Annotated in this window: 97 protein-coding genes (1 of these 97 running past the window's edge); 35 read left to right on the forward strand and 62 right to left on the reverse strand. The window is 42.3% G+C overall.

Translation table 11 applies throughout. The annotated features are described in order from the left end of the window. The first annotated feature begins 666 nt into the window (after window positions 1-666). The 4 genes from FHW88_RS09310 to FHW88_RS09325 all read left to right on the forward strand — a co-directional run bounded on the left by FHW88_RS09310 (window position 667) and on the right by FHW88_RS09325 (window position 4171). Window positions 667-1593 (forward strand): outer membrane protein assembly factor BamD, encoded by a 927-nt coding sequence (locus FHW88_RS09310; protein ID WP_176624999.1) that lies wholly within the window; start codon window positions 667-669, stop codon window positions 1591-1593. A 31-nt stretch (window positions 1594-1624) separates the two neighbouring features. Continuing rightward, on the forward strand, window positions 1625-1957 hold the full coding sequence (locus tag FHW88_RS09315; protein ID WP_090529735.1) for a DNA-directed RNA polymerase subunit omega: 333 nt from the start codon (window positions 1625-1627) through the stop codon (window positions 1955-1957). 121 nt (window positions 1958-2078) lie between these two features. Continuing rightward, entirely contained in the window at window positions 2079-3281 is a 1203-nt protein-coding gene (gene coaBC, locus FHW88_RS09320) for a bifunctional phosphopantothenoylcysteine decarboxylase/phosphopantothenate--cysteine ligase CoaBC (RefSeq protein WP_176625001.1), read from the forward strand. After that, window positions 3278-4171, forward strand: a complete 894-nt coding sequence (locus tag FHW88_RS09325) for a DUF4835 family protein (RefSeq protein ID WP_090529741.1) — start codon at window positions 3278-3280, stop codon at window positions 4169-4171. Before coaBC ends, FHW88_RS09325 begins: the two co-directional genes overlap by 4 nt. 343 nt (window positions 4172-4514) lie before the next feature. Here the strand turns inward: FHW88_RS09325 and FHW88_RS09330 are convergent, their stop codons facing one another. Continuing rightward, entirely contained in the window at window positions 4515-5042 is a 528-nt protein-coding gene (locus FHW88_RS09330; RefSeq protein WP_176625003.1) for an adenine phosphoribosyltransferase, read from the reverse strand. After that, the gene (locus FHW88_RS09335) at window positions 5039-5908 is read right to left on the reverse strand and encodes a helix-hairpin-helix domain-containing protein (RefSeq protein WP_176625005.1); all 870 of its coding nucleotides are present in this window, start codon (window positions 5906-5908) and stop codon (window positions 5039-5041) included. Before FHW88_RS09335 ends, FHW88_RS09330 begins: the two co-directional genes overlap by 4 nt. Window positions 5909-5981: 73 nt before the next feature. Here FHW88_RS09335 and FHW88_RS09340 point away from each other — a divergent pair, with 73 nt between their 5' ends. Further along, window positions 5982-7736 (forward strand): lysophospholipid acyltransferase family protein, encoded by a 1755-nt coding sequence (locus FHW88_RS09340; RefSeq protein ID WP_176625007.1) that lies wholly within the window; start codon window positions 5982-5984, stop codon window positions 7734-7736. A 185-nt stretch (window positions 7737-7921) separates the two neighbouring features. Here FHW88_RS09340 and FHW88_RS09345 read toward each other — a convergent pair whose 3' ends face one another. The 10 genes from FHW88_RS09345 to rpsT all read right to left on the reverse strand — a co-directional run bounded on the left by FHW88_RS09345 (window position 7922) and on the right by rpsT (window position 20032). After that, window positions 7922-8848 (reverse strand): hypothetical protein, encoded by a 927-nt coding sequence (locus FHW88_RS09345; protein ID WP_176625009.1) that lies wholly within the window; start codon window positions 8846-8848, stop codon window positions 7922-7924. Window positions 8849-8850: 2 nt separating this feature from the next. Then, window positions 8851-9549: a hypothetical protein gene (locus tag FHW88_RS09350; protein ID WP_176625011.1), complete on the reverse strand. Its 699-nt coding sequence runs from the start codon at window positions 9547-9549 to the stop codon at window positions 8851-8853. Between the two features lie 150 nt (window positions 9550-9699). Further along, window positions 9700-13029, reverse strand: coding sequence for a TonB-dependent receptor (locus FHW88_RS09355; RefSeq protein ID WP_176625013.1), 3330 nt, complete (start codon window positions 13027-13029; stop codon window positions 9700-9702). Window positions 13030-13339: 310 nt separating this feature from the next. Continuing rightward, entirely contained in the window at window positions 13340-13885 is a 546-nt protein-coding gene (locus FHW88_RS09360) for an Mpo1-like protein (RefSeq protein WP_176625015.1), read from the reverse strand. A 64-nt stretch (window positions 13886-13949) separates the two neighbouring features. Next, a complete protein-coding gene (gene rny, locus FHW88_RS09365; RefSeq protein ID WP_090529759.1) occupies window positions 13950-15515 on the reverse strand; it encodes a ribonuclease Y in 1566 nt (521 codons plus the stop codon). A gap of 242 nt (window positions 15516-15757) precedes the next feature. Next, a complete protein-coding gene (locus tag FHW88_RS09370; RefSeq protein ID WP_176625017.1) occupies window positions 15758-16048 on the reverse strand; it encodes a cell division protein ZapA in 291 nt (96 codons plus the stop codon). Between the two features lie 21 nt (window positions 16049-16069). Continuing rightward, the gene (locus tag FHW88_RS09375; protein WP_091173696.1) at window positions 16070-16360 is read right to left on the reverse strand and encodes a hypothetical protein; all 291 of its coding nucleotides are present in this window, start codon (window positions 16358-16360) and stop codon (window positions 16070-16072) included. Window positions 16361-16440: 80 nt separating this feature from the next. Further along, window positions 16441-18840, reverse strand: coding sequence for a phenylalanine--tRNA ligase subunit beta (pheT, locus tag FHW88_RS09380; RefSeq protein WP_176625019.1), 2400 nt, complete (start codon window positions 18838-18840; stop codon window positions 16441-16443). Between the two features lie 154 nt (window positions 18841-18994). Further along, window positions 18995-19693, reverse strand: a complete 699-nt coding sequence (gene radC / locus FHW88_RS09385) for a RadC family protein (protein WP_129571679.1) — start codon at window positions 19691-19693, stop codon at window positions 18995-18997. A gap of 84 nt (window positions 19694-19777) precedes the next feature. Continuing rightward, window positions 19778-20032 carry a 30S ribosomal protein S20 gene (gene rpsT, locus FHW88_RS09390; protein ID WP_090529771.1) on the reverse strand — a complete coding sequence of 85 codons (255 nt, stop codon included), beginning with the start codon at window positions 20030-20032 and terminating at the stop codon, window positions 19778-19780. A 246-nt stretch (window positions 20033-20278) separates the two neighbouring features. Here rpsT and FHW88_RS09395 point away from each other — a divergent pair, with 246 nt between their 5' ends. From FHW88_RS09395 to FHW88_RS09415, 5 genes are all read left to right on the forward strand, one after another. Next, window positions 20279-21037: a class I SAM-dependent methyltransferase gene (locus FHW88_RS09395; RefSeq protein ID WP_176625021.1), complete on the forward strand. Its 759-nt coding sequence runs from the start codon at window positions 20279-20281 to the stop codon at window positions 21035-21037. Between the two features lie 87 nt (window positions 21038-21124). Next, window positions 21125-22810, forward strand: coding sequence for a MutS-related protein (locus tag FHW88_RS09400; protein WP_176625023.1), 1686 nt, complete (start codon window positions 21125-21127; stop codon window positions 22808-22810). A gap of 15 nt (window positions 22811-22825) precedes the next feature. Further along, window positions 22826-23785: a zinc dependent phospholipase C family protein gene (locus FHW88_RS09405; protein WP_139159996.1), complete on the forward strand. Its 960-nt coding sequence runs from the start codon at window positions 22826-22828 to the stop codon at window positions 23783-23785. Between the two features lie 390 nt (window positions 23786-24175). Continuing rightward, window positions 24176-26287, forward strand: a complete 2112-nt coding sequence (locus tag FHW88_RS09410) for a LamG domain-containing protein (RefSeq protein WP_176625024.1) — start codon at window positions 24176-24178, stop codon at window positions 26285-26287. A 4-nt stretch (window positions 26288-26291) separates the two neighbouring features. Next, entirely contained in the window at window positions 26292-27653 is a 1362-nt protein-coding gene (locus tag FHW88_RS09415; protein WP_175490016.1) for a vWA domain-containing protein, read from the forward strand. Window positions 27654-27744: 91 nt separating this feature from the next. Here the strand turns inward: FHW88_RS09415 and FHW88_RS09420 are convergent, their stop codons facing one another. The 9 genes from FHW88_RS09420 to FHW88_RS09460 all read right to left on the reverse strand — a co-directional run bounded on the left by FHW88_RS09420 (window position 27745) and on the right by FHW88_RS09460 (window position 36545). Further along, entirely contained in the window at window positions 27745-28401 is a 657-nt protein-coding gene (locus FHW88_RS09420) for a VTT domain-containing protein (RefSeq protein ID WP_176625026.1), read from the reverse strand. Between the two features lie 45 nt (window positions 28402-28446). Next, window positions 28447-29187, reverse strand: a complete 741-nt coding sequence (locus FHW88_RS09425; protein WP_176625028.1) for a DUF4397 domain-containing protein — start codon at window positions 29185-29187, stop codon at window positions 28447-28449. Window positions 29188-29195: 8 nt separating this feature from the next. Next, window positions 29196-29885 carry a DUF4397 domain-containing protein gene (locus tag FHW88_RS09430; RefSeq protein ID WP_176625030.1) on the reverse strand — a complete coding sequence of 230 codons (690 nt, stop codon included), beginning with the start codon at window positions 29883-29885 and terminating at the stop codon, window positions 29196-29198. A 113-nt stretch (window positions 29886-29998) separates the two neighbouring features. Beyond that, entirely contained in the window at window positions 29999-31123 is a 1125-nt protein-coding gene (gene dnaN / locus FHW88_RS09435) for a DNA polymerase III subunit beta (protein ID WP_176625032.1), read from the reverse strand. A 33-nt stretch (window positions 31124-31156) separates the two neighbouring features. Continuing rightward, the gene (gene gldG / locus FHW88_RS09440) at window positions 31157-33553 is read right to left on the reverse strand and encodes a gliding motility-associated ABC transporter substrate-binding protein GldG (RefSeq protein WP_176625034.1); all 2397 of its coding nucleotides are present in this window, start codon (window positions 33551-33553) and stop codon (window positions 31157-31159) included. Window positions 33554-33872: 319 nt separating this feature from the next. Continuing rightward, window positions 33873-34463, reverse strand: coding sequence for a hypothetical protein (locus tag FHW88_RS09445; protein WP_176625036.1), 591 nt, complete (start codon window positions 34461-34463; stop codon window positions 33873-33875). A 72-nt stretch (window positions 34464-34535) separates the two neighbouring features. Next, on the reverse strand, window positions 34536-35045 hold the full coding sequence (locus FHW88_RS09450) for a hypothetical protein (RefSeq protein ID WP_176625038.1): 510 nt from the start codon (window positions 35043-35045) through the stop codon (window positions 34536-34538). Between the two features lie 103 nt (window positions 35046-35148). Next, the gene (locus FHW88_RS09455; RefSeq protein WP_176625040.1) at window positions 35149-35655 is read right to left on the reverse strand and encodes an outer membrane beta-barrel protein; all 507 of its coding nucleotides are present in this window, start codon (window positions 35653-35655) and stop codon (window positions 35149-35151) included. Window positions 35656-35837: 182 nt separating this feature from the next. Next, the gene (locus FHW88_RS09460; protein WP_176625042.1) at window positions 35838-36545 is read right to left on the reverse strand and encodes an ATP-binding cassette domain-containing protein; all 708 of its coding nucleotides are present in this window, start codon (window positions 36543-36545) and stop codon (window positions 35838-35840) included. Between the two features lie 53 nt (window positions 36546-36598). On the opposite strand from FHW88_RS09460, the gene FHW88_RS30160 reads away from it, so the two are divergent. Continuing rightward, complete coding sequence (locus tag FHW88_RS30160) at window positions 36599-36721, forward strand: hypothetical protein (RefSeq protein WP_255485281.1); 123 nt, start codon at window positions 36599-36601, stop codon at window positions 36719-36721. A gap of 274 nt (window positions 36722-36995) precedes the next feature. Here the strand turns inward: FHW88_RS30160 and FHW88_RS09465 are convergent, their stop codons facing one another. Continuing rightward, complete coding sequence (locus FHW88_RS09465; RefSeq protein WP_176625044.1) at window positions 36996-37661, reverse strand: FAD-binding oxidoreductase; 666 nt, start codon at window positions 37659-37661, stop codon at window positions 36996-36998. A gap of 385 nt (window positions 37662-38046) precedes the next feature. Here FHW88_RS09465 and FHW88_RS09470 point away from each other — a divergent pair, with 385 nt between their 5' ends. Continuing rightward, window positions 38047-39528: a glycine--tRNA ligase gene (locus FHW88_RS09470; protein ID WP_176625046.1), complete on the forward strand. Its 1482-nt coding sequence runs from the start codon at window positions 38047-38049 to the stop codon at window positions 39526-39528. Window positions 39529-39729: 201 nt separating this feature from the next. Continuing rightward, window positions 39730-40845, forward strand: coding sequence for an AI-2E family transporter (locus tag FHW88_RS09475; RefSeq protein ID WP_176625048.1), 1116 nt, complete (start codon window positions 39730-39732; stop codon window positions 40843-40845). Window positions 40846-40942: 97 nt separating this feature from the next. On the opposite strand, the gene FHW88_RS09480 is transcribed toward FHW88_RS09475, so the two are convergent. From FHW88_RS09480 to ligA, 7 genes are all read right to left on the reverse strand, one after another. Then, window positions 40943-42274 carry a M16 family metallopeptidase gene (locus FHW88_RS09480; protein ID WP_176625051.1) on the reverse strand — a complete coding sequence of 444 codons (1332 nt, stop codon included), beginning with the start codon at window positions 42272-42274 and terminating at the stop codon, window positions 40943-40945. 17 nt (window positions 42275-42291) lie between these two features. Beyond that, window positions 42292-43671, reverse strand: coding sequence for a M16 family metallopeptidase (locus FHW88_RS09485; RefSeq protein ID WP_176625053.1), 1380 nt, complete (start codon window positions 43669-43671; stop codon window positions 42292-42294). Between the two features lie 132 nt (window positions 43672-43803). Beyond that, window positions 43804-44502, reverse strand: coding sequence for a hypothetical protein (locus tag FHW88_RS09490; RefSeq protein WP_176625055.1), 699 nt, complete (start codon window positions 44500-44502; stop codon window positions 43804-43806). A gap of 151 nt (window positions 44503-44653) precedes the next feature. Beyond that, entirely contained in the window at window positions 44654-46597 is a 1944-nt protein-coding gene (locus FHW88_RS09495) for a gliding motility-associated C-terminal domain-containing protein (RefSeq protein WP_176625057.1), read from the reverse strand. 91 nt (window positions 46598-46688) lie between these two features. Next, window positions 46689-49139 carry a DUF5686 and carboxypeptidase regulatory-like domain-containing protein gene (locus FHW88_RS09500; RefSeq protein WP_176625059.1) on the reverse strand — a complete coding sequence of 817 codons (2451 nt, stop codon included), beginning with the start codon at window positions 49137-49139 and terminating at the stop codon, window positions 46689-46691. Between the two features lie 83 nt (window positions 49140-49222). Continuing rightward, a complete protein-coding gene (locus tag FHW88_RS09505; RefSeq protein WP_090529838.1) occupies window positions 49223-49453 on the reverse strand; it encodes a hypothetical protein in 231 nt (76 codons plus the stop codon). A gap of 128 nt (window positions 49454-49581) precedes the next feature. After that, complete coding sequence (ligA, locus tag FHW88_RS09510; RefSeq protein WP_090531260.1) at window positions 49582-51594, reverse strand: NAD-dependent DNA ligase LigA; 2013 nt, start codon at window positions 51592-51594, stop codon at window positions 49582-49584. Window positions 51595-51793: 199 nt separating this feature from the next. Here ligA and FHW88_RS09515 point away from each other — a divergent pair, with 199 nt between their 5' ends. Together FHW88_RS09515 and FHW88_RS09520 are read left to right on the forward strand one after the other, a co-directional pair. Continuing rightward, entirely contained in the window at window positions 51794-52408 is a 615-nt protein-coding gene (locus FHW88_RS09515) for a TNT domain-containing protein (RefSeq protein ID WP_176625060.1), read from the forward strand. A gap of 19 nt (window positions 52409-52427) precedes the next feature. Then, window positions 52428-52763 (forward strand): hypothetical protein, encoded by a 336-nt coding sequence (locus FHW88_RS09520; protein WP_090529844.1) that lies wholly within the window; start codon window positions 52428-52430, stop codon window positions 52761-52763. A 67-nt stretch (window positions 52764-52830) separates the two neighbouring features. Here the strand turns inward: FHW88_RS09520 and FHW88_RS09525 are convergent, their stop codons facing one another. Next, on the reverse strand, window positions 52831-53751 hold the full coding sequence (locus tag FHW88_RS09525; RefSeq protein WP_176625062.1) for a DUF6263 family protein: 921 nt from the start codon (window positions 53749-53751) through the stop codon (window positions 52831-52833). Window positions 53752-53904: 153 nt separating this feature from the next. Here FHW88_RS09525 and FHW88_RS09530 point away from each other — a divergent pair, with 153 nt between their 5' ends. Further along, the gene (locus FHW88_RS09530) at window positions 53905-54147 is read left to right on the forward strand and encodes a hypothetical protein (protein ID WP_176625064.1); all 243 of its coding nucleotides are present in this window, start codon (window positions 53905-53907) and stop codon (window positions 54145-54147) included. An 84-nt stretch (window positions 54148-54231) separates the two neighbouring features. Here the strand turns inward: FHW88_RS09530 and FHW88_RS09535 are convergent, their stop codons facing one another. Next, entirely contained in the window at window positions 54232-56013 is a 1782-nt protein-coding gene (locus FHW88_RS09535; protein WP_317171356.1) for a DUF885 domain-containing protein, read from the reverse strand. A 138-nt stretch (window positions 56014-56151) separates the two neighbouring features. Between FHW88_RS09535 and FHW88_RS09540 the strand changes: the two genes are divergently transcribed. After that, window positions 56152-56622: a DinB family protein gene (locus tag FHW88_RS09540; RefSeq protein ID WP_176625066.1), complete on the forward strand. Its 471-nt coding sequence runs from the start codon at window positions 56152-56154 to the stop codon at window positions 56620-56622. Between the two features lie 132 nt (window positions 56623-56754). Here the strand turns inward: FHW88_RS09540 and FHW88_RS09545 are convergent, their stop codons facing one another. Beyond that, on the reverse strand, window positions 56755-58071 hold the full coding sequence (locus FHW88_RS09545) for an alpha/beta fold hydrolase (RefSeq protein WP_176625068.1): 1317 nt from the start codon (window positions 58069-58071) through the stop codon (window positions 56755-56757). A 284-nt stretch (window positions 58072-58355) separates the two neighbouring features. On the opposite strand from FHW88_RS09545, the gene FHW88_RS09550 reads away from it, so the two are divergent. Then, a complete protein-coding gene (locus FHW88_RS09550; RefSeq protein WP_176625070.1) occupies window positions 58356-60800 on the forward strand; it encodes an outer membrane beta-barrel family protein in 2445 nt (814 codons plus the stop codon). Here FHW88_RS09550 and FHW88_RS09555 read toward each other — a convergent pair. The 3 genes from FHW88_RS09555 to FHW88_RS09565 all read right to left on the reverse strand — a co-directional run bounded on the left by FHW88_RS09555 (window position 60797) and on the right by FHW88_RS09565 (window position 62426). After that, window positions 60797-61024: a KTSC domain-containing protein gene (locus tag FHW88_RS09555; RefSeq protein ID WP_090529865.1), complete on the reverse strand. Its 228-nt coding sequence runs from the start codon at window positions 61022-61024 to the stop codon at window positions 60797-60799. The genes FHW88_RS09550 and FHW88_RS09555 overlap by 4 nt on opposite strands. A 43-nt stretch (window positions 61025-61067) precedes the next feature. Next, window positions 61068-61448: a DUF1634 domain-containing protein gene (locus tag FHW88_RS09560; RefSeq protein ID WP_090529868.1), complete on the reverse strand. Its 381-nt coding sequence runs from the start codon at window positions 61446-61448 to the stop codon at window positions 61068-61070. Window positions 61449-61589: 141 nt separating this feature from the next. Continuing rightward, window positions 61590-62426 carry a sulfite exporter TauE/SafE family protein gene (locus FHW88_RS09565; protein WP_090529871.1) on the reverse strand — a complete coding sequence of 279 codons (837 nt, stop codon included), beginning with the start codon at window positions 62424-62426 and terminating at the stop codon, window positions 61590-61592. 156 nt (window positions 62427-62582) lie between these two features. On the opposite strand from FHW88_RS09565, the gene FHW88_RS09570 reads away from it, so the two are divergent. Further along, complete coding sequence (locus FHW88_RS09570; protein WP_176625072.1) at window positions 62583-64421, forward strand: UbiD family decarboxylase; 1839 nt, start codon at window positions 62583-62585, stop codon at window positions 64419-64421. A gap of 434 nt (window positions 64422-64855) precedes the next feature. After that, window positions 64856-65752: a 4-hydroxy-tetrahydrodipicolinate synthase gene (gene dapA, locus FHW88_RS09575; RefSeq protein ID WP_090529878.1), complete on the forward strand. Its 897-nt coding sequence runs from the start codon at window positions 64856-64858 to the stop codon at window positions 65750-65752. 219 nt (window positions 65753-65971) lie between these two features. Here the strand turns inward: dapA and FHW88_RS09580 are convergent, their stop codons facing one another. From FHW88_RS09580 to FHW88_RS09655, 16 genes are all read right to left on the reverse strand, one after another. Next, the gene (locus tag FHW88_RS09580) at window positions 65972-66151 is read right to left on the reverse strand and encodes a histone H1 (protein WP_090529881.1); all 180 of its coding nucleotides are present in this window, start codon (window positions 66149-66151) and stop codon (window positions 65972-65974) included. A gap of 315 nt (window positions 66152-66466) precedes the next feature. After that, a complete protein-coding gene (locus tag FHW88_RS09585; protein WP_176625074.1) occupies window positions 66467-67903 on the reverse strand; it encodes a glycoside hydrolase family 125 protein in 1437 nt (478 codons plus the stop codon). Between the two features lie 283 nt (window positions 67904-68186). After that, window positions 68187-69431 (reverse strand): aminotransferase class I/II-fold pyridoxal phosphate-dependent enzyme, encoded by a 1245-nt coding sequence (locus FHW88_RS09590; RefSeq protein ID WP_176625076.1) that lies wholly within the window; start codon window positions 69429-69431, stop codon window positions 68187-68189. A gap of 379 nt (window positions 69432-69810) precedes the next feature. Beyond that, window positions 69811-71418 carry a cell division protein FtsZ gene (gene ftsZ / locus FHW88_RS09595; protein WP_090529886.1) on the reverse strand — a complete coding sequence of 536 codons (1608 nt, stop codon included), beginning with the start codon at window positions 71416-71418 and terminating at the stop codon, window positions 69811-69813. Between the two features lie 130 nt (window positions 71419-71548). Further along, complete coding sequence (gene ftsA / locus FHW88_RS09600; protein WP_090529889.1) at window positions 71549-72892, reverse strand: cell division protein FtsA; 1344 nt, start codon at window positions 72890-72892, stop codon at window positions 71549-71551. Window position 72893: 1 nt separating this feature from the next. Continuing rightward, the gene (locus tag FHW88_RS09605; protein ID WP_176625078.1) at window positions 72894-73757 is read right to left on the reverse strand and encodes a cell division protein FtsQ/DivIB; all 864 of its coding nucleotides are present in this window, start codon (window positions 73755-73757) and stop codon (window positions 72894-72896) included. After that, the gene (gene murC / locus FHW88_RS09610; RefSeq protein ID WP_176625080.1) at window positions 73750-75108 is read right to left on the reverse strand and encodes a UDP-N-acetylmuramate--L-alanine ligase; all 1359 of its coding nucleotides are present in this window, start codon (window positions 75106-75108) and stop codon (window positions 73750-73752) included. The genes FHW88_RS09605 and murC overlap by 8 nt, the downstream gene beginning before the upstream one ends. A 53-nt stretch (window positions 75109-75161) precedes the next feature. Beyond that, the gene (gene murG / locus FHW88_RS09615) at window positions 75162-76310 is read right to left on the reverse strand and encodes an undecaprenyldiphospho-muramoylpentapeptide beta-N-acetylglucosaminyltransferase (RefSeq protein WP_090531263.1); all 1149 of its coding nucleotides are present in this window, start codon (window positions 76308-76310) and stop codon (window positions 75162-75164) included. Window positions 76311-76389: 79 nt separating this feature from the next. After that, window positions 76390-77574 (reverse strand): FtsW/RodA/SpoVE family cell cycle protein, encoded by a 1185-nt coding sequence (locus tag FHW88_RS09620; protein ID WP_090531265.1) that lies wholly within the window; start codon window positions 77572-77574, stop codon window positions 76390-76392. Window positions 77575-77677: 103 nt separating this feature from the next. Further along, the gene (murD, locus tag FHW88_RS09625) at window positions 77678-79054 is read right to left on the reverse strand and encodes a UDP-N-acetylmuramoyl-L-alanine--D-glutamate ligase (protein ID WP_090529895.1); all 1377 of its coding nucleotides are present in this window, start codon (window positions 79052-79054) and stop codon (window positions 77678-77680) included. A 132-nt stretch (window positions 79055-79186) separates the two neighbouring features. After that, on the reverse strand, window positions 79187-80428 hold the full coding sequence (mraY, locus tag FHW88_RS09630; protein ID WP_090531268.1) for a phospho-N-acetylmuramoyl-pentapeptide-transferase: 1242 nt from the start codon (window positions 80426-80428) through the stop codon (window positions 79187-79189). Between the two features lie 117 nt (window positions 80429-80545). Further along, entirely contained in the window at window positions 80546-82006 is a 1461-nt protein-coding gene (locus FHW88_RS09635; protein ID WP_176625082.1) for a UDP-N-acetylmuramoyl-L-alanyl-D-glutamate--2,6-diaminopimelate ligase, read from the reverse strand. Next, complete coding sequence (locus FHW88_RS09640; protein ID WP_176625084.1) at window positions 82003-84102, reverse strand: penicillin-binding protein; 2100 nt, start codon at window positions 84100-84102, stop codon at window positions 82003-82005. Before FHW88_RS09640 ends, FHW88_RS09635 begins: the two co-directional genes overlap by 4 nt. After that, window positions 84092-84499, reverse strand: a complete 408-nt coding sequence (locus tag FHW88_RS09645; RefSeq protein WP_090529904.1) for an FtsL-like putative cell division protein — start codon at window positions 84497-84499, stop codon at window positions 84092-84094. Before FHW88_RS09645 ends, FHW88_RS09640 begins: the two co-directional genes overlap by 11 nt. Beyond that, entirely contained in the window at window positions 84496-85398 is a 903-nt protein-coding gene (gene rsmH, locus FHW88_RS09650) for a 16S rRNA (cytosine(1402)-N(4))-methyltransferase RsmH (RefSeq protein ID WP_176625086.1), read from the reverse strand. Before rsmH ends, FHW88_RS09645 begins: the two co-directional genes overlap by 4 nt. After that, a complete protein-coding gene (locus FHW88_RS09655; RefSeq protein ID WP_176625088.1) occupies window positions 85395-85856 on the reverse strand; it encodes a division/cell wall cluster transcriptional repressor MraZ in 462 nt (153 codons plus the stop codon). Before FHW88_RS09655 ends, rsmH begins: the two co-directional genes overlap by 4 nt. A 315-nt stretch (window positions 85857-86171) precedes the next feature. On the opposite strand from FHW88_RS09655, the gene FHW88_RS30165 reads away from it, so the two are divergent. Continuing rightward, window positions 86172-86294, forward strand: coding sequence for a hypothetical protein (locus tag FHW88_RS30165; protein ID WP_255485283.1), 123 nt, complete (start codon window positions 86172-86174; stop codon window positions 86292-86294). 240 nt (window positions 86295-86534) lie between these two features. On the opposite strand, the gene FHW88_RS09660 is transcribed toward FHW88_RS30165, so the two are convergent. The 4 genes from FHW88_RS09660 to FHW88_RS09675 form a co-directional block, all read right to left on the reverse strand. Further along, window positions 86535-87764: a PepSY-associated TM helix domain-containing protein gene (locus FHW88_RS09660; protein ID WP_176625090.1), complete on the reverse strand. Its 1230-nt coding sequence runs from the start codon at window positions 87762-87764 to the stop codon at window positions 86535-86537. 55 nt (window positions 87765-87819) lie between these two features. Further along, on the reverse strand, window positions 87820-90276 hold the full coding sequence (locus FHW88_RS09665) for a TonB-dependent receptor (protein ID WP_176625092.1): 2457 nt from the start codon (window positions 90274-90276) through the stop codon (window positions 87820-87822). 142 nt (window positions 90277-90418) lie between these two features. Beyond that, window positions 90419-90844 carry a hypothetical protein gene (locus FHW88_RS09670; protein ID WP_090529918.1) on the reverse strand — a complete coding sequence of 142 codons (426 nt, stop codon included), beginning with the start codon at window positions 90842-90844 and terminating at the stop codon, window positions 90419-90421. Between the two features lie 98 nt (window positions 90845-90942). Beyond that, window positions 90943-92814 carry a CocE/NonD family hydrolase gene (locus tag FHW88_RS09675; RefSeq protein WP_176625094.1) on the reverse strand — a complete coding sequence of 624 codons (1872 nt, stop codon included), beginning with the start codon at window positions 92812-92814 and terminating at the stop codon, window positions 90943-90945. 392 nt (window positions 92815-93206) lie between these two features. On the opposite strand from FHW88_RS09675, the gene FHW88_RS09680 reads away from it, so the two are divergent. Further along, window positions 93207-94436, forward strand: coding sequence for an endo-beta-N-acetylglucosaminidase H (locus tag FHW88_RS09680; RefSeq protein ID WP_176625096.1), 1230 nt, complete (start codon window positions 93207-93209; stop codon window positions 94434-94436). A 285-nt stretch (window positions 94437-94721) separates the two neighbouring features. Here FHW88_RS09680 and FHW88_RS09685 read toward each other — a convergent pair whose 3' ends face one another. The 7 genes from FHW88_RS09685 to FHW88_RS09715 form a co-directional block, all read right to left on the reverse strand. Continuing rightward, window positions 94722-95210, reverse strand: coding sequence for a GNAT family N-acetyltransferase (locus tag FHW88_RS09685; RefSeq protein WP_255485284.1), 489 nt, complete (start codon window positions 95208-95210; stop codon window positions 94722-94724). A gap of 59 nt (window positions 95211-95269) precedes the next feature. Continuing rightward, window positions 95270-96985, reverse strand: coding sequence for a GMC oxidoreductase (locus FHW88_RS09690; RefSeq protein ID WP_176625100.1), 1716 nt, complete (start codon window positions 96983-96985; stop codon window positions 95270-95272). 137 nt (window positions 96986-97122) lie between these two features. Further along, window positions 97123-98313, reverse strand: coding sequence for a phosphoglycerate kinase (locus FHW88_RS09695; RefSeq protein ID WP_090531276.1), 1191 nt, complete (start codon window positions 98311-98313; stop codon window positions 97123-97125). A gap of 101 nt (window positions 98314-98414) precedes the next feature. Continuing rightward, complete coding sequence (locus FHW88_RS09700) at window positions 98415-98849, reverse strand: GNAT family N-acetyltransferase (protein ID WP_176625102.1); 435 nt, start codon at window positions 98847-98849, stop codon at window positions 98415-98417. Between the two features lie 117 nt (window positions 98850-98966). Further along, complete coding sequence (gene gap / locus FHW88_RS09705) at window positions 98967-99980, reverse strand: type I glyceraldehyde-3-phosphate dehydrogenase (RefSeq protein WP_176625104.1); 1014 nt, start codon at window positions 99978-99980, stop codon at window positions 98967-98969. 92 nt (window positions 99981-100072) lie between these two features. Continuing rightward, window positions 100073-101176 carry an MraY family glycosyltransferase gene (locus FHW88_RS09710; protein ID WP_090529935.1) on the reverse strand — a complete coding sequence of 368 codons (1104 nt, stop codon included), beginning with the start codon at window positions 101174-101176 and terminating at the stop codon, window positions 100073-100075. A 79-nt stretch (window positions 101177-101255) separates the two neighbouring features. Further along, window positions 101256-101993 carry a glycosyltransferase family 2 protein gene (locus tag FHW88_RS09715; RefSeq protein WP_176625106.1) on the reverse strand — a complete coding sequence of 246 codons (738 nt, stop codon included), beginning with the start codon at window positions 101991-101993 and terminating at the stop codon, window positions 101256-101258. Window positions 101994-102099: 106 nt separating this feature from the next. On the opposite strand from FHW88_RS09715, the gene FHW88_RS09720 reads away from it, so the two are divergent. The 13 genes from FHW88_RS09720 to FHW88_RS09780 form a co-directional block, all read left to right on the forward strand. After that, window positions 102100-102882 carry a polysaccharide biosynthesis/export family protein gene (locus tag FHW88_RS09720; RefSeq protein ID WP_176625109.1) on the forward strand — a complete coding sequence of 261 codons (783 nt, stop codon included), beginning with the start codon at window positions 102100-102102 and terminating at the stop codon, window positions 102880-102882. Beyond that, on the forward strand, window positions 102883-105303 hold the full coding sequence (locus FHW88_RS09725) for a GumC family protein (protein ID WP_090529945.1): 2421 nt from the start codon (window positions 102883-102885) through the stop codon (window positions 105301-105303). Between the two features lie 36 nt (window positions 105304-105339). Beyond that, the gene (locus tag FHW88_RS09730; protein WP_090529947.1) at window positions 105340-105837 is read left to right on the forward strand and encodes a UpxY family transcription antiterminator; all 498 of its coding nucleotides are present in this window, start codon (window positions 105340-105342) and stop codon (window positions 105835-105837) included. A gap of 160 nt (window positions 105838-105997) precedes the next feature. Next, window positions 105998-107785 carry an asparagine synthase (glutamine-hydrolyzing) gene (gene asnB / locus FHW88_RS09735; RefSeq protein WP_176625111.1) on the forward strand — a complete coding sequence of 596 codons (1788 nt, stop codon included), beginning with the start codon at window positions 105998-106000 and terminating at the stop codon, window positions 107783-107785. Next, the gene (locus FHW88_RS09740) at window positions 107775-108896 is read left to right on the forward strand and encodes a glycosyltransferase family 4 protein (protein WP_176625113.1); all 1122 of its coding nucleotides are present in this window, start codon (window positions 107775-107777) and stop codon (window positions 108894-108896) included. The genes asnB and FHW88_RS09740 overlap by 11 nt, the downstream gene beginning before the upstream one ends. Further along, complete coding sequence (locus tag FHW88_RS09745; RefSeq protein ID WP_176625115.1) at window positions 108889-109752, forward strand: ABC transporter permease; 864 nt, start codon at window positions 108889-108891, stop codon at window positions 109750-109752. Before FHW88_RS09740 ends, FHW88_RS09745 begins: the two co-directional genes overlap by 8 nt. Then, window positions 109753-111018: a polysaccharide ABC transporter ATP-binding protein gene (locus tag FHW88_RS09750; RefSeq protein ID WP_176625117.1), complete on the forward strand. Its 1266-nt coding sequence runs from the start codon at window positions 109753-109755 to the stop codon at window positions 111016-111018. Window positions 111019-111111: 93 nt separating this feature from the next. After that, window positions 111112-111642, forward strand: coding sequence for a hypothetical protein (locus tag FHW88_RS09755; protein ID WP_176625119.1), 531 nt, complete (start codon window positions 111112-111114; stop codon window positions 111640-111642). After that, on the forward strand, window positions 111635-112183 hold the full coding sequence (locus FHW88_RS09760; RefSeq protein ID WP_176625121.1) for a hypothetical protein: 549 nt from the start codon (window positions 111635-111637) through the stop codon (window positions 112181-112183). The genes FHW88_RS09755 and FHW88_RS09760 overlap by 8 nt, the downstream gene beginning before the upstream one ends. A 21-nt stretch (window positions 112184-112204) precedes the next feature. After that, window positions 112205-113122, forward strand: coding sequence for a hypothetical protein (locus FHW88_RS09765; protein ID WP_176625123.1), 918 nt, complete (start codon window positions 112205-112207; stop codon window positions 113120-113122). Further along, window positions 113110-114105 carry an STELLO glycosyltransferase family protein gene (locus FHW88_RS09770; RefSeq protein ID WP_176625125.1) on the forward strand — a complete coding sequence of 332 codons (996 nt, stop codon included), beginning with the start codon at window positions 113110-113112 and terminating at the stop codon, window positions 114103-114105. The genes FHW88_RS09765 and FHW88_RS09770 overlap by 13 nt, the downstream gene beginning before the upstream one ends. 54 nt (window positions 114106-114159) lie before the next feature. Next, window positions 114160-115182 carry a glycosyltransferase family A protein gene (locus tag FHW88_RS09775; RefSeq protein WP_176625127.1) on the forward strand — a complete coding sequence of 341 codons (1023 nt, stop codon included), beginning with the start codon at window positions 114160-114162 and terminating at the stop codon, window positions 115180-115182. A gap of 4 nt (window positions 115183-115186) precedes the next feature. Next, window positions 115187-115343: the start of a glycosyltransferase family 2 protein gene (locus FHW88_RS09780; RefSeq protein WP_129569972.1), read on the forward strand. 752 nt of this gene lie beyond the right edge of the window; the window shows 157 of its 909 coding nt (coding positions 1-157); its start codon is at window positions 115187-115189; the stop codon falls past the right edge of the window.

Genomic DNA, 115343 nt, shown 5'->3' on the forward strand with positions numbered 1-115343 from the left:
GCGGGTACCGGCCAACGAGCGTAATGCCTGCAGGCGTATGAGCGAATAGCCCGGCCGAAGGCAACGCCCTCATTCAGCTTGCTGTTTTGAGCACCACAGTTAACACTTACAAAAATCAGGACTCATCAACATCGGGACTATAGATAACTTATCCATTTGCAACTCAACTATATACTTAGGAAGACAACCGCCGGAAACTCCCCCAACAATGACTTGCATACCTCCGGCACACTAAAGATTATTTTATCAATTCGATATCTACAAACCTTTTGTACCTCCGGCGTAACTTATCAATTCATAACATATGCCTTCAATTCCACTATTGTTAAACTGCCACCCAAGGCTATTAACTTAAGAGACTGCGAGGTCTCAACCTGCACTCAAAAAATTAACATTAAGCTATGCATAGTTATTCTACAAATCAAATGTTCATACTATAATTCTCCTCCTTAAAACCCTCAGGTTAATGAAACCCCAAAAAAACATATACACGATATAAGAAACGGACATTTTAATCGTATTAATCCAGGAAGCTTACCCTTCCAACCCGACAATAGTTAAAAGATGTTAAATACACTATATATATAGATACCGAGCCAAAGCCTCGTTATATATTAGCGGCTAAATAAAAATTGATTGATTTATATTATTAACTATCTTTGCAGAATGTTTAAAAAGCAACTAACGTTATTAGCCAGTGTTTTAGCTATCGTAATTATTACGCTTGGCAGTTGTAAAAGCAAATACGAAAAGTTAAAAGCCAGTAACGATTACGCTAAAAAATACCAGGAAGCTATTAAGTACTATAATAAAAAGGACTATAACAAAGCTTTAGGTTTATTTGAGGTATTGGTGGAGCGATACCGTGGCCGTGAAGGGGCAGAAGACCTCTTTTATTACTACGCGTTTACGTATTACAAACAAAAAGATTATACATCGGCAAGATATCATTTTAAAACGTTCGCCGATACCTATCCTTCAAGCCCAAGGGCTGAGGAATGCCGCTTTTTCTCTGCTTATTGCTACTACCTTGATTCGCCGATATATTCGCTTGACCAGGACAATACGTTAAAAGCTATCGACGCTTTGCAGTTGTTTATTAACCTTTATCCCAAAAGCGACCGTGTAGCCGAGGCCAGCAAGCTGATCCAGAACCTGCGTGACAAACTGGAAACCAAAGCTTATGCCAACGCCAAACTTTATTTAACCATCAGCGATTATCAATCGGCAGTGATTGCGTTCAACAATGCACTGCGCGACTATCCTGATACCAAATATGGCGAAGAAATGGAATACCTTATTGTTAAAGCGCAATATCAGTATGCTTACCATAGCTTTGAAACCAAACAGGAAGACCGTTTTAACCAGGCCATAGCTTATGCCGACCAGTTTGCAGAAAAATATCCGAATAGTAAATACCTGCACGAAACTCAGGCATATATAAAAGACAGCCAGCAGGGCATAAAACAGGCGCAGCGTTTAATTGCCGAAGCAATGAGCAATGAAAAAACCGCAAAGAAACTTTTAAAGAAAGATACCGTAACAACAACATCGCCATCTGAAAAAAATCAGCCGCAAAAAATACCATATTAATTAAGATATATTAAAGAGTTTAAATTAAGATATGACAGCTAACAACAGTAATAAACCAGCAGCAGCCAGCAGCACTGTAACCCGCGATTTACGCGAGCTGGATACCAAAACAGAGAACATCTATGAGTCGCTTGTGATTATGTCAAAAAGGGCAAACCAGATCTCGAACAACATTAAAGAAGAGCTTCACCAGAAACTTTCTGAATTTGCATCATCAAATGATAACCTTGAAGAAGTGTTTGAAAACCGTGAGCAAATTGAAATTTCAAAATACTACGAAAAATTACCTAAACCGTCATTAGTTGCCGTTCAGGAATTTTTAGATGGTAAAGTATACTACCGTAACCCAACTAAAGAAGTTTAGTCTCCCGGCTCCTAAAAAAGCAGCTTCGGAAATTTATTTATATCGTGAAAAACTCCCCTATCGGGAGTTTTTTCTATTTTAGCCTATATTTATCCTTTCGCCTATTGGCGGATCTGAGCTTATGCTTAAAGACAAAAACATTGTTTTAGGAGTTTGCGGCAGTATTGCAGCCTACAAATCGGCACTGCTGGTTAGGCTGCTGGTTAAAGCCGGCGCTAACGTTAAAGTGGTGATGACTGCCGATGCCGCCAACTTTATTACACCACTTACACTCTCAACGCTTTCAAAAAACCCGGCGCTGGTTGATTATTTTAAGGCTGATACCGGCGAATGGAACAACCATGTTGAACTTGGGCTTTGGGCTGATATGATGGTTATTGCCCCCGCCACGGCCAACACCATTGCTAAAATGGCTAACGGCCTTTGCGATAACCTGCTTAGCGCGGTATATCTTTCGGCAAAATGCCCGGTTTATTTTGCTCCGGCTATGGACCTGGATATGTGGCTGCACCAGGCTACCCGCCAAAACGTAAGCAGGCTGCAATCATTTGATAACATCATGATTCCGCCCGGTAACGGCGAACTTGCCAGCGGTTTGCATGGTGAAGGCCGGATGGCCGAACCTGAAGAAATTGTTGATTTCCTGGAAGCGGAATCAAAAAAAAAACTCCCTTTAGCCGGTCATAAAATACTGGTAACCGCCGGGCCAACTTACGAGGCTATAGACCCTGTACGGTTTATCGGCAACCATTCGTCGGGCAAAATGGGGTTTGCTATCGCAGATGAACTGGCCTTGATGGGGGCCGAAGTTACTTTAGTGACCGGTCCTACTGCGCAAATCAGCAAGCAGCAAAATATAAAACGGGTTAATGTTATTTCGGCGGCACAAATGTTAGAGGCCTGCTTAACCGCTTATGGCGATGCGAAGGCTTGCATTATGAGCGCTGCCGTTGCCGATTATACCCCGGCTGATGTTGCCACTCAAAAGATCAAGAAAAGAGACGACGATCTCCGCATAGAATTGAAGAAAACCACTGATATATTAAAAACTCTTGGCGAGGCTAAGCGCGAAGGACAAATATTGGTTGGTTTTGCTTTGGAAACCAACGATGAGGAAATGAACGCGATAACCAAGCTGCAAAAGAAAAATCTCGACTTTATTGTACTAAATTCGCTCAATGACGCGGGTGCCGGTTTTGCAGGCGATACCAATAAAATAACCATTATTGATCGTGAGCTTAAGAAAACTACTTTCGACCTGAAAAGCAAGGAAGCGGTAGCCCGCGATATTTGCAATAGAGTTGCCCAACTGATAAACGGATGAAAAAATTGCTGCTTTGTACTTTGCTGATGTTTCTTTGCTGCCGAACTGTAGCCCAGGACCTGAATGCACGTATACAAGTGTTATCGCCCAAGATACAGGTTGCGAATAAGCGCGTTTTTCAAACGTTGGAAACTGCCATGAAGGATTTCCTGAACGGCCGCAAATGGAGTGCTGATCCAATTTTGCCGCAGGAGAGAATAGATTGCAATTTTGTGCTGAACATTACCAACTGGGATGGCAGCAGTAATTTTACCGGCGAACTGCAGGTACAATCATCCCGGCCGGTTTATGGCACATCATACACCTCCACCCTGTTAAATCTTAATGATAAAGATATTAGCTTTAGTTATACCGAGGGTCAGACCATTGACTATACCGATCAAAATTTTCAGGGAAATTTAAGTTCGATCATGGCTTTTTACGCCAACATTATTATCGGCCTTGATTATGACACGTTTTCAAAGTTTGGAGGCACGCCATATTTTTTAGCTGCACAGACCATCGTAACCAATGCGCAAACATCATCATACGGTGGTTGGAAAGCCTTTGATGGCAATGTAAACCGCTACTGGTTATCCGAAAACCTGAATAATAAACTATATAATCCGCTGCGCAGCTTTTTGTATGATTATCACCGCAACGGCCTCGATCTGATGGCCGATAATGTGAGCAAAGGTCGCAAAGCTATTGATGCCCTGCTACCTTTACTACAGCAAATAGACCGGCAACGTGTGGGCGCGATGCTTCCGCTTATATTTTACACAGCAAAAAGTGATGAACTGGTTTCCATTTATAGCAAGGCCGATAACCAGGAACGGTTAACCGCCATGAACCTATTTTTAAAGCTCGACCCTGCGAATGGGAATAAATATCAAACGTTGCAGAAATAATCCTTACTGTTAGTTTGAAAACAAATAAAGAAGTTGAGGAACGGCAAAGTAATCCCTACTTACAAGAGCAGGCTTTTTAGTTTGGCTTATTGATAATTACAATTTGTAAGTCGCTGATTATTGAGCGTGTTATTTCGATTGACTTTATAACATGGGCGTTGCCTGCGGCCCGGGCTTTCCGTTGCAAGTCCTCCCGTTCCCATTGCAAAAGCCTCCGCACACTGCGGGCTTTTCACTGCAATCTAACGCGCCCCCGCACAGGCCCGCAACTGTAAGCAGGACAATCGTTGTCCATGCCCTCCGACAAAGAATCAACAAAATGGATACCCCATTTTGTTACGGCTTAATAATCCGCCAGCACTATCAGCTTATCACAAATAGGCGTAATCCTTTCTTTACCATTCAAAAAACCAAGCCCCACTACAAAGGAAAAACCGGCAACTATACCGCCCATTTCCTTGATAAGCTCGCTGGCCGCAGTTACTGTACCACCGGTAGCCAGCAAATCGTCATGAAGTAATATATGCTGACCGGGCTCAAAGGCATCGGTATGTAACTCGATGGTGGCGGTGCCGTACTCCAGCTTATACGCTTTTTGTTTTATAGTGAAAGGCAGCTTACCCGCTTTGCGCACGGGTACAAACGACACCCCTAATTTGGTTGCAAGCGTAAGCCCAAACAGGAAGCCCCTGCTTTCGATACCGGCCACCGCATCAATCCGGGTTCCCTGCAATTGTTCAACAAAAGCATCGATGATGCTTTCGCATAATCCCGGGTCTTTCAGTATGGGCGTAATATCTTTAAAAACAATTCCCGGTTTCGGAAAATCGGGAATATCCCTTATGGCTGCTTTAATTTGCTGGGCTATCATTTGAAAACTAAATAAGGTCCAATTTTACGCAAAATTCCGTCATTAAGTATTGCAATATTTTTCAAGTCGTTCAGGGCACTATAGTTACCATGCTCATCGCGATAAGCTACAATAGCATCCATTTGTTTGTAGCTGAGACAGGGAAAGCGCTTAAGCTCATTAAAAGTAGCTGTGTTAATATTCACTTTAATAATATGCCTACCATCAACAGCAATATCAGCCTTGATCTGGTTATACTTTTGTTCGTCGATGCCATAAACCTCTTTTAACTGTTCCTTATTATAAAAGCCGCCAACCCGTTCGCGATAATGTACGATACGCCGGGCAAATGCAGGGCCAATCCCATGGATCATGGTAAGCTTCGCCGAGTCGGCGGTGTTAATTTCTATTGCTTCGCCCGGTTTAACTTTGTTTGTGTGATAAGCAGCCCCATCGGGCAGGTTAATATACGGTTCAAGGATTTTATATTCTGCCGGGCTAACGCTGTACATTTTCTGCACATCGCCTTTGGTATAAAATCGTCCGCCGTTTTGCTCGTAATGTTTAATTACCTCTGCCTGATGTTCAGTAAGGCCAAGCTTTACCCAACCTGCAAGAGGTAAGTTATTGGGATTAAATTTAAAGAGTGCAGCAGGACGGACATTGCGACTACCCGCAGAAGCTTCATCCCTTGCCGGGAGATATTCCGTTTTATCGGAATCGGTTACCGCTTTATCAAAAGCCTTAAAATTTATTATATTATCTTTGTGGTTTGCCTGAAACAAATAAGGGGTCAGCAAAACCATTGCAATTAAAATAATCAACACTACCATTCCGTTCCACTCTTTTTTTGTGACAGACAGGTAGTTTTTAATTTGCGGCCTCATTTATATACGTTACCGGCGTTAAATTAAATAAAAATTTAGGATATTTATTTGTTAAACATACTGCTTATAAACAATGAAAGTTATAACCACCGAAGAGTTTGCCAAAGCCACCAAACTGGATAAGTTGAAAATGCCGGGCCTGGCCGCTTTATTGATGGAACTAATGAAAATAAACCAGGTTAACGATCTGTTTGCCCAGGCACAGCCCAAGCAAGGCCCCGAATTTGTTGATGCCATATTAGAAGGTTGTGGTATTGATGTTGAGTTTGATGAGCGTGAGCTCCGTAACATACCTAAAGACGGAGCCTTTATAGCCATTGCCAATCACCCATACGGTGGTATTGAGGGTATGGTGTTATTAAAAATCCTGTGCATGGCCCGCCCCGATTCAAAGCTGATGGCCAACTTCCTGCTTAAAAAAATCCCCAACCTTGCCGACTATTTTATAGCGGTAAACCCTTTTGAAAATGTTGAACATTCGTCAAGCATAAGCGGCCTAAAAAACACCCTCGAGCTGTTAAACCAGGGTACCCCCATAGGAATTTTCCCCGCCGGCGAGGTATCAACCTTTAAGGTAGAGCAAAAACAGGTAACCGACCGTATGTGGCACCCCGTTGTGGGCAAAATCATAGCTAAGGCAAAAGTGCCGGTGGTGCCCATTTATTTTCATGGTAACAACGGACTGTTGTTTAATCTGCTCAGCTTATTGCACCCTGCCCTGCGCACAGCCAAGCTACCGTCGGAGTTGTTTAATAAACACGGGCATACCATTAAACTACGGATAGGTAAGCCCATTAACGTAACGGAGATTCCGGAGTATACCAATACCACCAAGCTCCTTAACTTTTTGCGCGCCCGTACCTATGCTTTAGGCACAGGTTTGGAAGAGGAAAAAAAGATCTTCAACCCGCGAAACCTGTTTAAAATTAAACGCGAAGCCGAAGAGGTTTCTCCTGAAATAGATAGCGCCATTCTTGAGAAAGAAATTGAACCGCTGCGCGAAACCTATAAAGTTTGGACTGAGAAGAACTACGAGGTGTTCATCGTTCCGACGTCAACCATCCCTAATGTGATACGGGAAATAGGCAGGCTACGCGAGATCACTTTCCGCGAGGTTGGTGAAGGTACAAACAAAGCTATCGACCTTGATGAATATGATATTTATTATCATCACCTGTTCATCTGGGATTTTGAAGCCAAACGGATTGTAGGCGCTTACCGCATTGGTTTGGGCGACGAGATATTTTACAGCGTAGGCAAAAAGGGCTTTTACGTAAATGAGCTGTTTAAACTTAAAACCCAGTTTATACCAGTGTTACGCCGCAGCCTTGAACTGGGCCGCTCATGGATCCGCAAAGAATACCAGACTAAACCGCTTCCGCTGTTTTTACTTTGGAAAGGCATCCTTAAATTCCTGATAGATAACCCCAGGTACCGCTACCTGATAGGCCCGGTAAGTATCAGTAACTCCTTTTCTAAGTTTTCCAAATCGCTTATTGTCGATTATATTAACCGCAACCACTTTGACCATGAAATGGCGCAGTATGTTAAACCACGCAAAAAATTCAAGGTTGATTTTGCCAAAATTGATACCGACCTGCTTATGGCCGGTGAAGACAGCTTTAAAGGTCTCGACAACCTGATATCGGAAGTAGAAACCCGCAATATGAAAGTACCTGTACTGCTCCGTCAATACATTGCCCTTAACGCTAAGATCATCAGCTTCAACATCGACCCTAAATTTGCCGACTGCCTTGACGGTTTCCTGGTACTCGATCTTGAAAAAGTACCGCAGGATATACTGGATAAGCTTGGTAAAAACTTGTAGTAGCCAAATTTACATCAAACCTATTAATGCCGTTTCAGATTTTGCAGCGGCATTTTTTGTGTTCCAGTGGTAATGCGAGTTATCTGAGGCAACCAAACTGCCATCCCAGTTTACTGTTTACAGGCTAAAGATGTCTTCAGGTAACAAAAAACGAGGGCGCAAAAATAATCCGCATCCTCGTTTCTTTATTTCCAATCGAGATACTGTACCCCATCGTAATCAGCAAGGATTTTATTGTTATCAGGTACGTCATCTTTCAGATAAGTAGCCACTATTTGATGCTTATCCTGATCGTTATCAATACCCCAAAGCAGATACTGCACCTTACTATTATAAACAGGTGTACTATACCGTGAGCTGGTAGCGCCCATTTTTACAGTAGGATAAGCACTTAGCCCATCAAACAAATAAACTTTGTCCAGATCATCAGTTCCGGAATGAAGCTCTCTGAAACCAAGCATCATATCATTACCGTTGGCGGCGAAATTGATATATGCCATCGGGAAATCGTTATTATCGTCTTTAAATATCTTCATTGTACCGCCGTTGGCGGGCTTAATCACAACTTCATATTGGTCAAGCGCCGAAAAGTTGTACTTTTTCAATATATAAGCAAAATCACCTTTATCAGAAATCGCTGCCGATATAAAATCATAGTATCCACCCTCGTAGGTTATGGAAGGCACCTTTAAAGCCGGGCCATAAAAAACTATATCTTCGCCATTTACTATGTATAATGTTTTATCATCTACACTCCAATCAAAATTTCGCACGTCCTTATAATTCGTCAGTGCAGTTATAACCTTACCTGTCCGGTCGATTATTTCTATTACACTTCCGCTGCTTAAGTATGCGAATTTGGTATGATCATGTGAGCTTTTTACAAATTTTTTGCCCCCGCCCGAATTTGTTATGCGCAGCGCCTTACCCGGAAAATCAGCTACAAAATAAACTTCATTATTGTATATAAACGCAACGTTTTGCACCGCGGGGTGCCTCACGCTGTCTATTTGCTTGGCTTGGTCTACAGTAATGTAGGGATAAGGACCTTTTTGGCAGCTGTTAACTGCATACATTGCAAAAAAAACCAGTATATAATATATTTTTTTCATACTTAAAACTTAAAGATTATGCCCGAACCAATTGTGAATGATGAATAAATCGTGCCAACCCTATCATTCCATCTTTTTTTTCCGGTAGTGGCAAATACGTTATAGGCCCCCTGCAAATTCAATTGAAGATTATCGCTGAGATCAATTGCAAGGCCCAGCTTTGGAGCGATATAGATCTCCTGCTCGCCGTCTATTACCGTTGTGGCGTCGCGCAAAGCATCAACCGAATGCAAGCTGAATTTTGTTATGTACAAACCAAAGTTAAAGCCTCCAAAACATTTAAAACCTTCGGCTACTTCAATATTATAGGCTCCCCCAATGTAACCAATGTAACTCCTGAAATCAGAATAAGTGATCGATCCATAATCGTTATCCCCAACAGCATAATAAAAAACATCCTGCTTAGGCTTGTAGATGCGGTAACCAATACCAGCGGTGATGGTGAAATCATCTTCAAATTTGTAATAGTTTAAACCATAATTAATTGCCGGTTTATAAGTGTACTGCAAATTACCAACCGGGGCATCATAGGCTATATTAACACCGATGCCACTTGTCGGATCATCATAGTTATCCCTAAAAAAACGCTGTGCTTTTGCATCGCCGCAGCTAATTAACAAAAAAATAAAAGACATGAATACACCGCGACATACCGCCGCGGTAATAGAAAGCCGGGAATCCCCGCTAAGAATAATATACATTACGTTGTGATAAAGTTTGGTGCAAAGAAACAACATTTGCAACTAATTGCATTGCCGCAAATGAATATAATATTTAATAAAAAAAGCGCCCTGCCGGATACCGACAAGGCGCTTTGTAATTTTTTGCTATAACTGTATTTTGTTTTACAATTACCAGCTGTAGCGTACACCAAACTGCATTTGCCAGCGTGAAGCGAACAAATCAACAGAATATGGTATACCAGGGTTAGTGAAGTTGTAAGTTGGGTATGATGCAACATTACCGTTTTTAACAAAAGCAGGGCCGCCGGATGCTCCAGGCAGTTTGCTTACTGGTGTTAAACCAACACTTGCTGAAGAGTTGAATGTGTTTGCTGAGAAGTAATATTGTCCCCAGCTCTTATTCAATAAATTGGTAAGATTGATGATGTCATAAGTAAATGTGATCATCTGTTTGTGTTTACCATTACCAAATTTAAAGTCCTGAGTAAAGCGGAAATCTAATTGATTATTCCAAGGTGTAAAGGCAGCGTTACGTTCAGTGAATTTACCACGACGTGAGCTTAAATATTTATCAGCATCGATGTACGCATCGAAATTGGCTGCTTGTTGAGCAGCTGTTTCGACAACCTGACCTGAGCTAACTTTATCGGCCATTAATTTAATTGTTTCGCCTTTGTTTGGAATGTAAGCTAAGCTTAATTGCTGACCTGTTCCATCGATAGCGCTTGGATATGTATCCCAGGTGTATGGGTTACCGCTTTGCGCACTGAAGAAGAAAGTGAAATTGGCTGTATAATTATGACCGGCATCCCAATCATGCTTAAAGTTTACGTTTGATACGATGCGATGACGAATGTCAAAGTTTGAGTTGGCTAAACCTGGGCTATTAGGATTTAAAGCCTGGTTTAATTGCCAGTTTGATTCCATTGAGTTACGGATACCATTGGTAACATCTTTCGAGTGACCATAAGTATATGCAACCGAGAAGTTTAATGCATTTTGCGGATCAAACTGGGTAAATTTAGCAACCTGTGCAGTTGCGCTGTAACGATAACCTTCGCTGGTGTTTGATAACAAATAAGCGTTGGTGTATTTCGAATTTATTTTTTGATTGATAAATATCGGTTGCAAATGCTGAGTATCGTAAGGATAATAAGTTACACTATCCTTAGTATTTGTCTGCTGAAATTTCAAGTCATGGATAACTTTGGTATAAATACCTTCGGCAGTAAATTTCCATTGGTTATCAGTAGTATAATCAACAGCTAAACTGCTTCTCCATACCTGCGGCATTTTGAAATTGTTATCGATCATATCCACCTGTGTAGCACCAGCAGATGACGGATCAAAATTCTGGAAAGCGGCATTTTGATTTACATAACCTAAACCGCCGTTTGGAGAAGATTTTACAGGGTTTGTAAGAGGTGCCTGGGTTGATTTATCATAAGCACCATAAGTAGCACCGTTATTATAAAACGCGTAGCCAAACCATGCAAACGGGACACGACCGGTAAAGAAACCGCTACCACCGCGCAAAATAACGCTTTGATCGCCGTTGGCGTCATAGTTAAATGATACACGTGGGTTCCACTCTATATTACCCAGGTAATTTTGTTTGATGTCTTTAGGTTTGGTATACGTATATGTGGTACCATAGTTTGGATCAACCGGAGCATTAGTTGTTTTACTGCTCAAAGGTTGTTTATTTGGCACGTCAGCATAATCAGCACGTAAGGCTACAGTTAATTTGAAATTGTCAGTTAACTGGATCTCATCCTGACCATATAAGCTAAACAGGTTAACTTTAAATTTAGCAGATGGATTGTTTAAGATATAATCGCGTGTGTTATCTGTGTAATTATAGTTAACACGTACGCGCGATGGAGCGTTGGCAATAAAATCGTCAATTTTCTTATATGCAACACGACCATTCCAGGCGTTAACAAAATTATAAGTGATATTATAAAATTCGTTGTGCGTACCAAAAGTAAAGGTATGCTTGCCTTTTGTCCAGGTTAAGTTATCAGTAAACTCAGCTGTTTTTTGGTGCATATCAAAAATAGCGGCTTCACGATCTGTACCCATAAATATGGTTGTACCTGGCGTACGGCCGGTAATTTCGATCTGTGGTAATGAAGGATCTCTGTTAGGATCTCGGTAATCATGAACTGCAGAATAACCAAGAACCAAACTATTGCTCAAGTCACCGTTAAACCTTGATTTCAACTCTGCAACAGTTGAAGTTGAGTTGTTATGTGAAGTATAGTCAATACCACTGAAGCGGAAGTTTTGCTGATCGCGCTCTAAGTTAGTAGCTTTTGAGCTGATGGTATTGTTACGGATAGTTAACTGGTTGTGATCATCGATATTCCAATCCAAACGGTTAAAGAATTTGTTCGAATTTGAGAAGATCGTAGTGTTGTTATAAGTACCAGGATCAATACCCTTTGGATGCGCGGCATCAGTAGTGTATTTTATGAATGCTTCTGTAAGCTTGTCGCCATCCTCTTTGCTAAGAATATTTGGAGATCCGTTTTTATCCAAACCACGGATAACAGGATCCTGCCTGCGGGCAATTTCTTCGTTAGTGAAGAAGAATAATTTGTTTTTAATGATAGGGAAACCTAAACGGATACCGGCCTGGTAATCATGAAAATCGTTAAGCTTTGATCCGTCGCCACCTAACGCAGCTTTGGCATTGTTAGCGCCAACCATGAATGAGCCACGACCATAACCATAAACAGCACCGCTAAAATCATTTGTACCGCTGCGGGTTACGGCGTTGATACTACCACCTAATACGTTACCGATTTTGATATCGTAAGGGGCAACATACACCTGGATGTCCTGGATAGCATCAAGAGAAATAGGACTTGTACGGGTACTGCTGCCTACCTGGCCTGACGCATTGTTCTGACCACCTAATGATGGGCTGAAACCGATCGCGTCGTTATTGATAGCACCGTCAAGTGTTACGTTGTTATAACGGTAGTTGGTACCCTGGAATGAGTTATTGTTACTTTGAGGGGTATTCCTGGTTAAATCCTGCAAGCTGCGGTTAATTGAGGGAGCAGTACGGATTTGGTTTTGACCAATGCGGGTACTTGCACCTGTTTTAGCCGGACCAGCAGATGCTTTTACTTTAACTTCCTGCAGGGTTGTAGTTGCATCTTGCAATACAAAGTTTAAAGTAGCATTACCTAACTGAAGGGTAAGATCGCTTTTTTCGTCTTTTTTATAACCGATAAAAGTAGCGGTTACCGTGTAAGGGCCACCCGGGTTAATGTTATTAACCGAGAAACGGCCCTCGCCGTTGGTTTGTGCACCATACCTGGTACCTGTGCTGGTATTAAGTACAGTAATGGTTACACCCGGAAGAGTGGTACCTTTTTGATCTGTAACTTTACCGGTAAGTACCGAGGTGGTGATCTGAGCGTTTGCAACGCCCCCAACCCCAATAATTATTAGTGTTAAAATAATAAAGTAGAGCTTTTTCATTTGTGAATTTTTATTGCACAAAATTGCCCTACCAATGTTAATTCTACATTAACATCAGATTATTATATTAACAACTACTTAATGATTTCTTCTTTACCTGACACAGACACCCGAAAGCCAATCGAAAAATACTGATTATCAATAAAATACCAAATCAAATGCGCCGAATTATTAAGTTTTTATTTATCCACTATCGGAGATAAATTACACAATTATGTTCGTCACAGCTAAAAAATGTCCCTATTATATAGTATTTAAAGGGCAACGGTAATGAGCATTTTAACAAATACTTAATACGTAAATACTAAAATCAACTTTTGATTCTCAATTTATTAAGCAATTGGTTCAGCAAGTATGCGGGCGCTACGGCTAATGATTTAATGTTGAGTCCGTTTGCTGCAAACTGCGACTCACGGCTATTGCCGATAAGTAACGCGCTTGCAGAAGGAATAAACGCAGAAACACATAATAGCCACATAACGGGCCCTCCCGCTTGCTGCCACGCTACAAGTTCCATTATACCGTAACTAAACCCTAATAAAATAAATAAGATGAAGTAAGATATAATTGGCGATAGCTTTAAATAGAAGTAGATGGCAATAGCTATAACAAAGGAAGCCCAGTTAAAATAGCCATTGTAGACTCCTAAAAAGCCTAAATGAGGAAAAGGAATAGCCCAGATCAACCCAAAGAGACTAAATGCCAATGTTGGGATACAGACATAGTGTATGATTTTGTTAACCCTATCCTGGTGAGCTTCTTCATATTCCCTGAAATAACGATCAACAGGGCGTTCATCAATATTTGCAGTAGTTTTAACTGCTGCCTTCTGTTTGGTATTTGCTTTTGCTGCCACGTTGTAAAAATAAAAAACCCCTTCGGTTTTGTGCCGAAAGGGTTTCGTTTAATTTTTATAATGATTACTTGGCAAATGCTACCGAACGGGTTTCCCTGATAACGGTAACTTTGATTTGACCAGGATAAGTCATTTCTGTCTGGATCCTGTTTGAAATATCAGCAGCCAATACTTCTGATTGCGCGTCGCTGATCTTTTCGCTCTCTACCACAACACGTAACTCACGGCCGGCTTGGATAGCAAATGTTTTTTCGACACCCGGATATGATAATGCCAGTTCTTCCAGTTCTTTCAAACGTTTGATGTAGCTTTCAACAACCTCGCGGCGTGCACCAGGACGTGCGCCTGATATAGCGTCACAAGCCTGGATTATCGGCGATAACATTGAGGTCATCTCAATTTCATCATGGTGGGCACCTATAGCATTGCAAACTTCAGGGTGTTCTTTATATTTTTCAGCCAATTGCATACCCAAAATAGCGTGCGGCAGTTCAGGGTTATCATCAGGTACTTTACCAATATCATGCAGCAAGCCCGCACGTTTTGCCATTTTAACGTTCAAGCCAAGCTCGGCAGCCATGGTAGCACAGAAGTTGGCAACCTCACGTGAGTGCTGCAACAGGTTTTGCCCATATGATGACCTGTAACGCATACGGCCAACCATCCGGATCAGCTCCGGGTGCAAACCATGAATGCCCAAGTCTATAACGGTACGTTCACCAATTTCAACAATTTCTTCTTCTATCTGCTTTTTGGTTTTGGCAACTACCTCTTCAATACGTGCCGGGTGGATACGGCCATCAGTAACCAAACGGTGCATAGCCAAACGGGCAATTTCGCGCCTTACCGGATCAAAACCCGAAAGGATAATAGCCTCGGGGGTATCATCAACAATGATTTCGATACCTGTTGCGGCTTCCAGTGCACGGATATTACGCCCTTCACGGCCAATGATACGGCCCTTGATCTCATCATTTTCAATATTGAAAATAGACACTGTATTCTCAATCGCACTTTCGGTAGCAGTACGCTGGATAGTTTGGATCACTATTTTCTTTGCCTCTTTGGTAGCGGTAAGCTTAGCCTCGTCAACAATATCCTTGATCTGGATCATCGCTTTGGTACGGGCTTCCTCGCGCAGGGTATCAACCAATTGGTTTTTGGCATCTTCGGCTGATAGGCCGGCAATGGTTTCCAACTGTTGAATGTGCTGGTTTTTAAGGTGCTCTACCTCGTCTTGCTTTTTAACAACTATTTCGGTTTGTTTTTCAAGATTTTTGCGGGTGTTATCAAGTTCGCTCTCCTTACGGTTAACATTTTCCAGGCGTTGATTTAATGATTGTTCTTTTTGTTTAACACTATTTTCGCGTTGGTTAACAGCATTGTTTTTATTATTAACTTCCTGCTCATGCTCAGCTTTCATTTGTAAAAACTTCTCTTTGGCTTCAAGCAATTTGTTTTTTTTCAGGATCTCGGCATTATTTTCAGCGTCTTTTAAGATCTTTTTCACTTTATTCTGAGCCGATGTTTCCTGGTCTTTAAAAAGCTTTAATAATAGGAAGCGGCCTATGAGCACGCCAATGATGGCGCCTGCCAGCAGGCCGATGATGACGTATAGTAATATGTCCATTTTAGGTTTGGTGGTGTTATATATGTATGTAAATAAAAAAACCGCAACTAATTTTTAAGTATCATGTATTTAAAACCTCATTCCGGATATTGGGGACCATGGGTTGGTTAACGTTAATCGCAACTAACGCATGCCTCTTGATCCGCTTAATATTGAAGCGTTAAGTTTTTAATAGTGAAACCTAAAATTTAACTGCGGTTAAATCTTAATATGCTCTTGTATATTTATGTAAAGAACGTTTATTACTTCGAAAAAAATTCGGTCAACAAATGATCTAAATGATAAACTTTTTCAGTCACCTCTGTATCCTCAATGGTAACTTTCTTTTCTGCCTTCAATGATGATGTTGCATAATGCAGCACACACATTGAAAGTAAATCCTGCTTATCCCTAACCGCATAATTTTCCTGATATTCTTTTATCCGGTCGTTGATCAGCTTAGCCGCCCTGCGTATTATTTCTTCTTCCTCCATGTTAACCTTTAAGGGGTAAACACGGTCAGCAATATTTATTTTTATTGAGATTTCTCCCATTTGAGCTTTTCACTTTTTGTACTATTTTTTCAATAATACAATACACTTATCTATTTCCTGCACAAAGTCGTTAATTTTTTGCTTAATGTCAACACTTTTTTCATTTGTTTCAGAAAAAGACTTGGCAACTTTAACAACTTTTAATTTTTCTTCCAGTTCTTTTGTCTTGGCCTTACTGGCATTAAGGGCCACTGTAAGCGCCTCGCTCTCCAGTTTTAAAAGGTCATTTTCCTCCTGCAAAGCAGCGCACAGTTCAATCAGGCGCTCGGTTTTATCTACAATTTTATTTAACTGCTCTGCTAATGAAGGCATCTTCAATTACTGAATTATTGATTTATTGAATTACTGAATTTTAATTTGTAAATCCGAAATCGAAATTCCGAAATCCGAAATTACTTCCTGATCTCCGCTCCGGCTTCTTTTCCTAAATTATAAATTAATTTCTGCATAATAGAATCAATTGCCTTATCTGTTAACGTTTTTTCCAGATCCTGAATGATAAAACTCAAAGCATATGATTTTTTTCCTGCAGGCAGCTTATCACCCTGGTAAACATCAAACACATCAACTTCCTTTAGCAATTTACGCTCGGTACGCTGGGCAATTTGCTTTAACTGGCCAAATGATATGCTTTGGTCTATTAACATAGAAAGATCGCGTCTTACTGCCGGGAATTTTGAAACCTCCTGGTAAACGATTTTATTTTTACGTATAGCTGCCAGCACAAGGTCGAAATCAAAATCAGCATAAAATACCTCTTTATCAACATCCGCCTTTTTTAAAGAAGCTGCAGCTACCGACCCGAATTTCACCAATTGCTTACCATTCAACATGTATTGAATGCCAAATGACATTTTTTTACACGTTGCATCCTCGACTGTAAAGTTGCTGATGCTCAGGCGCTGCAAAACACCATCAACCACAGCCTTAATGTTGTAGAATGATACTGGTTTTGATTTTTGGTTCCATTGTTCGGCAGTATTAGCCCCGGTGATGAAAATACTGAAACGTTGTGTTTCGATGTACTTATCATTTTCCAGCTTGTATACCTTACCAAACTCGTAAAATTTCAAATCCGGGCTACGGCGGTTCTGATTATAGGTTATGGCTTCCAAACCAGAGTACAGCAACGTTTGGCGCATTACATCCAGATCGCTGCTCAGTGGGTTCAGAATCTTAACGGCAGTATCCAGGTTATCCGAATAGGCAGATTTTGTAAGTGAGTTAGCCAGGATCTCGTTAAAACCATTCGCGCTCAGCAAATCAGATAACTGGTTTTGAACAGTATCTTTCTCCGGACGAATGGAGTTATTTAGGGATGCCCTGATCTGTGTAGGGATCTCGATGTTGTTATAACCATAGATCCTCAGGATCTCTTCAACCACATCCACATCGCGGGTAACATCCACACGATATGGAGGCACTTGTAACGATAATGAATCCGCAGTTTCATTCACTATCTTGATATCAAGTGCCGTGATAATACCTTTGATCTCATCATGGCCAATCTTTTTACCAATTAGCTTATCAATGGTATTGTAAGTGATTTCCACAGCAAAGGGAGCAACCGGTGCTGGGTAATGATCGGAGATTTCTGACGATATCTCACCACCTGCCACCTGCTGAATCAACAATGCAGCACGTTTCAATGCAAAAACGGTCATGTCCGGATCGGTACCACGCTCAAACCTGAATGAAGCATCAGTTTTTAAACCATGCCTTTTTGAAGTTTTACGAACAGATACCGGGTTGAAGTAAGCGCTCTCCAGGAAAATATTTTTGGTTGATTCCTTAACACCTGATTTTGCACCGCCAAATACACCTGCTATGCACATTGGCTCTTCGGCATTGCCAATCATCAGGTCATCGGCAGATAGTTTCCTGTCAACATCATCCAAAGTTTTAAATATAGTGCCTTCAGCATAGTTTTTCACCAGTACTTTATCACCGGTTATTTCATCGGCATCAAAAGCATGTAAGGGCTGACCAAGCTCATGCAGTACATAGTTGGTAACGTCCACAATGTTATTGATAGCACGGATGCCAATCACAGCCAAACGCTCCTTTAACCATTGCGGCGACTCTTTAACCTCAACACCGCTGATGGTTAAGCCAGAATAGCGCGGTGAAGCTTGCTCGTTCTCCACTACAACCTTTATAGTACGGCTTGTATTATCAACTTTAAACGCACTTACATCGGGCTTGTGAATACCTATTTTCAGGAAAGCGGCAATATCCCGTGCAGTACCTAAATGCGAAGCCGCATCGGCACGGTTAGGGGTTAAGCCTATCTCGTACATGTAATCGTCATTCAGCTTAAAGTATTCTTTAGCAGGAGTACCTACAGGAGCATCATCCGGCAATACCATAATACCAGCGTGGCTGGATCCTAAACCTATCTCATCCTCAGCACAGATCATCCCGTGAGATTCTTCGCCCCTGATCTTTGATTTTTTGATAGCAAAAGGCTCGCCGCCGGTTGGGTAAACAGTAGTACCTACTACAGCAACCACCACTTTTTGCCCGGCAGCTACGTTAGCAGCGCCGCAAACAATCTGCAGGTCTTCCGCACCGCCAACATCAACTTTGGTAACATGCAGGTGATCAGAATTGGCATGGTCAACACACTCTTTCACATAGCCAATTACCAGGCCTTCCAGTCCGCCGGGAACAGCCTGTACCTTTTCCAAGCTTTCAACCTCCAAACCGGTTCCGGTAAGGATGATAGAAATCTCCTGGGGCGTTTTATCAGTATCAATAAATTCTTTAAGCCAGTTATAAGATATTTTCATTATTCCGAAATGATAATCGGCAAAGATACGATTTAGGCTGAAAGGTTAAAGGCGAAAGGTAAAAGGTATTTTATTTAAAAATTAATCCAATTTGAAGATTTGAAAATGTTAGGTCAATTTCAAATCGCCTCATTTTCAAATCTTCAAATTAAAACTACATCAACCCTTCATCGGCCAAACTTAAGTAGCCGGCGTCGGTAATGATTAAATGATCAAACACGCCCATGTCCAGCATCCGGCCGGCGGCGCTTATTTTTTTGGTGAGCTGGATATCTTCGTTACTGGGTTTCAGGTTACCCGACGGATGGTTATGCACCAGTATGAGGCCGCTGGCCTGGTATTGCAGGGCTGAATAAAAGATGATCTTCGGGTCGCATACCGTAGCCGACAAACCTCCTTTACTGATCAGCTCCTTCCCTAATACTTTGTTGGAACGGCCTAATAGTATGATCCAGAATTCCTCGTGGTTCAGGTCCATCAAATGGCGACGCATAATATTGTACCCATCCCTGCTTGACGTGATCACCTCAATGGCGCCCGATTCAAATTCATTACGGCGGCGGCCGATCTCCAGCGCGGCAATAATAGATATAGCTTTGGCTTCCCCTATTCCTTTAAATTTGGATAATTCGGCTATGGAAGCCTTACCAAGCTTGTTCAGGTCGTTATCATAATGGCGCAGGATGCGCTTACTCAGTTCAACCGCGGTTTCGGTGCGGCTGCCCGAGCCGATAAGGATGGCGATCAGCTCGGCATCGGTAAGGGCGCGGCGCCCTTGTCCACTAAGTTTTTCACGCGGGCGGTCTTCCTCAGCCCATGATTTAATACTGATCTTGCTTTCGTAGTTTTCCACGGCATTAAAGTATGAAAAAGCGCCAAACAAAAAAAGGGACAGCGTTGGTACACTATCCCCTTCGGTATATTTTAAAAGCTGAGATTAGCTTAAGCCGTTAACAAATTTAGTAAGCTTTGATTTATTGTTCGAAGCTTTGTTTTTGTGAATAACGTTCTTTTTAGCTAAACGGTCAAGCATTGAAATCACTTTACCCAACAGTGCAGAAGCATCGGCCTTGGTAGTAGTGTTTCTTAATTTCTTAATAGCGTTCCTGGTTGTTTTAGCCTGGTACCTGTTGCGCAGACGCTTCGCAGCGTTTGCCCTGATTCTTTTTAATGATGATTTATGATTTGCCATCTCGTATAGCTTGTTATTCTTTTCTACTTATTTTAAGGACTGCAAATATAGAGCGATTAAATTTAATATGCAAGTGGTTTTTTGATTTATATTTCAGGATGATTAGGTTGATAATGTGATTGATTACCTGAACCCTTAAGACGTGAAGACCTCTCAAATTAACAAGCTGTTAACCCCGCATTCACGAAGTGTTTATACAACACAATGATTTTTGCTGCGTTATTATTAATTAAAACTATTGCGTTTATGGTTACCAACAGCACCACTAGGTTCAGCAACCGGGTTGAAGATTATGTAAAATACCGTCCCGGCTACCCCGACGAACTTGTTAAGTTTTTACATGACGCTTACGGCTTAACACAGGATAAGCTCATTGCCGATATTGGTGCAGGTACAGGGATCTCTACCGCATTGTTCCTGAAAAAAGGCTACCGGGTAATTGCCATTGAACCAAATTTGGAGATGCGCGAAAAAGCTATCGAGTTACTCGGTTCATATAACGGTTTTATCCCCCGAAACGGCACTGCAGAAAATACCGGCATCGAGAGTAATAGCATTAATGCTATTATAGCCGGACAGGCTTTTCATTGGTTTGATGCCGTAAAAACCTGTGCTGAATTTAAAAGGATCCTGAAACCGGATGGCATTGTTGCCCTCATCTGGAATGAAAGAAAAACAACATCGGCCTTTGAACAGGAATATGATGAACTCATTGTAAAACATGCCCGCGATTACGTAAAGGTTGATCACCGCAACATCGATACCGAACATATCGCTGCTTTCTTTAAGCCGCAACCCATTCAACTGGAAATATTCGCCAATAAACAGGTATTTGATTTTGAAGGATTAAAAGGCAGGCTGCTGTCATCATCATACATGCCTGCACGTGGCGATGAGGGGTACGGGCCAATGATTAACGATTTGCATGCACTTTTTGATAAATTTCAGCAGGATGGCGTTATCGTTATTAATTACGATACGAAGGTTTATTCGGGGAAACTGTAAGATCAACATTATTTCGTATCGGTGAAACAATTGCACGCGGGTATTATCTAATTAGCAAACACAGTGGCTTATTAATACTACTTAAACATGATATACTGGATCATTATTATAATACTGCTGCCTTTTATATTTATTTTAATAAGCCATTTAAAAAGCAAAGCCCAACAAAAAAAGAAACTTACCGAAATAAAAGAACGCTGGGGCAAACCCATAATTACAAGCAGAAATTTCAAACCGGTCAGCACCTACCTTACAGCTTATGGCGGCTCAAGCGGGATCTCTGCCGATACTGCCACCGACCTTGACATCGACAGCGTATTTGAATTTATCGACCGTACCAATTCAAAACCCGGGCAACAATACCTATATAAGCAATTACACTCCCCGCAAATTTCAGAAGCGTATTTTGAAACGCTTGAACAGCGGATCGGCAATGTCACCGCCGATAAAGAATTGAGAGAGGCTGCGGAGCTTAAACTATCCGAATTAGGCAATAATGATGCCTATTACTTACCTGAACTCTTTAAGAAACCACACTATTCGGTGTTTCCGGCTATCGGCAATTTTTATATCAGCATAGCACCGTTTTTGATCATTGGAGTGGCATTTAGCCTTTTTATTGTTCCCAACCAGTTTATGCTCTTGCTATTGCTGGTATTAATGATAGCCAATGTAGTTATTCATTACAGTAATAAAACCCAGATGCTGAACTACACACATTCGCTACCGCAGTTATTGGTTTTATTCAAGGTATCAAATTGGCTTAAGAACCACGCTCTGCTCAGGGATGATGAAAGTACCCGCCTCAGTATGGCTAATATGGGCAAACTCAAAAATTCGTTAAATTATATCACCCTGCAAAATAAAGCCGCTATTGACCCTACCGATATTTACTACCTGGTTACCGAATGGTTAAAAATGTTCCTGCTTATTGAGCCGCTGGTATTTATAAAATCCATCACCAAGGTAAACAAATACCTTAGTGACATTAAAGTTGTTTATGAAGCGGTGGCTGAGGTTGATGTTGCCATTTCCATCCAATCGGTACGTGATGGCGCGGCTCATTATTGCAAACCTCAACTTACAACCGGCAATACCCATATCATTATTAAAAATCTTTATCACCCGCTTATTGAAAACTGCGTGTCAAATTCTATCGCTATAGATAATACACAAGGCATTTTGGTAACTGGTTCCAACATGTCGGGTAAAACCACTTTTATCAGGGCTATTGCTATAAACGCTTTGCTATCGCAAACCATTAACACCAGTTTTGCTACAGTATACCAGGCTCCTCCGCTCAAAATATTTACCAGCATTGATATGACCGACGATTTGGGCGATAATAAAAGCTATTTCCAGGCCGAAGCTTTAGCCGTTAAAAATATAGTGGCACAAACCATTGCCAGCAAACCCATAAACAGCCTCGTAATCATTGATGAAATTTTCAGGGGTACAAATACTATTGAACGGATAGCCGCCGCGAAAGCCGTACTAAGCTACTTTATCCACAATCAAAGCTTCGTTTTTGTATCTACACACGATCTGGAACTGGCCGAATTACTGGGCAGCGATTACAAAGTTTTCTCTTTTGAGGAAGTGATTGGTGATGACCGCTTGGTATTTGATTATAAAATTAAAGAGGGATTGCTCAAAAACCGAAATGGCATCGCTGTTTTAAAAGGCGTCTGTTTCCCGGAGAGTATTATTGATGAAGCCAATAAGGTAAGCAGCCAATTAAGGGAGAAGTATAATTTAAAACTCCCCCTTTAATTGCATCTTTGCCTCATGAACCGCCGCATAATTTTAAGCATAACTGGTACCTGTTTAATCATGTTATGCTCATCATGGGGATTCTTTGCACATTATCGTATTAACCGGCTGGCAGTTTTCACATTACCGAAGGCCATGGCAGATTTTTACAGATGCAATATCGATTATATAACCGAACATGCCGTTAGCGCCGACAAACGCCGCTATGTTGACTCATCAGAAGCGCCACGCCATTTCTTTGATGCCGACCGTTACGGCAAAAAACCCTTTGAGGCTATGCCTAAAAAATGGAAGGATGCCGTTGCCAAATACTCAAAAGATACCATCATTAAATACGGCACTGTTCCCTGGACCATTCAGTACCAGTATTACAGGCTGGTACGGGCTTTGAAAGCCCATGATACAACGGCCATCCTTAATGCATCTGCCTATTTAGGGCATTATATTGCCGATGCACACGTACCGCTGCACCTAACCCAAAACTACAACGGCCAGCTTACGGGGCAAACCGGCATCCATGCCCTTTGGGAAAGCCGCCTGCCCGAGTTATTTGCCGATCATTATAATTACTACGTTGGCAAGGCCCGGTATATTGAAAACCCGTTGAACGAAGCATTCCGTATATGCAAGGCTACTTACAAAACCGTTGATACGGTTTTACGCTTTGAGCGCATACTGAACAAAACCTACCCGCAGGACAAAAAGTACGCGTTGGTACAGCATGGCAAAAAGCAAATTACCGATTACTCCGTGGCCTATAGCCTGACTTATCACAAAATGCTGAAGGGGATGGTGGCAAGGCAAATGCGGGCATCTATTCTTTCCGTGGGTAGTTTCTGGTACTCGGCCTGGGTTGATGCAGGGCAGCCCGACCTGAACAAGCTTATCGCACAGCCTTTAAGCATCGAACAAAAGGCAAAGCTTCGGCAAGAAGAAATGCTTTACCGATCAGGCAAAGCATTAATAATAAAATAGTTAACGATCAAACCCGGCAGCCTTCCCCTGCCTTCTTTATATTCTCCGTATCAGCTCCACGAAAACAGCGAAAGGGCTAACACCAGTTATCACCTTTCTTATCTGAAACAATCGTAACATGGCAGCATAATCAATCATTAGAAATTGCTGCCTCATCTGCTTCATTTCCCGTTATCATTGGTATTTATACGCAATTTTTCCATTAGGTATTTATACGCTATTACCCGGTTTACAACCCTCCTAACTTAGTTAAATCAATCAGGAAGTTGATTTGACCTCCCCTTTTAGCCACAAGCCCTAAACCTAATAGAGAATTAAATAAACAGGAGGCCATATCGAGTGACTGGCGTTTTATATCACTGAATATTTACATCTATAAACTATCATCTTATGGCAAATTTAACTTTAGCACCACGATGGGCATCAAGTGTGCTGCAACTCGGAAACACCGCTTATGTAGATTGCGGTACACCAACCGTACTAAACAATTTAACCTCCTTTACCCTGGAGGCCTGGGTAAACGTGTCGAGCCTTAACGGATTTCAATCCGTAGTTGGCAATGTTGACAATGCGGTTGGCGGACAATACCAATTATTTCTTGAATCCGGTTATGTTTACGCCTATGTAGGCATCGCACCGTATCTGATCAAATCAACTTTACCCATCACTGTCAACGAATGGCACCACCTGGCCTCTGTATTTGATGGTACAACTTCCAGCTTATCGCTTTATGTTGATGGCGTGGCTGTTGCGCAAAGCACCTTTTCGGGAACGCTGCCTGCAAGCGGTACCAATATGCTGCTGGGGGCTGTAATGCAGCAGAGTAGCCCGATCTGGTACCTACAGGGCCAGCTTGGAAGGATTATGATCTGGAATAGCGTGCGCGACGCTGAAGATATCCTTAATGATTCGGTACAGGTGAATAATTATAGCGCTGTCCAAAATCCCAACCTTATATTTTACAGCGACTTTTCGGAAATGCCGGGGGTAGACAGTTCCGGAAATAATATAGCCCTTAATTTCAAAAACAATGTACAATACGCGTTCAATGTTCCATCTGTTGTACTGGGAGCGGATGGTTATGTTGATTGCGGCTCCTTTCCCGAATACAGCATTCCCGGAAACGCCCCTTATACCATTGAAGGCTGGTTCTTCCCGGGCAGCAGCAGCAACGGTATCCTGTTAAGTTATGGCCTGGACGGCGCATGGGAATACAAAGTAAGCTATCAAAACAACCAGGTTATAGGCCAGCGTAACAGCGACAGTATTTCTTTAGCATCAGCAGCCTCAGTTTTGCCGCTAAGCTATTATCATTTTGCACTAAGTTATGATAGCGATGTTAAAGCCCTTAGCTTGTACGTAAACGGTAACCTTCAGGCTATCGATTATTTTCCTTCGCCGGTTACCGCGGTTCCAAACGGGCATGTACTCGTAGGCGCTCAATATGATTCGAACGGAAATATCATCGACAACTTCGGCGGTTCTATCCAAAACCTGCGCATCTGGAATGTATGTTTGGAACAATCAGAAATTGTTCAATGGATGTACAATGACGTGATAACCGATAACCGTTTAATTTCAAATTTTGATTTCACCGTTAACCCGCCGATAGATACAACCGACAAATCAACCCTTGAACTGGATAACGGTGCTGTGCAGCAGCTCCAAACCGTAAACGTTTTAACTACCGAGCAGATTGCGCTTTTGGGCATCCCACAATCCATCAACGCTATTTATCTCAATCAAAACGTAGAAACGCCTGTACCGCCGCCTACTGATATCCTATTTGCCAGTCAGCCCAAAGTTTTTACCGAAGATCATAAAGAGGAAAGCTGGGCACAATTCGAAGATTGGTTCGGCAGTAAAAACGGAGGCCCGGCAACAGAAGGCTTTCGCCAGCAGTTTGATAACGCTTATGAAAAAGCCCGGCAAATGTTCGACGAAAATGCCAACCTGTCCCGCGTTTTTACCCGCACCGATACCAATGGCATAACCCGTATTATTTACCATGGTGTAAAGGCAGACATGCTCGTTTACGAAGGGGCTATAGGCGCCGAATCAGACTGTACGCTCTGGTGGATCCAATTCATCTTTGCGCTTACTGTAGGTTTCCTTCAGGCTGTGGGGCTGGCACCTACCACCGGCAATATCGCCACGCGTATTTATAATCTGCTCCGTGCAAATCAAACGGTAATGAATGCCATGAGCTCAATGGCCGGAAAAGCAATCAGCGCCACAGCCGCTATTGGTTTTGTAGGTGTAATATATCAGCAGGGACTCATGTGGACCATTATCAAGTTTGTGCTGACATCCGCAGGATGGTATGCCTTATTCTGGATCCTTCGTAAAGTAATAGCCATAGTAACAGGCCTGGAAGCAGCCGCCATACTTGCCGGTTTTATTGTATGGGCTACTCAGCTTACCATACTTTCACTTAAATACAATACCGCATGCGGTCAGCTTCTCCAATCAACTAATGTTTCACCTTCTTTTAATTCATAAAGCCATGCCAACTTCAACACCTGTTGTCGCTATACCTGTGGTAGACACTTCATATAGCATGACAACTTCAAATTATGTCGCAATCACAGTCATCGATACCAAAGCTTTCCTGAACAATGCGCTCCCTGGCGATTATATTGGCGTGGCATCCTACGACACCAACGGAAGAGTAACCTATAACCTGGCACAGGTTGATCAAAACCTTACCGTACCGGTTACAGCAGCTGCAGCTGTACAAAACCTAAGTTTCACCGGAAGCTGCACCAATATGGGAGGAGGGCTTCAAACCGCTGTAAATATGCTTTCAAGTGCTCCTGCCGGTGTAAATAAAGGCCTGGTGCTGCTTTCTGACGGTTATCAAAACTGCGGCACCAATCCCCTGCCATTACCTGCCGGCACCCCTCCCGTATATTCATGTGCAATGGGGCCGGCGTCTGACCAAAACTTAATGCAGCAAATTGCAACCCAGAGCGGCGGCCAGTATTATTATGCCCCCTATGTTTTCAATATGATGCAAATTTACAACCAGATCAGGGCGCAAACTCCTGCTGCACAATTACTTGCAAACGGATACAAAGTAGCCCAGGCCTATGATTACCTGCTGATTCCGGCCACCGTATCTGCAGGCAACGACCTCGGGCAGTTTTCGGTTGTATGGAGTGATCCTAATTATACGTTCACAAACGGCCAGCCCGGACTTAATCAATTAAGTGTAACACTTGTAACGCCGGCCGGCGTGGTAATTACACCAATGCCTACCTTACAGGGAGGGGCCTATGTGGTATTTAACATTCCTAACCCGGCGGTAGGCCTATGGTATATCCAGATCATGTATGGCGGTACAACCCCGCAGGGCCTGACAGGCGGTGCCTTTGAATACGCACCTTCAGGCAATGCCGCTCCGCTTCAGCTTACAGTTGATGCCCCTGCTATTGTACGCAAAGGACAGCCTATTACTTATCATGCACATTTAACGGATGATGGAAAGCCGATAACCGGACAACAAATACGTGCTTTGGTTACCCGTCCCAAACTAAGTCAGAATAGCGCAATTAAAGCTTATGCATCAGACCTTAAAAACATAAAGCTGCCTGAAGAAACAATGGACACTATACAACATCCCGATTTGGCGAAGCTCGATCTGCTTTACAGGCAGCGGTTGACGGAGGAGGACCTTTTGCCGCACATAAAGGGCGGGAGTATCCTGTCAGCGGCAAAGCAAGGTGGGTACGCCGGTACTATACATGAAACGCACGAGGCCGGAAGTTACACCATCGAACTTGAAGTAACCGGATTTTCAGACAAATCCAAAACGCCGTTTTCCAGAAGTCGTCGCTTTAATGTAGTGGTTACCGATGGCGATTGAATAAACCACCATCCTGTTTAATAAACAAAAAGCCTGTGTCGGAATTATATCCTGCACAGGCTTTTGATATTTGAAAATGCTGAACAGGCTTTTATTGCCCCTCAGAAACTTTGGCGCTACGGCCTTTTATAGCGGCAAAAATGGGCGGCAATATCGAAATGAGGATAATGATCACCCCTACCAGCGAAAAGTTTTTAGCTATTACCGGTACCTGCCCTAATTTGTAACCTGCAAACAGGAACACGATGATCCATGATGCACCGCCGATGATGTTATAAAGGCTATACTTTAAAAAAGGCATCTTACCCACTCCTGCTACAAAAGGTGCTATGGTGCGGATAATAGGCATAAACCTACTGAAGATAACCGCTTTACCACCATGTTTATCAAAAAAGGCTTGTGTTTTAAGATAGTATTCCAGTTTCAGGATTTTGTTTTCTTCTTTAAATACCTTAACGCCGAGGTAATTGCCAACAAAATAATTTACTGTATTACCAATAAAAGCCGCCGCAATTAAAATGAGGCCTAATACCCAGATATCTAAACCAGAATTACCGCCCGCAATAAGGGCACCTGCAGCAAAAAGCAGTGAATCGCCGGGCAGAATAGGAAAGATAACTAAACCTGTTTCGGCAAATATGATCAGGAAAAGGATAAGGTATGTCCATCCCTGGTAGGTGCTGGTTATTTGTACAAGGTGCTTATCAATATGCAGTACAAAGTCGATAATACTTTTTATTACTTCCACAGGCTAAATTTTTGCCCAAAAATATAAATATTAAACAAAACGGCACTATTGAAGTGTCTTACTAAGCAGATTGTTAGTAAGTACCCCCGCGCCAAAGGCCAATGAGTCTGCGCTGCCAACAATACCTTTGGTATAAATGGTGTAGGCGCGGCCGTCCTGTATAGTTACATTTTGCAGGGTTGTTTCAATTGTCGTGGGCGTTCGGGTAGTGGTAATGGTAAAGTTATAATTACCGGCAGTGAGTTCAACATATTTAGATACCTTGTTAAAGGTAGTACCTCTCACAACAAGGGAGTCATTAGCCCGCAGATCCAGGGCAGATGTATTAGGTGAAGTATGCACAAACCTCACTTTTCCTTTCCCTATGGTTGGCAAACCGGTACTATCAGATAGTATAAATGAACTGACAAACGAACTATCCTTTCTGAAGCCGGTTATAAACATCGTGTATTTCCTGTTGGCTTTAAGCGTAGTATCAAACTGCAGCAAAATAACCGGCGCCGCGGTAGCTGTACGTAACTGTAACGGTGGTTCAAGCGTTGAAAGATAAAAATATCCCGAACTGTTTGGATAAGTATAGGTAGTGGTATTATACCTGATAAAATGCTGATAAAGGTATACCGGCTGGATATCGGGGCTTAAATTAACGATTTGAAACTGGGTATTGAGGCCTACTGATGATGCATTGCCCCCCTTACCGCATGAAGAAACAGCACAGATGAAAAGTCCGCATAGCACAGCTATAAAAAACGAAACCAGTACCTTGCTTTTATTTTTATTAACCATTAATGTAATCATTGATTGATGAACAAACCGGTTGCCAGGCCTGTACTTTTATTGCCGTAACCGTAATAAGTGTATATCTTACCGGCGCTTAGTGATACCGTATCCCTTACAATGGTACCCGGAAAGGCCGCCGAATGCAACGCCATATTATGCTCCCCGGGCGCTACCAAATAAAAAGTTGAAGTACTTTTAAAACCCAGATCTTTCATTTTTGGGGTATCTAAGGCAGCTGTTGTACCTTCAAAGTGCACGCTTATATTTCCGGCATCTGGCGAAGCATTTACAAACCTGATCTTTGCCTGTTTATTTGTATCGGCAACCAATACATCTGTAGTTTTAAAAACCTGGTCGACCGTATTACCAGCTACGTAAAATGAATATACAGAATCCTTACTTAAAGTTAAAGGCAGGCTAAACAGCGAATTGGGATTATTTGGCCCATCTAATTTAACCGAATAGCTTTGTGTACCCGCTTTTACCGAAATATACCCGAGCGTGCCTCCCGGATAAAATGTTGTTGTATTGTTTATTCTTGTACCATTAACATAAATATTAACATTATTAAAACTGGCATTAATAACGTTTAGCGATGACGTTGACGAATCCACGGCATCGGGCTTATCATTATTTTTTTTGCAAGACGTAAGGTAGCCCGTTATGGCTATAATGATCAATAAAACTTTAACCTCTATATTCATATACAATTATAAGCTATAACTGCTTACTGTAATTTTTGGTATCGGGTGCTGAACAAAAAAAGTCCGGTTTATGATACCGGACTTAGTTTTGGATTTATAATTTAAGTTTACACTTAAGCATAGCTATTGAGCATCACCGGCATAACCAGCATCAGCACGTCTTCATTCTCATCACCTCCCTGTGGCAGCAATAAACCGGCACGGTTTGGAGTTGACATTTCCAAAGATACTTCTTCGCAGCTTAAATTCTTCAACATTTCTATTAAAAATCTTGCATTGAAGCCAATTTCCATGTCTTCGCCCTCATATTGACAGCTTAAACGCTCGTGGGCCTCGTTAGCAAAATCGATATCTTCTGAAGAGATATTTAACTCGCTGCCATTTATTTTAAGCCTTACCTGGTGCGTGGTTTTGTTAGCATAAATAGCCACACGGTTTAACGAACCCAGGAAGGTAAGCCTGTCGATATTTAATTTATTAGGGTTATTTTGCGGGATAACCGCCTCGTAATCAGGGTAACGCTCGTCAATTAAACGGCATACCAGGTTAATATTGCCAAACCTGAAGAAAGCACTGGTGGAATTATACTCAACAGATACATTTACATCATCGCTTGGTAATGATGATTTAAGCAGGGTTAAAGCTTTTTTAGGCAGTATGAACGATGTAGTACTTGCAGCCTTTGCATCTTTACGGCGGTAACGAACCAGTTTATGTGCGTCTGTAGCAACAAAAGTAAGGGCCGATGTTGTTAGCTGGCAGTAAACGCCTGTCATAGCCGGGCGAAGCTCGTCATTACTTACCGCGAAAATGGTTTTGTTGATAGCTTCGGCTAAAACTGAAGCAGGCAGGTTTACTGATGAAGCGTTTTCAACAACCGGGATTTTTGGAAAGTCCTCGCCGTTCTCGCCGCTTAGTTTGTATTTACCGTCGCCTGCATTAATTTCAATGGCGAAGGTTTTATCATCAACCGAAAAAGCAACAGGTTGCTCCGGTAATGATTTCAGGGTCTCTAACAATATACGCGACGGGATAGCAATCCTGCCGTTCTCTTTAGCCTCAACCGGTAAAGAGGTGGTCATGCTGGTTTGCAGGTCGGTAGCAGAAATGGTCAAGTTCCCATCCTTTATCTCGAACAAAAAGTTTTCCAGTATCGGCAGCACAGTACTGCTGCTTAACGCACCACTTACCGATTGCAGTTGTTTGAGTAATGTTGAGGTAGAAACAATAAATCTCATATGGTTGTAATTAATCTATCAAAAATAGAAAATTTAACGGGCATACTTTTGCCTGCGTAAATAATGTTGAAAAATAGCACATATTAACACTAAAATCAGCGGTGCAACAGTATTAACCAGCTGCCAGTACAATTTTTCGCCGCGGATACGTGCCCTGTCCAGCAGGCGGATCTTAATTTCCTTGGTACGCAGGGCTATCAGCCCCGAGTCGTCGGTCATGTAATCGGCTATGTTAAGCAGCAGGTTTTTATTACCGTAGGTTTGATGGGTATAATGATCATAACCCAGCGGATAAGGCGAACCATCGCTGCCTACCTGATTCTTTAAAATATCACCATCGCTAATCACTATCATTTTGGTAGGCTCGCTTTGTTGCTTTATGGCAACTTGCTCTTTAAGCCCTTCGGGCAGCGGACGGTTTTGCCAGTCGCTTACAAAACTGCCTTCCAATAATACACCCGTTATTTTAGGTGTACTTTGAAATTCTTTAGGGTTTGGCTCCTGCTCCAAAGCCTGCAATGATAATATGTGCGGAGCTGTTAACTTTTTATTATAGGGCGATGAGGTTAGCAACACCGTTTTATTTACATTTTTGGTATCGAGGATATCAATAGTGCTTGCAAACTCGCTGCTGATGCCGTCCAAATTTTTCACCACCGGGTGTTTGCTTAGCGGAATAAATACCGGGTAATACAGCCATGGCAGCATCTGGATCTGCGCCTGCCCGCCAACATTGCCGGTGCTGATGGGAATTTGCGAGCAGTTCATATCAGCAATCAGATCATAATTGATACGGATGCCGTAACGGAAAAGCTGATCATCCAGGTTAAGCTGTTTTGGAAAAGCAAGCTGCTCGCCGCCATGCCCGCGAAGGCTATCCAGTTCGGCGCTAACCTGGTCAATAGTCCACAATACCCGGCCTCCGTGCATGATATACTGATCAAGCTTAAATTTCTCTATTTCCGAAAACTTTTGATCTGGTTTAGCTATCACCAGCAATTTGATCTTTTGCAGATCGGCAAAGGAAATTGCATTCAAATCAACCCGGCCTACCTGGAAACCATCGGCAAGGGTTTTCATGGCATCGTTCAGTTGTAAATCGGTTAGTTCATGATGGCCTTCGGTAAAGCCGATTTGTGGCCTGCCCCCGTTAACCGCTTTTTTTATGGCCGATGAAAATGTATATTCCAGGTTTTGGATAGAGTTATTCAGTACTTCATCGGGCGAGAGGCCTATCCTGCTCAGCAATAGCTTTACCGGGATATCCTTACCATCTGCCGATACCAACGCCGACGGAAATATAAGCTTTTGGCTTACGCCATTATCAGTTTTAACGCTCAGGTTGGTTGGCTCAACACCTTCGGCAGCCATGTTTTGGATCACTTCGTTCTGCTGATCGTTGTTTAAACCTTTCAATGGGTCACGAAACTCGAACTGAATTTTACCTTTACTGTAAGCTTGCAAATCGCTCAGCATATCGCGTGTAGCGCTTTGCAGGCGTTTAAAGCCGCCCGGCAGGTTATCGCCCTGTAAATACACCACCACTTTTACTTTTTTAGGCAGCTTATCCATGATTTGCCTACTGATGGACGATATGGTATAACGCTTTTCGGCAGTAAAATCAAAACGGGTAAAAGTAAATGATGACAGGATCCCCAGAAAAAACAAAACTCCTAAAACGCCGATCATCACAGTACCGCCTACCCCCTTTTGGCGCTGCTTTGCCAGCACAAACAGGGTAAGCCATATAAATATACCGGTGGTGATGATGAAATAAACCAGGTCGCGGGTATCCAGCACACCACGGCTTACCGAATCATAGTGCTGGGTGATACCTAAATTCTGCAATCCCAGGTCCTGCAATGAGAGCAACTGACTAATTGAATCAAACCCACTGTAAAAAAAGAAACACAGAAAAACGGATATCGTAAAGGCAATGATCTGATTTTTAGTGATGGATGAGGTAAACAAACCTATCCCCACAAATACTGCTCCCAATAAAAACAAACCGATGTATGAGCCTATCACTGCGCCGGTATCAATATTGCCCTGCGGCATGCCCAATGCACTTACCGAATAATAGTAAACCAATGTGGGCAGTAAAGCAAAAAGTACTATTAACAAACAGGCAAGGTATTTGCCCAGTACTATTTCCCAATCTTTTAAAGGGCGGGTAAACAGCAGTTCAAAAGTGCCTTCCTTACGCTCTTCGGCAAGGGAGCGCATGGTAATGGCCGGGATCAGGAACATGAACAGGTACGGCGCAGTGCTGAACAAGCTTTCGAGCCCGGCATACCCGTACTCCAGTATACTTGAATCAGGGAATACCCACAAAAACAGGCCAAGCACCAGTAAAAATACACCGATGGTAACATAGGCCACCAGCGAACTGAGGTAGGATACTATTTCTTTTTTAAGGATACTCAGCACGTTATATTATATTGTATTAAGCGCCGAAATTACAACAATAATGCGCCAAAGCAAAGTGTGCTCGGATATCGGGGAGAGATATCGGATATCGGGGAGAGATATCGGATTTAATTATTTTAAAACCCCTTTGCGGGTTTAAGCGTGGACGCTCCTTTTAAAGCGTAGTTCAAGCGAAGGACGCTTGAACTTGCCGGGGGACTTTTGAGCATGTGGGGCAACACTACTGCAACTGCCACTTTAATATCTGCTACTAAAACCTCTGTCCGTCCGTTTCCAGGACCCAACCACCTGTGGCCAAAAGCCGGACAACTACCCAATCCTAAAACCTATACTTATAAGCCACATTTAACACCAACTGATTAATAGCATGGTCGTAATCGGTATTCTTGTATCCCCTTTCAAATTGCAAACCAAAATCGAGCCCGTGATGAGGGCCAATAGGCACAACAGCTCCTGCCCCTCCTGCGTAAATAAATGAGGTACGTGCTCTACTATTGATGCTGAAAGCGCTGCCTGTTTCGGCATTTACATAAAGGTATTTTGTAAAGTAATATTTCAAACCCGCGGTTAGCGGCAGGTAAGCATACAGATCATGATAGTGGTCATCGTAGAAAACGTTTGACGAGTTGCTTGAAAATAAATACTGCGGGGTTGATGCGGTAAAAACAAAGCCGGTGCCGACTGTAAAATGCAGGGTTTCGGTGATCGGCTTTTCCAGCTTCAGGTTAACGCTAAAGCCGGCATCTACATTAAAATCGGTACCGTTATCATTGCGGTAATTCATGTTAAGCGGAGCTATTATTCCAGACCCTGCGCTTAACGATGTTTGTTCGCCACGCTGCGCTTTGGCTACAAATGAAAATACAGTAAACAATAAAATGAATGTGATGTGGATAGGTTTATAAGTCATGTTATGTAAGATTACAGGTGCTATTTAACGAAAATACGCCCTTCTGCAATATATCGGCTAAAAATAAAATATTTACCTGCCAAATCTGTAAGCAAATCTGATAGCTGTTTGCTGCAAGGTATGGGCCGACCAGCTTTCATACCTCAAGCCCAATTCAAAATTGCGGCTATCGGTACCGGTAGGGATCATGATTGCCGGGCCAATGGAAAAGGCGAACAATTTACGCTCGTCATAATTAAGTTCGATGGCGCTACCTGCTTCGGCCTCAAAAAACACGCCCGAACCTACATTATACCGTACACCTGCTTTTATCGGTACAAAGACATCACCGCCCGAATGGCCGTAGTTAAAAGGCGAATCTTTGCGAAAGAAACTGCTGAACCCCGCTGTGAGCGTTAGGCTTACCGGGCTTACAACAGGCTGCTCTAACTTTAGCGATGCACCAACACCTACATTGTACAAACTGCGCGATGGAATACCAAATTCAACCCCGGCACTAAAAGCGGTAGAAGGTTTCGGTACATCCTGGGCATAGGTTTTAAAAGCAGGGAGGATAAGGAACAGCAATAACAGTTTTTTCATATCGGGCCGAAAATACAATATTGCCCGGCTAATAATTATGAAGAAAAACAATAAGCCCGGAAAACATTTCCCGGGCTTATTCTAAAAGTTGACAGTAGTTTAATTAAAACCTAAAAGCTACGCGCAATGCAACCTGGCTTGTAGTGCCGTTTTTTGACCAGGCTTCGTAACGTACACCAGCTTCCAGTCCACCTGCAAAGCTATAGCCCACACCAGGTGAGTAAGCAAACGCGGTGCCGGCACCACTTTCAGTACCGAACACTGCACCCAACTGACCTTCGGCAAAAAAGGCATCGTCAAAGTAATATTTAACACCTGCTTTAACCGGGATAAAACCCGCTCCCGATTTACCAAAAAAATCTTTGATCTCTTTTTTATACAGGAAACGTGTATAACCTGCCGAACCTGTTAAAAATAACTGATCGGCGATTGGATGATCATACTTCAATGAACCGCCGATAGCGAAGTTTGAAACTTTGTGGGCGTCACCAACCGGCAAGCCAGCTTCAACACCAATACTGAATTTTCCGCCGTCTGAATTTGCTGATTGAGCGTGGGCCGCGATAGCGGTAAAGCCTAAAAAGGCTAATGATAATAATAGTTTTTTCATATAACAATAATGTAATAAAGTTTGGCATGGCGGGGTACCTCCGCCTTGCCGGTTCGCCTATATAGATGTTACAAACCAGCAATTCGTTACAAAAAATGTTAAAAAAAATATTAAATGGGTAATAGTTATAGATAATAATTACTCCACTACGTCCTTTCGGATACGGAGCGATGATTTGTTTTTTAATTATTGGTAAGGCTGATAAACACCTCCTCCAACGATTTGCCGCCGTTATTTTTCCGGAGTTGCTGTAGCGAATCATTAGCTACAATGGTGCCTTTATTAATAATGATAACCTGGCTGCAAACTGCTTCAACCTCCTGCATAATATGGGTTGACAGTACAATGGTTTTTGTTTTGCCAAGGTCGAGGATCAACTGGCGGATACCTATTAACTGGTTTGGGTCGAGGCCGGAAGTTGGCTCATCCAGTATCAGTACTTCCGGGTCATGCAGCATGGCCTGTGCCAGCCCTACCCTTTGACGATAGCCTTTGGATAGCTGCCCTATCTTTTTATGCTGCTCGGGGCCGAGGCCTGTTTGTTCAATAATATCGGCCATACGTTTGGCAGGTTCATGAATTTTATGGATGCCCGCAACAAAGCCCAGCGATTCTTTAACATACATATCCGTATACAGCGGGTTACTTTCAGGCAGGTAACCGATACGGCGTTTAACCTCAAGTGGCTGCTTAGCCACATCAAACCCACACACAGATGCCATACCCGATGTTTGCGGGATAAAGCCGGTAAGGATTTTCATGGTGGTTGATTTACCTGCACCATTAGGCCCTAAAAAACCTAATACACCCGGCTGGGCAGTAAAACTGATGCCATCAACAGCCTTTTGTACACCATAAACCTTGGTTAATGCCTCAACACTGATACTCATGGCTGTAAAAATATGCTTTAGATATGAGATTTGAGACGGGAGATTTGAGATTCATGCAAAGCGGAGAGTTCTTTTGTGGTGTCCGTCCGTCTGGAGGAGCCGGTTCGCTGCAAACCATTCCGGATGGTAGTTTACAGCCTAAAAATCAGAAGATTGTTATGTACCTCAAAGGTTAAAAAGTTCATGTGAATGTCATTCTGAAAACCTTTTGAGGCGATAAGGCAACATATGCTTTGTAAAAAACGTATTACAATTCAATAGTTTATAAAGCTTGTCTGCTTTTGTCCTTCGGAGTATGATCCCCGGGGCGGACGGACAACAGTACAGCTTTATAAATGCCAACCAATAACAAAGGTGTTTTGCAGAGGCGCACCACATGTGTCTGTAATATGCAGGGATAACATGCAAGACAAAGCATAGAAGACCTCACGTGATGCGTCTCCGCATAAACTACCTTTCAAATACCACGGAGTCACTATCAGCTCCGAGTTGCCCTAATATGTCACTGAGCTCAGTAACCATCGCGTCAGGGCCGCATATATAAAAATGCTTTGAGAAATCTTTTATTTCAGCTTTCAGAAATTTGGCATCTATGCGCCGTTGATCATACATACTGTCCTTTTGGCCGGTAATAGTAAAATGCGCGTTTGCACCAAGGATGCTTTTCAGTTCATCCCTCAAAATGATATCCTTATCAGTTTTATTGGAAAAGAAAAGCTTGTTATCGGCAATTGAACCATCTCTATTTAATTGCCTTAGTATAGCCAAAAAAGGGGTAATACCTGCACCACCTGCAATAAAGTAACCGGGTCCTTTATATTCAATAGCCCCCCAAACGTCGCGAATAATAAGCTCATCACCTTCATTAACCTTGCTTAGCCTATTGGTAACACCATCATGGTCGGTATAAGTTTTTATGGTAAACTCAAGATAATTATCATTGTTAAGGCAAGTAAAAGTAAAGGGACGTGTTTCATTACGCCAGCCCTCCATATTGATTGATAATTCAGTAGCCTGACCCGGAATAAAGCTGTAACCGGCAGGTTTTTCAAGCCTGAATTGCCTCACATTGTGGGTAACATATTTTGCGGAAAGTATTTTTACGATTTGTTCCATTTGTGATCGGTATCGCAGGTTTAATACAATAATAATGCAAAACAGCCAATAGTTTATAACTATTGACAATAATTGTAGATGGTTTACAAATTATGAGAAATGGCTGACCGAATATGCGGAATATATGAAGGTAAGGTTTCTCAAAAGTTAACACCCCTTAAAGCATCGTTTGATAACAAACAATGAATGCAATCCTGTTTACCGGACTGGTTTGTATAGTTATGAATGCTCTCTCCATACGCGTTCAGAAAAGAAGGTACCGGGAAATAAGGTTTTATTAGAAGCAGCTTTTAAGAAAACGATATTTTTAGGTAACACTTATCTCAAAGTAAATCCGAAATCGAAATTCCCAAATCCGAAATCAAAAATTATCTTTGCAGCTATTATGAGCAAATCAACCGACGAACTTTTTAAAAATGTTATATCGCACGCCAAGGAATATGGCTTTGTTTTCCCTTCCAGCGAGATTTATGATGGCTTAAGCGCAGTTTATGATTATGGCCAAAATGGCGCCGAACTCAAAAACAACATCAAAACCTACTGGTGGAAAGCCATGGTGCAAATGAATGATAACATTGTAGGCATTGATTCGGCCATATTTATGCACCCTAAGATCTGGAAAGCAAGCGGTCACGTTGATGGCTTCAGCGACCCGATGATCGACAACAAAGACTCCAAAAAACGCTACCGCGCCGACCAATTGCTGGAAGACAAGATAGCTAAATACGACAGCGAAGGCAAAACCGATAAAGCTGAACAACTGCAGCATGACATGGATGAGGCCCTGAAAGCCGAAGACCTGACCCGCCTGCGCGATCTGATCATTGAGCATGAAATTGCCTGCCCGGTAAGCGGCACCCGCAACTGGACAGAAGTGCGCCAGTTTAACCTGATGTTCAGCACCCAGATGGGCGCTGTGGCTGATGATGCCGATACCATTTACCTTCGTCCTGAAACCGCGCAGGGGATCTTTGTAAACTACCTTAACGTGCAAAAATCGGGCAGGATGAAAATCCCTTTCGGTATTGCGCAAATAGGTAAAGCTTTCCGTAACGAGGTTATTGCCCGCCAGTTCATTATCCGCATGCGCGAGTTTGAACAAATGGAGATGCAGTTCTTTGTTCGCCCCGGCACACAAAAAGAGTGGTTTGACCAGTGGAAAGAAGCCCGCTTAAAATGGCACCTTGCACTGGGTACCGATGCTGCCAAATACCGTTACCATGAGCACACCAAACTGGCCCACTACGCTGATGCCGCTTATGATATTGAGTTTGAGTTTCCGTTTGGTTTTAAAGAGGTTGAAGGGATCCACAGTCGTACCAATTTCGATTTAAGCCAGCACGAAAAATTTTCGGGCAAAAAACTTCAATACTTTGACCCCGAGGTTGATCCTGAAACAGGTAAGCCTTTTGGCAACTATGTACCTTACGTAATTGAAACATCGATAGGTTTAGACAGGATGTTCCTGCTTACCATGATCAACGCTTACGAAGAGGAAGACCTAAGCACCGAAGATAAACAGGACAGCCGCACGGTGTTACGCCTGCACCCTTGCCTGGCACCGGTTAAAGCCGCTATTTTCCCGCTTACCAAAAAGGATGGCCTGCCCGAAAAAGCACGCGAGATCATGGATAAACTAAAACTCGACTTCAATATCCAGTACGAAGAAAAAGACGCTATCGGTAAACGCTATCGCAGGCAGGATGCTATCGGCACGCCTTTCTGCATCACGGTAGATCATCAAACCTTAGAAGATAACACCGTAACTATCCGCCACCGCGACAGCATGGCCCAGGAACGCGTTCCTGCCGATCAGTTGGACAAGATCATTGGCGATTTGGTTAGCTGGCGGAATGTGTTGAGTTAGTAGAGTTAATAGATTAACAAGTAATTATAATATGCCCAAAGCCTGCATTAACCGTGCAGGCTTTTTTGCAATTCCCGACAAGCTATTTCGTTCACAAAACGGACGGACACTATACCAACCCGATCTGCATCCCTCCGGGCTAATTATCGACGAAGCAAACAATTGTTTGTCTTGTTCCTTTCAGTGTAAAATCCTGCGTCTATGCCTGCTGTTAAAGAATACCCCTTTTACCTTAAAAGTACTGTTATACTTTTTGGATTGATATTATTGGTTTACGTGTTTGCCCAACTGGCAGATGTGATGATCCCGCTTGCCTTTTCGGCTTTTATTGCTATTTTGCTTAACCCTGTTAGCAACTGGCTGCAGGAACATAAAGTGCCCAAAATTTTGTCTATATGCCTGGCTATGCTGCTTGGTGCTATTTTACTGACAGGCTTGTTCTATTTTCTTTCTACCCAGATCATCCAGTTTGGAGATTCGCTGCCCACGCTTAAAAAGAAGTTTGGTGAAATGTTCATCACCTTTAAAGACTGGGTAGCTACCACTTTTAACTACTCAGTTCAAAAGCAGGATAAGCTTATCAAAGACGCTATGGATAACAGCCAGGCGCTGGTAGGCCGCACACTCGGCAATGTTTTAAGCACGTTTGGGTTGATATTTGTGGTACCCGTATATGTTTTCCTGGTATTGTTTTACAAAACCCTGCTCCTGAATTTTATTTACGAAGTATTTTCTGAAGAAAACTCCAAACAGGTTGCCGATGTTTTGAAAGAAACCAAATCGGCCATCCAAAGCTATATCCAGGGTTTATTGATTGAGATGGTGATAGTTGCTGCCATGAATTCGCTGGCCCTGATATTACTGGGTGTTAAGTATGGCATCCTGATAGGGGTAATAGGCGCTATCCTTAACCTGCTGCCTTACCTGGGTGGTATTATAGCCATTTCCCTTCCCGTGCTGATGGCAACGGTTACCAAAGATGGTTACACAACGCAGTTAGGAGTGATCATAGCTTATCTTGTTATCCAGTTTATTGATAATAATATCCTGGTACCGCGCATTGTGTCATCAAAAGTGCAGATCAACGCGCTTATCTCTATTGTGGTTGTGTTGTTAGGCAATTTACTTTGGGGCTTATCGGGCATGTTCCTTTCCATTCCATTTGTAGCAGTCCTCAAAATCATCTTCGACAGGATTGACACCCTCAAACCCTGGGGCAAACTCCTCGGCGATACTGTACCCACCAGACCTAAAGGGGCCGGCTGGACTAAAACCAGGAAAAAAGCGGTACTGCCGGAGGATGAGGCGAAAGGTTAAAGATGAAAGGCGAAAGGCCAAAAACAAAAGGCGAAAGGTTAAAGATGAGCACAGATACAGCTACCTTTAACCTTTCGCCTTTAACCTTTTACCTAAATTAGTGCATCACCGGATTATCTCCATTATGCAGTGTACCGTTAATATACAGCAATTGATTTACCTTTTTAGGATCGCCCTGGTATACCCATACAATATTGTTGATATACTTACGGAATGCATTGCTCACATCATCGGGAGTGAGTTTCTTTACATCATCAACCAGGGTTAATGAACGTTTCCAGTTATCATGCAATACTTCATTTGCTGCTATTGATGATGCCTGGGCGCTGTTGGTTTCGTTTTTATAGTAAAAACCGGTAAGGTAAGTAACCTTCATATCGGCTACATCTTCCGGTTTAAAACCTTCGCGTTTAATTTTATCAACCAGCTTATCAAACACAGCTATGTATTTATCAGGCTCGGTTGTTGAAACAGAGAACTTGGCAGTTGAGGTTTGACCCGCGCTAAACCATGCCTGTGGGGCATATGACAAACCGTTATTAGTACGTACCTCTAAAAAGTGCATGTTCGAGAAGATGCGCATGGCTACATTAAAAGCGTTAAAATCGGGCGTACCGGCGGCAGGACCACTGGCGATACCTTCTACATAATTGGTAGCCAAATCACGTTTTTCAACATTGATGCTGTTTTTGTCGGCCCTGAAAGTCGATTTTTTAAACGCGAAAGCCGGGCCTTGTTTAATACCGCTCAGCATACCCTTTACTTTAGCTTCAATAGCAGCCTGGTCAAGATCGGCAACCACAACAATTACCATGCGAGATTTGGTCAGTATCGACTGATAATAAGCCTTTGTTTCGGCAGGGGTTAAGGCTGTAACAATAGCTACGGTTCCGCTTGGGTCTTTAGCGTAGTTGGTGCCAGCAAAGGCTACCTTATCGGCATACTTATCAATGGCATTATCGGGCTGTGAATCTTCTTGCTTAATGTTATTGATGGCATCCTGCTTAATGCGCGCAAACTCCTTTTCGTCAAACTTAGGCTGGGTTATAGCCTCCACATATAAAGGCCAAACCACGTCAAAGTCGCCTTTAATACAGTTCATGCGCACTACCGAATAGTTTTTGTTGCTGCTGCCGTAAACGGTGGCGCTTACTTTATCCAGCTCATCTTTAAAGCTGTTTTTATCGTGCTTCAAAGTACCGCACTCAGTAAGGGCGCTCATCGCCAGCGATTCGATACCTGCCTTTGTAGCCGGGTAGTTTTGCACACCGCCTTTTATAATGGTTTGTACTTCAACAATATCGTTGCCGCTTGGCTGTACAATAACCTTTACGCCATCTACCGTGGTTTCATAGGCCTGTTTTTGCGCCTTGGCTGCATTCCCTATAGCCGCTGCTACCAGCAGGGCAATTATATATTTTTTCATCATGATGAGGTAGTTTTAAATTACTTGGCTGCAAAAAATGAAGCCGCGTTTACTGTTTTATTTAACTCGGGCGCTATGATCATACCGGCAGCATATGGCTTGCCAATTACGTAAGTCTCCAGGTACTTTTTAATATCGGCACGGGTAACTTTCTGATAGTTGGCATCAAGGTCGGTATAAAAATTAAACGAGGTGCTGCACCACTGGTAGCTGATCTGGCTTGGTAACGATGATGGTTTTTCTTTAGCTTTAATATCATTACGGTGCAGGATAGCTTTAGCGGTAGCCATTTGCTCGTCGGTAAAATAGTCGTCCTTATTCCACATGCTTACCTGGTTCATTAACTCGGTATAGCATTCTTTAAGCTTGTTAGGGTTAGGCACTACGAAAATATCAATAGGGCCCACATAACGGCTGGTAGTATAGTTTACATAAACACCGCTGGCCAAACCTTTGTCAACCAATGCCTGCTGCAATTTTGACGAGTTTAAGCCTACAATAGTCGAAAACACATCGGCAGCAACAGTTGAAGCTGAATCCGTTGGATATGAAGGTCCCTGCCAGGTAAACTCCATATAAGGGGTTTGGGCAATGGTTGCTTCCTTAACAAAATACTCAGGTTTGGTTAAAGACTTAAATGCTGGAATAGGGAATTTGGTTTGAGGATCGAAACCACTGTTGGCCCAGTCGCCAAAAATGCTTTCGGCAAGGGCAAAAGCATTATCATGCTTAACATCGCCGCAAATAGTCAGCAAGCTGTTGTTAGGGAAATAATATTTATCCTTAATGATCATCATTTTTTCGGGCGTAGCCGTGTTGATCACTTCGTGGACACCAATAGGGTTTTTGCGGGTGATGAGATCGCCCCAAAGCTTTTGCTGCATACCATACCAAAGCTGGAAACCAGGATCGCTTTCGGCTCGCTGAAATTCACCGTCAACCACCGGGCGTTCCTTTTTCATATCCTCCTCACGATAAATTGGGAAACGGATAGCCGCGTTCATGAATTTTAAGCCCGCTTTAAGGCTATCCCTGTCAAAAGTGAAATAGTAATTTACGCGCTCGGTATTGGTAGTACCATTCCAGATGGCGCCAAGCTCCTGGGTACGTTTTAAAAACTTCTCCTGGGTTGGATAATCTTTATTGGCTTTAAAAAACATGTGCTCAAAAAGGTGCGACAGACCGCTAAACTCCGGCCCTTCGGTATAGGCACCGTTTTTTACAGCTATTTCAATGGTAGTTAAAGGCACTTTGCTGTTTTCAATCACCAGCACATCCAGACCGTTTGGCAAGGTTTTAAGGAAGTAGCCTTCCGGCAACCTCACCTGGGCATTAGCAATGCCGGCACTAAAAACCGCGGCCACGCCTAATGCAAAAATTTTGATAAAATTTCGGTTCATATATTTACAATATTTTTAACACTATAAATATATCGGTATAATCTTAAACAAGTGAATGATTTAACCGCTTATCCCTGATTTTTCAAGACGAAATTAAGCCTGTGGTGATTTTGGCATATTTACAAACAGCAGTTAAATACCGGCTTTAATACTATTATAAGGCAAACCCATGTCATGAGCGGCGTATTGGGTAAGCACGCTGTCTTTTATGGTAATATAATCGCCTGCCTGGCTTACATGCAGCTTTTCAATGCCATCGCGGTTGTCCATGAGGGGAATGGTACGGGATACTACTGTGCCGGTGGTATCAAGCTCAATAATATAAGTTTCTTTTTTTTCGCCTGCCATATCAGTAAACGGAACAATAACAGTATGGTTATTATCGTCAATAAACCTGCCTATGATATTTTTCCCGTTGAGGTCGGCAGGGTTTAAACCAAGCAGGTATTTTGCTTTTTCGGGCGACAGGCCAAGTATGTTTAGCCTAACGATATTGCCATCAGCATCTTTAGTGGTATCCTGCATGGTAACTTTATCTCCTTGCGGATAGCGGGCTACGGCGTAAAAGGTATTAGCACCGGTACTTTTATCATTATGACCAGGAAGCAAAAAGTTAAGCTGCAGGTTGCTCAGCTTAGCGCTGTCGGCTTTAATTTGCGAGGTAATGCTCAGCAGCTCGGCCCATTTAAGCCTTCCGTCTATTTTAACAGTAAGGCTGGTAGCGGTATCTGATTTGGTAACCCTTGATATGGTGTAATGCGGCACATTTTTTTTAGTGCAGCCAAAAGCTACAAGCATGATTATTAAGCAAGCGAAGATATTCTTGATCATGTGGCAAAGTTAAACCGTTGGTTTGAATTTGATGACGCTGATTTCGCTGATTTTTTTGCCCGGTTATAATATCCATTTACTGCAACACTGCTCATGGAAAAACAGGCTAAGCCGGTCATTTAGCTCGCCTTTTGTAAACCAACACTTTAAGCTACCTCAGCAAGGTTACATGCCCCTTTTGAACCTCAACCTGTCCATCGCCCATGGTATAGTTGCACATCCAGTAGTAAACACCTGTAGGCACAGGTTTCCCGTTATAATTGCCATTCCAGCCATCATATATACTTTCCGATTCAAATAGCCGCTGGCCCAGGCGGTTAAAAACCGTGAGTTTATACGCTATGGGATTACTGCTTTGATTGGGCCTGAATAAGTCGTTTACACCATCGCCGTTGGGCGTAAAAGTATTAAAAAACGTAACCGGCTCACATGAATCCTGCGTTATCGTTATATCCAATTCGGTAACGATACAACCTTGCTTATCCAGCAGGACAAAGTGGTTGGTGCCGGCGCTGAGGCCCCTTATTGTTTCATCGGGTGTATAATTTTGGTCGCCATGCTTAATAGTGCCGATAGCTACCCCTTCTACATAGGTGTTAAACTTTACCTGCCCCGCTAATGTACAAATCGCGTTTTTAGCGGTATATGATACATAGGGTTTGGTCAAAGTAAAATCGGGTACGATAACTTGTTTTTTAGCCTGGGATCCGCCAGATGAAGTGATTACTAATTGATAGTTACCCGGTAGCACCCTGTTAAAAACTCCGGTAGTGTTGCTTATACCGTTTAAGCTATATGTATAATTATCCGGATGAACTGCTGTGAGCACGGTAACACTTGCTTCGCCGTAAAAGTCGCATTCGGGCTTGATGACAATATCATTTACAACAATTGGCGGGCATACTTCCTGTACGAGGGTGCAATCTTTTTCGTACAGCAAACAGCCATTTGGTGTTATAATTGAAAAGTGATAACTACCCGGGATTAAATTTGCAAAAACATGGTCAATGGGGTAAACCGTGTTGTTATATTGTACCCGGTATAAGGCTTTATCGGCATTTGTTTCCAATTTAATTGAACCCGCGATATCACAAACCGGATCCGTTTTATTAAAAGTAACAACAGGGTCTTGTAGTGAAAAATCAGGAGCAGTGAATGGATATGTTTTAGGCTCTTCACCACCAAATGAGGTAATAGTAACCCGGTAATTACCAGGAGGCAGGTTATCAAAAATACCCGTTGTGTTACTTTCTCCGGTATTAAGTTTGTAAGTGTATTGATTTCCGTGTGGGGCGCAAATAATTTCGGCCCGCCCTTTATTCACCACATTGCACTCTCGGGTCACATTAATGCTTTGAAGCTTAATTACCGGTATTTCACCTGTTTCAACAGTACTGCCGGCATCATAAACTATATAGGGCAGTGAACCGGCAATACCTTTTATAAACATATTTTTCAGGTCGAGTTCTACAAGTTCCGACCTGTTATTGTTTACACCAATAGCATATACCTTTACAGCCCCCCTGGAAGCTACCGATGTTAAACCATATACAGTCCGGTCTGTAATAGGTATAACTAATTTACTTTGAGAGAGATCATCGAGGGAAACTTCGACAATGCCATTATAACTTGCCATATATAGCTTATCGTTATAAAACACAAGGTCGCCCGAAGCCCCGTACGGCATAATTCCCAGGTTAACAAGCACGGGATTTTTAGGATCAAGTTTGTACAGCGAGTTCGAGCTGGCCATGTACAGGATCCCGTTTTTATCAACCGTCATTGAACTTACGGGGGGCACCGACGCCAAATACTGGCAATTAGTTACCTGGGGGGTATTACCTCCGGTTATATCAGCTACACTCAATCCACCGAAAGCCAGGGTATAATAGATCTTATTACCCCAAAGCGCAATCGAAAAATAACCCGACCCACAACCGTTAACATTTTTTGAAACAGCGCCGTTAGGCGTAATGGTTACTTGCTGTAAAATTCCCTGGTCGGTAGCGGCATAAAATTGCTGTCCATACACTTTAACAAAAGTTAAAAGTATAACACCAAACAGCAATGCAGCTCTTTTTAGTAAAAGGTTCAAGTTGATGATATGTTCAGGCACAATAGTTTAAACCAAATATACAGTATTACTAATACCTACACCATATTAAGTGCAATTAATAATTAGCATATTACAAACTTATCCCCAGTCTTATTGCCGATTTTGCCTCGCTACCCCCATTGTATGATACGCCATACATCAAACGGATATTAAGATATTGCAATCCGAAACCCAGCTCAGTATAGTTTTTAAGCGTGGGAGTGTACAGGTAATTTACATCGAAGATCTCCTGTAGTTTAAACTTGCGGATCAGCGGGATCTTATTGGTGATGAAACCCGAAAAGTTGTGTTCAAAATGTCCTTCAACGTATTTATCAGGCGTACTGAAATCGTAGTAATCCAATAACAGGAAGCGGTTTAACCTTGGCTTGTATGAAAGCACCTCGTTGCCTGCAAAGTGGAAATAATCGGGGAAGAATACGCTCTTAGCATTCAGGAATTTACCGGCCCCTATAAAAAATGAGCTACTGCCATAAAAACCCATGCTAATATCTGCCCTTGAAATTTCAGCGCTGATTTTATCATAATTAACATCCGAACCCAATACATTGCTGATGCCTTTAGCGTAGTTTAAACTGATGGTTGGATATTTGGATGGCAGATAACGCCTACCCGAAGGATAGGTTTCGTATTTATTGCTGAAATCATAACTGGCCTGCAGGTTTACGGTGAGCGACTGATTTTCGGCGAATAACAGCGTATTATGATCAGGATCCAACGGGTTATTGGATGTAAACTGATGCGAGTGCGGATCAAATACACTAAATGAAGCTGTATTTAACAGTGCCTTACGGTTAGCCCATTCAACGGAGGCGCTGCCGCGCAGCCCTCCTGTTATCCTGCCCGAAAGTGAAGCCAAAGCAAACTGCTTTTGATATAGTTTTTTAAAGTTTTGTTGCGAAAGCAGACTATGAACCGTATTCACAAAGGTCGACATAGGCGCCTGGCTATTCAGATCGACCACATCCGAACCTCCGCTTAAACTCAATGTAAAACGCTGCATTACCGGTAAGGCAACACCTCCCGAGCCATTTAACGGGTGATTGGACAAGCCATACCGCACTTTGCCATTCAGCATAAAATAGCGGTTATTGACTGTATCAATCAATTTGCTGTACGATGCACCATAATCAATAGCTAAACCCTCAACCGTGTTATAAAGCAGGGAGCCAACGATAGGGTCGTAGTGAAAATATTCTTTTTTATAGCGGTTACGGGTGTCAATGCCGGTGAAGAGCAGGTTTACTGGTTTAAATTTATTGTTGGCTTTATCCAATGAGTCAAGGTACTCTTTTGATTCCCGCTTTTTGGCGAGTTTATCTTTATTGGTATAATCGGTAACCTCTTCGCCGGTAAGCGGAATAGGCCGGGCCTGGTTCCAGTAAGCAGAATCTTTGCTGATGCCTTTGGCGATCCGGAGCACTTCATTAAAATCGGCTTTGTCTAATGCTGGGTCGAGGTTGTAGTTTTTATAGATCGAAATAAAGTAACCTCCTAATTTAAATCCAAACAAACCTCCTGTAAATTCAAATTTAACAGAGGATGTCATCCAAATCTTTTCGCTAACAGGGAAAAACTGCTGGTTAATTTTAAGAGTATCAACAAAATTGATGTTAGCCTTTTTGGTGATGTAAAGCTGCAACCCGTAAATGCGCCAGCTATCATCCAAAATATAAATATACCCCTCAAAACATGGATCATGTGCCCGTTTAGGGCTTACCTGGATCTTGTTAATAGTTTCGCCATTCTCAACCGAGGTACCTATGTACCTATAGTTATAGTAAAACATGGCGTTATCAGCCACCGGCGATACCAGCGGGCGGTTACTCATACCCCGCCAGGTTTCATAGTTCTGGTAAAAATTAACCGCCATATCCGATGCCCGGTTAAAGCTGAACGCCCGGTTACGGCCCGACACTTTTGACGACACCTGTTCCTCATGCACCTTATCGGGCCTTATAAAGCTATATTTTGATTCCGACTCAGAAAGGTAAACTATCCCGCGGCGATTTGAATCAAGGCCGGCTTCACTGGTAGCTTTTTGCACATCAAAACCCATAAAAGTTTTTGGTGCGGCCAATAGTTTTTGTAAGCCTTTGATGTAGATATCGCAGGTATAGGCTTTAACTTCGTTAAGATAGGTTTTGCGTTTTTTAATGGCCTTACGCATAATTGCATAAGCTGGATCTTCAGCCCCTGCATGCACAGTAACATCTTTAAGCTGGTAAGTTTCTGTTTGCAGGCTGATGTTGATAACCTGGTTAGCCGTAAGGTTAACAATTTTGCTTTGCTGGGCATAGCCAACTGCTTTATATTGAATTTCCCGCATGCCGCCATTTAAACGCAGCAGGTAGGTTCCTTCGCTGTTGGCAGATACTCCTATAGTAGTATTTTTTATAAAAACGGATGCAAAGGGGACGGGCTTACCTTCCTGGTTGGTTATTTTACCGCTAATGCTGAATTGCTGGGCATATGAAGAAAAATTGAATATTAAAAATAACGCAACTAAGGCTGGCTTCATTAAGCAGATGTTTATGCTAAGATGAAACTTATTAATTGATTGTTACAGCGCCAAATTGTTAAATAATGTGAAAAGACACCCGGTTAGGATGCCTTTTTCTTTGATGTATCTTTGCTGCCAAGAGGCGGGTGTGGCTTATTTTTGATGTTCCAATCCTTAATATCAACCAGGCCTGGCTTTGTTTGATAATGCGATTTGCTTTCAGGGCACCTCACAATAAATTTACCTTTAACCTGCTCTATAACCGGCCTTTCGCCGCATTCCTTACAGGGTTCACAAAAGATATTTTCTTGTATAGGTATAAATTTTTCCATAGTAAATTATTCGAACATTAGTACGTTTAATTAATTATGGGGTCCTTTCGGTAATACAAATAACGTAATTTCTGAGCTCAAAAAATAAAATTCCTCATTAATAAACAAAATAAACAACACGGGAATGCTTATTTTATCAATGCGAGTAAATCGTCATCGCTGATAATGGGTATATTAAGTTTATTAGCTTTTTCTAACTTGGCAGGGCCCATATTTTCACCCGCGACCAGGTAATTAAGTTTAGCCGAGATACTGCTCAATATCTTGCCACCGTTTTGTTCAATGATATCTTTCAGCTCATCACGCGAAAAGCTGCCGAATGTTCCCGATATAATAAAGTTCATCCCGGCAAGCTTTTCACTGGCCAGTACAACTTCTTTTTCTTCGGCAATAAATTGCAGGCCCTGCTCCCTTAGTTTTTGTATTTCCTGCCGGTGGATTTCACCTGCAAAATATTCGGTTATACTTTGGGCTATCCGTTCGCCTATTTCTTCGGCAGCTGTAAGTTCTTCAGCCGACGCTCCCATTAATCTATCTATCGATTTAAAATGGAAAGCCAGCTTGCGGGCCACCGTTTCGCCCACATAACGGATGCCCAAACCAAACAGTACTTTTTCGAAAGGCATTTTCTTGGATGCCTCAATACCATCAAGCATATTATTGATCGATTTTTCGCCAAAGCGGCCTAACTGTTTCAATTCGGCAGCATGGGTATGCAGCTCATAGATATCGCTGATGTGGCTTATAAAGCCCTTGCTGTATAAGGTTTCGATAGTTTCATCACCCAGCCCATCAATATTCATTGCTTTACGGCCAATGAAATGCTGCATCTTTCCAATAATCTGCGGCGGGCAGCCTTCATCATTGGGGCAATAAAACGCAGCCTCGCCCTCCTTGCGCTCAAGCGGAGTATCGCAGGCCGGGCAGGTAACGCGGTAAACAACAGGCACAGCGTTGGCCTTACGTTTTTCAGGGTTTACACTAATGATCTTTGGGATGATTTCACCGCCCTTTTCAACAAAAACGGTATCACCCTCATGCAGGTCAAGCCGGATGATCTCATTGGCGTTATGCAGCGTCGCGCGTTTTACCGTAGTGCCTGCAAGCAGTACAGGCTTTAAATTGGCCACCGGGGTTACAGCACCTGTACGGCCTACCTGGTAAGTCACTTCAAGGAGCTCGGTCTCCACCCTTTCGGCCTTAAACTTGTAAGATATAGCCCAGCGCGGCGATTTGGCGGTAAAGCCAAGCTCCTGCTGCTGCGAGTAATTATTTACTTTAATAACAATGCCGTCAATATCATAGCTCAGGTTAAAACGTTCCTTATCCCATTTATTAATAAATGCCAAAACGCAATTAATATCCCCGCAAAGCTCACTATGCTCATTGGTATGAAACCCCCAGGTTTTAACAGCCTGCAGGCTTTCCCAATGGGTTTTAAATACTGTTTTTTCGGTGTACAAAAAGTACAGGAAGCAATCAAGCGGGCGTTTGGCTACTTCGGCCGAATCCTGCATTTTTACTGTGCCTGAGGCAAAGTTACGGGGATTAGCATAAGGAACCTCCCCACTTTCGATACGTTCATTATTCAACCTGTCAAAAGCTTTGCGGTGCATGAACACTTCACCGCGGATGTCAAAATAGCCAGGATAGCCTTCGCCATGCAGGCGCTTAGGTATGGTATGAATGGTTTTAATATTGGTGGTAACCTCATCACCCTGTACACCATCACCACGGGTAACGGCCCGTACCAGTTTGCCGTCTTCATAAGTGAGGCTCATGCTCAAACCATCAAACTTAAGCTCACATACGTACTCAAAGTTATCACCAATGGCTTTGCGGATCCGCTGATCAAAATCAAATAGCTCCTGTTCATTATAGGTATTGCCCAACGATAACATCGGCCAGCGGTGCCTAACGGTTACAAATTCCTTGGTTATATCACCGCCTACCTTTTGTGTTGGCGAATCAGGGTCAGCAAACTCCGGGTATTCTTTTTCGAGTTTATTAAGCAACTCCAGTTTTTTATCAAAATCAAAATCAGAAATGGTTGGCATAGCCAGCACATAGTAGTTGTAATTGTGCTGTTTAAGTTCGGCGGTTAATACCTCTATTTGTTTTTTTGTTTCAGCTGATGACATAGGTACGAAGGTAATAATTTCCTTTATTTCATCCTTTTCACCACGGTAAATACCGGCTTTTGGCAATAACGTTTTTTTGGCATGCAATAACAATAATTAGCATATGATATTGCATATAATACCAATAAAATAAATATGATAAATCTCTTTCATAAACGCGGAGCACATAGTAGATTTATCAAACAAAAAACTACATCGAATGAAAACACTAAAAATCCTGATCCTGTCAGTATGGTTGATGCCTTTTTTGGCAACCGCGCAAACAAAACCACTAAAACACGCCCACAACCCTGCTGCAAACCATCACAAACTGCCGGTACGGGGCATTACTTATGATGACTTTAAAAGCTCAGTTTCTGATTTTGCCGACACCAGTAGTAAGAAAGCCCTTGCCGATTCGGCCTGGCTGCTCTGGAAAACCGAAAAATGGGACGCGCTTGAAAAATTCTTTACCGCCAACAACCTTAATGGCGGCTGGCCTCCAAATCGTGGCGCAGTAAATCTTATCATCATTACTCTAAAAAAGGGTGTGTTGATTGACCGCTATGGCGGTTATAGCGATTCTACCGGCACTTTTCAGGACAAAGGCACTTTTGTATCGCCAAAAGGCGTACCTTTCCCCATGCGTGCTTTGCCGGATAATACCCTTAGCAAGCCGTACAAAATTTACAAGATCCTGAAGCCTATAGCCAAAGTTAGGGAGGGTAAAATTATTCCATGGTTTGGCAAACCGGGCTTGGGTATCCAGTATGAAGTACCAGCCACTGTTAACGACCTGAAAGCAGGCGGTTACATTGAAGAGGTAAAACAATAAAAACGCGATATATTAAAATATGATCACAAAATATGAAGTAACAAAATCATTGTTGTTTGATGGAGACGAAGCCGAGGTAATACATAAAACATTTAAACTGCCTGCCGGTGATATAAAGTTCGGTGATTTTGCCAATAATAATTTTGAAGATCTGCATAAGGTAATTACACCCGACGACTTTAAAACCATTGTAAAAACAGGCGGCTTTAATGCCGACTTTCTTAATTTATACAAGGGCAGCGAAAGGCTCAGGCTATATTATACTAAAAAGGGGAACTCTATTGCTGTTTTCGCATATGGCGAGTTTCAGCCAACAAGGTATAAACTTTATTTTGAAGGCTTTTGGATATTGTAATACCACTGTTTATACAATAAAAAAACCTGCCGGTTACGGCAGGTTTTTTTATTACTATCTGTTTTAATTAATGGTCGGTACTTGATGTTTCGCTGGTAACACTCATAGGGAATGTTAAACCGCCCGGAACTTGCGGGTTATCTTTTATTTCGACAGTACCGTCAATGTTTTGCTTTAATTTTGAACTGGAGATCCAGCCGGTAGCCTTGTCAACAACAACATCAGCTACCATAGTACCTTTCATATTGTATTTCATGGGCATATTACTAACGGTTTTATAACCGGCAGTATTATCTGTTTCAAGTGTGGCATTTCCGTGTATCAGGTAGCTCTGCGGAGTGATATCAACCAGTTGATAAACAGATATGACCTTCGCGCTCATAGCACCTTCCAGGTTATTTTTAATTGTCCATTTATCATTTTTTGCCACCGCCGTTTCGGGCAGCACCGACATGGCCATTTCCAGGTTGCTTTTAAGCGCCCCTGATCCAAACGATTGGGTTAACTGCGTTTTCAATTGCTCTTTCTTTTCGGCCGGCACCTCCTTAAAGCCATCTATCATAGATGTGATCATATTCTCGGCGTTCTCTATCGACCTAATCCGGCCGCTTTTGGTTAGCGTTGCCGTAAATGGTTTATTGGTTATGCCCGACATGATTCTGGCCATAATATTTGTGGTATCCTTATTATCAGAATCAAAAGTTACATTACCCGTAGGCAGCTGCATTTTCATACCCACTTTGGTATAGTTAACCTCCATATAATAAAGAGAATCATTAGCATTTAATACTTTGAATGACATTTTGCCGTCAATCGTCATATCGATATTATTAACCTGCCCATTTATAGTTTGCTTTACAACAGAGTGTGCCGTAGTAGATAAGTAATAACTATTGCCTTTAATTAGTTTTAAAGCCGGTTTTACCTTCTGCGCATAACCGGTTACCGCTCCTATAATCAGTAAACCGGCCATCAAAATTTTCTTCATGATTGGTAATATGTAAGCGCTAAATATATTATAATATCTCTTACAAAAAACTTAAAATTCCTAACAATTAATTAAAAACAAATTCGTTAACTTTATACTGCGCTCGGCTCTTTAATTTTTCACACACCTAATTTAGCGGAAAGAGAGGTTTTTATGTTACAGCAGATAGCATTTATACCACAGCACCAGTTTCATGTGCTGATCAATTTTTCGGGAGAAGATGAACGTATTTTGGCAATTTTACCCAACGACGCAGGGAATTTCCGTGTGATTTACCAAGGTAAGACAATTGCCGAGCTTAACCTGGATAAGGACGGCTGTACCTGCTATAAGGGTAAGCTAAAGAAAAACGTCATGGCCCAGCTTGAGCACCAGATAAAAAATCATTACGCGTAAGCTGTTAATAAAAAAGAATTTGATAGTTCATGGGAGATAAACCCATGGTTCATAGTCCATGAGTTTATACCCGTGGACTATCAATTAATTTCCGCTGGTTTTAGCCAGCATGGCTTCTCTGATAAATTTAACCGGTGCACTGCCGTAACTCAGGAACTTTTCGTTAAACTCTTTCAGTTTATATTTATCACCCATTTTTTGTTTATAGGCATCCCTCAAATCTATGATTTCTTTATAGCCAGTATAATAACTGGTAAGCTGAACACTGGTTACGCTAACGCGCTTCCATTTGCCATCAGCTTCGGCCTGTTGTTGGAAAGCTTCGCGGGTTAATAACTTAATTGCTTCATCTTTGGTCATACTGCCGCTATGAACACTATAATCCAAAATGGTGTTACATACCGAACGCAGGTTCCATTTATACCACATTAGCATCATTTCGGGCTCGTTATTGCCAAAGCCGTTCTCCAGCATCATTTGCTCGGTGTATACGGCCCAGCCTTCGGCCATGGCACCATTGCCAAATACAGCTTTGATGATACTTGGGGCTTTATTGGAGTATACGCCCTGTACATAATGCCCCGGCACAGCTTCATGAATGCTCAGGATCTGTAAAATATAATTGTTGTACTCGCGCAGGTAGCTTTCGGCTTTCTCCTTGCTCCAGCCGGCCAGGCTGCCTACGTTATAGTACGAATTACCATTTTTATCGTACGGGCCGGGGCCACTCATGGACGCGCCTGCCACACCCGCCATGTAACCAGGCTCTTTACGAATGATCAACGGTTTTGACGGATCGAGCGTTAACAGGTCTTTAGCTTTAACAAAGGCGTTCAGCTTAGGTATCAGCTGTTCAATTGACGATTGAAAATCTTCAGGCTTTACATGTTTTGAGGATAAGGTATCTATCAACTGGCTTATCATGAGCAGACTATCAGCAGGCGCTGCTTGTTTGCCAAAATATTTCGGCCAAAGCTGTTTACTGATCTTGCCCATTTCGCGGTGAATGTATTTTTTACGTTCAACCGCGGCGTTGTAAATTTTTTCGGCGGTATTGGTAGCTACAATTTCGTATTTAAACTTATCCTCATACAAATCCTTGCCCAGCCTGAAACTTCTTGGGTGATCATTTTTAAGTGCTTTAAGCCAATCGGCATAGGCTTTAATGGCAACAACGCTCTGCGCAGCCCTGTCGGTCATTAACTTTTGCTCAGCTTTGGGGATATTGGTTTTCTTAAGCGAATCGGCAAAGTCTTTTCCTATTACATCAAGCCCACCCAGGTTTTGCTCAATAGCCAGGCTGGTAAGCTCGGCCACCGGGTTTTTAATCTGTTTTTGGGCGTCTTTGTAATATTGCGGAATAAACGACATACGCTGATAAAAATGACGCAGACGTTTAGGCAAAGGCTCATAGTGCTCGTTCAGGATGTAAGCGAAGGTGCCGATAACGTTATATGACGATGGGTCCCACTCATACTGTTTTAACTGGCGCACCTGCCATTGCAGGTATTCAAGCTGGTTTTGAAGAATCTTGTAATCTATTTTATTAGCTTCATTCAGGGTGTTTACCTCAAAGCGGCTTAACGAATCAACCTGGTATTTAGCAAAAGTTACCAGTTTATCTCGGCTTTGCTCGTTTGGGAGTACCATCAGGCTGTCATATTTATGATACCCCGCAGATGTGGCCCAATCAGGATTCAATTTCCAGAAGTTATCCAGAAACGTGTTCTCGTATTTAATAAAAGCTTCATCATCCTTCCCTAACAATGGGCCGGTGCCGCTGCCCCCATCTTTTTTACAGCCGATAAAGGCAACCATGAATAAAACAACGGCGAGTGCTAATTTTAAGAATATGTTTCTGACCACAACTGATGAGTTTTACAATGAAGCATAAACTTAAAACTTTTAAGCCAAATAAATCAAACCGGCGACGAATTTGTTACTTTAAGCCCCCCGGCCCCCTAAAGGGGGTGCGAGAATTAGTCGTTATAATTTGGGTTACCTATGAATAATGAACATAAAGTCTTAGTAAATGAAATTGTGCATTTGCTGCAAGGTGGCAACGCACATGCAGATCTGAAAAAAGCGCTCGATGGTTTACCGCCCAATCTTCGCGGGGTTAAAGTTGATAAACTTCCTTATACTATATGGCAACTGGTTGAACATATCCGGATAGCCCAGTGGGATATGCTTGAATTTAGCAAAGACGGCAGCCACGAATCACCAAACTGGCCCGATGATTACTGGCCAAAAGAGCTTTCACCAAAAGATGATGCAGCCTGGGATAACAGCCTTGAACAGATTGACAGCGATTTGGAAGAGCTAATAGAACTGGTGAAAAGCGGGGATATCTATAAAAAAATTCCGCATGGCGACGGGCAAACTATACTTCGGGAAGCGTTACAAGCTGCCGATCACAATGCTTACCACGTTGCCGAGATCATCGTGATCAGGAGGTTATTGGGGGCTTGGTGATATGTAAGATAACCATATACAACCGTCATTGCGAGGAACGAAGCAATCCCCAATTAGCAGAGCGGCTATGTAAAGTTTCTCTGTACAGCTTGGGATTGCTTCGTTCCTCGCAATGACGTATGTTTAATAAGGTTACCTCGTTGTCTTCAACACAAAGTTTGTTATCGCCGTTACAAACTCCGGTTTAAGCGGTAAATCAGGCTCATTATAAGTCGCTTTGTTCTTTTCCTTATCTGCCGGGGCTTCTTTCAACACATGATTCATGTTGGGGATAATATCAAGTATAGCATCTGACTTTGCTTTTTTCAACTTTTCGGCGTCACCAACAGTTACCTGTAAATCGGTGGTTCCCTGGATGATCAATATTGGTGCTTTTACCTTCCTGATCTCGCGTTGCGGATTATACCTGAACCATGACATCAAATATTTTTGAATACTCGGCCGAGCTATAAAATACAAAGCGGGGTCGATATTATCGGTTGTTTTACCACGTTTCAAACTATCAAGCATCCGGTTAAAGCCTTCAGATATAAAAGCAGGTTGCGCTTTCATCTGTTCAGTGAGAATCTTATCTGCCGAATCACCGGCACCGGCCACTGATATGAAGCCTTTTATCGGCTCATCAAGCGAAGCCATCATGCCAACCAACGAACCTTCGCTGTGTCCCAGAATAATTATCCGTGAAAAACGCTCATCTGACGAAAGCATGTTAAGCAAGGCGGCGGCATCTTCTACATAATCCTCAAACCTGATCTCGTTTTCCTTAATGGATGTAGTGCTTTGCCCTACCAAACGTTTATCATAACGCAAGGATGCTATGCCTTTTTTTCCCAACTCGTTAGCTATCATCTTATAAACATTGGCATGGAGGCCCAGTTTTGGACTGTTACCGTCCCTGTCGGTAGGGCCAGAGCCGGCGATGATCAATACCAACGGCACTTTACCGTTAGCGTCCTTCGGCATAGCCAGCGTTCCCGATATTGAACCCAATAAAGTTTTAACCGTTACAGGTAATTCGACCAGAGAAGGATCGGTAGCTATGGTTGTACCCGCCGCGGTACTTGCCGCAGCAGTTGTAGCCGACGCTTTGTACGGTGTCAATGACAGGCCCGTAAATTTATTATCGGCGTTTAACGACAGATTTAATAAAAAAACACTTTTCTGAAATGTAGCTTTATAATGCGCTATCGGGGTTTCATAGCTTTCAAGATCGGCCTGTAACAATGGACCTAATTGTGTTTTTAACTGCACAGTTGTACTTTTGAAATCGGCTTGTGAAAGTGCCTTCTTCATTTCTGGCCCAAATATGCTGTATATGCTATCCGGCTGATTATTATTGTAGAGCTGTTTAAATTTATTTAAGGCCGTAGCATAATTGGCCGGAGGGGTTTGTGCAAATAAATTCCCTGCAAAACAGGCAACTAATATAAACAGACAAAGTTTTTTCATGTTATAATGGTCAATATACAGTGCAATGATGTATTGAGGCCGAAAATAAAGAAAAAATCAGGTTGTTTTGTTTATTTATGCCGTTGCATGGTTTTTTGCAAACAATATTTAATGGCATTAATGTAAACCTTTGCCCGGCATAATCCATACTAATGTTGCAACATTCTTTTATATTATATAATTAAAATATCAATACAATACATATAATTTTATATATATTGTATTATATTGCGGTACATTTTTATATTTTTTTAAACTATAGTAAATTTCTACATTACTGATTAATGAGGGTTTTAGTAGCAGGCTTATTTTTTGCGTTCCTGGCCGGAGGGTATTGTATTTCGTTTGCCCAAACAAAATCTTCAATAATACAGGGTAAAGTTTTAACAGAAAATAACCAGCCCGCCGAGGCAGCTACAGCCGTTCTCCTCGCCGCTGCCGACTCATCTATATTGAAATCAAACCTGGTAAATAAAAACGGGCAGTTTGAATTTACCGGCCTGCAGCCCGACAGCTATTTAATCCTTATCAGTAAAATAGGATACGTAAAAGTTTATACGGGGCCGTATAAGGTTAACTCAGGTCAAATAGTAACTGCCAATGATATTGTTTTAAAACTCTCGAACAACCAACTGCAGGAAGTTAAAGTAGTTGCCCGGAAGCCTTACATAGAGGTAAAGCCCGGCAAAATTGTATTAAGTGTACAAAACAGCATCCTGGCCGAGGGAAATTCGGCCTTTGATATCCTGAGGCAATCACCCGGGGTAAGGGTTAACAGCAACGAAACTTTAAGTATTAACGGCAGACAAGCAGCATTAATAACCATCGACGGCAAACCAACCAACCTTACCGGGGATGATCTTACCAGTTTGCTCCGCAGTATGCAAAGCAGCACTATCGACCAGGTTGAAATGATCAGTAGCCCGTCGGCCAAATATGACGCCTCGGGCGGAGGTATCATCAACATCATTTTAAAAAAGGGTAAAAACCTGGGCACCAACGGTACGGTTACTGCCATGGCGGGTTATGGAAAGTATTACAAAAGTACAGCAGGCATTGTTTTCAACAACCGCACCAGTAAGCTCAATATTTTTGGAAATTACACTTACGATAATAATAAAGGCACACGCACTATTACAACCAACCGTAACATTACTTATAACGAAACCCTGAGTAATTACGATGTTGATTATAACAATATTCAAAAAACCACTAACCACAACTTTAAAATAGGGGCCGATTATACCATCAACCCAAAGCAAACTATAGGCTTTTTAGTAAGCGGAATTATCAGGAGTGATGATTTTACAAAGCACAACGACCTGTACATCAGCAATCAGCATCAGCTCGATTCAATAATCAGGGCCCGTTCAAACCTTGACAGGGGCAGCAACTATTTAAACTACAATATCAATTATAACGCGGTGTTGGATAAAAGCGGCCGCAGTATCTCGGTAGATGGTAACTATTCAACCTACACCCGTCACTCTAATGAATTCATTACCAATAGCTTTTTCACCCCGGCGGGCAATACTTACCGCGATGATCTTGAGTTGGAAAACCTTTCGCCGTCAGATATCCACATCTGGACATCAAAAGTTGATTTTGTTAACCCATTAAACAAAACCTCACGATTGGAGACAGGCATTAAATATAACAACACCCGCAGCAATAATAATCTCATTTTTGGCCCCAAAATAAACAACATATATGAGGCCGACCCCAACTTCAGTAACAGGTTCCTTTATACCGAAGCAGTGAGCGCGGGGTATATCAATTATGTAAATAAAATAGGTAAGTGGGATATTACCGCAGGTGTGCGTGCCGAAAACACTCATGCAACAGGTAAATCATGGGGATTAAATGAGCGGGTACCGGCGATAAATACCAATAATTATTTTAACCTTTTTCCGCAGGTACAGATAAGTTATGAGGCCGATAAAAAAAACATCATCGGTATTGGTTATAACCGAGGTATTCACAGGCCACTTTACGAAGATATCAATCCATTTTTGTACTACACCGACCTATATGATTATCGGGCCGGCAACCCACAGCTAAAGCCGGAATATACCAACACCATACAAATCTCCCATACTTATAATCAAACCTTTTCAACCGAATTGTATTACACAGTTACCAATAATGCTTATGATTTCCCGGTATATCAACAAAACGATTCGACTAAGGTTAACATAACTCTCCGTAAAAACTTCGGGCAGATCTTTGTTTACGGGGCTTCATTCTACGCGCCTGTACAATTTACCAAGTGGTGGTCGGGCAGTTTTAATCTTGATGCTATTTATGTGCGTTACAAAGCTTACGCACAAAACGGGGATTTTGACAGGGGTAAGCAGGATATTATTTTTGGCAGTACACAAAACTTCACCATCACCGGTACTTTACTTGGTGAAATATCGGGCCGGTATGAAACCCCAACCATTTATGGCATCAATGAATTAAAAGCAAGCTATTCGGTAAACGCGGGTATCAGCAAGCAAATATTGGATAAGCGGGCCACTATTAAATTAGCACTAAACGATGTATTTAATACCGACAGGGGGCGCAACCATGCCAGCTATCAAAACATTGATCTTTCGGAGGTAAATAAACGCGATACGCGCATTGTAAGGCTCAATTTCACCTATCGTTTTGGCAAAAGCACCATTAAATCGGCTAACAAACGCAATACGGGTAATGATGATGAGCGCCGCCGCACCGGAAATTAATGATGTGCGTATCTAACCTTTAACTCGGGGTATTTACCCTTTATACGGGTAACAAAGAAATGCCCAAGCGAATCGGAGCCAATAAACTTATTATAGGCAGATAAAGGGAAACCGAAGTACTGCCACACACCGCCATTTTCCCGAAATTCAAGTTCAAGAATGCGGGCGTCCGGATCGTAGCCAACGCTGCTTAAAGCCGATGATTGTACTGTACGTCGTTGCATTTATTATATATACTATATTAAATACAAAAAAGTTTTTAAAATATCAGCCGGCGTGACCGCTTATCATACTAATTAAAATGATAAGCAGCACAAGTACTGTGATAGCCGTGTACAGGTAATCCTTTTCCATAATAAAACCAATAGCCGAAAATAACACCCGGATAACCGGTGTAGCTATCAACAAAATTATCCCCGCCTGTATAATTGCCCGGCCGCGTAAAGTAAAGATACCGTGTATAATACCACCAGGGTTACTCACAAAATCGGGCACACCAACAAACTTGCTGTAATCAACATGGGTTTGCCCATGCCTGTACAAGTAAATAACACCGCCAATAAAAATAACGCTCATTGATACCAGCACTCCCGCGCGCAGTATCCAGCCTATCACGGCCTGCATATCGGTATCTTTGAATTTGCTCATTTTATATCATTATGTCATTTGGTCATTAAGTCATTCTTACCCGCCATTGCTTTATTAAGTCATTTTTCTTATCAGGTCGACCAGCCATGTCACTTAACCTCACACAAAAATGACTTAATGACGCAATGACCTAATGACAAATTATATAGTCCCTGTAATTCCTTTATATATCATTTGCGATGCCAAAAACGTAACCACCACGGCAAAAACTACACGTAGCCATCCCGACGATGAAGTATGTACCAATATTTTTGATCCGCTTAAGGCACCTAATAAAACCCCAATAGCTACCGGCATCGAAAGCCCGGGATCAATGTACCCCCGTTGCAGGTAAACTACCGCGCTTGCTGCTGCGGTAACCCCTATCATAAAATTGCTGGTAGTAGTTGATACCTTAAAAGGGATGCGCATAACACCATCCATCGCCAAAACTTTCAGCGCTCCCGAACCTATGCCCAGCAAGCCTGATATTACCCCCGCAAAAAGCATCATGAAAAAGCCGCCACCTACGTTCCTTACCGAATAAGTAATTTCGCCTGCCGGGCCGGGGAAACTGCCGTTTAGTTTCAGCCTTTCGGCCAATGCACTTTTTTGCTGATGGATTTGCTGCGATTTTTTTCGTAACGACATTACAGCCGAGAGGATCAGGATCACTCCAAATAATACCGCTATAAAATTAGTCGGGATATAAACTGCTATCAGTGCGCCAACCATGGCGCCGGCCGTTGTGGCAATCTCCAGGAACATCCCCAGCCTGATATTGGTAATCCCTTCTTTAACGTAAGCTGCTGCCGAACCTGATGACGTGGCAATAACCGAGATCAGCGAAGCCCCGATGGCGTACTGAATATCCACTCCAAGTAAAATGGTAAGCAGCGGAATAATAACAACCCCTCCGCCCAACCCGGTTAACGAGCCCAGCAAACCCGCTAAATACGATCCAACAAGTATAATAAGCGTTAGTACTGTTACCGACATAGGGTAATTGATATTTACCGGCTAAAGTAAGGATTTTATCATTAGGTCATTGAGTTGTTGCCTATGTTAATTGAGCGTGAAACTTACCCGAAATGTCAATGACCCAATGACAATGAAATGAATGACCCAATGAACTAATTTCTTAATTTCGCACCTATGGGTTATTCAAGTTTACAAGCCTGCATTGCCGATCTCGAAAAAAACGGCCACTTAATACGCATTAAGGAACAGGTGGATCCTTACTTGCAAATGGCGGCCATACACCTGCGTGTATTTGAAAACGAAGGGCCTGCCATACTATTTGAAAACGTAAAAGGGAATCGTTTTCCGGCAGTATCCAACCTGTTTGGTACACTCGACAGGTCGAAATTTATTTTCAGGGACACACTTGAAAAGATCAAGGTACTCGTCGATATTAAAAACGATCCAATAAAGGCCATCAAAAATCCTTTTAAATATGCGGGCATTGGGTTAACGGCGCTCTCGGCATTGCCTATGAAAAGCGGCGCAGGCGCACCCATTAAATTTGGCAAATGTAACATCAGCGATATCCCGCAAATTGTAAACTGGCCTATGGATGGTGGCCCGTTTGTTACCATGCCCCAGGTATATACCGAGGATGTGGATAAACCCGGCATCATGAACGCCAACCTGGGTATGTACCGCATTCAGCTGACTGGTAATGATTACATCCCAAACCAGGAGATCGGTTTACATTACCAGATACACCGGGGTATTGGCGTGCATCAAACCAAAGCCAATGCCAAAGGGCAACCATTAAAAGTCAGCATTTTTGTAGGCGGGCCACCGGCACATCCCGTAGCTGCCGTAATGCCCCTGCCCGAAGGTTTATCAGAAATGACTTTTGCAGGTGCATTAGGGAACCGTCGCTTCCGATATTTTTATGATGCAGAAGGTTTCTGTATTTCGGCTGATGCTGATTTTGTGATCACTGGCACAGTTATGCCGCACGAAAATAAACCTGAAGGCCCCTTTGGCGATCATTTGGGCTATTACAGTTTGGTACATCCCTTCCCGCTGATGAAGGTGCATAATGTTTATCACCGTAAAGATGCCGTTTGGTCGTTCACTGTGGTTGGTCGCCCGCCGCAGGAGGATACCAGCTTTGGGGCTTTGATCCATGAAATTACCGGTTCAGCTATTCCTAAAGAAATCCCCGGCTTGCATGCTGTAAATGCGGTTGACGCGGCAGGTGTGCATCCCCTGCTTTTTGCCATTGGCAGCGAGCGCTATACCCCTTACCTTAAAGAGCGCAAACCGCAGGAGATAGTTACTATCGCCAATCACATACTGGGCAAAGGCCAGCTGAGCCTCGCAAAATACCTGTTCATTGCCGCACAGGAGGACGAGCCCAAACTTAATGTAAACGATATCGGCAGTTTCCTGAAGCACATTCTGCAAAGGGTAGACCTTACCCGCGACCTGCATTTTTATACCAATACAACTATCGATACGCTTGACTATAGCGGCGAAGGCTTAAACTCGGGTAGTAAAATAGCTGTTACCGTAGCCGGCGAAATCAAGCGTGAACTGTGGGCTGAGCTGCCCGATTGGTTTAGTCTCCCCCGCCCTATCAGTGCTTACAAAATAGCCATGCCTGGTGTGCTCATGGTTGAAGTGCCCAAACATATAAATCACAAGGACATAGATAATATTATCAGCATTATAGAATACAGCCTGCAGGATGAAGACCTTACCGGCTTGCCTTTAATGGTACTCTGCGATGATGCCGGTTTCGCCGCCCAAACCATTAACAATTTTGTTTGGGTAACCTTTACCCGCAGCAACCCATCGCATGATATTTATGGTGTTGGCAGCTTTACAGAGCACAAACACTGGGGCTGTAACGGTCCGCTAATCATTGATGCCCGCATCAAACCACATCACGCTCCCGTGTTGGAGCGGGTGCCGGAAGTAGAGAAAACAGTTGATAAGCTGGGCGAAAAGGGTGGATCGTTGTTTGGGATAATATAACAGAACCTTGATTAAGAGGATTTAAAGATTTCTTGATTTTTACCTACTTCTTATCTAAACTCGAATTTTATAGAATTAAAGAATTTATAGAATTTGCATTGCCTTCTGACAATTTCTTAATTCTATAAGATTCCGGCTTAGACAAATGCGTTAAGCATTGCAGCGGATACCTGCCGTGTGGCTAAGGCCCCGTGCAGTATGAGCGGAAAGCCTGGGCCCCAGGCAACGCCCATTTCATCTTCAAAGTTGCAAATAAGGCACAAGTGAGCATACCCCCGGGCTATCACACAACACTTGCACCAAAAGTGACGCTCGAAAAAGCACCCTCCTCAATCCAAAATCTAACTTTAAATCAAACCAAGGCACTTTTCCGAAAAATAAACCTCTAATCTCCGCTCACTAATCACTATATTAGCATCCTTTTAATTTTAATCATGAATATATTTTACGGAACAGGGGTAGCTATGGTAACCCCTTTTCATGCGGATGGTCAAATTGACTACAACGGGTTGAGAAACCTGATTGAACATTTGATTGATGGCGGGGTGGAATACCTGGTGTCGTTAGGTACAACCGGCGAAAGTGCCACATTGAGCGAGGCTGAACGAAAGCAGGTTTGGGCTTTCACAGCCGAAGTGGTAAATAAGCGCGTTGGCCTGGTGGCGGGTATTGGCGGTAATAATACTCATGAAGTTGTTGAGCAAATAAAATCGTTTGATACAGAAGGCTATGATGCTATACTTTCAGCAAGTCCGCATTATAACAAACCTACCCAGGAGGGTATTTATCAGCACTACAGGGCTATAGCACAAAATACTAAACTACCTATAATCCTGTATAACGTACCAAGCCGTACAGGCAGTACCATCAGCGCTGAAACAACTGTACGCCTGGCAAAGGAGTTTAAAAACATAATCGGTATCAAAGAAGCATCGGGCAATTTCGACCTGTTTAACCAGTTGATGCGCGACAAGCCCGAGGATTTCCTGTTTATATCAGGCGATGATCCGGTTACTTTGCCCATGATGGCTTTAGGCGGAGTTGGTGCGATATCTGTTATTGGTAATGCTTTGCCGCGTCAATTATCTGACATGGTTAGGCTTTTGCTGAACGGCGATTACAAAGCAGCACATGCCGCGCATTTTGATCTGATTGAGTTTACCCGATTAATGTTTGCCGAAGGCAGCCCTGCAGGTGTTAAAACTGCCCTAAAACAATTAGGCATCTGCGGCGATACAGTGCGGCTACCATTGGTACAGGTAAGCGAAAAAACTGCCGGTGCTATTGTGGAAGAGCTTAAAAAGCTGGCTCCGGTAGCAGTAAAAGCATAAAATACAAGAATCATCCTCTACAGGCGTCATGGCGAGGTACGAAGCAATTCCCTATTAGCAGGTATACCCTGTAAAGTTTGCGATTGCTTCGTACATAGCAATGACGTTTTTTATATTCCCTGGAGGGCTTTTTTAGTCACATGTCGAAAGCTTTCCATAAAATAAAAAACCCGGTCCATGGACCGGGTTTTTTATTGGAATAAGATGATAAAAATCTTACTAAGCCTCTTTATTCTTCGCCTCCTGAACTTCAAGGCGGATTGCCTGTGCCAGGTTTTTAAGATCCTGCATACCTTTACGTACACGTGTACCGGCAGCGCTGTTTCCTTTATTGTAGAATTTGTCGGCGTCGGCCTCTAAAGCTGCTACAAGCTCTTTTACTTCAGTAAATTTTTTCATTTAATTACTCCTTTTAAATTTTGAGGTTTATTGTTTTAATTAAAGCTAAGCTAAAATGTTTTTTGGTAATTAAAAACTTTTGAAGCCAAAAAATACGGCCTTAACAGTGGTTTTTTTCCACATTTTTGCCCATTTTGATTTATTAACCGTTGCTTATTTTTTATTAAAAAGTTTAAATCAAACCTATATTTAAAAATAAGATTCATTAATAATTAAAATACAAGCCATAATTCGGCATAAATAATATTTACAGCAAACCATACAACTTAAACGTGGTATTTTAAATACTATTAAGTATTAACATATTCAGCTGGTTTAAAAAGTCTGTTGTAGTATGTCAGGGTAGTGTTCGTGCACTTTTAGTATCAATTCGCCAAATAAAGTGTTAGCCCAGGCAAACCATTTGCGGGTAAAGTCCTTTGCATCGTCTTTATTAAAGGATTCGTGCATGAAACCGGTGCCTGCATGTGTGCTTTTCAGCCATTTGATGCACTGTACAATCTCTGCTTTATCGGTTGATGTAATACCGCGCATAATGATTGCCATTGGCCAGATATAACCTATACCCACGTGCGGGCCTCCAATGCCTTCGGCAGCGGTGCCTTTAAAGTAGTAAGGATTACTATCGCTCAGTACAAATTTACGGGTACTTTGGTACAACGGATCATCAACTTTTACCGAATCAAGATAAGGCAGGGCCAACAGACTTGGAACGTTCGAATCATCCATGAAAAGTTGGTTTCCATAACCATCAACCTCAAACGGGATAACCTGACCAAATTGCGGGTGATGGCCAACAGCATATTGTTTAAGTGCTGCCTGAACCTCTGTTGCTAAAGCCTTACAAGCATCAGCGGTAGCATTATCATGACCGATGGTACTGTACATTTCGGCCATTTGGTTTAAGCTTGCTACCGCGAAGTAGTTTGAGGGGATCAGAAATGGATAAATGGTAGCATCATCCGACGGACGGAAGATAGAGCAGATCAAACCAACGGGTTTAACGGGATTCCCATAGCCTCTGTTTGGTGCGGTATCACTTTGTGTCTCGGTTTTACGCTGGAAAAAGTACGGGCCTTTACCATCCTTACGTTGCTGTTCTTTGAAAGTAGCCAGGATGATCTTACCTGCTTTTTGCCAGCTGTCATCAAAAAAGCTGCTATCGCCACTTATTTTCCAGTAATTATAAGCCAGCCTTACAGGGTAACAAAGCGAATCGATTTCCCATTTGCGCTCGTGCAATTCGGGTTTCATAGTGGTGCGGTCGCTGTCCCACTCGCTACCAGTTGGACCTTCGTTAAAGGCATTGGCATATGGATCAATGATCACGCACTTAGCCTGACGGCTTAGCACGCCCTGAATTAATTTTTTAAGTGCCGGATCATTTTTAATGAGCGGCAGATACGGCCAAACCTGCGCCGATGAATCGCGCATCCACATCGCATTAATATCGCCCGTGATTACGAAGGTATCAGGGTTACCATCTTTTTCAGAATAGTTTACGGTAGTATCTAAAGTGTTTGGATAGCAGTTTTCGAAAAGCCACGCAACTTCAGGGTCTTTAATATCGGCCTTAACTTTTTTAATGATGGCCTCAACCGCCTTACTGGTAAACTTACGGTCGGCCAGTTTTGGGCGCTGGCTTTCAAAGGCAGGAGCCACAGCCGAAGCAAATACAGGAGTTACACCTAAACCGATACCGGCAGCCGCAACGCTGTTAATTTTTATAAAATGTCGTCTGGTTAATTTCATGGTTTTGATATGGTAGGCGTAAAAATAGAAAAGGGTTTTTGTTAAACAAAAAAGCTTGCTAAAATAATTTAGGAACGTTTTATCAAGGATTTTCAAGGGGTGGTAATCTTCAACGTAGAGACGCATCACATACGTCTACTAAAAGGGCAAAAGCCCCTCGTAATTTATTCACCATAGCGGCATTTCAAACGAGAGACGCATGTGATGCGCCTCTACATCAGATGCAAAAAAAAACAAAAAAGCCCCGGATCTCTCCGAGGCTTCTAAGTATTATCAAATGCGTTTAAGCAATTTCCAGTTTATTCTCTTTGTAATAACCGGCCTTTAATTTTTCACCGATAGCGCTGTACGCATCAAGGGTACGTTGTACATCCTCCAAACTATGAGCCGCTGTTGGGATCAGCCTTAGTACAATTAAGCCTTTAGGGATAACCGGGTACACTACTATCGAGCAAAAGATACCATAGTTCTCGCGTAAGTCTCGGGTTAGGGCTGTAGCCTCAAAAAGATCACCCTTTAGAAATACCGGGGTAACCATCGTGTTTGAAGCACCCAGATCAAAGCCACGTTCTTTTAAACCTGCCTGCAAGGTATTTGCAATCAACCATAATTTCTCGCGAAGTTCTGGTTGAGTCTTTAACATTTCAAAGCGTTTTTTCAAACCTAATACCATTGGCATTGGCAATGCCTTGGCAAATGTTTGCGAACGCATGTTATAGCGCAGATAATGGATAATATCCTGATCGGCAGCTACAAAAGCGCCAATACCCGCCATTGATTTGGCAAAGGTAGCAAAGTACACATCCACTTCATCCATACAATCCTGCTCTTCATGCGTACCGGCACCGGTTTTACCCATGGTGCCAAAACCATGCGCATCATCAACCAATAAACGAAAGTTGAATTTCTTTTTAAGATCGGCAATCGCTTTAAGTTTGCCTTGCGCTCCCGACATACCAAAAACACCTTCGGTAATTAACAGGATCCCGCCGCCGGTTTGTTCGGTTAAGCGAGTTGCACGTTCAAGCTGTTTTTCGCAGCTTTCAATATCGTTGTGCTGGTAAACAAAGCGTTTACCCATATGTAAACGTACGCCATCAATGATACAGGCGTGCGATTCGGCATCGTAAACAATAACGTCATTCCTGTCAACCAATGCATCAATTATAGATACCATTCCCTGGTAACCATAATTTAGCAAAAAGGCCGATTGTTTGCCAACAAAGGCAGCGAGGTTGTTCTCCAGCTCTTCGTGGTGAATGGAGTTTCCTGACATCATCCTTGCACCCATTGGGTAAGCCATACCGTAATCAGCAGCAGCTTGCGCGTCGGCCTGCCTTACTTCAGGATGATTAGCCAAGCCAAGGTAATTGTTAAGACTCCAAACTAAATGCTTTTTTCCTTTAAACTCCATGTGCGGGCCTATCTCACCTTCCAGCTTAGGAAAAGAAAAATAACCATGCGACCACTTTTGATGCTGACCTATCGGCCCACCCAAGCTTTTTGTTATTTTATCAAATAAATCCAAAATGAATTGTTTTTATAAATTTAGTTGCAAATATAGCCGTTAAAACACCTTTAAACAATAGCTATAACTTTTTAGAATAGGTTATAACCTTTAGGAAAGAAGCAAGACTATTAGAATCAAGAGCCAAGACTACATCCGTATAAAACTCTTTGAACCATCTCATTGCCAGGGACGAAACAATCGCCGACTGTACAGGGCGGACTTGCACTGCTACTCGGCCAGTATGCGATTGCTTCGCTCCTCGCAATAACATACTGGCTTAGTATCCAATAAAAAAAGGAGACCAACGCTCAGATATAATTCTTTTGTTGATCTCCCATTCAATTATTGTGGTTTCTCTATTCTTTCTTGTCTCTTGACTCTAAAAGTCCTGACTCTCTTAATCAGCGTTTCCGTGCAGGTACGAGTTATTATTCCTGATCTCCACGTTACCTTCGCTATCCTGCATCAGGGAAAAACGTGAGATCTGGCTTTCGTCAGATGCCGGGGTATCCTGCAGGGCTATCTCTTTACGTTTATAAGCCGGAACATTTTCCAATTCCTGAATATTACCTGTACGCAGTTTCATGCTCAGGTCTTTCAGTCTCATAATGCGCTCGCGCGATTTTTTTAACTGCTCTTCTATAGATTCGTTGGTTTTGTTATCATCAGCCCCAACAGGTTGCGGTGCAGGAGTTGGCTCTGGTTCAGGCTCGGGCATACGTGGCTGTTCCCTTACAGGCTGCTCATAGCTCACCGGCTCACTCATTTTAAAAGTGAAACCAGCAGTATCCGGCTCGTTATCAACCTCTGGCTCTTCATTCATTAGGCTATGCCTTACAACAGCAGGTTCTTCCTGGCGACTACCGGCAAACATATCAAACAACCCGGCTTGCTTTGCATCTTCTTTAGGTGCTTTAGCATAAGGCTCGGCAGGAGCATCAACCTTAACTGGTTTAATAAATTCGTTAACCGGCCTTGCCTGCTGAGGCTCTTCGGGAACCAGCATTGAAACTATTTTCTTGTTGCTGTTTTCCTTTTCGCGCTCATCTTTGGTTTGGAAACCGGTAGCAATAATGGTTACCGATAATTGCTCACCCAGGTTTTCGTCGATACAGTTACCCCAGATCAGGTCAGCAGCTAAGCCGGCTTCTTCCTGGATATAATCAGTAATTACGCTGATCTCATCCATGGTAACCTCTTTAAGGCCCGAGCTGATGTTCAGCAATATATACCTTGCACCTTCAATCTCATTATCTTTCAACAATGGTGATGCCAATGCACCTTCAACAGCTTTAAGGGCACGGTTTTCACCATCGGCGCTAAAGCTGCCCATGATAGATACACCGCTATCCTTCATTACCGTGCGCACATCTTTAAAGTCGACGTTGATATAGCCCGGTAAGGTGATGATCTCGGCAATACCTTTAGCTGCTGTAGTCAATATATTATCAGCCTGGGCAAATGCAGAGCTCATTGTCAGGTTACCAAAGATCTGCCGAAGCCTGTCGTTCGAGATCACCAGGAACGAATCGACATACTTGCGCAGTTCTTCCAAACCAGCATCCGCCTGCATTTTACGGCGTTTACCTTCAAAAGAGAAAGGTGTGGTTATGATACCCACCGTTAATATATCCATTTCGCGCGCAGCCTTGGCAATGATAGGGCTTGCGCCTGTACCTGTACCACCGCCCATACCAGCTGTGATAAACAGCATTTTGGTATTAACGCCCAACATCTGTTTAATATCGTCGATATTTTCAATAGCCGAATTTTTACCAACTTCGGGTATTGAGCCTGCACCCATGCCCTCGGTTAAACTGGCACCCAATTGCACCTTGTTAGGTATAGGGCTCAGCTCCAATGCCTGGGCATCAGTGTTGCATATTATAAAATCAACACCGGTAATTCCTTGCCTGTACATATGGTTTACCGCGTTACCACCACCACCGCCAACACCAATTACCTTGATGATTGACGATTTTTCTTTTAACATTTCAAAATGCATAATCTTCGTTTTCAGCTATATGTAATTCAACCCAACATTAGATTTTACCATCGTAATAATAACACTTTTTCAACAAGATTTATCCACATTTGTGAGCAATGTGAATAAGTTTAACCCTTGTGAATAAATATTATTTCAGAAAGTCCTCATCCTTAATGTCATCCTTAATAAATGTGATGCTTTTTTTCAGCAGCCTGTCTAACAAGCCCCCTTCTTTACTTTTCGCATCGTACTTTGGCTTAGCCGTTTTCACTTCGGCAGGGATCGCTTCATTCATGTATTCCATTTTCTGGATCCCTTTAATGAGCAAACCAATACCGGTAGCAAAAGTTGGGCTTTGCAACTCTTCGTATGTTCCTTTTGGCAATACCTCGTTTTTAGCCAGGTGCTCGGTTGGGTAACCTACGCGGCAATCCAAACCGGTAACAAACTCAACCAGTTGACGCAAGTGTTTCAACTGCGCACCACCACCTGTTATTACGATACCTGCTATTAGTTTTTTCTCATAGCCTGATGATTTGATCTCATAGTAAACATGCTCCACGATCTCTTCCATACGGGCTTGAATTACATAAGCCAGGTTTTTCACCGAAATTTCTTTTGGCTCACGGCCACGCAAACCTGGCACACATACAATCTCATTTTCCTTGTTCTCATCGGCCAGGGCAGATCCAAACCTTACTTTCAGTTGCTCGGCAATGTTGCGCATTACTGAACAGCCTTCGCGGATATCCTCAGTTACACTATTGCCGCCAAAAGGGATAACAGCTGTATGGCGAATGATACCTTCATGGAAAATAGCTACGTCGGTAGTACCGCCACCGATATCAACCAAAACCACGCCAGCTTCTTTTTCCTCTTCGCTCAAAACAGATTCTGAAGATGCCAGCGGCTCAAGGATCAGTTCCTGGCTCTCCAGGCTGGCCTTGTTAACACATTTTACAATGTTTTTAATGGCCGTAACCTGACCAGATATAATATGGAAGTTAGCCTCAAGCCTAACGCCAGCCATACCTATCGGATCTTTGATCCCAGGTTCATTATCCACAGTAAACTCCTGTGGCAACACATGGATGATCTCCTCGCCCGGAGGCATCACCAGGTTATACATATCCTCTATCAGCTTATCTATATCCTTACGACCGATCTCTGATTGCAGATCGCGACGGGTTATTAAACCGCGGTGTTGCAAGCTTTTGATGTGCTGACCTGCAATGCCTACGTTCACTACCCTGATTTCTACATTTGATTGCGAGCCCGCCACCTCCACCGCCTGATGAATGCCTTGTACTGTTTTATCTATATTTGACACCACGCCGCGCGTCACACCCGCAGATTCGGCCTTGCCAATCCCTAAAACCTCAATCTTCCCGTTCTTGCTCCTGCGCCCAACAATGGCACATATCTTGGTAGTCCCGATATCCAATCCTACTACAATTGGCGAACTTTTTTCCTGAGTTGAGCTTTTGTCCATATTACAATTTAATTTGAGATGTATCCCTTTTCGTCCTAAGCGAATCCTGTTTGGCAGTTTTAGTTGCCTTAATTGAATCTGCTTTTATATTTTCATTTTTTATACCAATAACCTGGTTGGTATATTTTACATTGATCACTTTATAAGTATCCCAGCCTACCTTTGGCAGCACCTGCTTGTAAAAAGCCTGCAGGTTGTTCAACTTTACGTTAAGCGAATCCGCATTACCGATCAGGATCCTTTGGTTGCCCACTCTCGGAATCAGCTCTATCTCGCGCTCACTGTTCACATACATCTGCGCTATCTGTGCATCCCAAAGCGAATCCTTACGGATATAATCAGCCGTTTTAAACAAATCTTTAGCCAGGCGCGTATGTAACGAATCAACCCGATTGGTAAACAGCTCTTCGATAAAACCATTAGCTACCAATACCCTCGCGGTAAAGTTTGATGATAGCGGAATCTTTAAGCCGTTTTGATCTACATAAAAATCCATATCATAATGGTTCATGATGCGCAATATCGGCTGGCGCTGGCTTACTTCAACCCTCAGTACACCGTCCATTTCGGTATAAACTTTAGCAAACTCAATAAACGGGTTCGCTTTCAATTTATCTTCCAGTTCCTGGATATTGATATTTTCGATAGGCCTGCCTACCAATGAGTGACTGGTAACTTCAATAATATGATCAACCTCCTGCTTGTCAATAAAATATTGCCCGCCGGGGATGCTTACGTTTACCGCGGTACACTTTACACCCGCTTTTTTTGTTTCAATAAAACTCATAAGCACCACAAGGCCACCCAGGCTTATTACCCAGGCACAACCTATTAACAGACGCTTCCAAATGAGTTTTTTATTCATTGCTTAATACTTGTTTTAAAGGTTGTACCAGCGTGTCAATATCACCGGCACCTACCGTTAACAATAGTTCGGGCTTTTCGGCAGCTACAGCGGCTACCGCGGCCTCTTTACTCAGTATCTTTTTATTTTGCAATTGCATGCGGTTAAGCAGCATTTGCGAGTTAACCCCTTCTATCGGCAATTCGCGCGCCGGATAAATTTCCAGCAATATCAGCTCGTCTACCATATCCAGCACCTCGGCAAAACCATCGGCAAAGTCGCGGGTGCGGGTAAATAAATGAGGCTGAAATATGGCCGTTAACTTCTTAGCCGGGTATAATCTTTTTATTGATGATATACAAGCCCTCAATTCTTCGGGATGATGCGCATAATCATCAATGTAGATATGCTCTGGCGTTTTAACTATGTATTCAAACCTGCGTTTAACCCCTCTGAAAGATGCTAATGCTGCTTTAATATTTTCCGGTGATATAGCCAGTTTCAGTACCGCTTCAATGGCTGCTACGGCGTTCTCCACATTGTGGGTGCCGGCTATGCCCATTTTTATATCCGTGATATTTACCGCATTACTGTTATAATCGAAATAGAAATCGCCGTCAATGATCCTCACGTTTGAAGCATGTGCATCAGCAGTTTCATCTTCGAAAGCATAGGTGTAACCACCATCCAAAGGCAAACCATTTTTGTGCACCAGCGTACCACCCGGTTTTATCTGCGAAGCGAACAGCTTAAACGATTCGGTTAGATGCGCGTGATCACCATAGATATCCAAATGATCGGCATCCATTGAGGTGATGATAGCCACATCCGGATATAGGGTAAGGAACGAGCGATCATATTCATCGGCCTCAACCACCATTACGTTGTTCTTGCCATACAGCACATTGGTTTGGTAATTTGATGAAATACCACCCAAAAAAGCAGAGCAATCATTACCCGATGCCTTAAGCAAATGCGCTACCATGGTTGAGGTGGTAGTTTTGCCATGTGTACCCGCCACAGCAATAGTAAATGAGCTCTTGCTGATCAAGCCTAAAACCTGCGAGCGTTTATAGAGCTCAAAGCCGTGGTTTTTAAAATAGTTAACAATGTGCGAATCCTTCGGTACCGCCGGTGTATAAATAATCAGCGTATCGTTGCATGGTTTCTGGAAACTCATGGGGATATAATCCGCATGATCTTCAAAAACAACCTGGATCCCCTCGTTGTGCAACTGGTTTGTTAAATCAGTCGACGTTTTGTCATATCCGCAAACAATGCAACCCAAATGATGGAAATAGCGTGCCAGGCCGCTCATACCGATGCCGCCTATGCCTATGAGATAAACTCTTTTTATATCGTGCAGTTCCATTTCAATTTGTTTTAAAAAGGCCCTCCTCCCTTTGGAAGAGGAGGACCATCATTTTAATTGTTACTTATTATTTGGATAAGTTCCTTTGCTATTACTTCATCGGCATTTGGCATGGCCATTTTACCAATGTTTGTGCTCAATTTTTTTTGCAGGTCGCGGTCTTCCAGTAATTCAAGCGCCCGGTCAACCAGTTTTGCCTCAGCATCTCTGTCGGCAACAAAAACGGCTGCGTTTTCATGCACCAGCGCTAACGCGTTTTTTGTTTGATGATCTTCGGCCACATTTGGCGAAGGCACCAGGATCACCGGCTTTTTAATGGCACACAGCTCGGCAATAGTGCCTGCACCCGCCCTTGATATGATAATATCGGCGGCGGCGTAAGCCAAATCCATCCGGGTTAAAAACTCCCTGATCTGCAGATCGGGGTGATAATTTTCGCCCAGTTTTTCGATAATGCTTTTATAATAAAACTTACCGGTTTGCCATATCACCTGTACATCGGCAGCCAGCAGCTTATCTATACCGTTCATGATACTATTGTTTAGCGTACGCGCGCCAAGACTACCGCCGGTTATCAGTATCGTTTTTTTAAAGTGCGACAAATGATACAACTCCAAAGCCTGCATATGCTTACCGGCAATGTTCACCGCATCCTTACGGATAGGGTTACCTGTTTTGATGATCTTGTCGGCAGGAAAAAACTTCTCCATACCATCAAAGGCCACGCATATTTTTTGGGCATGTTTACCTAACCATTTATTGGTAATACCTGCATACGAGTTTTGCTCCTGTATGAGGTATGGGATCCCTTTCAGTGATGCAGCATACAATAACGGACCCGATGCATATCCACCTACACCTACTGCAGCGTCGGGCTTAAAATCTTTAATGATTTTGATAGCCTTGCGTACACTATTGGCAAGTTTGATAGGGAACATTAGGTTTTTTACGATAGAACCGCGCTGAATCCCCTGAATATCCAAACCGATGATCTTGTAACCCGCCGCCGGCACCTTATCCATTTCCATGCGGCCGTTAGCGCCCACAAACAGGATTTCGGTATTGGGATCAATATGTTTTAAAGCATTGGCAATAGAGATAGCCGGGAAGATATGTCCTCCTGTTCCGCCACCGCTTATGATGATACGCGGCGACGCCCCCCCCGCCCCCTGAAGGGGGTGCTTTTGATTGGCTGCTTTCATACTGCTTTTATCTTCCATTTGTTAATTACGCTTTTTAGTCACCTCTATTCCTCCCCCTTTTGGGGGCCTGGGGGGGTGTCTACGCCGTCCTTATCTCTCCCACTATGATCTTATTCGGCCCGGTGTTATCTTCCTTTATAGCCTTATCCTTTTTAGGTTCTTCAATATCTTTACTCACCGACAGTATAATACCAAAGGCGATGCTTGTAAACAATATCGAAGTACCACCCATACTTACCAACGGTAGCGGCACGCCGGTTACCGGCCCTAAGCCTACAGCTACGGCCATATTGGCAAAAGCCTGTATGGTTAAACTAAAACTTAAACCACACGCCAGCAATGCCCCAAAGGCTTTTGGCGCTTTAGTTATGATCTTGATACATCGATACAACAAGAATACATAGATCCCCACTACGATTATACCTCCTACTAAACCATACTCCTCAACTATAATGGCGTAGATCTCATCAGAGTATGACTCGGGCAGGTAATTTCTTTCTGTGCTGTTCCCTGGACCTTTACCAAATAACCCGCCTGTTGCGATGGCAATTTTTGCATGATCGCTTTGGAAAGATTTATCGGCCTTTGCCAGTTCGGGGTGCATAAACACCTTCATACGTGACACGTAGGTATGCCTCCTCGGACCAAGGAATATTACGCCCAGCAACAATATAAAACCTGCAGCACAGGTAATAGCTATTTGCCTGATACTGATCCGGCCGATGATCAACAGTAATATGCTAACCCCAAATAACATTAACGCTGTTGAAAGGTTAGCTAATGCAATCAGGATAAACACCACACAAACCGAACCCATGATAGGCAAAAAGGACTCTTTAACATCTTTAATGTTCTCCTGCTTGCGCGATAATGTACGGGCCAGGTAAGTGATCAATGCCAGCTTGGCCAAATCCGAAGTCTGAAAGCTTAAACCCGTTCCCGGGATAGCTATCCAGCGGCTTGCGTTATTAATATGACTACCAAAAACCAATGTATACAGCAACAGCGGAATGGTAACGATCATCATTACCTTAGAGATACCGGCATAATAACGGTAATCAAGCTTGTGCGAGAAATACATCAGCGCAATACCACCCACTATCATGAACACGTGTTTCATGAGGATGATCTCGACCCCTTTACCTTGCTTAAATGCCAGCGTACCTACCGAGCTGTATACCGCCAACAAGGATATAACAGAAAGCAATATGACTATAAGCCATATCCAGCGATCTCCTTTTGTATTGTTTAATATCCTATGCATTGCAACTTTATTTTCTTTATTTGTCCATAGCCCATAGTCGATAGACCATGATTTAATTTTCATAATCTATGGACTATCGACCATCGACTATGGACTGTTTTACTTACAATTCCTTCACAGCGTCCTTAAACTGCCTGCCGCGGTCTTCGTAGTTTTTAAACAGATCGAAGCTGGCGCAAGCCGGTGATAATAGCACCGTATCGCCTTTAGTTGCCAGGTGATAAGCTACGGTTGCCGCTTCCTGGGCTGATGACGTGTTTACTATAATTTCAACCATATCATCAAAGGCTTCGTGGATGCGTTTGTTATCCTTGCCTAAACACACAATGGCCTTTACCTTTTGCTTAACCAGATCATTAAGCATACTATAATCATTTCCTTTGTCAACACCACCCAAAATCAGCACTACATCGCTGGTCATACTTTCCAAAGCGTACCATGTTGAATTAACATTGGTAGCTTTTGAATCGTTGATGAAGCGGATACCGGATATATTGGCAACAAACTCCAGGCGGTGCTCAATGCTTTTAAAGTTGCCCATGCTCTCCCTCATCGTTTCGTTGCGTAGCTCCAACACTTTTGCCACAATACCCGATGCCATGGAGTTGTAAATGTTGTGTTTGCCTTGCAGGGCCAGATCTTGAATTGACATTGTAAAATGTTCTTGTGTTGTGTTAATGACAATATTGTCGCTGTTATCCAGGTATGCCCCCGGTTCAAATTTTTGCTGTATGGAAAACGGCAACAGCTGTGCCCCGAACGTTCGCTCTTTCATTCCCTTTATTGTTTCCGGATCATCGGCACAATAAATGAAATAATCGGCTGCAGTCTGGTTCTGCGTTATCCTGAATTTGGATGCCGCATAATTTTCCAGTTTATAATCATACCTATCCAAATGATCAGGTGTGATGTTTAGTAGTACCGCTATATCAACTTTAAACCTGAACATATCATCAAGCATAAAACTGCTTAGCTCCAGCACATACCAGTCAAACTTTTCGGTGGCAACCTGGTAGGCAAAGCTTTTGCCGATGTTGCCCGCCAACCCAACATTCATCCCCGCATCTTTTAAAATGTGGTAGGTTAAGCTGGTGGTGGTCGTTTTACCGTTTGAACCTGTTATACCAATGATCTTTGCATCAGTGTACCTCCCGGCAAACTCAATCTCCGATATCACAGGTGTCCCATTTTCATGCAGTTTTTTAATGATCGGGGCCTTATCCGGAATACCGGGGCTTTTGATCACTTCTACCGCATTCAGGATCAGTTCTTCAGTATGCTGTTTCTCTTCAAAAGGAATATTCCAGTCTTCGAGTTGCTTTTTATAGTTGTCGGCAATGCCGCCAAAATCCGACACAAAAACATCAAAGCCCTGTTGCTGCGCCAAGTAGGCTGCACCGGCGCCGCTCTCTCCCGCACCAAGGATTACTATCCTCACTTTAGGAGTTGACTGCGTTGATATGTTATTGTCCTGACTCATTTCTTTTTTCTTTTGGGATTACACCGATTTTTTGGTGATTCCACCGATTTCTTTTTGGTGATTCAATGATATCACCGATTCGCTTTTCTAATATTTTTCTTTCCCTAACCTCTAAGCTTCAATCACTAACCTCTAACGAAGTTTCAACGTTATCACCGTCACTATCGCCAGTATGATACAGATGATCCAGAAGCGGGTAACAATCTTTGCTTCATGGAAACCCTTTTTCTGGTAATGGTGATGCAGCGGCGCCATTAAAAACACGCGCCTGCCTTCGCCGAATTTCTTTTTGGTGTATTTAAACCATGAAACCTGGATAATCACCGAAAAATTCTCTACCAGGAAAATACCACACAGCAATGGCAGCATCAGTTCCTTACGGATCATGATAGCAAATACCGCTATGATACCACCTATAGCCAAACTACCAGTATCACCCATAAACACCTGTGCCGGGTACGAGTTGTACCATAAAAAGCCTACGCAAGCCCCGACAAAGGCACCGGCGAAAATTACCAGCTCACCCGAATTAGGGATGTACATGATGTTCAGATAGTCGGCAATAACCGTGTTACCCGATACATAGGCCAGTATAGCCAGCGTAATACCTATAATGGCAGATGTGCCCGTCGCCAAGCCATCAATCCCGTCGGTAATATTTGCTCCGTTTGATATGAACGTAATGATGATAATCACAAAAAACAGGAACACCACCAACGCGTATTGCTCATAACCTTTACCCAAAAACTTCAACACTTTGCCGTAATCAAACTCATTGTTTTTGTAGAATGGCATTGTTGTTTTGGTAGAGTGTACGTCCTGAGTGTAAACCGGAGTATTACGCTTCATGTGAAACTCAACCGGAGCATCATCCTTCACCGGAAGCACAACTTCCTGGCGGATGATGATATTACTGTTGAAATACATTGTCCAGCCAACAATAAGTGATAAACCCACCTGACCAATAATCTTAAACCTGCCCGCTAAGCCTTCTTTATTCTTTTTAAATACTTTAATGTAATCATCCAGAAAACCGATAGCTCCCAGCCAAACGGTGGTAATGATCATCAGGATCACATACACATTCTCCAGCTTGGCAAACAGCAGTGTTGGTATTAAAATACCCAGCAAAATGATGATACCACCCATAGTTGGCGTACCTGATTTTTGCATCTGGCCTTCCAAACCTAAATTCCTTACGGTTTCGCCCACCTGTTTAAAGCGTAGATAATCTATTAGCCGCCTGCCATAAACAGTAGTGATCAGCAATGAAGTAATTACAGCCATCGCCATCCTGAACGTGATGTATTGAAATACACCCACCCCGGGGATACTGTAATTTTTGCTTAAATAGTTAAACAGGTAATACAACATTGCTTTTTCAATTTGCAGATGTGCAGATTTCAGATGTGCAGATGATTGACTTGCTCATCTTAGTTCTTGCAGATTTGCGTTTTTAATTCCTTTTACTCTCTATCAATTAGTTGATGGTTATACCAAATCCTGGAATTGCCTTTCCAGTTCTTCCATATCATCGAAGTGGTTTTTCACCCCGTTTATTTCCTGATATTTTTCGTGCCCTTTGCCCGCTACCAGGATAATATCACCCGGATTTGCCAGCATACAGGCTGTTTTAATCGCCTCATGCCTGTCGATGATGCTTACTGTATGACGCTTAAATGCCGGGTCGACACCTTCTTCCATTTCCTTGATGATCTGCGCCGGATCTTCGGTACGCGGATTATCGGATGTCAGGATCACTTTATCACTCCACTCACATGCGGTTTTGGCCATGATGGGGCGCTTGGTTTTATCCCTGTCGCCGCCGCAGCCAATTACCGTAATCACCTTTTCATTTCCCTTGCGGATATCATGTATAGTGCTCAACACATTCTGCACAGCATCCGGCGTATGGGCATAGTCAACTATACCTACAACTTTGTTCGGTGCTGTGATATATTCAAAGCGGCCTTCGGCACCTGGAAGTTTGCTCAGGCTCGTAAGCACTTTCGCTTTATCCTGCTCAAGCAGCATCGCGGTAGAGTAAACACCTAACAGGTTGTAAGCATTGAATGTGCCCACCATTTTAAACCATACCTCCTCGCCGTCAATTTGCAGTAATAAGCCGCTGAACTGATTTTCGAGGATTCGGGCTTTATAATCGGCCATGGTTTTAAGGCCATAGCTTTTTTTATGTGCTGCTGTATTTTGCAGCATTACATTACCATTTTTATCATCGCTGTTGGTAAGCGCAAAAGCATCTTTAGGTAAACCATCAAAAAATTCCTTTTTGGCATTCAAATACCTCAGGAAGGTTTTGTGATAATCCAAATGATCGTGCGTTAAGTTGGTAAACACACCACCCGCAAAAACCAAACTCTCGATACGTTTTTGCGAAATGGCATGTGAGCTTACTTCCATAAAGCAATAGTCACAACCGCTGTCTACCATTTCGGCAAGCAAACTGTTTAGCTCAACCGGATCAGGCGTGGTATGGGTTGATGGGATTACTTTACCATTGATCTGATTTTCGACAGTTGAAAGCAAGCCACATTTATACCCCAGATCGCGGAACAGCTGATATAACAACGTTGCGATAGTTGTTTTGCCATTAGTACCAGTTACCCCAACCAGTTTCAGTTTGGCTGATGGATTATCATAAAAATTAGCAGCTACAATGCCAAGCGCCACAGCCGAATCGGCCACCATCAAAAAGTCAACCTCGCCGGTAGTATGGGCAGGCAGGTCTTCGCAAACCACTGCTACAGCACCTTTTTTTATGGCCTGGTCAATATAGTCGTGTCCGTCAACAACGGTGCCTTTTACGGCAACAAACATGGCCCCGGGGATCACTGCCCTCGAATCAAAAGCTATCGCCGTGATCTCCACATCAGCACTTCCCTGCAACTCAGTGAAGGCCAGTCCATCAATTACATCGCTTAAATACCTCATTGCAGTTCTATTAAAATTCGTGATCCTTTTGGTATTGCACTTCCTCCGGTAACCGATTGATTGGTTACTATACCGCTACCGCGTACAGTAACCTTATAGCCGGCATTACCCATTACATATAACGCATCGCTAAGCCCCATGCCTGTTACCGAAGGCACGGTACCATTTTTATAATTTACCTCTTCAAACGGGATACCATTGCTTGTATCAACAGTGCTGTTAGCCGAAGCATACAACGGTTTAACACCCAATTTTGAATAAACCTTTTTCAGGGCCTTCATATTGCCCTGTTTTACCTGCGGCATTACCGTATTGCCTACATAATGGGCCTGCGGGGTTTGGTTAATGTCCAGATCGTTGGCATAAACCCTGTCGGCCACTTCCCTAAATACCGGGCCGGCGACCTTTGCAGCCAGGTAGTCGCCCTGGGTTGGATTATTGATCACCACAATCATCGAATATTTAGGATGATCGGCCGGAAAATAACCGCAAAAAGAGGCCTGGTATTTTTTATCCTTATAACCTTTTGTTCCGTTAGCCACCTGTGCTGTACCGGTTTTACCCGCCACACTGTAAAGCTTATTTTTAATAACATTTTTGCCGGTACCATTAAGTACTACACCTTCAAGCATACCACGTACCTTACCCAGCGTAGCTTCCGAACATACCTGCTCATTGATCACCCGGGCCTGGAATTGCTCAATAGGGTTACCCAATCTTCTGATCTCACGAACCAACAGCGGGGCTATCATTTTACCATTATTGGCCACTGAATTGTAATAAGCCAGCATTTGCAGCGGCGTAATATTCATTTCATAACCATAAGCCATCTCAGGCAAACTGTAATTTTTGTTCCAGCTGCGGTTTGACGGATTTTTGATCACCGGCCTGCCTTCGCCGGGAATTTGTAACTGAAGCTTTTCATTCAAATGATAGCTGTACAATTTATTGATATACTCCCACGGGTTATTGTGGTAAAACCGATCAACCAATTTTGCAGCCGCCACGTTTGATGACTCCTCAAAAGCACGTTTTACCGACATTTCATAGTTATCATGCTCGGTATCGGTAATTGTCGGCCCTTTCGGGAATTTATATTTACCACCCTCAGCATTAACTATGGTGCTGGTGTCAATCTTATGCTGATCGAGCATGGTCATGTACGATGCCAGTTTAAAGGTCGACCCCGGATCGATAGCGTTACTGATAGCATAATTCATTTGCTCTTTATAATCACCGTCCTTAGTACGGGTGTAATTAGCAATCGCCCTGATCTCGCCGGTAGATACCTCCATAAGCACAACGCAGCCATGATCGGCCGCGCTTTTTACCAGTTGTTTTTTTAATGCATCCTGAGCCACATCCTGAAAGTTTACGTTGATGGTTGAAATAATATCAGCGCCATCTTTAGGCGCTATCTCATCATCATCGTCAACCGGCATCCAGATACCGCCCGGGATCCGCTGCATTAAACGCCTGCCGCTTTCGCCATTAATGTACGACGAATAAGCACCTTCCAGCCCAACCGGGTTCTTTACGTTCTCATTTTTATAACCGATAGTACGGGCAGCCAGCGACTGGAACGGCAGGATCCTCCTGTTTTTTTGAATAACAATTAACCCTCCCTTGTATTTACCCATGTTAAACACAGGGAACTGCCGGATCTTTTTCAAATCCTGGTAAGATACCTTACGCCTGATCAGCACATAGCGTGAACTATCCCGGCGGGCCTCGCGCAATATACGCGAATATTCCCTTGCCGATCTGTCACCAAACATACCCGATAGCTTTGCAGCCAGCAGGTCGATATTGTTGTTAAACGCCGTATCCGATGCAATACCACTGGCCAGCATGTCCATATGCAGCTCATACTCCGGCACCGAAGTAGCCAGCAAACTTCCATCCACAGAAAAAATATTACCCCTTGCCGCTTCAACAGTTTGATATTGAGCAGAAAGATCAGCAGCCATAGCCCTCCACTTATCACCCTGCACATATTGCAGGCGGCAAAGCTGAACCACAACGGCAATCGCCAAAAGCAAAACAAGACCAAAAGCTAAATAAACCCTGGCCAGTATGTTAGTCCTAATTCCCATCTGAAACCTCCTTCACTGTTATTTTTCCCGGTGGATCAACTGATTGACTTAAGCCTAATGTATCTGCCCGCTTGGCCACTTCGGTAAGCGTACTTTTAAAAGCCATATCGGCCTTTGTCGATTTATAATCCCAGCCAAGTTCCTTAACCTCTTTGGTAAGCGCATCAATTTCACGCACCGATTTTTCGGCATAATGCATATTTCCTATATACACCATCCCCAAAAAGGCTAAAAACAAAATAAAGGGCAAAGCATTGGTGGCCTTCTCGGTTGTAAGAAAGCCTTTGGTAAAAAGTTGCGTAAAAAAGTTATCAGGTAGCTCCCTCGCAGGCCTTTCCTCAATTACCTCTTCAACTTCTTCCTCCTCCTGAATTTCTGTACGTAAACGATTGGTCATTTTTTTACAGCTATCCTTAATTTAGCGCTCCGTGCCCTGTTATTATTGGTTATCTCATCTGCCGATGCCGTTATAGCCCCGCGGCTTACAGCATCAAGCGGTTTATTATCATTTCCATAAAGGTCCTTCTCCACCTCGCCGCTGAATTTACCTTTGGCAATGAAGTTTTTTACCAGCCTATCTTCAAGCGAGTGGTATGACATGACTACCAGTCTGCCCCCAACGCCCAAAACCTCAGCCGACTGCATTAAAAAATCTTTTAACGCCTCTAACTCCTGGTTAACCTCTATCCTTAACGCCTGGAACACTTGTGCCAGGTATTTATTTTCCTTTCCTTTCGGAATGCGGTTACTGATCACATTTTTCAGATCAGCAATAGTAACTATCGGCATATTCAACCTTGCAGTAGCAATGGTTTCTGCCAATGATTTTGCATTCTGGATTTCTCCGTAAATGCCAAAAATCCGGTGCAGATCGGCAACCGAATAATTATTTATCACATCCTTCGCAGTCAGCTCGCCCAACTGGTTCATACGCATATCCAACTCGGCATCAAACCGGATGGAAAACCCGCGGTCGGCCTCATCAAACTGGTGCGATGACACACCCAAATCGGCCAGGATCCCGCTTACCGGAATAGCCCCGTGTAAACGGCAAAAGTTTTTGAGATACCTGAAATTTTGATCTACAAAAACAAAACGCTCATCATCAATTATATTCCTTTGCGCATCAGCATCCTGATCAAAAGCAATTAGCCTTCCTTTAGGGCCCAAATGCTTCAAAATCTCGCGCGAATGCCCGCCACCTCCAAAAGTCACATCCACATAAATACCGTCCGGATCAATATTCAACCCATCAATACACTCCTTCAGCATTACCGGTACATGGTACTCACTCATTCCTGCTCCTTACTTTTATTACCCATCACCTTTTTTGCCAATGCACCAAAACTTTTTGGCTCATCATCCATCAGTTTACGGTGAGCTTCGGCATCCCAAACCTCTATTTTATTCAATTGGCAAGCCAGCACTACATCACCTTTTATACCCGCATATTCCAACAGGAATTTCGGCAATAATACCCGCCCGGCGGCATCAGGCATAAGCTCAGTGGCGCCACGGGTAAAATATCGTATAAAGGCTATATTATCCTCTTCATATTCATTAAGTTTGCTCAGTTCTTCAAGCCGTTTATCCCATTCCTTTTTAGTGTATATGACAAGGTACTTTTCGAACCCGCGATTGATCACCAGGCCTTCAGCTTCCAGTTCAGGAAGCTTTTTTTTAAGGCCAGCCGGTATCATCATCCTAAATTTAGGATCAAGCTTACACTCAAATTCACCGGTTAAAAACGACATTGTATGACTTGGGCAATTTTGTAACGTAAAAGTAAATACTTTTACCACTTCTTACCACTTTCCCCCACTAAAAGTTTTCAACAATTTTTAGGTGGGTCTGTTTTATATTTTTTGAAGATTTTTCAGAATCGCAGCCCTACCAAAAACCTCTAACAAACAAGTAGTTACAACTCATTTCAACTATAAATTTTAAAATACTAAAAGCCAGAGGAAAAACCTTTTATTGCAGGGCATTGGCTTTGATAAACCACAATTATTCCACCAGTCGCAGGTACTAATATTTTGTATATTAAGCTGTTGAACTCCATAAACTTCATGTACACCTATAAATATAAAGACCTGGCTTTAGCGTTATATGAAGCCCTTATTCCCGGCCCTTTTTATGTAGAATTGTTACAGAACATCCCGGGCAGTAAGCGGGAAAAGCAGGGATATTGATGGGATATATTAAAGTATGGGAGCCTTTACCGGCCTTGGAGCAAGATTTGGGGGTGAGCGGTAAGATGAATAGTAAGTATTGATACCTCATCCATGATTGCAAGGTGCGAAAAATTCATCGACTTACATTACGAACTTGTAGCGCCCTCACCACCACGTCAGCGCTTTCTACTTATAATGACGTCGTAAAGAAGAGAATCCCTTTATAAGGCCGAATGATAAATCCCTTATGACATTGTATTATACCGTTGCCTCAGCAGGTACCACTCTCATTCTGCCGCGAACCGGTTTTTCCTTCTTCCGGGTACGGTTAAGCCACATCATAACGCCCGTTACCGGAAAAATAAGCGAAACCAGCGTGATCAAAAAAGCTAAAACCTGGGTAGGCCAACCATAAATGGAGCCTGTATGAATTGGCTTGATAACCCCTCTGATGCGCTGACCAAGACTTTTATCAGCATATAAAACAACTCCGGTAATCTTACCGCTATACTGATCTATATAATAAGTATCGGTAGCCAGTTCAACAGAACCCTTTTTTAACACGTTAAAAGTGTAAACTGCTGCTGTATCGCGCGGATAACGGATAGTGTAATTTTCGACATCTGTTATTTTGTTGCCTAATGCGCTAACAGCAGCATCCGGCGAGATGGCGGTAATGCCCGGCTGATAAACCGAAAGCGGGGCTTTGAGATCTTCTTTGGCGACAACCTTTGAACCTGTAAGGAAAAACAAAGTGTTGTTTGCCCATTTAAAGGTCATTACCAAACCCGAGGCAGAAATGATGATCAAAAATATTGAGGTATAAAAACCTGTAACAATATGCAGGTCGTGTGTAAGGCGCTTGCTGCTTCCATCCCATTTTATTTTAAGCCGTTGCTTCATAATGGCTTTGGTTTTAGGCCACCAGAGTACCACACCTGTAATCAGTATTATCAGGAAAAACAGGGTTGAAATACTGATCGCCCAGTCGCCTATACTATTCTTCCCGCCTAACAAAAAACGGTGAAACATTTCTACCGAGTACAGGAACGCCTGCCTGCGGTTAAACTGGTCAATTATTTGCCCGGTATATGGGTTTACAAAAGCAGTAAGGTTTGAACGCTCGACATCTTTCGGTTTAGCATCCTTTTTTGCATGCGCTCCGGCGTGCTTTTCTGTTTTAGGCGCATCCGCGGGTTTCTTTCCCTTTTCGGGCACGATAAGTCCCACTTCTACCGCACGCGCAGGATCATCATAAACTATAACCGTTGTCAGCTTTGATTTAGGGATCTGTTTTAATACCCCTGCTGTTAAATCAGCCAGCGGCAACCTCTTTTCCTGCGGCTTTACGAAGTAGCGCTGAGGATGAAGCGCCTGCTGAATTTCCTTTTCAAAAACCAGCATTGTACCTGTTAAACACGAACAGAAAATAATCACCCCGGCTGCCAGGCTTAAATAAAGGTGTATGGTGCGGAAAAATGCTTTCATCGGTTGTTATAAGCATAAAAACCGGGTATGAAACATACCCGGTTAGTTTAATCAATTAAAATTTATAACTCAATGTGGTCAGGAACTGCCTTGGCGGTATAGGGTTAATGCTATAGTTTTCGTGCACATTGTAATTAAGCACGTTGCCAATATTAGAGATCTTACCAATGATAGAGATCTTTTTATAAGTATAACCTACCGAAGCATCAACCGTGGTAAAGCCCGGTACATTAACCAATCTTGATATAGTTTGGGTTTGGCCAACTGTATTGGCATTACCCGCGGTACGGTTGCCCAGGTAATAAACCGATGCACCTACCTTAAACCCTTTTAAATCGCCGGTATAAAAAGTGTAAAATACACTGGTGTTAACGGTATGCTTTGGTGTATTTAATAGCGGCTGCCCTGCAATGTTGCTTCCAACTGCAGTACCTGTTTTGGTGTATTTGGCGTTGGTATAGCTATAGCCCGCCAATACATCCAAACCTTTTACCGGGTGACCCGCGATATCAAGCTCGACACCATCGCTTCTTGTTTCACCGCTTAGCACTTTGATATTGGTGTTGATATTAGGTGTAACCCCATCAGCCTGAAATGGCGCAGTTTGAGCCAGGTTATTATTTTTAATGCGGTAGGCCGTAATGTTTACCGACAAATTACCGTTCAGGAAATCGTTTTTAACGCCAACTTCATACTGGTCAATCAGCGAGGGATCAAGCGGGTTGTTATTTATATCAGTACCGGTATTAGTTACAAAAGAGTTGGAGTAACTTGCAAACAGGGCGGTATTAGTTATTGGTTTATAAACGATACCCACCCTTGGCGAAAATGCTTTGTCCTCTTTACCTTTTGCCTTATCGGCAGATGAACCATAGTTTGTAACTGATGTCGGCGACGCGTACTGGTATGACCAGCGTACACCGGCTAATACTTTCACTTTTTCAGATACGCTGATTAAATCGTTAAAATAAGTTCCGAAGCGGTTGGTTGGTGTTAAAATACTGTAAAGCGCATTCATTGTAGGCTTATCTGTACGTAGGGTATATTTATTTAAATCAAAAATATTGATCTTGTCATATACTACTGATTGAAAAGTATTGTTTTGATCAAGATAACTTGAAACCCCTTTTACATTAGCAACATAGGTATACGCTGTATTACGGTACCAATCAGCATCAACGCCGGCCAAAATATTGTGTTTTATAGCACCTGTGTTAAATTGTCCGGTAATATTGAACTGGCCGGTGTAATAATCTTCAAGCGTTTTAGCCCGGTTCAGCGTGCGGCCCCAGTCACCATTGGGGTTAGGCAATACACGTTCGGTGGTTTGGTATTGGCGGTTAAAGTGCTGGTATGAAAAACCGCCGCTTAACTGCCAAAGGCTATTAAGCTGATGGTTAATGGTTGCCGTTGCGGTAGTTTGTTTGGTATTACCGGTTGACCATGATGCACCCAAATACCGGTTACGAGGAACGTTGGCAATAACATTATTGATTTGTCCGGTTCCGAAATCGGGGGTAAAATCGTAGTTAAGATAATCACCTTCAACAATTAAAGTTGTTTTATCACTTATTTTGTACAGGAATGAAGGATTGATGTATTCTTTTTCTGATTTTACATTGTCGCGGAAGCTTTTGGCATTTTCATAGGTACCATTTACGCGATATGCCAATTTGGAAGATATAGGGCCGTAAACGTCAAACGACGGTCGGTAAAGATCGTAGCTGCCGTAGGTCATTGACACCTGGCCGCCCTGCGTAAATAAAGGTTTTTTGGTTACCATATTCAGGATGCCGCCGGGTGCAACGTTTCCGTATAATAACGCAGCACTGCCTTTCAATATTTCAACACGTTCCAGTGAACTAATCTCCGGCACAACGCCCGAGTTTACCCTGAAACCATTTTTAAACATGTTATTGCTTCCGAAGTTATAACCGCGGGCGCCAAATGTTTCCTGGGTATTGCCGCGGCTGCTGTATAAATATACACCATTCACATTTTTGATAACATCGCTTAAGCGTATTGACTGTTGCTGATCAAGCACATCGCGGCCTATTACAGTAACGCTTTGCGGCAAGTCCATTGGCGATACGTTCATTTTGCCGATGGTTAACTTTTTACGGTTGATGGTTTTTGTTGAAGAAACTACTACCTCATCTAACTGGGCCGAGCTTTCATTAAGTTTAAAGGATACTTCGGTTGTTTTATTTGCGAAAACTGTCACGGTTTGCTCTTCAGTTTTTGTACCAACATATGAAGTAACCAGGGTATATGTACCCGGTTTTACGTTATGGAAAGCAAATGATCCGTTATCGGTTGTGGTGGTACTTTTATTTAATCCTTTAATGGCAACATTTACAAATGAAGCCGGCTTATCATCGCTGGTTTTAACAACACCGGTAATTTTGCCGTTATTGCCTTCGTCATCAGCTTTCAGAATTAGGGTATTTGAAAACAAGAATAAAATTAAAAGAGTGAGTATACGCAGAGAAGAGTAAAAGTTGCTTGCCATTCTATTTAGATTAAGTCTAATTAAGCGCAAAAGTATAAAAAGACTTTTTATCTGCAAGTTTTATTTATAATTAGTTTAAATAAGCGCAAGCATAAAGGCCGCAATTTTCACTTGCAGCCTTTTATCGTAGGAAAAAAATGTATTAATTAAGCACTATAGTAGCCGGACCGGATACTTTAGCTATATGGCAATTACATCCACCCGAAATTTTAAACAGCGCGGTTTGGGTGGCACCTGTTTGGATATTGGTTACAGTAAGCTCCACGTCATCGCCTTCGGTCGAGAACTCATTTTTATTATTATCTGTAGCGATGGTATACAAATGCGGGCCTACAGTTGTTGAAGGAGGCCCCGGGTTTCCTTTAGCTATTACGGTTTGTTTGGTACGTAGATTTACAACCTTTACATCTTTTCCAAATGCCATTTGACCATCCTTATCAACAAAATTTACATATAGCGATGCGAAGTTCAGCGTGCAGGCCTGGCTTGGACAGCCGGTTTGCTGATTATGTTTTTTACAGCCCAATAAGACTGAAGCTATCATAAAAAGGATGATATATTTATACATGGCTATAGGTTTAATTAATAACCTTTACGACATTATGGTATAAAATGCGACAGCCCCATGTAAATACATGAGGCTGTCGTGCTTGCATTGCAAGTATTTTATTCCATAACCCTAACCTTTAAGTAACTCGGGTTTGTTTTGGAGGTGTAAACCTTATGCGTAGCTTTTTTAAAATCGGTATCCTTAGCTTTCATGATATCCTGAAACTGCTGTGTATTCCTGTCGATAAGCGGGAACCAGGTACTTTGTACCTGAACCATCATGCGGTGCCCTTTTTTGAAGGTGTGCAGCACATCCTGTAATTCAAAATTTACCGGCGTTACTTTTCCAGGCACAAAAGGTTCGGGCTTATCAAAACCGTTGCGGAACTTGCCGCGCATGGCCTCGCTGCGTACCATTTGCTGGTAGCCACTCAGGTACACCTCCTTGCCGGCCCATTTGGTATTTTTGGTAGAGTCGGGATAAACATCAATCACTTTAACCACCCAATCAGCATCTGTGCCTGTAGTTGATACTTTAAGATTGGCCCAGATATTACCTGCGATGGTTACATCCTTATCTAAAATATCAGTTTCGTAAGTAAGCACATCCGGACGTTGCGATGCAAAACGCTGATCGGCGGTCATGTATTCGCGCTTCATATCCATATCAATACTATTGATGAAAGGCACCGGTTTGTTAGGGTCGGATATAAACTCATCAAAAGTATTTGCAACTGCTACAGGGGCTGCGAAAGACAACTTGCCACCGGGAAGCAGGTATAGATTTTTTTCTGTAGCTTCTTTTGGAGGCCAGGTATTATAGGTTTTCCACTGATTAACACCGGTTTCAAACGTTGATACCGGCTTCAGGTCAAAGTCAGCAGTACCTTTTAAATAGTGGCTAAAAAAGGCGAACTCAATTTTTTCACGGTAGAAAGGGCCGGTAGGGCTGCCGAACCCCACATCGCCCAGGTGATCCCCGTCACCTCGTGCCCAGCCCCCGTGCACCCAAGGGCCCATGGTAAAGTAAACCGGGGTTTTAGGATTTTCTTTAACCAGCGTTTTATAGGTATTGATAGCTCCGTATAAATCTTCGGCATCGTACCAGCCGCCAGTTACCAGTACCGCTGTTTTTATATCATGCAAATGATAAAGCACATTACGGTCTTTCCAATGCTGATCATAGTTAGGGTGATCAAGCATTTCGTTCCATAAACGGATAGTATCCTTATAATATTTAGTGTTTGAATTTTTTACCGAACCCATCTTCAGGAAAAAATTATACCCATCCTCTGTGCCGGCATCAAACCTTCCACCGCGGCGCTGGGTTGGTTTATCATCCTGCCTGTTAGTAAAGCCTGGGTAAAAACCAAAGTTGGCAACCAGCATGAACGCGCCATTATGAAAAGCATCATCGCGGTACAAGTCGGCAATTGGCGCCTGCGGCGATGCAGCTACCAGGGCCGGATGGCGGCTTAACAAAGCAGTGGTAGTGTAAAAGCCGGGATACGAAATACCCCACACTCCTACCTTGCCATTGTTATTGGGGATGTTTTTCAGTAACCAGTCGATAGTATCGTAAGTATCCGTGCCTTCATCAACATCTTTATTGGTTTTATGATCTTCCTTTTCGGGGGTCATTTCTTCGTAAATACCTTCACTCATCCAACGGCCACGTACATCCTGGTAAACAAAGATGTACCCGTCGTGAGCGAATAATGATGATGCCCCAAGGCTGCCTTTATACAGTTCCGTACCATAGGGCGCTACGCTATATGGGGTTCTGTCCATCATGAAAGGATATTTTTTTGACTGGTCCTTAGGTACATATACCGAGGTAAACAGCTTTTTACCATCCCTCATTGGGATCTGGTATTCATATTTCTGGTAATTGGCTTTAATGTAATCAGCATCGGGCGCTTTGGGCTGCGCATACAGGCCTGATGCCGAAAGCAAAAGGCAGAAAATGAAAAGTAAATTTTTCTTCATAAAATTTTTGTCAGTCAATCAAATGTAGCCGAATAAAATAAAAAGGACAACTAACCATACGGCAATTTACAAAAAGCCTCTTTTTTGTTACAGAACAAAGGTTTTTGCTATAGTTAAAATTAAGTGTAATAAGCACCTTTATTAACCATAATAATATTTTTATAAAATAATAATTAAAACCTGTAGGCAATTATACACGTTTAATGGTCTATTACTTTGAACCAAATAATACCGGAGCGAGGACCTAAACGCCCGGTAGCCTAAAAATATTTAAACAGTTTTTTTTAAAAGATAGTGACTATCCCCTGGCTATGCCATGGGCCGGCTTTATGCAAACCAATTATGCTAAAACAATTTATCTTTTTATAAACAATTTAACAAACACACCAATTATGAGAACAAACTTTAATCTACCCCTTACAAAAACACTAACCGCCTTATTCGGCGCAGTTATACTCCTCACATCCGCCTGTAAAAAAGAAAAAGCGGCACTGCCTACTGATGCCGGCAACACTCTGTCAAAGTTAAGCACCAATGCCATAGGCGTGGCCGGTCCTAAGGGTGTTTGCTATGTGGAGGTAAATAATAATGATATCCGTAATGTGGGTAATTATACCCTTTCAACCGGGGAGCAGCTTTTTGATATTGCTATTATATTTGCGGCCAACATCAACTATGACACCGGCACGCAAAAAGCAGTGCTGTATTTTAACCCGCAAGTAACCAACGTACTCAACAATAAAGCCACTTATATTCAAAGCCTGCAGGCTAAAGGTATTAAGGTATTGTTATCTATTTTGGGCAATCACCAGGGCGCGGGGATCTCTAATTTTCCATCTCAGGCTGCCGCAAATGATTTTGCTCAGCAATTAAGCAACGCCGTTACCACTTACGGCCTGGACGGTATTGACTTTGACGATGAATATGCCGACTATGGCACCAATGGTACCGGTCAGCCAAACGACAGCTCATTTGTTTACCTTGTTACTGCCTTACGTAACCTGATGCCTACCAAAATAATTTCGTTTTACTTTTATGGCCCGGCTGCGTCGCGGCTGAGCTACAATGGTGTAACGGTAGGCTCAAAAGTTAACTATAGCTGGAACGCTATTTATGGCACTTATTCTGTTCCAAACGTTCCGGGACTCACCGCCGCCAACCTTGGCCCAGCCGCTATTGATATTCAAAGCACCAGTTCATCAACCGCGGCGTCGCTGGCTACTCAAACAGTAAACAACAATTACGGTATTTATCTGTATTACAATTTGCCTAATAGCGACGTTCATACTTACCTTTCGAGTGTATCAAACGCGTTATACGGCAAATCTACAGTATATACGGGAACCAGTAGTACGGGGGTAACTTTTTACCAGGACATCAATTACGGCGGTACAGTAACGAGTGCCATACCTAAGGGCACTTATACCCTGGCACAATTGCAGGCTTATGGCTTTGTAGATAACTGGGCTTCGTCGGTAAAGATCCCAACCGGTTGGACAGTGACGATGTATGCAAACGATAACTCTACCGGTACATCCTGGACACGAACATCAAACACAGCTAATTTTACCACCCTATTTCCAAATGCAAATGATGTGGTGACTTCGGTTAAAATTCAATAATAAAACAAAAGAGGCTGTATCATAAATCAAATTGATCACTCTGATGTCGTATACCTGTGAATTGAAATTTAGCTGATAATATTTATACAAAAAGGGGGTTGACATATTTTTCGCATAATAAACACTTAACTATCTTATTATAAGGTAGTTAAGTAAATATTAACCCCAAATTGTGTTAACCCTGTCAACCCCCTTTTTGTCATTAGGTTCAACCCAAAACTATATATATTGCTTAAGTATCCGAATAAATCAAAAAAGAGGTTGTATCACGTACAGCCTCTTTATTTATATGTTTCGCAGCATTAAAAAATAATCCCCAAGGCTATCAGTACCACTATCTCTCACTTCCCAATTTAAAGCGCGGTAAAATTGAACCGCTGCCACATTTTTAACAAGACATTTTAAACTAAGTGGAGTTGGATACGTTTGAAATGCCAAAGCAAGCAGCGCTTTACCAATACCCTTTCCTCTATATCTCGTATCAATATATAAATGATGAATAAAAGCGTCGGGACGCCAAACAGCCATAAATCCCGCTATCTGATCATCATATTCGGCTACCCATACATCTTCGTCAAGCGTGTGAGCGTCAAAATCATTCAATGTAAACGAGGAACTGTCTATCCAGTAAAAAGTTTGTATCCGGCAAAGCAAATAAAGCTCCCGGAGCTTTTCGCGGTCTCCCCCTTGGAAACTTCGGATATGTAGATTAACTGATTTCAATACCTGCAAAATATTATTTATTAATCGTCTAACCTTTTGAAGGCCGAACATCTTAATCTTCTTATAAGCTTAGCGCTTTAAATCATTTTTGAATCCAATGAAAGACAAAATCATATATTGTTTTTTCTCAATTCATCTGCCGCGTAATTTGCGGCCCTCGCCGTTAGGGCCATAAAAGTTAGTGAAGGATTTTGAGTACCGGTAGATGTCATACAAGCCCCATCGGTCACAAATACATTGGGGCATGTATGCAGCTGGTTCCATTTATTTAGCAATGAGTTTTTAGGGTCAGTTCCCATCCTTATCCCCCCTACTTCATGGATATCTAAACCAGGCGCTTGCCTACTATCGTTAGGGACGATGTTTTTACATCCCGCCTTATTAAGCATCTCGGCACCCTGCTGCAAAAAATCGTTCAGGGATTTTACATCGTTATCATCATAATCTACAGAAACGGATAATAATGGTATTCCCCATTCATCTGTTCGGTCTTTACTCAGGCTCACCTTGTTTTCGGCCTTGGGGATGGTTTCGCCCTGCATCATCATATATACATTCCAGTTGCCTGGTTCAGAGATATTTTCCTTATAGTTAGCCCCAATCTGATCGCCATCAACAGCATGCCCCCAACTGCTCCTTGTAGCACTATAAAACGTCATATACCCTCTTAAAAAGTCGGTTTCCTGTTTATAAACGTTTCTAAAATTTGGCATCATCACCGCAGCCGGCCTCCGGCCATAGTAATAGGTATCCAGGTAACCATCAATGGTTGCCGTTAACGATCCGCGATAATTATGAAAAGCAATATACCTGCCAAGCAAATCATTATCGTTTCCTAAACCGTTTGGAAACCTGCCTGATTTTGAATTGAGTAAAATAAGGTTAGAGTTTAACGTAGCTGCGTTTACAAAAATAATACGGGCATAATATTCGGTAACCGATTTAGTGTGTGCATCTATTACCCTAACGCCTGTCGCCTTTCCTTTTTGTTCGTCGTAAATAATTGAATGTACTACGGCATCGGGCCGGAGGGTAAGATTACCCGTTTTGGCCGCCCACGGCAAGGTTGATGAATTAGAGCTAAAGTAACCCCCAAACGGACAACCGCGCTCACATAAACTCCTGGCCTGGCATTGCCCCCGGCCCTGTTGTAAATGAACTGGTTGCGGTTTGGTTAAATGCGCGCACCTGCCAATAACAACATGCCTGTCATGGTATGCATCCATTATTCTTTTTTGAATCTGCTTTTCAACCACATTCATTTCCCATGGCGGTAAAAACTCGCCATCCGGCAGCGTTTCCAATCCATCCTTGTTACCGGCAATGCCGGCAAATAACTCTACATGACTATACCATGGTGCAATATCGTTGTAACTTATAGGCCATGCTGTAGCAAAGCCATCTCTTGCCGGGCCCTCAAAATCAAACTTGCTCCAGCGCTGGGTTTGCCTGGCCCACAGCAATGATTTCCCTCCCACCTGGTACCCGCGAATCCAGTCGAACGGCTTTTCCTGAACATACGGGTGTTCTTTATCTTTAACAAAAAAATGAGTTGTAGCCTCGCTAAATGCGTAACACTTTTCAGCTATCGGATTTTCATTTTTTATAGCTTCAGGTAAATGCCCGCGATGAGGGAAATCCCAGGGATTTTTAGTAGCTGTTGGATAGTCCCTCAAATGTGTAACATTCCGGCCACGTTCCAGTACCAATGTTTTCAGCCCTTTTTCGCACATCTCTTTGGCAGCCCATCCGCCGCTGATACCCGATCCAATCACAATGGCGTCAAACGTGTGTTGAGCCTCTCCTCCCGAATTAATGTTGATCATATTTCATAATTGGCTTAAACAACAATGCAAAACTCAATTTGAAGTTAAGATAATTATCAGGGAATAAATTGACCGGCAACGGTTTTAAACAAAAAAAGCTCCATCACCGGAGCTTTTTTTGTTTGTTTTAGTTCTTATTAGTCGTTGATTGCTTTTACACCTGGCAATTCTTTACCTTCCATATATTCAAGCAAAGCACCACCACCGGTTGATACGTAGCTTACCTCATCGGTCATGCCAAATTTAGCTACAGCCGCAGCAGAGTCGCCACCACCAATCAGCGAGAAAGCTCCGTTTTCTGTCGCTTTAGCTACAGCTTCAGCAATTGCTTTGGTTCCGCCTAAAAATTTCTCCATTTCAAATACGCCCATCGGCCCGTTCCATAAAATGGTTTTTGATTCTTCAACTACTTTGCTGAATAAAGCAACAGTTTCAGGGCCAATATCAAGGCCCATCCAGTTGTCTTTTATTTCACCGGTTTTGGCAACATCAGTGTTAGCATCATTTGAAAATGCATCGGCAATGATGTTATCTAAAGGCAATAACAGGTTTACACCTTTTTCTTTAGCTTTTTGTCTTAGGCTGATTGCCAGATCAAGCTTGTCCATCTCAACCAGTGAGGTACCAATGTTACCACCATCAGCTTTAGCAAATGTATAAGCCATACCACCACCAATAATCAGGTTATCTACTTTTTCCAGCAGTTTTTCGATAAGCTCAATTTTATCCGATACTTTTGAACCTCCCATAATAGCTGTGAAAGGCTTTGGTGCGTTATTCAGGATCTTTTCGGCGTTGTTTAATTCGGCTGCCATCAGGTAACCAAAATATTTGGCATCAGGAAAAAACTGAGCGATGATAGCAGTTGAAGCGTGCGCGCGGTGAGCGGTACCAAAAGCATCGTTCACGTATACATCACCTAATTTCGAAAGCTTTTCTGCAAAGGCAACATCACCTTTTTCTTCTTCTTTATAAAAACGCAGGTTCTCTAATAATAAAACCTCGCCGTTACCAAGCGCTTTTGCTTTTTCAACAGCTTGCTCACCAATGCAATCATCAGCAAACTGAACCTGCTGACCAAGCAGATCAGACAAATGAGATACGATATGTTTTAATGAATATTTTTCTGTAGGACCATCTTTCGGCCTGCCAAGGTGCGACATCAGGATAACTTTGCCACCATCTTTCAATATTTTTTTTATGGTTGGCAAAGCTGCCGTCATACGGTTATCGTCGGTAATATTGTAATTCTCGTCAAGAGGCACGTTAAAATCAACCCTGATGAGGGCTTTTTTACCTGCAAAACTAATTTGATCTACTGTTTTCATATCTATTAAAGGGTCATTTGTTATGAACGGGCGCAAATTGGGCATTTTAATTCAAAATACTGAACGAAAAACGAAAAAAGCTGTTTTAATCGGCCAAAATTTCATCTTATTTTAACATACATTACATAATGAGGACCAATGCCCGGCACCTCAAATTCGGGCAAAACGACCTCAAAACCAAGGTTGTTATAAAAGTGCACTGCTTTTTTACGGGCATTGCACCACAGATAATCGGCCTTTTGCCCTCTCAGGTATACCAAAGCAAAGTTAACCAACTGATTGCCGAAGCCCTGCCCTCTATATTTTTCGATAGTGGCCATACCCCTGAGCTGGTATCCTGTACCGTTAAATTCGCCATAACTTTGCGGGTGAAACGAAGCAATACAAGCCAGTTCATCATTAACAAAATAGCCAAGGTGAAAATTGCCTTCATTATCATCTGACGGGAAACGGCATTCGTCAAGAGTGAGCTTGCCTTCGCGCAGTACCTCATTACGCACATGTAGCAGTTCATCAACTTTTATAAACCTGATCATGCAGCAAAATTGAAAAAATTCATGGAACAGGAAATTTTAATTCCATTAAATTAAAGCAGCAACGCTTATTTCGCGTATACCGGGCGCTACTCAAAATTATACAGAAAATAACTTATGCTACTGTTTAGGCAGCCTGTTTTTTAGTTCGGCTATTCGTATCACCAAATCGGCCAGCCGGCTGCTGTAGCCCATTTCATTATCATACCAGCCAACAACTTTCACAAGGCCGCCCACTATTGACGTTAGTTGGGCATCAAAGATACAGCTGTGGGGATTATCCAATATGTCAGTTGATACGATAGGATCTTCCGTATATTCCAATACAATTCTCATTGGCCCGTTTGCAGCTTGTTTAAATGCTTCATTAATTTGAGTTATGGTTGGCTGCTTTTTGAGGCTGCAGGTAAAATCAGTTAATGAACCGTTAAGTACCGGTACACGAATCCCTGCTCCGCCCAAACGGCCGTCCAAATGAGGGAATATAGCTGTTATTGCTTTAGCAGCACCCGTAGTGGTGGGTATAATAGAAGCTGATGCGGCCCTTGCCCGCCTTAGATCTTTATGAGGTGCGTCATGCAGGCTTTGATCGCCGGTCATGGAGTGCACGGTGGTAATGTAACCATCAATGATGCCCCAGTTTTCATCTAATATTTTTACCATTGCGGCAACATTATTAGTTGTACATGATGCGTTTGACAGCACAGGAGATTGTAGGTCAACCTCCTGGTCGTTTACGCCAAGCACTACAGTTGGTACATTTTTATCGGTTGATGGTGCAGATATGATAACCTGCCGTGCCCCGGCGGTTAAATGAGCCTCAGCACCCTGTTTGGAAGTAAATTTACCGGTTGATTCTATTACGACATCAATATCCAGAGCCTTCCAAGGCAGGTTAAAAGGGTCGCGCTCGGCAAATACCCGTATACAGTTACCGTTAATAACAAGATTGTTATCATCAAAACTCACCGTACCCTTAAACCCTCGATGAACAGAGTCATACTTAAATAAATGCGCGAGGGTTTGCGTATCGGTAAGATCATTTATAGCTACCACCCGTATTTCGGGATGTAATAAAATATTCCTTAAAAATATGCGGCCAATGCGACCAAACCCGTTTATAGCTATCTTCATGGTATGCTGATAAATAAAGCATCAAAGTTAATGAAGATGGATGGTTAATTTGCTTATTTACGGTATTACTACTTGCAGGTTACAATTGGTTATTAGTCGCTAAAATTCCGGACTACCAGGGCTTCGCCTTTTTTTGAACGGATAAAATAAGTGATCATCCCGTTAAAGGATATCGACAATAAAAATATAAGAACAATAAGCCAGGAGTTATTTAAATTATTAAATACCAGCACCATTACTATCGAAACAAGGTTCAGGCATCCTAAAACAAAAGTAGTTTGCAGATGCGTTAAACCCATTTTTAACATACGGTGGTGGATATGGTTGCGGTCTGCATCAAAAGGGGATTTTTTGTTTAAGATCCGGATAGTAAAAACCCTTAGCGTGTCAAAAACAGGACCTATAAGTATCGCTACGATTAATGCCGGTGCTGTATATATGAAAGGCAGTTTGACCGTCGAAACTTTACTTAACTCAATAAATTTAATAGCCATTACTGCCGATACCAGGCCAATGAGTAGGGCGCCGGTATCGCCCATAAATATTTTAGCAGGAGTTACGTTAAAACGCAAAAAACCAACCACCGCCCCAACCATGGCAAGTGAAATTGCTGCAAGCTCGTACTGGTTCATATAAATAAAAAGCGCCGCAAAAGCGCTGTTGGCAATAATCCCTGTAGTTGCAGCCAACCCATCAATACCGTCAATAAGGTTAAAAGAATTGATGATAAGCATAATAACAAGTATTGACAATATTACACTGGGGATATATGGCAGCGATGCAATATCAAACACCCCATACATGCTGCTGATCCGGATATCTCCGGGGATAACAAGTATGGCGGCAACCACAAACTGGATCATGAATTTGGTACTTGAATTAACCCCCGAAAGATCATCCTTCAGCCCCATTGCAAACAAAATAATACATGCGGTAAGCAGGTAACTAATCGGCAACGATTTGTCGATAATACTGAATAACAAAACTGTAATAGTAAAGCTTACAAAAATAGCAACACCTCCTAAGCGGGGAATACCATGATCATGTTGTTTCCTGAAATGGCCAACATCATCATATAAATGGCGGGCACGGGCAACATGTAATATTGAAGGGATACATAATAATGTAATAAGTGTTGAAAATACAACTATTAGCACATTATAAACAAAATGATAAGAGCGTAGAAATTCAAGCATATGCTATAAATGTGTTAGTGACCGGCTTATTCATTTATAAATACTTATACGACAGGAAACACAAAAGGTTAACTAAAGATTAAAGAAATTGTGAAATTTTCCTAAGGGGCTTCAGCACAATTGCCAAAACGGGTAAAAACACATTATTTTTACGCATCGCTTTCAAATCAAATGACCACGCCTTAAACCTGTTCATTAAATTGCTGTTGCTTATACCCCCTACCTGCATTTTAACCATAACTTTGTTAAGATAAAAGCTCCTTACCTGCCATTTATGCAGAAACCTCGCCATTAATTCATAATCGCCTGCAGAACCGTATTCAAGACTGTAAAAGCCGTGTTTTTCAAACAAATAGCGTCTACAGTAAAAGGTAGGGTGTGGGGGCATAAAACCACGGTTAAAGGAATTTTTTCCACATTTGTGACTTTTCCATTTACGGGTGATTTTACCTGCAGAATTTATATAATCAAGGTTTCCGTAAATGATTTCTGTATCACTGTTTGAAAAAGCCTGTGCCACTGCTGATAAAACTTCCAGGTCTGCAAAAAAATCATCGGCGTTAAGTATACCTATTATTTCGCCTGTTGCTAAACGGATCCCCTTATTAATTGCATCATAAATGCCCTGGTCAGGCTCAGATATCAAAACCTTGATGTGCGATTTATATTGCTTAATTATTTGCAGGGAATTATCTGTTGAGCCGCCATCAATTATAATATACTCAATGTTGTTGTAATTCTGGCCGATAACAGATTCGATACATCTTTTAATAGTATCCTGGGCATTGTAAACAACAGTGATAACCGAGATCTTCAACCTTGCAACTTTGGGAAAAATACAACGTATTAATACCTCGAAATTATGTAATTTTGACTTTGAAGCCTAATTATATTAAATATAACTTGGAACTTTATAGCTGAACATGCGCAACTATACATTTATCTGCTTAATTACTGGGATACTTTTTTTGTTAACCTCCTGCTCAAGCAAACAATATCAATATCTTTTTGAACAAAAGAATAATGTTACTGATACCATATCAAAAGCAAGCGATGTCGCAATAAGCCCGTACCGCATTAAAGCACAGGATATATTACAGATCAGGAACCTGCAAAGCATAAAATATATAGTAGATGAAGCGCCTTCCACTAATGCGGGAGGAGGGGGAGGAGGAGGCACTGCCGGACAAACGTTCCAGGTTGAAGACGACGGCACTGTTGCGCTGCCTGTTATCGGCCATGTAAAAGTTGCAGGCCTTACCAGGCCAGAAGCAGCAAAACAAATTGAGGGGCTTTACCGTACAAACCTGTTGAAAGACCCCATCATTGAACTAAAGATAATTAACCTAAAGGTTACCATGCTTGGCGAAATAAAAGGGCAGGGAAATTATACGTTAACAAAAGACAGGACCACTTTAGTTGAAATGATTGGAGAAGCAGGAGGCCTGACAGATAAGGCTAATGAAGCAAATGTAAAAATAATAAGAGGCGATCAAAAAAATCCCCAGGTTACTGAAATTAACCTGCGGGATATCCAATCAATAAATGATCCCCGTGCTATACTTCAAAGTGGAGATGTTATTTATATAGCACAAAACAAGCGCACCATACGCAATGATAAATTGCAAAACGTTTCGGTAATAACGCAGCCGGTTTTACTGTTGCTTAATACTGCCTTAATTATTTTTACGCTTTCTCATCGGTAAATGGAAGAGTTAGAAAAAGTACAAAGAAAGCTGCCCAACCAGGAAATTGACTATTTTAAGATCGGCAAAATACTACTCAGCCGCTGGTACTGGATATTGGCATCCGTTGTTATTACATCAGCCATCTCGTACACTTATTTATGGTATACACCTAAAACATATGCTACCGGGGGGACGCTTAAGGTAGAAGAAAAAAAATCAGAGATTTCTGACATTATCAGTGTAATGACCACGCCCGAACGCGGCCCGTCAAAAATTCAGAGTATAACTTCAGTATTAACCAGCCGTACCCTCATCCTAACAGCAATAAAAGACCTCGACTATCGTATCAGCTTTTATATCTCGGGCAGGGTACGTACCTCCGAAACCTATCCGCAAAAGCCTCTCGGTATTACTCTGGTAAAGTTTGATAGCCTTAATTTTTTCCATAGCCTGATAACTTTTAAGCCGATCAGTGCTCAAAACTTCAATCTTACCTATAGCATAAACGGTAAGGAGATTCAAAACAACTACAAATACGGCGATATTGTAACCATTGGCAATACCAGTTTCAGAATTAAATACCCGGGGTTAATTCCATCCAAAACAATTTATTTATTTAAGTTCAATATCCCCGAAGATTTTATCGGCCGGGTACAGGGTAATTTATATGCTGGCGAAACAGCAAAAAACTCAAATATAATTGCCATTCAGCAAACAGATTCCAATCCGCAGTTTGCAGCGGATGTACTTAATGCGATCATGAACAATTATGTGATTTTTGACCGGAACCAAAAGGCGCAGTCAGCTTCACAAATGATCGATTTTATTGACAGTCAGCTGGATTATCTGTCGACTGAAGTAAAAGGCTCTGAAAACTCGATAGAAAAATACAGGAAAAAATCCAAGATCCTTGACGTTACATCCGCATCAACTACTTCTGTAACCAAGGCAACCGAGCTTGAATCAAACAAATCGTTACTAAAAATACAATTAATAGCACTCGACCAGCTTAGCAGCGAAATAGCCAAGGAAAAAAACAATGTAACTTTAAACTTTAATGTAGGCAGCGCTAATCTACCATCGTTAGAAGTTATGGTAAGCCGCCTGGACAACCTGATTACGGAACGGGCAAGTTTATTAACTACCTATAATGCCGATTCGCAGCCTATTCAAAACATTAACCAAAGCATTATCCAAATTAAAAACACCGCTTTAAACAATATAAAACAGATCCGGGCTGGCATTGAAAAAAACATTCAATATCTTGATAATCAACTTGGCCAGGTTAACTCAACTATAGCGGCATTGCCTGCCGCCCAGCGTGATATGGTGAGCCTGCAGCGTGATTTTGATATTAATGATAAGGTATACTCTTTTCTGTCCGAAAAAAAACTGGAAGCGCAGATCAGCCGTGCCGGGATTTTGCCTGGTGCAACTATTATTGAGCTGGCTCAGCCAAACTTTAATCCAGTTTCGCCCAATGAACATAATATCCACCGTACTGCTACTATATTAGGTCTGGCTATAGGCCTGGGGCTTATCATTCTCATCAGGATATTAAACCCCTATATTTATGATAAGGAAACCATTGAAAGTCTAACCAGCATACCTATCCTGGGCGTTATCCGAAAATTTCCGTATGCCCTTGACGAAAGCAGCGAACAAATCCTTGCTATCAGCAAACCCAAATCAATTTTTGCCGAATCGGTCCGTTCTGTACGTACTAATCTTAGCTTCCTTTCGTCAGAAAAAGCAAGCAAAGTTATTTGTATAACCTCGGAAGTAGCCGGCGAAGGCAAATCATTTGTTGCCGTAAATTTGTCAAGCACACTTTCACTTATTGATAAAAAAGTAATATTAATAGGAGCCGATTTACGTCGTTCAAGGCTGCATAAAACTTTTCATGTGGCCAATGATATTGGCTTGACCAATTACCTTGCACACCAAACTGAAATTGATGATATCATTCATCACTCTGAACAGGAAAACCTTGATTTTATAGTGTCGGGGCCCGTACCGCCTAACCCATCAGAGCTACTACACAGCAAAAGGATGAACGCTTTAATTGAAACACTTAAAACGATGTATGATATAGTGATGATTGATACCGCTCCGATCGGACTGGTATCAGATGCTATACCGCTTATCAGGATAAGTGACATCAATGTTTTTGTGATCCGGTCGGGCAAATCAAAATATTATGCCGCAACTGTGCCACAGCGCATAGCGCAGGAATATCACCTCGATAATACCGTGATAATTTTAAATGCATTCGAAGAAGATTTGCTGCATTCAAGATATTACACTACCAAATTTACCGGCGAAAATACAGGCACACGATATTACTATTATTCAGATTACAGCGGCTACGAAGGTTCGGGCTATTATCTTGATGATGAAAAGAAAAAATGGTGGAATTTAAAACGATGGTTTAAATAAGCTTGTTTATTTAAAAAGATTGTTACTAAAATCAATATGGCAGTAAACAAATGGTATCCGGTTTACACCAACCCACGAGCCGAAAAAAAGGCATATGATGCATTAGTGAGCAAAGGCATTAATGTTTACCTGCCACTGCACCGTCAGCTTAAACAATGGAGCGACCGCAGAAAATGGGTTGAGGAACCATTGTTAAAATCATACCTGTTTGTAAATATTGCCGAACAAGAGCAGGCCGAAGTGTTAATGACCAAAGGTATTGCGCGGTTCCTTTATTTTTCGGGCAAGCCTGCAGTTATGCCTGATAAGCAGATCCATGAACTTAAATTACTCATGGCAAGTCCATATGAACTGGAGGTAACAGAGGAAGACCTGCAGCCGGGCGAGAAGATTATCATCAGAGCAGGTGCACTAAAGGGCATGACAGGCGAAGTTGTATCACGCAGATCGCAAAAACAACTGATATTACGACTGGAAAGTATTGGTTACTCCATTATCGTTAATGTTGCTGCATCGCTCATTGAGCGGTTTTAAAATAAAAGGAATTGTTTTGGACAACAGATAATATTTCATTATTTGCGCCGAAAATTCAATAAATAGACAGCTTGTGCCCTGCAACACAAGTAATTAATAACTAATTAGTTACAAGATATCAATGTAACTTACGGGGCGAAGCTATGAAATTTAATGAACAATGTGCCGTATAGCAGGAATCGTTTCTGAAAAAATATCCCAAAACGAGATCAGGAATAGCGTAAAATTAATGTGCCGCGCGTTACAGCACGGGGGGCCGGATGATGAGGGCATATTTGAAGATGAAAAAGCCAGCCTTGTTTTCGGTCACCGCAGGTTATCAATTATTGACCTCAGCAGCAACGGGCATCAGCCCATGGCAGATGTAGGTCAAAATGCATGGATCACCTTCAATGGCGAAATTTACAATTACCCCGAATTAAGACAGGAATTGCTAAGATCAGGAGCACAATTTAAGTCAGGCACCGATACCGAAGTTATACTCCAGGCCTATCTTAATTGGGGCACCGCGGCTTTTGCAAGGTTCAGGGGTATGTTTGCTTTTGCCTTATATGATGTTGGCAAAGCCCTGACTTACCTTGTACGTGATACCACCGGTATAAAACCGCTATATTATTCGGCTGCAAACAACGAGCTTTGTTTTGCATCTGAAGTACGGGCATTTAAACAGTCGGGACTGAATATCGAAAAAGATCCGGACTGGCCGGTAAGGCTACTGGCATTTGGCCATATTCCTGAACCCTATACCACATTAAAAAATGTATTCAGCTTGCCCAAAGGACATTTTTTATGCTGGGACCACAGGAGCGCGGGGTATACTTTAAGCAGATATCATATTGATGGTTTGCAAAGTGTAATAACCGATAAAAATGAAGCGCATCGGATAATCTACAATGCACTTAGTCTGGGTGTGAAAAGGCAATTAATTGCCGATGCACCCATAGGTGTATTTTTAAGCGGGGGGATTGATTCAAGCCTGCTCACACTCCTGGCCAATCGGCAAAAAAAAGAGCAACTTAAAACCATTTCTATATTTTTTGATGAAAAAAGTTATGATGAACGCAGCTATCAAAACATCATTAACAATAAAATAAATGGCCAAAACTTTTCACACCTGGTAAAACAATCAGATTTTGAAGCGGTTTTTTCGCAAATTATTGGTGCTATGGATATGCCTACCACTGATGGCATTAACAGCTGGTTTATTAGTAAATATGCCCATGACGATGGTTTGAAGGCCGTATTATCAGGTGTGGGCGCCGATGAACTTTTTGGAGGTTATCCCTCATTTAACCGCATAAAATATCTTGGCTATCTGCGTAAACTGCCATCATGGATGTTAAAAATATCCGGTCATTTTTTGCCTGATCATTATAAGAGATTGGCATTCCTCGCTGTTAACCATCCCGTAGCTGATTACCTGGCTTTGCGTGGATTATTTTCATTGGCTGATGTTTCTGCTTTACTGGATACAAGCATTGATCATATTAATGATGTATTGTTCGGCGCAGCTTTGTCGCCCGCACCACACGGTTATAATAACGAGCATGCAGAATGGTTTGAAACGCATTTCTACATGCAAAACCAATTGCTTAGGGATACCGACATAATGAGCATGAACCATGGCCTTGAAGTCAGAGTTCCGTTTTTGGATGAAGATTTTAATCGTGCAGCCCGGAATATCGCACCAGCCATCAGATTTAATAAACGCCAGCCGAAAAAACTTCTTATTGAAAGTTTCGACAACCTTATTCCGCCCGAGGTTTGGAACAGGCCTAAAATGGGTTTCACATTCCCCTTACAAAAATGGATGAAGGAGCACCAGCTAATTAGCGATACTGATAATTACAAAGGGAAAGCGGCACAAAATGCTATAAAACAGTTTAAAAACGACAGCATTCATTGGTCAAAGGCTTTCGCCTTGTACCAGGTTCAAAATGATGGCTAAAAATGTAATTCTTTTTACTTTACAAACATTTAGCACTACCGGCGGCATCCAGAAAATGACACGCACACTTGGTCATTCCTTGCATCGTGCTGCCTTAAAAAACAATTGGAATTTTGAGCTTTGGTCGGCTTATGATAAGCAGGATGACCTGATGGCGCAATATTTACCTTCTGCAAATTTCAAAGGGTTTGGCATAAACCGGGCAGGTTTTGTTTTAGAAACCATTGGCCATTCCGCAAAGCCCCATGTTGCTATATTAAGCCATATTAACCTGGCTATCATTGGCCTGTTAATTAAACTGATTAACCCTAAATGCCGGCTATGGCTTGTAGTACACGGTATTGAGGTTTGGCGTCCACTTTCGTTTTTAAAGCGCCTAATGCTTAAACACTGCGACAGCGTAATTTGTGTAAGTAATTATACCAAACAGCAAATGATAAAAAGGCATAACCTGAATGCAGATAAATGCATTGTCCTGAATAATGCCATTGACCCTTTTATGCGTTTGCCCAATATCTTCACGAAGCCACAAAAACTGTTGCGCAGTTATGGTTTAAACCACGATGATTTTATCATATTTTCGTTAACACGCATGGCATCTACCGAGCTATACAAAGGGTATGACCAGGTAATTAATGCTCTGGGGAGCCTTAAGTCAAAATTCCCGCAAATAAAATATATACTTTCGGGCAAATATGATGAGCAGGAACACATCCGTATAAAAGAATTAATAGCGGCGCATGATGTAAGGGAACAGGTAATTTTAACCGGCTTTATTGATGAAGCCGAACTTACCGACTATTTCCTGCTGGCCGACCTGTTTGTTTTACCAAGCAAAAAGGAGGGCTTTGGCATTGTATTTATTGAAGCCCTTGCCTGCGGCTTACCCGTTATTTGTGGCAATGCCGATGGTAGTATTGACGCCATCCGGAACGGCGAACTGGGAGAAGCCATTGACCCGGACAACCTTACCGAACTTAACAAAGCAATAACAAAGCATTTGCAAAAACACTTAGCTGCTGATACCCGCAAAAGCTTACAGGAAAAATGTTTAAGCCATTTTAACGAGCGCGATTATATGACCAAACTTGAGCAGCTGATAAATGACTGATTTGCATCCTGAAAAATGGGACATCGAAATAAATGCGAAAGGCAGCTTGCTCGACCTTAAGCTTAAAGAGGTGTGGCATTACCGCGACTTGCTTGTGCTACTCGTTAGGCGCGATTTTATTTCCTTTTATAAGCAAACCATTTTGGGCCCGGTGTGGTTTTTTATTCAGCCGGTTATTACTATCCTGTTTTATACCCTGATATTTGGCAATTTGGCCGGCATCCCGGTTGATGGCCTGCCCAAGCCACTTTTTTACCTGGCCGGCACCATCATTTGGAACTATTTTGCCGATTGCCTGAACAAAACGTCAACTGTTTTTAAAGATAATGCCGGTATACTTGGCAAGGTATATTTTCCAAGACTTATTATGCCCTTAAGTATTGTGCTTTCAAACTTGATCCGTTTCGCGGTTCAGTTTCTACTTTTCATAATCCTGTATATCATATTTATCTTAAAGGGCGAACATATTATTCCCAATATAGCAGCCTTGCTGCTGCCATTACTCATTATCATGATAGCATCATTGGGTTTAGGCTTAGGTATGATCATATCGGCTGTTACCACAAAATACAGGGATATAGCGTTTATAGTGGCCTTTGGCGTACCACTTTTAATGTATGCAACAACGGTTATATACCCTTTATCGGTGGCACAGGCTAAATATCCTAAATACAGCTGGCTTATTAAGTTTAACCCCATTACGGCCATAATTGAAACGTTCAGGTATGGCTTTTTAGGCAAAGGAAGCTTTAACTGGGAGCTGTTAGCTTACAGTATCGTTAGTACTATTGTAATACTGCTTACAGGCATAGTAATATTTAATAAGGTTGAAAAAACTTTTGTTGATACTGTATAAATGAGTAAGGCAATAAAAGTTGAAAACTTATCAAAAGCCTACCAACTAGGCGATTTTGGTACGGGCACTATCTCCCGCGACCTGGAGCGCTTTTGGGCACGTCTGCGGGGTAAGGAAGATCCTTTTTTAAAAATAGGCGAAGTGAATGATCGTACCATCAAAGGCGAAAGTGATGTGGTATGGAGCTTGAACGATATTAATTTTGAAGTTGAACAGGGCGATGCTGTTGGCATTATAGGCCGCAACGGAGCAGGTAAAAGCACCCTGCTTAAAATTTTAAGCCGTGTTACCTCTCCTACTACCGGCTCGGTAAAACTAAAGGGCCGGATAGCCAGTTTACTTGAAGTAGGCACAGGTTTCCACCCGGAACTGAGCGGGCGGGAAAATATTTATCTCAATGGTGCCATACTGGGGATGCGCAAGGCCGAGATCAAACAAAAGTTTGATGAGATCGTGAGCTTTTCGGGGGTTGAAAGATACATCGATACGCCGGTTAAGCGTTACTCGTCGGGAATGTATGTACGGTTGGCCTTTGCGGTGGCCGCACACCTTGAAAGCGAAATTTTGATAGTAGATGAAGTACTGGCAGTTGGCGATGCCGAGTTTCAGAAAAAATGCCTCGGTAAAATGGGACAGGTGAGCAAAAGCGAAGGGCGCACAGTTTTGTTTGTGAGCCACAATATGGCCGCTGTGAAAACATTATGTAACCGGGGCATTGTACTTGCCAACGGACAGCTGATATATGAAAACCGCCAGCTTGAAGCCGTTAGCTTTTATCAAACCAATAATAATACCCGGGCAACATTTGAGCATCATGATGATGTAAGCTCAGCGCCGGGAAATGAAAATATAAGGGTGCTTAAATTTATTATCCGCCCGCTTACGGGCGACAGTATTTCCATTTCGACAGGTGTTAGCTTTGAGATGATCTTTTTTAATCAAAAGGCAGGCATTAACCTCGATGCCACATTTGAGTTAAAAAACAGCGATGAGATTCCTGTATTTCATAATGGCGTACTTATATCAACCAATAACGATTCAAAAACCGGGTTTTATACAGTTAAGTGTACTATCCCCCCTAACCTGTTGAATGCCGGCAATTATTCATTCAAGTTGATTTTTGGCGAAAATCAACGTTACCTGTTATTCAGTGCTGATGACTTTATCGGGTTTGAGGTTGAAAATGAAAGCAAGGGGAGTAACAGTGCTTTAGCTCCGGGAGTTATTCATCCTAAACTTGACTTTAAAGTTAGTTACCGGGCATAAAAGCATATGTAAACCCCGCATACAATTGCCCAAATTATTAAACGACAGAGGTAACATTTCGTTCATCGAAGAAAACAACTCCCCTCCTTTGCAATGCGTAAAATTTTAATTGTAAATGGCCATCTGGTTATAGGCGGTGCCGAAAAGCTCGTCTATGAATTGGCTGTTTTCGCCCAGAAAAATAACATTGCCCCAACCGTTCTTATAATTGATAACTACATCAGGGAATACTACGATCCGATATTTAAACAAAAGAAAATAAAAGTAGTGCGAACCAGGCTCAGCACCATACGAAACTTCAGGGCTCCTTTAAAAATGCTAAGGTCAATGTACTGGTCGCTTAGGTTAAAATATTTTGCCAATAGTGTATATGATAGTATTCATGTCATCGGTTTGCATAACATTTACAGGGCAAAAGATTTCATTAATCATAGTAACCGGTTTTATTGGCATGTAACCAATGCAGCACAGGGTGCTTACAACTATCCTGAAAGCTACTTCGATAATCCCAATGATACGCTGGTTTGCATCAATCAATACCAGGAAAATGAACTCGACAGCCATTACGGGAATGATGTATTTAAATGCAAAAGGGTTTTATTCCCGCTTTTTTTGAATGATTAATTTAAACGTCGTATCACGCATCTCTGATGATAAGAATTATTTTCCCGATCTGTTAGAAACATTGTACTTGTTAAAAAACAACGGGATCACTGATGTTCATATACTATTTATAGGTACCGTATATAGCCCGAAAGTTTACCAAAACATTCTTGATACGGCCAGCCGGCTTAATGTTTCTTCAAACATCGCGTTTACAGAAAGGTCTATCCCGATGAATGAACTAAATGATGAAATAAAAAGCGGATATTTTATCAACTTCACTATTGGTGAATTTACCGGCTATTCAGGTCTGGAAAGTATCAAAAACGGGTTTAAGACAATTTTTTATAACATTGATAAGTCGCTTAAAAATGATCACAATGACTTAATCACCTACTGTCACACGCTTGATGAACTAACGGCCCTGATTATAAATATCAGCCGGGAGCAGGCTCTTATAAACAAAGAAATTACAGCTTGTAACCATGATATGCTTAACAGGTTTGTACTAAACAGTACCAAGAAGCAGCAATTGCTTTCTATGATGTTGCCAAAACATTAATTATTAAACACATTAGCCCAAATGAGTAAGGTTGCCTTGATAATTATTTACAACCACCAGTACAATAAAAACATACCTGTTTTAGAAAAAATTTATCATAATAGATTTACCAACATCTACCATTTGGTTCCTTTTTATACCGGCGATTTATCCAATGTAATTTCTGTTTATGAAAACTCATTCTACTTTCAGGGATATGTTACCCAGAGCTTGGGTTCTTTTTTTGACGATAAATATGATCACTATTTTTTCGTTGCAGATGATCTGCTGTTGAACCCCGCAATAAATGAGAACAACTATGCGGGCTTTTTTAAACTAAAAGCCGGCACATGTTTCATCCCTGAGCTTATCAACCTGCATGAAACCGACCTAAACAAGCGTTGGGAAAGGGTGGCCGATGGCTTTAATTATAACATAGAATTGAGTGGTGTTGAAGCGAAAAGCTTTCTTCCCGATTACAACACCGCTTTAGCTATATTCAATAAGTTTGGTTTATCGGTAGGGCCTTTGAATTTCAGGCAAATTTGGGACGCCCCAAAAACACTGAAAGACTGGTTTACAATGCCACTGCGGGAAGTATTGCGCTATTTAAAAAACCTGATCACTAAACAACAACACCATCTTCGGTATCCTGTGGTTGGTGGTTATTCAGATGTGTTTATTATAAGTGCCGATACCATCAAACAATTTAGTCATTATTGCGGCATAACAGCCGTAACTAAATTGTTTGTGGAGGTTGGTTTGCCTACCTCGTTAGTATTATCGGCAAATGAAATCGTTACCGAAACGGACCTTAACTTAAAAGGTTTCCCATTGTGGACAGCTCAAGATTATACCATACTCGATAAATACAACAATAGCCTTACCGATCTTGTAAATAATTTCCCGGAAAATTTACTTTACATCCATCCCATTAAACTTTCTAAATGGAAAGCCTAAAAAAAGCAATTGTAATAACATCAATATTTGAACCAACAGAGGCCGTCGTTTCTTTTTCAAAACTGTCCGATTATCACCTGATAGTAGTTGGCGACAAAAAATCGCCCCAAAATTGGCACTGTGATAATGTTGAATATCTTTCTGTCGACCGGCAGGAAACATTACCATATCAATTATCAAAAGTGCTGCCCTTTAACCATTATTGCCGTAAAATGCTCGGTTACTTGGCGGCCATTGGGCAAAAAGCAGCATATATAATTGATACCGATGATGACAATTACCCAAAGGGGAATTGGGACTTTCCGGTATTTGAGAGTGAATTTGACATGATAGACGGGCCTGCAGGATTTGTTAATATTTACCAATACTATACAAAACAAAAAATATGGCCCCGCGGGCTCCCGCTCGACCTTATCAATACCGATTTTCAGATTGAAAAATTTACTTCAAGACAAAATTGTAATGTTGGGATCTGGCAGGGCTTAGCGGATGAAGACCCTGATGTAGACGCGATTTACCGCTTAACAGATAATACCCCATGCTATTTTGATGACAAGCCACCCATTGTTTTAAACCGTGGAACGGTTTGTCCGTTTAACACTCAAAATACCATAATACGGAAAGAGTTATTTGCGTTGCTTTATCTTCCAACATATGTAACATTCCGCTTTACGGATATTCTTCGTGGTTTAGTGGCACAGCCAGTTATGTGGCTTTATGGTTATCAGCTTGGTTTTATCAATGCCACGGTTGTGCAAAAAAGAAACCTGCATAATTATATGGATGATTTCACATCAGAGATACCCATGTACCAGCATTGTAACAAAATAGTGGATTTAGTAACTACTGTTATATCTGCGGATAATACAGTTGAGGTTAATCTGCTGAATGCATATAAAGCATTGTTAGAAAATAATATAGTTTGCGAAAAGGAAATAATTACACTGGAAAGCTGGCTCGCAGACATCACATCGCTCCAATAAAACAATCAAGTCGGGAAAAAGACGAGCAGTTATATATTTTACCCCATCAATAATTTGAGCCCCGGTATATCCGTCATAGTTTGCTGTTACAATAGCAGCAAACGGCTTCCCTTAACCATTAAACACCTGGCCTTACAACAAGCAGCTGTTAATTGGGAAGTTATTATCGTTGATAACGCCTCAACAGATGGGACAGCTACCACAGCTGCGGCCGAATGGGAGAAATACAAGCTAACCAATGTTCCGTTCAGTGTTTTGAATCAACCGATTGCAGGATTGAGCCATGCGCGAGACATGGGCTTGAGCTATGCCCGGTATGAATACCTCCTTTTTTGCGATGATGATAACTGGCTTTGTGATGATTATGTTGAACGTTGCTTCAAGATTATGAACTGTGATAGCCAAATTGGTGTATTAGGGGGATGTGGAGTTATAGAAGCTGAACAACCAGCCCTGATTTCTGAATATCTGCTGAAATTCACCACGGTTTGGGGCCCTCAAATATGGGCAGCCGATAGCCATTGGGTTTACGGTGCCGGGGCTGTTTACCGTAAAAGTATCCTGCTTGAACTGAAGAGCGCCAATTGGAGGCAGGTAACAACCGGCCGGATAGGTAAAAAATTGCTTTCGGGCGAAGATGTTGAGATCTGCCTGATGAATTATTTGATGGGCTATAAGATCATCGCCGATGATAACCTAAAGTTTAAACACTTTGTTCCCCATCAAAGGCAAAATATCAACTATATATTAAAAGTTGCATTTTGGTTAAATTACAGCAGCGTTTTGCTCAATGGCTATTTTGCACTGGTTAATGATAATAAACGGCCTATCGAACAGATCATAAATCACGATCTGCTTTCCGCAGCAAAATCCTTAATCAAGTTAACGGTTAACTTGTTTTATCAAAAGGTTATCAGATTCCGGCCTGTAAGCGTCGAGCAAAAAATCTCATACTACCAAAAATCTGGCCAGCTCAAATCGCTGTTAACTAACAGGCAACTGATAAAAAATCAGTACCAGCATATAAAACAATTATTAAAAACTGTAAAAACAGCCCAGGCTTTCACAAGCTATTAAGCTTATGGGATATTCCGTACCGATACTTTTTTTAATATTTAACCGCCCGGCTTTTACAGAAATGGTTTTTGAAGCCATAGCTAAAATTAAACCTAAATACCTGTATATAGCTGCCGACGGACCAAGGCCTGATAAACCCGATGACATCGACCTATGCGCTA

Source organism: Mucilaginibacter sp. SG538B, from assembly GCF_013376065.1.
GTDB lineage: Bacteria > Bacteroidota > Bacteroidia > Sphingobacteriales > Sphingobacteriaceae > Mucilaginibacter > Mucilaginibacter rubeus.

Excerpts from the sequence above, each read along its gene's own strand:
- FHW88_RS09675 (WP_176625094.1), bottom strand. The coding sequence starts at position 92,814 with ATGAAGAAAAATTTACTTTTCATTTTCTGCCTTTTGCTTTCGGCATCA.
- FHW88_RS09640 (WP_176625084.1), bottom strand. The coding sequence starts at position 84,102 with ATGGGAATTAGGACTAACATACTGGCCAGGGTTTATTTAGCTTTTGGT.
- FHW88_RS09310 (WP_176624999.1), top strand. The coding sequence starts at position 667 with ATGTTTAAAAAGCAACTAACGTTATTAGCCAGTGTTTTAGCTATCGTA.
- FHW88_RS09325 (WP_090529741.1), top strand. The coding sequence starts at position 3,278 with ATGAAAAAATTGCTGCTTTGTACTTTGCTGATGTTTCTTTGCTGCCGA.
- FHW88_RS09740 (WP_176625113.1), top strand. The coding sequence starts at position 107,775 with ATGATGGCTAAAAATGTAATTCTTTTTACTTTACAAACATTTAGCACT.
- FHW88_RS09525 (WP_176625062.1), bottom strand. The coding sequence starts at position 53,751 with ATGAAGAAAATTTTGATGGCCGGTTTACTGATTATAGGAGCGGTAACC.
- FHW88_RS09490 (WP_176625055.1), bottom strand. The coding sequence starts at position 44,502 with ATGATCAAGAATATCTTCGCTTGCTTAATAATCATGCTTGTAGCTTTT.
- FHW88_RS09410 (WP_176625024.1), top strand. The coding sequence starts at position 24,176 with ATGGCAAATTTAACTTTAGCACCACGATGGGCATCAAGTGTGCTGCAA.
- FHW88_RS09725 (WP_090529945.1), top strand. The coding sequence starts at position 102,883 with ATGGAAGAGTTAGAAAAAGTACAAAGAAAGCTGCCCAACCAGGAAATT.
- FHW88_RS09670 (WP_090529918.1), bottom strand. The coding sequence starts at position 90,844 with ATGTATAAATATATCATCCTTTTTATGATAGCTTCAGTCTTATTGGGC.
- FHW88_RS09745 (WP_176625115.1), top strand. The coding sequence starts at position 108,889 with ATGACTGATTTGCATCCTGAAAAATGGGACATCGAAATAAATGCGAAA.
- ftsA (WP_090529889.1), bottom strand. The coding sequence starts at position 72,892 with ATGGACAAAAGCTCAACTCAGGAAAAAAGTTCGCCAATTGTAGTAGGA.
- FHW88_RS09430 (WP_176625030.1), bottom strand. The coding sequence starts at position 29,885 with ATGAATATAGAGGTTAAAGTTTTATTGATCATTATAGCCATAACGGGC.
- FHW88_RS09570 (WP_176625072.1), top strand. The coding sequence starts at position 62,583 with ATGGGTTATTCAAGTTTACAAGCCTGCATTGCCGATCTCGAAAAAAAC.
- FHW88_RS09540 (WP_176625066.1), top strand. The coding sequence starts at position 56,152 with ATGAATAATGAACATAAAGTCTTAGTAAATGAAATTGTGCATTTGCTG.
- FHW88_RS09710 (WP_090529935.1), bottom strand. The coding sequence starts at position 101,176 with ATGCTTGAATTTCTACGCTCTTATCATTTTGTTTATAATGTGCTAATA.
- FHW88_RS09550 (WP_176625070.1), top strand. The coding sequence starts at position 58,356 with ATGAGGGTTTTAGTAGCAGGCTTATTTTTTGCGTTCCTGGCCGGAGGG.
- FHW88_RS30165 (WP_255485283.1), top strand. The coding sequence starts at position 86,172 with ATGTACACCTATAAATATAAAGACCTGGCTTTAGCGTTATATGAAGCC.
- FHW88_RS09690 (WP_176625100.1), bottom strand. The coding sequence starts at position 96,985 with ATGATCAACATTAATTCGGGAGGAGAGGCTCAACACACGTTTGACGCC.
- FHW88_RS09730 (WP_090529947.1), top strand. The coding sequence starts at position 105,340 with ATGGCAGTAAACAAATGGTATCCGGTTTACACCAACCCACGAGCCGAA.
- FHW88_RS09335 (WP_176625005.1), bottom strand. The coding sequence starts at position 5,908 with ATGAGGCCGCAAATTAAAAACTACCTGTCTGTCACAAAAAAAGAGTGG.
- FHW88_RS09605 (WP_176625078.1), bottom strand. The coding sequence starts at position 73,757 with ATGAATAAAAAACTCATTTGGAAGCGTCTGTTAATAGGTTGTGCCTGG.
- FHW88_RS09425 (WP_176625028.1), bottom strand. The coding sequence starts at position 29,187 with ATGGTTAATAAAAATAAAAGCAAGGTACTGGTTTCGTTTTTTATAGCT.
- FHW88_RS09635 (WP_176625082.1), bottom strand. The coding sequence starts at position 82,006 with ATGAGGTATTTAAGCGATGTAATTGATGGACTGGCCTTCACTGAGTTG.
- FHW88_RS30160 (WP_255485281.1), top strand. The coding sequence starts at position 36,599 with ATGCAAAGCGGAGAGTTCTTTTGTGGTGTCCGTCCGTCTGGAGGAGCC.
- FHW88_RS09355 (WP_176625013.1), bottom strand. The coding sequence starts at position 13,029 with ATGAAAAAGCTCTACTTTATTATTTTAACACTAATAATTATTGGGGTT.
- FHW88_RS09345 (WP_176625009.1), bottom strand. The coding sequence starts at position 8,848 with ATGAAAAAAATATATTATATACTGGTTTTTTTTGCAATGTATGCAGTT.
- FHW88_RS09465 (WP_176625044.1), bottom strand. The coding sequence starts at position 37,661 with ATGGAACAAATCGTAAAAATACTTTCCGCAAAATATGTTACCCACAAT.
- FHW88_RS09455 (WP_176625040.1), bottom strand. The coding sequence starts at position 35,655 with ATGAAAAAACTATTATTATCATTAGCCTTTTTAGGCTTTACCGCTATC.
- asnB (WP_176625111.1), top strand. The coding sequence starts at position 105,998 with ATGTGCCGTATAGCAGGAATCGTTTCTGAAAAAATATCCCAAAACGAG.
- FHW88_RS09415 (WP_175490016.1), top strand. The coding sequence starts at position 26,292 with ATGCCAACTTCAACACCTGTTGTCGCTATACCTGTGGTAGACACTTCA.
- rny (WP_090529759.1), bottom strand. The coding sequence starts at position 15,515 with ATGGACATATTACTATACGTCATCATCGGCCTGCTGGCAGGCGCCATC.
- FHW88_RS09370 (WP_176625017.1), bottom strand. The coding sequence starts at position 16,048 with ATGGGAGAAATCTCAATAAAAATAAATATTGCTGACCGTGTTTACCCC.
- FHW88_RS09770 (WP_176625125.1), top strand. The coding sequence starts at position 113,110 with ATGGAAAGCCTAAAAAAAGCAATTGTAATAACATCAATATTTGAACCA.
- FHW88_RS09515 (WP_176625060.1), top strand. The coding sequence starts at position 51,794 with ATGAAAACACTAAAAATCCTGATCCTGTCAGTATGGTTGATGCCTTTT.
- coaBC (WP_176625001.1), top strand. The coding sequence starts at position 2,079 with ATGCTTAAAGACAAAAACATTGTTTTAGGAGTTTGCGGCAGTATTGCA.
- mraY (WP_090531268.1), bottom strand. The coding sequence starts at position 80,428 with ATGTTGTATTACCTGTTTAACTATTTAAGCAAAAATTACAGTATCCCC.
- ligA (WP_090531260.1), bottom strand. The coding sequence starts at position 51,594 with ATGTCATCAGCTGAAACAAAAAAACAAATAGAGGTATTAACCGCCGAA.
- FHW88_RS09620 (WP_090531265.1), bottom strand. The coding sequence starts at position 77,574 with ATGCATAGGATATTAAACAATACAAAAGGAGATCGCTGGATATGGCTT.
- FHW88_RS09315 (WP_090529735.1), top strand. The coding sequence starts at position 1,625 with ATGACAGCTAACAACAGTAATAAACCAGCAGCAGCCAGCAGCACTGTA.
- FHW88_RS09375 (WP_091173696.1), bottom strand. The coding sequence starts at position 16,360 with ATGCCTTCATTAGCAGAGCAGTTAAATAAAATTGTAGATAAAACCGAG.
- FHW88_RS09695 (WP_090531276.1), bottom strand. The coding sequence starts at position 98,313 with ATGAAAACAGTAGATCAAATTAGTTTTGCAGGTAAAAAAGCCCTCATC.
- FHW88_RS09460 (WP_176625042.1), bottom strand. The coding sequence starts at position 36,545 with ATGAGTATCAGTGTTGAGGCATTAACCAAGGTTTATGGTGTACAAAAG.
- FHW88_RS09330 (WP_176625003.1), bottom strand. The coding sequence starts at position 5,042 with ATGATAGCCCAGCAAATTAAAGCAGCCATAAGGGATATTCCCGATTTT.
- FHW88_RS09555 (WP_090529865.1), bottom strand. The coding sequence starts at position 61,024 with ATGCAACGACGTACAGTACAATCATCGGCTTTAAGCAGCGTTGGCTAC.
- FHW88_RS09400 (WP_176625023.1), top strand. The coding sequence starts at position 21,125 with ATGATATACTGGATCATTATTATAATACTGCTGCCTTTTATATTTATT.
- FHW88_RS09450 (WP_176625038.1), bottom strand. The coding sequence starts at position 35,045 with ATGAAAAAACTGTTATTGCTGTTCCTTATCCTCCCTGCTTTTAAAACC.
- pheT (WP_176625019.1), bottom strand. The coding sequence starts at position 18,840 with ATGAAAATATCTTATAACTGGCTTAAAGAATTTATTGATACTGATAAA.
- dapA (WP_090529878.1), top strand. The coding sequence starts at position 64,856 with ATGAATATATTTTACGGAACAGGGGTAGCTATGGTAACCCCTTTTCAT.
- FHW88_RS09645 (WP_090529904.1), bottom strand. The coding sequence starts at position 84,499 with ATGACCAATCGTTTACGTACAGAAATTCAGGAGGAGGAAGAAGTTGAA.
- FHW88_RS09530 (WP_176625064.1), top strand. The coding sequence starts at position 53,905 with ATGTTACAGCAGATAGCATTTATACCACAGCACCAGTTTCATGTGCTG.
- FHW88_RS09700 (WP_176625102.1), bottom strand. The coding sequence starts at position 98,849 with ATGATCAGGTTTATAAAAGTTGATGAACTGCTACATGTGCGTAATGAG.
- FHW88_RS09560 (WP_090529868.1), bottom strand. The coding sequence starts at position 61,448 with ATGAGCAAATTCAAAGATACCGATATGCAGGCCGTGATAGGCTGGATA.
- dnaN (WP_176625032.1), bottom strand. The coding sequence starts at position 31,123 with ATGAGATTTATTGTTTCTACCTCAACATTACTCAAACAACTGCAATCG.
- FHW88_RS09580 (WP_090529881.1), bottom strand. The coding sequence starts at position 66,151 with ATGAAAAAATTTACTGAAGTAAAAGAGCTTGTAGCAGCTTTAGAGGCC.
- FHW88_RS09765 (WP_176625123.1), top strand. The coding sequence starts at position 112,205 with ATGAGTAAGGTTGCCTTGATAATTATTTACAACCACCAGTACAATAAA.
- FHW88_RS09520 (WP_090529844.1), top strand. The coding sequence starts at position 52,428 with ATGATCACAAAATATGAAGTAACAAAATCATTGTTGTTTGATGGAGAC.
- FHW88_RS09750 (WP_176625117.1), top strand. The coding sequence starts at position 109,753 with ATGAGTAAGGCAATAAAAGTTGAAAACTTATCAAAAGCCTACCAACTA.
- FHW88_RS09565 (WP_090529871.1), bottom strand. The coding sequence starts at position 62,426 with ATGTCGGTAACAGTACTAACGCTTATTATACTTGTTGGATCGTATTTA.
- FHW88_RS09350 (WP_176625011.1), bottom strand. The coding sequence starts at position 9,549 with ATGTATATTATTCTTAGCGGGGATTCCCGGCTTTCTATTACCGCGGCG.
- FHW88_RS09480 (WP_176625051.1), bottom strand. The coding sequence starts at position 42,274 with ATGATGAAAAAATATATAATTGCCCTGCTGGTAGCAGCGGCTATAGGG.
- ftsZ (WP_090529886.1), bottom strand. The coding sequence starts at position 71,418 with ATGCATTTTGAAATGTTAAAAGAAAAATCGTCAATCATCAAGGTAATT.
- FHW88_RS09545 (WP_176625068.1), bottom strand. The coding sequence starts at position 58,071 with ATGAAAAAACTTTGTCTGTTTATATTAGTTGCCTGTTTTGCAGGGAAT.
- FHW88_RS09395 (WP_176625021.1), top strand. The coding sequence starts at position 20,279 with ATGGTTACCAACAGCACCACTAGGTTCAGCAACCGGGTTGAAGATTAT.
- FHW88_RS09660 (WP_176625090.1), bottom strand. The coding sequence starts at position 87,764 with ATGAAAGCATTTTTCCGCACCATACACCTTTATTTAAGCCTGGCAGCC.
- FHW88_RS09680 (WP_176625096.1), top strand. The coding sequence starts at position 93,207 with ATGAGAACAAACTTTAATCTACCCCTTACAAAAACACTAACCGCCTTA.
- FHW88_RS09585 (WP_176625074.1), bottom strand. The coding sequence starts at position 67,903 with ATGAAATTAACCAGACGACATTTTATAAAAATTAACAGCGTTGCGGCT.
- FHW88_RS09405 (WP_139159996.1), top strand. The coding sequence starts at position 22,826 with ATGAACCGCCGCATAATTTTAAGCATAACTGGTACCTGTTTAATCATG.
- FHW88_RS09760 (WP_176625121.1), top strand. The coding sequence starts at position 111,635 with ATGATTAATTTAAACGTCGTATCACGCATCTCTGATGATAAGAATTAT.
- FHW88_RS09685 (WP_255485284.1), bottom strand. The coding sequence starts at position 95,210 with ATGTTCGGCCTTCAAAAGGTTAGACGATTAATAAATAATATTTTGCAG.
- FHW88_RS09445 (WP_176625036.1), bottom strand. The coding sequence starts at position 34,463 with ATGACTTATAAACCTATCCACATCACATTCATTTTATTGTTTACTGTA.
- murC (WP_176625080.1), bottom strand. The coding sequence starts at position 75,108 with ATGGAACTGCACGATATAAAAAGAGTTTATCTCATAGGCATAGGCGGC.
- rpsT (WP_090529771.1), bottom strand. The coding sequence starts at position 20,032 with ATGGCAAATCATAAATCATCATTAAAAAGAATCAGGGCAAACGCTGCG.
- murD (WP_090529895.1), bottom strand. The coding sequence starts at position 79,054 with ATGAGTCAGGACAATAACATATCAACGCAGTCAACTCCTAAAGTGAGG.
- FHW88_RS09470 (WP_176625046.1), top strand. The coding sequence starts at position 38,047 with ATGAGCAAATCAACCGACGAACTTTTTAAAAATGTTATATCGCACGCC.
- FHW88_RS09755 (WP_176625119.1), top strand. The coding sequence starts at position 111,112 with ATGCGTAAAATTTTAATTGTAAATGGCCATCTGGTTATAGGCGGTGCC.
- FHW88_RS09655 (WP_176625088.1), bottom strand. The coding sequence starts at position 85,856 with ATGTCGTTTTTAACCGGTGAATTTGAGTGTAAGCTTGATCCTAAATTT.
- murG (WP_090531263.1), bottom strand. The coding sequence starts at position 76,310 with ATGAAAGCAGCCAATCAAAAGCACCCCCTTCAGGGGGCGGGGGGGGCG.
- rsmH (WP_176625086.1), bottom strand. The coding sequence starts at position 85,398 with ATGAGTGAGTACCATGTACCGGTAATGCTGAAGGAGTGTATTGATGGG.
- gap (WP_176625104.1), bottom strand. The coding sequence starts at position 99,980 with ATGAAGATAGCTATAAACGGGTTTGGTCGCATTGGCCGCATATTTTTA.
- FHW88_RS09485 (WP_176625053.1), bottom strand. The coding sequence starts at position 43,671 with ATGAACCGAAATTTTATCAAAATTTTTGCATTAGGCGTGGCCGCGGTT.
- FHW88_RS09665 (WP_176625092.1), bottom strand. The coding sequence starts at position 90,276 with ATGGCAAGCAACTTTTACTCTTCTCTGCGTATACTCACTCTTTTAATT.
- FHW88_RS09505 (WP_090529838.1), bottom strand. The coding sequence starts at position 49,453 with ATGGAAAAATTTATACCTATACAAGAAAATATCTTTTGTGAACCCTGT.
- FHW88_RS09475 (WP_176625048.1), top strand. The coding sequence starts at position 39,730 with ATGCCTGCTGTTAAAGAATACCCCTTTTACCTTAAAAGTACTGTTATA.
- FHW88_RS09340 (WP_176625007.1), top strand. The coding sequence starts at position 5,982 with ATGAAAGTTATAACCACCGAAGAGTTTGCCAAAGCCACCAAACTGGAT.
- FHW88_RS09720 (WP_176625109.1), top strand. The coding sequence starts at position 102,100 with ATGCGCAACTATACATTTATCTGCTTAATTACTGGGATACTTTTTTTG.
- FHW88_RS09500 (WP_176625059.1), bottom strand. The coding sequence starts at position 49,139 with ATGAAGCCAGCCTTAGTTGCGTTATTTTTAATATTCAATTTTTCTTCA.